We start from the raw sequence: 114181 nt of genomic DNA, 5'->3' as shown, positions 1-114181 counted from the left end.
CAGTTGATCGATCTTGTGATCAACCAGGTGGTTAAACGCCGCACCCGCGGCCGCCAGGGCAGCGATGCCCAGCGTGCCGAACACCCAGTTGACCAGCCCGGCAGCGCCCTGCTGCGGGGCCAGTGCCATCCCTACCCAGGCGGTAATCAGCATCAGCATGACGACCTTGGGCTTGGTCATCTCGTAATAGTCATGCCAGGCACGGGGGCTGACAGGGGCCGTTATTGTTTTAGACATGCTTGGCCTCTCGGTACAAAGTGAAATTGACGGTCGCTACGGTTGCTAGCAGCAGCGCTCCGCCCAGATTGTGTAACACCGCCACCGTCAGCGGCAAACCAAAATAGATGTTGCTCAGGCCCAGTGTGACTTGCGCCACCAGAATCAGCAAGAGTGCACTGGCGAGGCCGGCAAAGCGAATGGCAACCAGTCGCCAGATCAGCCACAGGCACATCACCGTGGTAATAATAGCCCCGATTCGGTGGGCCATATGAATGGCCGTGCGTGCCGGTACATCCAGATGCCCGCCCAGGTAGTTGGGCCCAATGGGATGGGCCAGATCAAACCCGGCAATATAATCGGCTTCCGGCCACCATTGGGTCTGACAGGTAAACAGATCCGGACAGGCAAGCGCGGCATAGTTGGACGTCGTCCAGCCACCCAGAAATACCTGCCCGATGACAACCGCCAGGGTAAGCGCCGCCAACACCCTGGGTAGCTGACGCGGTGCGCTTGAAAATCGCAACCCGGTGGGCGCTCCCCGCAAGCGCAGGGTCAGCAACCAGAGTAGCGTAAAGGTGGCAAAGCCGCCTAGCAGGTGTGCGGTAACCACCTGGGGCCAGAGTTTCAGTGTTACCGTCCAGGCGCCAAAGGCCCCTTGCAGAATGACCATAAACAGCAGCAATAATGGCAACTTGAAGGGCTGTTCCGGCCGGTGACGGTAACGGAACGACACCGCCGCCAGAATCAGAATCAGCAAGCCAAGCAAAGAGGCCAGATAACGATGCACCATTTCCGGCCAGGTTTTTTCCAGATCGACCGGTATTTCCGGAAACGCTTCATTGGCCCGGTTGATCTGTTCATCGGTTTGTGGCGCCCAAATGTGGCCATAGCAGGTGGGCCAGTCCGGGCAGCCCAGGCCCGCATCAACCAGCCGTGTAAAAGAGCCCAGAACCACTACTGAGATGGCAAACAGGGTGGCAAAGGCCGCCAGCTTGAAGCCAGGTTTCACACCGTAACTAGACACCATCCATTCCTCATTTTTCTTGTTCGATTACGTTAGGGCCTCACCCCGCCCCGGGCCTCAATGACTAACCAATCGTCGACAGCTTCAACAGTTTTTTCAAATCATCGAGCTGATCGTTGAACGTGTTTCCGGGCGTGAAATACAACGGGATGTTGCCCAGCGGATCAACAATGAACACATAGTTCTGGTCGCTGAATTGCGCCGGAACCTGCTCACGAAATGCGTCTGACACCTCGGTAAAAGGATGCAGCTCGAGGCCCGGATACTGTTCAGTCAACCCCTCCAGCCCGGCGGTGCGGGACAACAACAATCGCTTCATGCGCGGCTCATTCTTGCCCAGTGCCACATGCGTTTGGCGCTGCAGATACACTTGCTGTTCGCAGTCAGTCTGACAGTTAGCCGAGGTCTGCACCATCAGCCACTGGCGATCGGGATTGACCGACTCCAACTCCAGGCCCAGGTCTTCCAGTTGCAGCACCGGGGTCAGCAAAATACCTTTGTTGACCCGTTCATCCGGGGTCAGCCAGCCGGAAAAATACAGCAGCGTCGACGACGCCATCACCAACAAGGGTGTCAGCAATATCACCAGCATTTGCAGCTTGTTAAAACCGTTGCTGCGCGGTGCCATCTGAGTGGATTGAGTCATCATTTTCTCCGCACGGCGACCCTGAATACCAGAACGCCGGAGTCACTTGGGGTTAGAGTTCTGCTCGACAGAGCTCGAACTGTCTGTGTGTTGTTGCCGGTGCCGCTTGCCAAAGTGAAGCCCGGCGAAGCCATACATGCCCGCCAGCGCAATGGCCATGGCAAACCACTGCAGGGCATAGCCAATGTGCATGTCAGCCGACATCACCGAGGGAGTCCAGTTGATCTGGCCAACACCCGGCTGACCTGCGGTCAATTGTAATAAACCCGCCGGCGGCTGGCGTTGCATTTTTTCCGCCATTGCCTGGGGCGTTATGGCCTGAATGACCTGAGGCCACTCATCCGTCAACGGCGTCTCCGCCAGAACGATGCTGTCACTCAGTGGTCGCCATTGCCCGACCCAATCTCGGGTACCCGGGGGCAGTGTCAGATCGGGTAACCGTCGCCGGTCAGCCGACCCCGGTACCCAGCCGAGCGATGCCAGATACCAGCGGTTGCCGGCATCCAATGGCACCCAGACTTCGTACCCTACCTGGCCTTCCCAGGTGCGATTATCCAATAACCAGGCTTTGTCGATGTCCAGTTCACCGCGCAGTCGATAGTGCTGGTAATCAACGGGACGTGTGTCTTCCGTCAGCGGTTTGATGACGGTGCGCGACTGCAGCTGCGCTTCCAGCTGGGTTTTCTGCTCAGCTCTGTTAAGCTGCCAGTGCCCCAGCGCAATGAACAGCGGCAAAAAAACCGCCACAAAAACCGTAAGCGCCACACCGGGCTTGAATGTCATAACGTGCCGTCAATTCCGTAGCCAAACCAACCCGATCTATCAGGAGCCAGAAATATGTTGCTAAAAGTCATCATGGTGGTGCTGATCATTGCCATGCTGCTGTCACTGAGCGGTGCCCTGGTGGCCTTGTTCAAAGACGAGCCGGAGTCAAAACGAATGGTCAAACTGCTGACCGTTAGAGTAAGTCTGGCCGTCATGATTGTGATCGTGCTGGTGTATGGCTATATGACTGGCGAGCTGTCTCAGGGTGCACCCTGGAGTGGACGTTACTGAGGCAGTGAATCGACGGAGCCCGGAACAGGCTCCGTCAGAAAACCGGGCCTGCCGTTAGATCCAGTAGACCAGTACAAACAGACACAGCCAGACCACGTCGACAAAGTGCCAGTACCAGGCTGATGCTTCAAACCCGAAATGATCTTCTGCTTTAAAGTGGCCCCGAATAGACCGTACCAGCTGCACCGCCAACATGAAGGTACCAATGGTCACGTGAGCGCCGTGGAAACCGGTCAGCATAAAGAAGGTTGACCCGTAGATGCCGCTCTCCAGCGTTAAGCCCAGGTGCTGATAGGCCTCAATGTATTCTTCCGCCTGGAAGAACAGAAAAATGATCCCCAGCGCGACGGTAATACCGAGCCAGATATTCAGTTGTTTGCGGTGTCCGGCACGCAACGCGTGATGCGCAACCGTCAGCGTGATACTTGAAGCAATCAGGATGATGGTGTTGATCAGGGGCAGGCCAAAGGCATGAATGACCGCTTCCGGTGCCTGAAACAGGCCATTGTCCGGGTTGCTGAGCATTGGCCAGCTGAACTCAAAGCCCGGGTACAGATAGTTGGTGACACCCTTGTCGCCCTCACCGCCAAGCCAGGGGCCTACAAAATTGCGCACGTAGAACAGGGCCCCGAAAAAGGCGGCGAAAAACATCACCTCCGAGAAAATGAACCAACCCATGCCCCAGACATAGGACTTTTTCAGCTGGGCACTGTTCAGGCCGGCATGGTTTTCACGGATGACCTTACTGAACCAGTTGTACATCACCACGGCGAACACCAGTGCACCGGCGAAGAACCACCAGTGTGAACTGGAGCTCTCGGCACCGGACGACATGTCGTTCATCATCTTCCCGGCACCGAAAACGGTGAGGAACATGCCAAAGGCCATCCACACCGGTAAACGGCTTTGTGCGGGCACATAGTAGTGCTCATGGGTTGTACTGCTTGTCGCGGCATTGCTGGACATCGCACTCTCCATCCTGTTCTTGTTCTTGTGGGGTTGGTCAGCTCCGCCACGACGGCGGCTGACGCTCCCGGTTATTTGGGTGGGCGGCCTTATTGAAAGGTAACGGCTGCCGATTGCTGTTCGCTACTGACGTCGTACAGGGTGTAGCTCAGGCTGATGGTCTGTACCCAGGCCGGCAAATCCGGATCGATCTGGAACACCAGCGCCATCTCCACATCTTCACCGGCGGTCAGCGGCTGCTGGTTAAAGCAGAAGCATTCCGTCTTGTGAAAATAGGGCGTCACTTCAAAGGGTGACAAGCTTGGTATCGCCTGCGCGGTCATGTCGCGTCGCGTTGCATTCTTGGCAAAGTAACTGACTTCAACCACTTCACCGGGTTTGGCGGTGATGGTCTTCACCATCGGGCGAAACTGCCAGGGCATGTCGGCATTGTTGTTCGCCAGAAACTGCACCTTGATGCTGCGGTTTTCATCGACCACGTAGTCCTGCACCAGTGACGCCTCATTGGTGCGACCGGTAATACCGGTCCACTCGCATATGAGGTTGTACATGGGCACCAGGCCAACAAAAACGAAGGCCAGCATACCAAACACGACCGACACCATTTTGACGATGATGCGGGTGTGGCTGGGGCGTGCGTTGTCGGCATCACTCATACTGGCTCTCCCGGTGTTTAACCCGCTTCAGTCAATTTTGGGCGGTGTTGAAAAGGTGTGATACGGGGCCGGTGAGTCGACCGTCCATTCCAGACCTTCAGCCCCCTCCCAGGGTTTTGCCGGTGCTGGCTTGCCCGCCACAATGGTGTGTACCACGATGTAGAGGAACAGCAACTGGCTGGCACCAAACAGGAAGCCACCGATGCTCGACACCATGTTGAAGTCGGCAAACTGCAGCGCGTAATCCGGAATACGACGTGGCATGCCGGCCAAGCCCAGGAAGTGCTGTGGGAAGAACAAGACGTTAACCCCAATAAAGCTCAGCCAGAAATGCACCTTGCCCAGAGTTTCGTTGTACATCTTGCCGCTCCACTTGGGCAGCCAGTAGTACACGCCTGCCATGATAGAGAACACGGCACCCGGCACCAGCACGTAATGGAAGTGAGCCACCACGAAATAGGTATCGTGATACTGGAAGTCAGCCGGTGCGACCGCCAGCATCAGGCCGGAGAAACCACCGATGGTAAACAGCACCACAAAGCAAATGGCGAACAGCATCGGGGTTTCGAACGTCATCGAGCCCCGGAACATGGTGGTCACCCAGTTGAATACCTTCACCCCGGTCGGTACCGCGATCAGCATGGTGGCCCACATAAAGAAAGCCTCACCCAGGAAGGGGATGCCAACGGTAAACATGTGGTGCGCCCAGACAATAAAGCTCAGAAACGCAATGGAGGCCGTCGCGTACACCATGGAGCTGTAACCGAACAAGCGCTTGCGGGCAAAGGCCGGAATGATCGCCGAGACAATCCCGAAGGCCGGAAGAATCATGATGTAGACTTCAGGGTGCCCGAAGAACCAGAAAATATGCTGGAACAGAACGGGCGACCCACCACCGGCCGCGTTAAAGAAGGCGGTTCCAAAGTGAATGTCCATTAACATCATGGTGACCACACCGGCCAGAACCGGCATGACGGCAATCAGCAGATAGGCGGTGATCAGCCAGGTCCAGACGAACAACGGCATTTTCATCAGCGTCATGCCGGGAGCGCGCATGTTCAGAATGGTGGCGACAATGTTAATGGCCCCCATGATGGAACTGGCGCCCATGATATGCACGGCAAAGATGAAGAAGGTCACGCTCGGTGGTGCATAGGTGGTCGACAGCGGCGCATAGAACGTCCAGCCGAAGTTGGGGCCACCGCCTTCCATGAACAGGGTGCTGGTCAGCATCGCGAACGCGAAGGGTAAGATCCAGAAACTCAGGTTGTTCATCCGCGGCAACGCCATATCCGGCGCGCCGACCATCATCGGAATCATCCAGTTGGCCAGGCCAACAAACGCCGGCATGACGGCGCCAAACACCATGATCAGACCGTGCATGGTGGTCATCTGGTTGAAGAATTCCGGCTGCACCAGTTGCAGACCGGGCTGGAACAGTTCGGCGCGAATCACCATGGCGAAGGTGCCGCCCAACAGGAACATCGCGAAACTGAACCACAGGTACATGGTACCGATGTCTTTATGGTTGGTCGTATAGAGCCAGCGAGTCAGGCCTTTAGCCGGCCCGTGGTGTTCGTGATCATGGTCATGATCATGGGTTGCAGTCGTCATGTCATGCCTCCTTATTCGCCAGCTTTAAAGTTGTAAACATCAACAGGGGTAACCATGTCACCCACGTCGTTACCCCAGGCATTACGCTCGTAGGTAATCACGGCAGCCATATCGGCATCGCTCAACTGATTGCCATAAGCCGCCATGGCGGTGCCACGCACACCGTTAACCACCACATCCAAATGCCCTTCGGCAGGCCCCAGTGCAATCGGGCTGTTGGCCAGCGCCGGAAACGCACCCGGCACTCCGGCACCGTTGGGCTGGTGACAAGAGGCACAGGCAGAGCTGTATACCTCTTCACCCCGCTCCATCAGTTCATCGAAGGTCCATTCACGGTCGTTCAATTCCGCCAGTGCGATGGCTTCCTGCTCTTTATCGGCCAGCCATTGTTCAAATTCTTCCGGTGACACGGCTTCGACAACGACAGGCATAAAACCATGATCCTTGCCACACAATTCAGTGCACTGACCACGGTAGGTGCCTTCTTCGTTGATGATGGTCCAGGCTTCGTTGACGATGCCGGGAATGGCGTCTTTCTTAACGGCCAGCGCCGGTACCCACCATGAGTGGATCACGTCAGCAGAGGAAAGCAGGAACCGAACCTTGGTGCCGGTTGGCAACACCACGGGCTCATCCACTTCCAGCAGGTAATTCTCGTTTTTTTCGAGCCGGTTGTTGATCTCGTCACGCGGGGTGGACATGCTGGAGAAGAAGCTGACTTCCTGTTCGGCATTTTCGTCGATGTAGCGATAGCGCCAGCGCCACTGATAACCGACCACTTCGAGCGTCACTTCCGAGTCTTCGAAGTTATACATGTCGGCCAGGGTGTACGTCGCTTTCACACCAATGGCGAAAATGACCGCCGCTGGAATCAGCGTCCAGGCGAGTTCGACCTTGGTGCTTTCATGAAAATTAGACGATACCGCACCCTTGGATTTGCGGTGCTTGAACATGGAATAGAACATGACACCAAACACCAGCACGCCGATGACCACACACACCCACAACGTCAGCATATGGAGCCCGTAAACTTCCTGGCTGATGTCTGTCACACCCCGGGGCATATTGAGCGTCCAGTCGGCACGCGCGACTGAGCTTATCAACAGCGCCGTCAGGGCAATAAATACCCTTTGCAGCTTCATCTGCATCCTTCACCTCTGCACTTGTTATTGTATTGGGATTCCAGGGTCGGGCCGGATCACCTATTTTACTGCGCTTGCTGGCGTCTGATTAGCAACTTACTGAGTGAAGGGCTAAAGCAGCGGCCTAAGGCTGGTCTGTGCCGAATTGAGTCTTTCTTGCTTCCCGGATCACCCGATTCAGATTGAGTCGAGTTAGTATAAACACGGATATTTTTAAAACCCAAGCATCAAGCGTTCCAAGGGTTGTTCAAATATCAGTCAGAAAAGACGAAATTATTTGTAAAAACAACACCTTAGAGGAATTATGGTGCTTCAAAAATTTACCCGGGAGTGGGCCTGATTTGATCCGCGTACCCAATAAAGCCTGGCGTCACACCTGGGCACTGATGTGGCCGGTGATGCTGGCCAATCTGTCCCTGCCATTACTGGGGCTGGTTGATACCGCCGTACTTGGTCATCTCGACGACAGCGTTTATCTGGCTGGCGTCGCGCTGGGTGCCAGCCTGATCGCCTTTGTGTTCCTCGGTTTCAACTTTCTGTCGATGGGGTTGTCTGGCTTTACCTCCCAGGCCAAGGGTGCCGATGATGCCAGACTGATTCGCACCCAGCTTGCCCAGTATTGCCTGGTGGCCGCCCTGCTATCGGCGACGGTGCTGGCCGCACAATCGATGCTGATTCAACTGGGGCTGGGGTTCATGCAGGCTTCGGAGGCTGCTACCGCCGAGGCGCGCCTGTATCTGAGCATTCGCATCTGGGGCGTGCCCGCTCAGGTCTTTACCTCCATGCTGCTGGGTTTCTTTGTGGGCATGCAAAATACCCGCATCGCTCTGGTAACCGTGTCGGTGGCGCAACTGGTGAATCTGGTGCTAAACGTTTTTCTGGTTTACGGCGTTGGCATGACGACTGATGGCATTGCTCTGGGCACCGTCATTAGCGAGTACCTGGCCCTTGCTCTGGTACTGCTGACCCTGAGGCGCACTCTGAAGCACCTGGCGCCTGGTCTGGATGCCAGCCGGCTGAAGGCTCTGGCGGCCTATGCGGGCATTTTCAGCGTCAGCCTCAGTTTGTTCATTCGTACCTTTTTGTTACTGATGGGTTTCGCCTGGTTCAACCGGCTGAGTGCGGCCCTCGGTGATACCGTACTGGCCAGTAACGCCATTCTGCTGGCGTTTCTGACGCTGATTTCCAACAGTATGGATGCCAGCGCTGCCGCTGCCGAAGCCCAGGTCGGGCTGGCCATCGGTCAACGCGATCCGCAAGCGCTGCGCGAAGTACTGTGGACCACTGGCTGGTGCGCTTTCGGCCTGGCTTCCGCGCTGACGCTGGTGTTTGCCCTATTGGGCAATAATCTGCTCGGCATTCTGACCAGCCAACCAGACCTGCAACAGCAAGCCAGCGCCTACCTGCCATGGGTTGTTGCCATGCCTCTTTTGGCCGGAACGGCCTACTGGCTCGATGGTGTGTTCATTGGCGCCCGCCTCACCGCCCAGATGCGCAACGGCGTCGTGTTCGGATTTTTCAGTTTTGTTCTGGCAAGCCAGTGGTTGCCGTCAACCCAGCAGGCCCTCTGGCTGGGGTTCAGCCTACTATTTATAGGTCGCTCACTCTGGATGCTGACTGTTTACTGGCATTCGGTACGCCCAATGACGCAGACACCCTGAAACAGAGTTTGACCCTCAGGGTACGTTGCCAACAACTCCAATTGCGGCAAAGTGAACAGGCTGGGCTACACTGACAACGACATTTGTGCATGCCACACACACAGGTTATCCGCCGCGTAAGCACACCCGGATATCTACCGGTACGCGATCATTGTAGGGATTGACGGTCGACACCCGAGACCTGCACGCTCGCTGATTCACCCGACAAGGCCCGCTGTCATGTCTACACCTTGCATTGATAATGCCCTGGATAAAGCACTGGCCGCCACGGAAGGAGAGCAAAGTCTGCAGCGTTTTATCGCTGTTTTTCATCGCAAACACCCGGCATTGCTGGTAGTGGAACACGGAACGCCCGAACAGCGACTGACCGCCATGCTGATCCAGTATTGCCGCTTGTTGCCCATCCTGCTGGAAGAAGCCAGGAACGTCACCGCCAATGATAAAAACGCCGGCGATTTCGACCCCCTGTACGATCTGGTGGCCGAATTCTTTTCCAGCCTGGAATCGGGGCGTCTGGCCTTTGGTATTCTGGGCATTCTCGACAAGGTGTACTTTGGTCACCGCCTGCTCGAGGAATGGCACGACCGGCGCCGGCTTCACACCCAGTGTGCCGCGCTCAGCTGGGATACGTCCCTGTCGAATCTGCTGGTACACACCCTGATCGGCGATGCTTACGCCAACGAGCTGGATGCTGCCGTTATGGAAATCATCGAAAAGCAGCCAACGTCTTTTGACACCACCGGTGCCACGGGCAAGAACAGGCCACAGCAACCACCCTACCCCTGCCTGGCGTCCCGCCACGGTGTGCGTTTGTCGTGGAGTCGCTAACCCAGGTCGTTGACCAATAAGGCTTCCACCTGCAGGCAGCGTTCGTGCAACTGCGCCTCGCTGGGCGCGGTGATGGTGATATGGCCGATCTTGCGACCCGGGCGCGGGTCTTTGCCGTAATCGTGCCAGTGGGCACCGGGTATCGCCAGAATGGCAGCGCGATCCGGAAGCGCTCCGATCAGGTTATACATTGCTACTGGCTGAGAAGCCCGGCACCGGCCCAGCGGCAGATCAGCGACGGCTCGAATATGGTTTTCAAACTGGCTGCAGGTGCTGCCTTCTATGGTCCAGTGGCCGGAATTATGAACCCGGGGCGCAATCTCGTTGGCCAGCACGCGATCACCGACCACAAAAAATTCAAAGGCCAGCACGCCAACGTAGTCGAGCGCGGCCATCACCTGGCCGACAGCGGTTTCCGCCTGGCTTTGCAACGGATGCTCGGCCACCGGTTGCGACCGGTACAGCATGCCCTGGCGATGTTCGTTGCGCACCAGCGGGTAAAAGGCGAGCTCGCCCGATGCCGACCGCACGCCGATGCAGGATACCTCATAGTCAAAATCGACAAAGCCCTCGTAGATCAGCGGCACCGAGCCGAGTTCGGCAAAGGCATCTTCGGCATCCGCTTGCGTGCGCAACACTTTCTGGCCTTTGCCGTCGTAGCCGAGCGTTCGGGTTTTGAGAATGGCAGGCAGGCCAAGCCGTTCCAGAGCGCGGTCGAGATCTGCCTGGTCGGTGATGTCGGCTATGGGCGCAGTTGGGATATCCAGGCGCTGAAACAGGTTCTTTTCCAGCCAGCGATCACGGGCAGTTTCCAGCGCCCGGGCGGAGGGATACACCGGTACCTGGTCAGCAATAAAAGCAACGGTTTCGGGCGGCACGCTTTCAAATTCGAAGGTAACCCGATCCGACATTTTCAAGAGTTCGCGAATGGCGTAGTGATCGTCGTAAGCGCCTTCGACCAGGGGCCCCAGGTCAGCGGCACAGGCGCCTTTGGCCGGGTCGAGAAAAGCCATGCGAATGCCCAGCGGCACGGCTGCCAACGCCATCATGCGGCCCAGTTGGCCGCCGCCTATGACTCCAATGCGCATGCGTCAGTCTCCCGGAACCGGATTGGCCAGCACCCGGTCGGTCTGGTCGCTTCTAAATTTCAGCAGGGCGGCACGCACGCTTGCGTTCTCATTGGCGAGAATACTGGCTGCCAGCAACGCCGCATTGATGGCACCGGCCTTGCCAATGGCTAGCGTACCGGTGGGAATACCGGCCGGCATTTGCACAATGCTGAGCAGCGAATCGACACCACTGAGCATGCTGCTCTGAACCGGAACACCCAGCACCGGCAAGTGGGTCTTGGCGGCACACATGCCGGGCAAATGAGCGGCACCACCGGCGCCCGCAATAATGACTTTCAGACCACGGTCGAACGCCGATTCCGCATAATCAAACAGCAAGTCAGGCGTACGATGCGCCGACACCACTTTGCATTCGTGGGCGATCCCCAACTGAGTCAGGGTGTCGGCAGTGTGGCTCATGGTGGCCCAGTCGGACTGGGAACCCATAATGATGCCAACGGTTACAGCCGGGGCGTTTTGCGTCACTGGAAGTCATCCTTAGCGGGTGAGGTTGGATCAAGAATTTTAACCGGGGTTGCTTCAACCTCCGGTTTGGGCGGTGGCGGCGTGACCCGGGTCTTTATTTCATTAACGCTCTGATGGGTCTGGCTGATGCGATCGATATAGCCGCAGTCGACACACTCGCGCACCATGATGGCACCCTCATGCTCGTAACCCGCTTTCAGGGTATCCATGGTGCCGCATTTGGGGCACACCGCACCGGCGATGAATCGAACCGTCATAGTCAACTGCCTCTTAAAATCGCGATTATACGGAAGTGACGCAGCAGCGTCATTGTCGACCGCTCGGTCAAAACACCTCGGCAGCCAATGAGGTTCCTGTGCTAAACTAAGCGGCTGTCACCTGTGCGTGTGCATGGGTGGCTCGCTAGGGCCGATTACCCGTCGCCTTACGGAACCCCGTTCGCCGAACCATGGATGGTGACACCATGTCCGATAAATTAAAAACCCGCTGGTTCCAGACACCCACGTCGTCTTCATCACTGGGTTACGCTACCCGGTTCTACATGAAGGTGTTCCAGAGCCTGAAAGCCGATGAGTCCTTGAACCTCGGCGCCCAGCTCGCACCGTTGAAAACGAACTGGTATCTGACTGAAAAAACCACCGCGCGCTGGCACAAGGTGTTCAACTACCAGACTACGGCGCCGCAGGCGTTCACTTACAGTGCGCCGGCCGGCGTTTGGGCGTTGATGCAGGTACTGGAAGACCTGGGAATCAAGTTCAGCCGCATCATGCACCTGCGCAGCCACCTGCTGCTAACCTCGCCCGACGGATTTGAAGTGAATGCTCACTACACCACTAACGTACGCTATATGGGAGCCAGGCCGTTAAAAAGCCGATCTGTAGCACTGATTTTCCGGTCTGAAGTGCGCGATGTTCGGGGTCGGGAAATCATGCAACTTGAAGACGAACTGTACGTCGGAGGCTTGCCGGAAGATTTCGTCGCACAACTGTCATCCGAACACACAAAAGTGCCCCAGGCGCAACGCAACGACATTGCCATCGATAACCCGGTCGCCGATCAGATTCCGGTGTCCATCGGTCGGCGTCTGGGCAGTCAGTACGGGAAACTGTCCGGCGATTTGAACCCGCTTCATATCTCAAGCATCGGGGCTCGGTTGCTGGGGCACTCAGGGTCTTTTGTGCAGGGTTTGTGCACCGCCAACCTGCTGCTGGCAACCCTGGGAACTCACTGGCGCCGCTCGGTCCGCAGCCTGACCATGGAATTCAAACGGCCGGTGCCGCAACCCGCCAAACTGACGCTGATCTGTACCCTTGATCAGTTCAGTCTGATCGATAGCAAAAAACGCGTTCTGGTAACGGGCTCTTACATCTGCTGATTAAGCCGTTGGGTACTAAACTTGCGAATTGGGGTTTTCCTCAGCCGCTTCCGGTGCGGGCTCAGGCTCCATCTGCTCCCGTAACCAGCTCTCCAATTCGGCAACCCCGTCTTTTTTCAGCGAGCTGAACAGTTGCGCTGAGAGCCAATTGGCTTGCGACTGTAACTGGCTGCGCACTTTCATCAGGGTGGTCTTGGCCGGGCCCTTTTTCAGTTTGTCACTCTTGGTCAGCAAGGCACGCAGCGGCATCTGTGTCTGGATCGCCCAGCGCACCATCATCTCATCGAACTCGGTCATCGGGTGGCGCACATCCATCACCAGCACGATGCCTTTGAGACTGTGCCGATCTGCCAGGTATTCGCCGATGTTCTTTTCCCAGTCCTCCTTCATGTCCCGGTTGACCTTGGCGTAGCCGTACCCCGGTAAATCGACCAGGCGGCAGTTCTCGGTCGACAATGAGAAGTAGTTAATCAGCTGGGTGCGGCCCGGCGTTTTTGAGGTTCGGGCCAGTTTGGAATTGCGCGTCAGCGCGTTCATTGCACTGCTTTTACCCGCATTCGAGCGACCCGCAAAGGCCACTTCAGCACCGCTATCCGGTGGGCTTTGCTGCAGATGCTGGGCACTGGTCAGGAATCGGGCGGAATCAAATCGCAAAACCGACATTGGGGAATCTCTCAACGGGGGTTAAAAACCGGCAGTGTACCTGAAAACCGGTCCGGACGCTGAGCCGTTGGTCGCTCCATGTTCAATTAATACCCACTCAGGGTGCGGGGTTTCTTCTCAACACCCTCCCGGGTCTATATAATGCCCGGTCATATTACCGGTGTGGTCAGAATCCGGATCCGTGCACATCCGTTCTGATGACCGACCTTTTCCACCTTTGACGTGCGGGACGCGACATGAAAAAACTGATCGTAGGCCTTGCCATGCTGGCCGGCATTTCAGGCTTTGCAATGGCCGAGGGCAATGCTGAAGACGGCGAACAATACACAGAATCCTGTGCCGCTTGCCACGGTGCCGACGGCAACAGCGCTGCCGCCTCTTTCCCAAAACTGGCAGGCCAGGGTGAAGCCTATCTGCTCAAGCAGTTGATCGACGTCCAGAATGGCGATCGTGTGATCACGCAAATGTCCGGACAGCTCGATGGGTTCAATGAAGACCAGCTGGCCGACATCGCTGCCTTCTACGCCAGCCAGAATAAGACCGTCGGCAATGCCGATCCGGATCTGGTCGCTCTGGGTGAACAGCTGTATCGCGGTGGCAACCCGGAAACCGGCGTACCCTCCTGTGCCGGCTGTCACTCTCCGACGGGTGCAGGTAACGCCCCTGCCGGATACCCGATGTTGTCTGGCCAGCATGCCGCCTACATCGAAAGCCAGTTATACAAGTTTCAGCGTGGCTATCGCGCCTCTGAACCCAGCGACGAGGCCCGCACCAACGATGGCGAATCCCGTGTCATGCGCTCGACCGCTTTTCGCCTGAAAGATTTTGAAATTGAAGCGCTGGCCAGTTATATCAACGGGCTGCACTGATGATCCAAAACCCGGGTTAAACCGGCCGTTCAGGCCCGGTTAACCCGAGGTAAAGACAATGAAAAGCGAAGGACCGGTTCAAGGCCTTCGCTTTTTTTGTGGGTGGCTTTCAGGCAAAGTGACGGCCATTCCCCTATCCTGGTCCTCTTGTGGAGATCCAACCTATGTTTAAACGTGTGATGTTGTCCGCGCTGGCGCTGATGGTGCTGGCTGGCGGTTCCGCTACTGCAGAAGAATTTCAGGCAGGCACCCATTATCAGGTATTGCCGGAAAAACTGCCGACCAGCTACCGGGGTGAAGAAGCGGGTGAGATCATGGAGATCTTCAGCTACAGCTGCATTCACTGCTTTAACCTGGAACCCTTTGTGACTTCCTGGAAACAGGGCAAGCCCGACGACATTCGCTTTACCCCCGTGCCTGTGCTGTTCAACGACCGCCAGATTCCGGAAGCCAAAGCGTTTTATGCCGGTCAGTTCCTGGACGTGATCGCGCAGAGCCACCCGTCGATTTACAACGAAATCCATATAAACCGGAACCGCCTGTCATCCGATGAAGACTTCGCTGAAATTTTTGAACGTTTCGACGTCAGTGAAAGTGAATACATGGACATGGCCAACTCCTTTGCCGTCAACACCCGCATTTCCCTGGCACAGAAAATCACCCGGATGAGCCAGATTCAGGGCACACCCAGCCTGGTTGTTAACGGTAAATACCTGATCTCCGGACAAATGGCCGGCGGCAACGAGCGGATGTTTACCGTCGCTGAATGGCTGATTCGCAACGAAGACCAGCTGTAAAGGGTCACCGGAACCAAAGGCCCGATAACAACGTCTTGCCGGTTGCGCTACACTGAGTAGCCAGCCGGCCCTTCTGTTTTATTCTTGTCTGCCGTCGGGCCACCATCTACAGGAGCCCGTCAATGAAACCGAGCCACCTTGATTACGAATTCCCGGTTCACCTCAGTGACCCCAGGGAGTTCTATCGCAAGGCCGACCCGGACCATCTGACGCTACTGAGTTTCAACATTCAGGTTGGCATCAACACCCGACACTTTCCCGATTATTTTTTTAAATCCTGGCAGCACGTTTGGCCTAGCCGGTCACGCCAGCACAATCTGGATCGGATCAGTGATCTGATACGCCACTTTGATGTGGTCTCTTTGCAGGAAGTCGATGGCGGCAGTTTTCGCACCGGCTTTGTCAACCAGGTGGAATACCTGGCAAAGAAATCCGGTCAGCCATACTGGCACCAGCAATTGAACCGCAATCTGGGACGCTTTGCGCAACACAGCAATGGGTTGATTTCCCGCTTTGAACCTCACCGAATCGACACCCACGCCCTGCCCGGTTTGCCGGGCCGGGGTGCCATCGTGGTTCAGCTTGCCGACGAACACCCGGTTGTTATCGTGATGCTGCACCTGGCGTTAAGCAAAAAAGCTCAGGACCAGCAACTGCGCTTTATTCGCAATCTGATTCAGCAATACCATCATGTGATTGTGATGGGTGATATGAACACCCACAGCCTGCGACTGCTTAACGACTCTCCGCTGCGCGAATGCGGACTCAAGTCGGCGCATGCCCGGGCGACGTTTCCCAGTTGGCAGCCCCACCGCTGTCTCGACCATATTCTGGTCAGTCGTCATCTGCGCATCGTGCGCATGGGCGTACTGGACTTCCCGCTGTCCGATCATCTGCCGGTAGCGCTTGAAATAGAATTGCCGGAACTGGCTCGATAAAAGCGGCGAGTCAGATCGGCGCGGCGCCAAAGCGCTGCTATACTCGCATCAGCTTGGGTAATTTTTAGCAAGGCATCGGCATGGGTATGTGGGACGAATGAGCGAAATACAGGACTTGTTGCGGCGTGGTGTACTGGACCTATCCATTATGGTTCGGGGCATTGACCGCGAGCTCGATGAAACGCTGGATCAGCTTAAATTGACTTTGCGTCAACGCAACGATCTGGATGCCGACGCTTTTGGCAAAGCCCTGGACGCCACCGACAAACGCTTTGACCTGATCGAGAGCCGCACCGAAGAAGGTGTCAACCAGCTCTATTCACTCTATCAGTTGTTGGTCGATACTGACGACGATCGCCTACCCAGCTCTTTAATACGCCATCTCAGCGAACGCAGCCCCTACGTCCAGGATGCCTTGTCTCTGGCGCATCAAATACAACCTCTGGTCTCAGTGGCCGCAGATCCGGACGCCGACAACAGCACCCTGGTTCGGCTGCGGCAAAAACTCTGTTCACGCTTTATCACCCTGTTGCGCACCCTGGCCATTTTGGGCGATGAAGACGGTGCTCTGCGTGCTTTGGCCGCCCGACTGGAACCAATACCAGACTGGTCGACACTGGATGGTCTGGCGGCTGAGACCATTATGTTGATCCAGACTCGACTTAACCAGGAAAAGGGTAAGTTCGAGTATTACCTCAATGAACTGAATGCCAAATTGGTTGCCATCAACCAACTGATTGGTGAAGACCAGGCAGCCGTTTCCGATCTGCAGACTCTCAATGAGAGTCTGAACGCCAATGTTGACCACCAGCTTGAGCGAGTGCGCTCCGAACTGGAAACGGCCACCGATATGCAGGCTTTGCGGCTGGCCATGACGCACTCCATGGACGATTTGCTGGGCGTTTTAGGCGAGTTTCAGAACCAGGTAAAAACCAGCCTGTCAGCCATGCATCAGCGCCAGGCAGAACTGACCGAGCAACTGACGTCATTGCAGGCCGATAACCACAAGCTGATCGAACAGGTGAACCAGGAACGCGAATTGTCACTGCGAGATCCACTGACTCAATTACCCAACCGGCAAGGCTTTGATGCCCGCCTCGCCGAGGAAATAGCCCGCAGCGAGCGATACCAGCAACCCTGCTGTGTCGCCCTGATCGACATTGATCTGTTCAAAACCATCAATGATCAGTACGGCCATTTGGCGGGTGACAAAGTGCTCAAGGTGCTCGCCAAAGAAATGCGCAGCCAGTTACGGCAGTCAGACTACCTGGCTCGGTTTGGCGGTGAGGAATTCGTGTTGCTGCTGCCCCAGACCCCCATCGATGCAGGCATGCAGGCCGTGGAAAAAATGCGGCTGCACATCAGCCAGTGCCCGTTCAATTTTCAGGGTAAACCGGTGCAGATTACGTTTTCCGCTGGCGTATCCGCCTACCGCAACGGTGAGTCAGCCGATCAATGGCTGCATCGCGCCGATGAAGCGCTGTACGCCAGCAAAGACGCAGGCCGGAATAGAACGACACCGGCTGATGGCTGATAATAGAGACAATCCGCACCCGCTCAAGGGCGTTCACCGGTCGCATGCGTATTGAGCCAATATCCGTTCGAGGTGGCGGGTATTGATGGGTTTGGTCAGAAAGTCATCCATACCCGACTCGATGCAGCGACGGCGAACGTCCTCCAGAGCGTGAGCAGTCAATGCCACTATGGGTAGCCGAAGCAAATTATGGCGCTTCTCATACGTGCGGATAGCCTCTGTTGCGGCATAGCCATCCATATGAGGCATTTCGCAATCCATGAGCAGAACGTCACACTCAAAATCCTCAGACTGCCGGGCCTCAACCGCTTCCCCACCGTGACTGGCCAGCACAACCTGATGGCCCAGTTTCTCCAGCAGTCCTTCAATAACCCGCTGATTGACCATATTGTCTTCCGCCACCAGTACGCGCAGCCCATTCCGGGGCCGTTCATCGGCCGTTAGGCGGGTTTCTTCGCGACGCTGACGAGCCTGCAGAAACGGCAACTTCACGGTAAAGCAGGAACCCTGGTTTGGCACACTGCTGACCGTTAATGCTCCCCCCATTAACGCCACCAGTTCACGACTGATAGCCAGACCCAGCCCCGTTCCACCGGCTTTGCGCTGGCGTCCCGGATCGACATCGGAGTACAGATTGAACAGGTTTTTCTGGTCAACTTCGGAAATGCCAATCCCCGTGTCTTCAACCCTGAACTCCAGCAGCCGGGGTGCTTTGGGGTCAACGCTGAGCGTTAGCTTGACCGAGCCCAAATCTGTGTACTTGATGGCATTGCTCACCAGGTTAGAGAGTACCTGACGCACATGCTGCGCATCCAGCATTACCCAGGCCGGTACTGTTGGGTCTATGTCACCAGTCAGCGCCAGTGATTTATGCTCGGCCTGAGACAGGAACAGTTTCACCTGCTGTTGCACCAGCTGGTGTACATCGACCGGTTCGCGGCGAAACGCCATTTTCCCCGCCTCGATCTTGGAGTAATCCAGAATGTCGTTGATCAGTGCCAGTAAAGAACTGCCCGAGCCCTGAATGGTATCGACATAGCCACGCTGCTCGTCATCCAGACGAGTCCGGGATAGAACTTCCGTCATTCCCAGCACGCCGTTCAGCGGCGTTCGTATTTCGTGGCTGATCTGAGCCAGGAACTGGCTCTGGGCTTCCACTCGCATACGCTGGCGATCCTGTTCATCCCTCAGCAGGCGAATCCGGTAAGCCAGGGCAAAACTCAGCAACATGGCTTCCGCAAAAGACCCCATCTTCGACGCCAGGTTAGGCGGCAGCGGCGCTTCAATGCCCAGCAAGCGACCCAGCAGAAAGACCGAGTTGCCCAGCGCGAACACAACCCAGGCCAGTACAAAAAACTTGGCGGCGATAAAGCCCACGCGCCATGCCCGAATACCGGCGGATATCGCCAGAACCATAAAGACGATGATGGTAGGCGTATACAATCGGGCAAACCAGTCTAGATCAATCGTGACCAGCATTACGGCCGCAACACACTGCAGGGCGATCATGCCATAGAGCGCCCACAGGTGGGCACGTGAGGTTTTGCGCAAATTCAGAAAGTGGATGACGAACAAACTCGCAAAGGTAACCGTCGCCAGGGTTATCCAGAAATTGTATTCATAGTGATAGATCAGATCTGGTGGCCACAGATACTGTGCCATATACCCGTCGAGCGACAGTTGCAGCACCCCAAAACCGGAAATAAACAGGACATAGAACAGGTAGCTGACATCCCGCACCGTGGTGTACAGAAACCCGTTGTACAGCACCATCGCAAGCAACACCCCGTAAAACAACCAGTTGCCAATGTCAGCTTTGAGCAAGGGCGACCAAAAGTCATCACTGGGATAGGCATGCAGCGGCACCAGGGCCGAAGGTGAGGTTTCAATGCGCATCAAATAGGTAGTGGGACCATAAACCTCAACCGGAATAATGAAGAACCGGTGATCTTCAATTCGGCTCTGGCTCGGACGTTGCAACCCGGAGCGGTAGATCAGTCGGGGCCCACTACTACCAAACACCTGATACACATCCACGTAGTCCAGCAAGGCATTGGACAAAACCAGGTGCCATTCTTTGTGAATTGACTGGGACGCATCCAATCTGAACTGTATCCAGAAGGGGGTATCATCGTAGCCGCGACTGATGCTGCGAGCCCTGTGCTCGGTCCAGGCGTCGGCATACTCCGGTTGCAGAATATCAAACGGCGATAATTGCCCGCTGTCGTCAGCCAGCAGCAAGACCTGGGGGCCCAGATTTTCGACATTCGATTGCGTCAGTTCGATAAGCGGTGCTATGGGTTCAGCCCGTATCGCAGGCATCGCCAGGCATCCAAGCAACACAACCAGTAGAGGAGAAAGCAGGCTGAATAGCCCTGACAGGTGCCTGATTCCGGCCATGCGTTGTAAATGGCTCAGTAGCGCATTCCGGCGTGTTCTTAACAGCACAGCTTAACATCCATTTGTCAGCTCCGGGCTTTGGCAGGCACAGTCGCACGGCAGTCAGTGAGGGAGTCGTTCACCTCACCCGGGAGGTAATCCATTTGAAAAGCCGGGTCAGGTCACTGTTCATTTTCCAAAACAGTGCACATGGACCACAGCCCCAAGGTTATCCGTTTATCTTATTATTGTTGAGCTCCTTAATATACCAGTGATCGCACGCATTGTGACCGGTTTGGCCAATGGGTTGAGGCAGGCGAATAAAACCCGATTGTCGATACAGCGCGGCTGCCTGAGCCATCCCGTTCAAGGTCTCAAGATAGCACCACTGATAATGACGCGCAGCAAAGTCCAGGGCCACTTCCATCAGTCGTGCGCCCAGTCTCGCACCGCGATGTTCGGCAAGCACGTACATTTTTTGCAACTCACAACAATGCGCCACCCCGTGCAGACGTCCTATACCACAACCACCCACAACCCCTTCCCTGCTTCTGATAACCCAATATGCCGTAGTGTCGCTGATATAGGCACGACTCAGATCGTCGAGTTCCGGGTCTTGCCAGGCAAAACCCGGGCGGTTGGCGCCAAATTCAGTCAGCCCCTGTCGAATTACAATCGCCATGGCGGCGTTGTCGGCAGGTTGAATCCTCGCCAGGGTATATTTTCCTGCGCTGTTCGCATCAATGCCGTCGGATACCATGGCCGATATGCTCCTGAAGTCTGTGGTTGATCGGTTTGCGACCCCGTCCCAGTCAATGTCTCAATTAAGCCGCATCAAGTCCACCGCCAGCCCGGTTTCGTATATCATGGCCATCAAACACCATCACTGAACAGACTGGAACCCATGGAGAAGCCTGAGATTATGACCATTCAAGTTGGAGAAACCCTGCCCAATGTCCTGCTACACCGCATGGGCGAAGGCGGCCCCGTCAGCGTGTCATCCGACGATCTTTTTGCCGACCAGACGGTCGTACTGTTTGCTGTCCCAGGTGCCTTCACCCCCACCTGCAGCCAGTCACACCTGCCCGGCTTCGTGGTAAACGCCGACACCCTCAAAGCAAAAGGAGTTGACCGCGTCGTGTGCCTCAGTGTCAACGACGCCTTCGTCATGGCTGCCTGGGGCAAACAGCAGAATGCAGACGCCCTGGACATGATCGCCGACGGCAACGCCGATTTTGTAGAAGCCCTGGGTCTGGAAATGGATGCGACTGCTCGTGGTATGGGCGTGCGCTCTCGCCGCTTCGCCCTGATTGCTAAGAATGGCGTCGTTGAATGGATAGCAGTGGAGGAACCAGGACAGTTCGAAGTCAGTTCTTCAGAGCACGTCATTAACGCCTTGGACAAACTCCAAAGCTGATAACGATGGTTGTCGCTCGTAAGGGTTGTTCCACGTGGAACAAACCCTTACATTCACAACAGATCAAATTGTTAATCCCCCTCTTCTCTTTCCCACCAACCTTGATATCACCCATTCACCGAACTCACCGCAGCGGCTAAACTGACTAACCAATTCTGTTTCAGGTAGGAAGGCATGTCAGGTAACCATCAGGATGACATTCACACATCGGCCAAAGCCGCGTTTTACCAGACCCTCAGTTCCATTCCTCCCGGCTATTTCACCAGCTATGGCCGCCTGGCAAGCCTGTGCGGCGTTCATGTTCGGCAAATACAAGCCTGGCTTAGATCACTGCCGAGAGAATCTGGCCTGCCATGGTTCAGGATCATCAATAGCCAACGGAAGATTACTGAGCATCCTGGATCAATGACGCAATATGAGTTGTTAAAGGCAGAGGGATTATTGGCAGACTATCGGGGACGCTTTCCAAAGGACCGATACTGGCCGGACTGTCTGAGCACTCACCAGGGTGACCCTGATTAGAGATCACTTAATTTGAACCATGTTCCACGTGGAACTTAATAGCTAGGGAGCCTCTGAACAACTCCCCTGAGGCTCTGGCTTATCCGAGGGACGTTGCCGCGAGGCGGACTTGGACTTATGCAGGAATGTCTAGACCTTTCAAATGAGTCCAACGAAGTAGCAGCGTTCCTCGGAAAGTCGGAATGCCGCACCACCCGTAGGGCGCGACTAAAACGTCCTGCCCCGGCGTTGCACTTCTTGACAAGGGCTACCGCCATTGAGCTGCGAAGTGCGTAGGACTGGGCCGGCACTCCGGTGCCGCCCACTTGGCCAAAACGTTTTAGCTCGCGCAGAGCCTTAGGGGAGTTGTTCAGAGGCTCTAGTGCTGCAGACTAAACGTTAGAGCTATTGAAAGAGCCCTAGAACGAAATTCTAGCCAATGAGCAAGACAACAATACCTTCTATTGTCTAGCAATAGGTGCGCAGCACCAGGCGCGAGCACCACTTCTATGGGTAAAAAGACTTTATATCCATAAAAAAAAGGGCCTTAGTAGGCCCTTTAGTCAAATATCGAATTACTATTCTTTAGGTCTAACCGCGATATCCAGCTAAGTGCTGGCGGCCGGTAGGTCTATCCGGGGTAGTCCGCAACAGGGACTAAAACGCCAGGAGCGTTTTAGCATGAGCGCAGCGAACCCGAAGGGTGAATCCCATGGACGGGATTCATATCATGCGGTCTAGGCTCCAGGGATGGATTGAGTGGGCGGCATTCCGCCCGACCCCGGATAGACCTAGCGGTTGCCAGCACGAACTCGAGGCAGCATGGTAAAAGAAACCACCTAGTAATCCAGGTTGCTCACCAGCAGTGCATTTGTCTCGATAAAGGCACGTCGTGGCTCTACATCATCACCCATCAGGGTGCTGAAGATCTGGTCGGCGCCGATGGCGTCTTCAATCGTCACCTGCAGCATACGGCGCTGCTCCGGATCCATGGTGGTTTCCCACAACTGGTCCGGGTTCATTTCACCCAGCCCTTTATAGCGCTGAATGTTGTAGCCGCGCTTAGCCTCACCCATCATCCATTCGATGACTTCCTCGAACTCGGCAATGGGCTGGGACTTCTCACCACGTTTGAGATAGGCGCCCTCTTCAATCAGGCCATCCAGCACGTTACGCAACGCAACAATGGCCTGATACTCCTTGCTTTCAAAGAAGGTATGAGAGAACTGGTAGTCGGTTCCCAGGCCATGAGCAATCGCCTGCACCTTGGGCACAAAGATGTGGCGTTCCTGATCTTCGGTGATCGACATCTGATACGTCGTGCTGCCAGCGTTGGTGTCCATCAGACGATCGCTCAGGTGATCCACCCAGTCGGCGACTTCTTCCTGGTTTGACAACATCTCCGGTGTCAGATCTGGCATATAGATCAGTTCTTGCAGCACCGCTTTTGGATAAACCCGGCTCATGCGATCAATCCGGCTCATCACTTCTTTATACTGGTTAACCAGGTTCTCGAGCTGGGCATCACGGATCGGCGGGGCGGTGTCATTCACGAACAACTCCGTGCCATCGAGCGCCTGGGAAATCAGGTACTGCTCAAGGGTTTTTTCATCCTTGATGTACTGCTCCTGCTTGCCCTTCTTCAGCTTGAACAGGGGCGGCTGTGCGATATAGATGTGGCCATTCTCAATCAGCTCCGGCATTTGCCGGAAAAAGAAGGTCAGCAACAAGGTACGAATGTGCGAGCCGTCGACGTCGGCATCCGTCATGATGATGATCTGGTGATAACGCAGTTTGGCCAGATTGAACTCTTCACGGCCGATACCGCAACCCAGGGCTGTGATCAGCGTGCCGACCTCGGCTGACTGCAACATCTTGTCAAAGCGGGCCTTCTCGACGTTCAGGATCTTGCCTTTCAACGGCAGAATGGCCTGGGTACGACGGTCGCGGCCCTGCTTGGCAGAGCCACCGGCTGAATCACCCTCCACCAAATACAGTTCAGACAGTGCCGGATCTTTCTCCTGGCAGTCGGCCAGTTTGCCGGGCAGACCCGCGATATCCAACGCGCCCTTGCGTCGGGTCATGTCACGGGCTTTGCGGGCTGCTTCACGGGCCCGGGCCGCGTCGATCATCTTACCGACCAGAATTTTGGCTTCATTCGGGTTTTCCAGCAGGAAATCACCGAATTGTTTGCCCATTTCCTGTTCAACCGCCGGTTTGACCTCGCTGGAAACCAGCTTGTCTTTGGTCTGGGAGCTGAATTTCGGATCCGGTACTTTCACCGAGATGATAGCGGTCAGACCTTCGCGTGCATCATCGCCGGTGGTCTGCACCTTGTGTTTCTTTTGCAGGTTTTCATTCTGGATATAGGTATTCAGCGTGCGCGTCAGGGCAGCACGGAAGCCAGCGAGGTGACTGCCACCATCCCGTTGGGGAATGTTATTGGTGTAGCACAGAATGTTTTCCTGATAGGTGTCGTTCCACTGCATGGCCACTTCCACGCCGATGCCGTCTTCTTCCCGCTGATACGAGAAATGAAACACCTGGTTCAGTGTCTGCTTGTTCTTGTTCAGGTAGTCGACAAAGGCCTTCAAGCCGCCCTCGTACTTGAAGTACTCTTCCTTGCCGCTGCGTTCGTCTTTCAGATGAATCGCAACCCCTGAGTTCAGAAAACTCAGCTCTCGCAAGCGTTTGGCCAGAATATCAAACGAATACTCAATGGACGTGAAGGTCTCGGCGGACGGTTTAAAGTGAATGGTCGTCCCAGTGTAATCAGCCTCGCCTACAATCCTCAGCGGTTCCTGTGGTACCCCATGTACGTAGCGCTGCTCATGCACCTTACCGTCACGACGAATGGTAAGAATCACTTCAGAGGACAGGGCGTTGACGACTGAAACACCCACACCGTGCAAGCCGCCCGATACCTTGTAGCTGTTGTCGTCGAACTTTCCGCCAGCGTGGAGAACCGTCATGATCACTTCTGCTGCCGACTGCCCTTCTTCGTGCATGTCGGTTGGAATGCCCCGACCATCGTCACTGACGGTGACCGATTCATCCGGATGAATCACTACCTTGATGTCTTTGCAGTGCCCTGCCAGGGCTTCGTCGATGGAGTTATCCACCACCTCAAACACCATGTGGTGCAAACCGGTGCCATCGTCCGTATCCCCAATGTACATACCGGGACGCTTGCGCACAGCATCCAGTCCCTTAAGTACTTTAATACTGGAGGAATCGTAACTGTTACTCATCTGGTAGCTCCAAATCGTTCGCCGGACGTACCTGGCCCTGTTCCACATGGAACACTCGGACCTGATCCGGCGCTTGCCAAAAATCCTTGAGGAGTGACGGGTCGACACTGGTCATAAAGACCTGACCGGTCAGTCCTTCCATCAGGGCGCCTAACTTCTGAATATGGTGCCGATCCAACTCCGCTGGCAGATCATCTACCAGAAAGGTTGTTGGGCGGTGGTGAACGTCTTGCAAATGCAGACTCTGAGCGACCTTGAGTGCACACACCACCAGCTTTTGCTGGCCACGCGACAGCACATCGCTGGCAGACTGGTTCCCCACCTTGATGCGCATATCAGCGCGTTGTGGGCCACTCTGGGTATACCCCAACTTAAGATCACGCTCCCATTGTTGCTCGAGCACATCAGCCAATGGCCGGGCTTTGTCCCAGCCCCGGTAATAATGAATCCGAACATCGGGCAGATCGATCAGCGCCGCTAGCACCTGGTGAAACCGGGGCACGAAGCCCTCCAGATACTGCTTTCTCAATTCATCCAGCTGCTCGGCAGCGGTGATAAATTCACGCTGCCAAATGGCCAGCTGCGAACGCTCTATTCTACCAGATCGAAGCAGGGAGTTGCGGTTTTTAAGGCTTTTTTGCGCGTTTTGCCACTGGCTGTGAAACGTGTCTTCCTGATGGAAGACACCCCAGTCCAGAAACTGTCGACGATGCCCCGGCGAGCCTTCCAGTAACAGAAAGCTGTCGCTGTGAATCAGCTGCAGGGGAAGCCGTTGCGCCAGTTCAGACACTGCGGTGACCGATTCACCGTTTATCCGAATGCTGTGATGCCCGGTGCGAGAGCGTTGCACACCGACACGGGTCTTGTTGGCGAACTCTGCGAACACCGTCGCGTCGTCGACGCCTTGGCGAATCAGGGTACGGGTACGGGACACTTTGAAGGAGCGGGCCAACGCCAGCAGATGAATGGCTTCGAGTACCGACGACTTGCCAGCGCCGTTATCCCCGGCCAGCACATTAACACCCGGGCCGGGGTCGAAACGGGCCTCCGCCAGGTTGCGGACACCCTGAATGGTCAGTCGTCGGATGGACATGTCGGGCTAAAGACCCTATGCCCGGTTACAAGCGCATCGGCATCACAACATACACCGAAGAGTCATCATCGAAATCGCTCAGCAGGGCGCTGCTGTTGGCGTCTGAGAGCACCAACTTGACCTGCTCACCCTGGGTCACGTTCATGACATCAAGCAAGTAGGTTACATTGAAGCCGACTTCGAGTTCCGGGCCCTGGTAATCGATTTCCTGATTAACCTCGGCTTCTTCCTGCTCCGGGTTATTGGCCCTGACCTGGAGATTATTCTCACTGAGCAAGAGACGGACGCCTCGGTATTTTTCGTTGGAGAGAATGGCTGCACGACTGAAAATGGAACGCAACGACTGCCGATCGCCCACCACTTCCTTATCACCACCACGAGGCACTACTCGCTCATAGTCCGGAAACTTGCCGTCAACCAGCTTGGAACTGAAGGTAAAGGCCGCTGTTTTAGCGCGCAGATGGTTGGTGCCCAGCGAGATCTCAACCGAGTCATCCGAGTCGCTCATCAGCCGGTTCAATTCAAGGATGCCCTTGCGCGGCACAATAACCTGGCGCCGTTCCTCAACACCCAGTGCCTCGACACTTTGGCTGCTCATAGCCAGACGATGGCCGTCGGTCGCTACCGTACGCACCCTGTTCTGTGACAATTCAAGCAACATACCGTTCAAATAATAACGCACATCCTGTTGCGCCATGGCAAAGGAGGTAGCGTCCACCAGCTTTTTTAACGTTTTCTGCGGCATGTTGAAATTCAGGGTGTTTTCATCTTCCTCGACATTCGGGAAATCGGATGCCGGCAAGGTGGACAGCGTGAAGCGGCTGCGACCGCTGGTCACCACCACACGGTCGTCGTTTTGAACCAGACTGATCAGACTGTCGTCCGGCAGTGACTTGACGATATCGAGCAGCTTGCGCGCTGGGACCGTGACAGCACCCTCGGTCGAGGGCTCCGACAGTTCAACCCGGCCCTGAATCTCGACTTCGAGGTCAGTACCGGTGAGTGACAGCTGGTTGCCTTCGATCTCCAGCAGCACGTTAGACAGTACTGGCAATGTCTGACGTTTTTCAACAACACCCCCCACCAGTTGCAGCGGCTTTAACAGGGTGTCTCGTGGCAATGAGAATTGAATCATGAGTCCGTTTCCATCCATTAATCAGGTGGTCAGCGTTCGTAACAGGTTGTTGTAATCTTCGTTGATGTCCAGGGTGGTTTCGCGCAATTCCCTGACCTTGCGACAGGCGTGTAACACCGTTGTATGGTCGCGGCCGCCAAAGGCTTCGCCAATTTCCGGCAAGCTGTGCTGGGTCAGTTCTTTGGCCAGGGCCATCGCCACCTGACGCGGACGTGCAATGCTGCGACTGCGTCGCTTGCTGTGCAGATCCGATATCTTAATCTTGTAATACTCAGCCACCGTTCGCTGAATATTATCAATACTGACTTGTTTGTCTTGCAGCGCCAAGAGGTCTTTCAACGACTCTTTAACAAAGGCAGTATTGATCGCCGCTCCGGTAAATTGCGAATTCGCCACTACCCGTTTCAGCGCACCCTCGAGTTCCCGTACGTTCGAACGGATTCGCTGAGCAATAAAGAATGCCGCATCGGCCGGCAGCTTAACTCGCTGCTTTTCCGCCTTCTTCATCAGAATCGCCACCCGGGTTTCCAGATCCGGCGGTTCCACTGCCACGGTCAGGCCCCAGCCAAAACGGCTTTTAAGGCGATCTTCCAGACCTTCAATTTCCTTGGGGTAACGATCGCAGGTAAGAATCACCTGCTGGTTGCCCTCCAGCAAGGCATTAAAGGTATGAAAGAACTCTTCCTGGGAGCGGTCTTTTTTGGCGAAAAACTGTATGTCGTCAATCAACAGAGCATCGAGACTTCGGTAAAACCGCTTGAACTCGGCCATAGCATTGAGCTGCAACGCCTTGACCATATCCGCCACAAACCGTTCCGAGTGCAAGTAAACCACTTTGGCGCCAGGGTTTTGATCGACAATATGATTACCAATCGCCTGCATCAGGTGGGTTTTACCCAGACCAACACCCCCGTATATAAACAGTGGGTTGTAGGCACCACCGGCGTTATCAGCCACCTGCTGACTCGCTGCCAGGGCGAGCTGGTTTGACTTGCCCTCCACAAAGGAAGCAAAGCTGAAACCGGGGTTCAGGTAACTTTGAAATTTCCCCTTACCACGTTGGGAGCCCGTCGTTTGCACGGGCATCGGGTCATTGTTCAGCCGTTCAGCCACAACAGAAGCAGGCTCGGTCGGTGGCGGCAGGTTATCAGTTTGTGCGGATTCCGGATCCACCAGAGTACCGGTCTGCCCGCGCTTGTCGTTACCGGTAGGGGCCGGTTTTTGGGGTTCCGGTGAACGCCGCGCCGGCCGTGCCGGACGACCGGACCGGGCACTGACTTCTACCAGTACTTCCGCCCCGGTCGCACCAAACTGATTCATCAGTTCCTGAATGCGATGCAAATATTTGTCCCGAACCCAGTTACCCACAAAACGGTTGGGTGCCAGCAACACCAGCGCCTCACCATCGTGTCGATGGCTCAGGGGGCGAATCCAGGTATTGAACTGATGCGAGGGAACCTCTCCGCGCAGCAGGTCAAGACACTGTTGCCAGGCTGAATCGGGCACAAACTCTCCGGAAGACGATCAAAATAGAAGCCGCATTCTAACTTGCCCACACGTCACACGCCAGTCGCAGTCTCGTCAAAAACAGCACCATCGATTCTTCTTTTCACCGTCGCTCAAACCGCCCTAATCCCGCTTTATCCGGGCCTTACAGAGCGTTTTTCGACAATAAACCCTGGCAGGAAAAGTCTGTGAATAACCGGGCGCACAAGGCTGTGCGTAACCACAGGGACGGTTTTGTGAATAAATCATTGTGGATAACTAGCTATGTTACACACACCTTGTTGACCGCTCATACCCAGGCCATACCCAGGGAAGCCCAGACTTTTAACGTCTGTAACTTATTGTTTTATATAGATTTTTTAGGTTTTTAAACAGAAAATGTCTGCCCTAGTAAGTAACAACAAAGAACTAAACCTAAAACACTACATACCTATATATATTCTTTAAGTGATCACATTGAAAAACGGCGGACCGATTTGACAGCAGTGAATCAGGATGACGCGCTGAAAAACTGAATACCCACTGATTAAAAAATCGTCATTGAATTAGACCGCCAAAGTGATTAGAATCCGCCGTCCAAATTTAGGGGTTCGATCGCTTCCCAAAACGGGAAACCGGACCCAATGCCTAACCGGAAGCACTGCTTCCCCCGACTCGGTGTGAGAACAACCATGAAACGTACTTTTCAACCCAGCGTCCTGAAGCGCAAGCGTACCCACGGTTTTCGTGCCCGTATGGCCACAGCCAATGGCCGCAAGGTTCTGGCACGTCGCCGTGCTCGTGGTCGTGCTGCCCTGACGGTCTAACCGGTATTTCTCCGGAAAGCGCCCAGGAACCCGGTACTGACTCTGCACCGGGCTACGGACATCCTCGCAGTCATCGTTTGCTGACACCCGGGGATTTCCGTGCCGTTTTCGATCAGGTAGCCGTCAAATCGGCTTGCCCCGAATTACTGCTTTTGTCCCGCCCTGCACAATCGGGGTCGGCTCGCCTTGGTTTTATTCTCGCCAAAAAGAACATCCGCACGGCGGTAGCCCGAAACCGTATCAAGCGATGTGCCCGCGAAGTTTTTCGATTGCATTACGCCGACTGGCCACCGCTCGACATCATCCTGATGGGTCGAAAGGAACTGGGCTTGTTGACGCATGAGCAGTTGCACGAGCTGATTGATAAACAGCTCAGACGGCTGACACGTCGCTGGCATAAGGCCGCGGCAGAGTCAGCCTGAAGCGGGATGACCGTTTTTGCCCTGCGGCCGGTATTTGGCTGGCAATAAACACCCTGTGCAGGTACCATTTCGGCGCTTTTTACACAGGAAGCGGGCGGATGTCGTCTGCCGTGTAGCTTCCTCAGCCTGAACCGGGCCACCACAGACTGCTCCCATCTTCATCCGACCCCTGGTGCGTTGGATATAGCGTGTTTTTGACAGTCAGGAATCGGTTCAGGGTTAATGATCTGACTGGAAATTGATTATGGATGTGCGCCGTATTGTCCTGATCGCGGGTTTGGCCGTGGTCTCTTACATCTTGGTCCTGCAGTGGTCGTCTGACTATTCCGGTGCGCCGCAGCAAGAGCAAACCGCCAGTTCGTCAGAAATGGCCCCTCTGGAAGTCCCTCAGTCCGAGGTTCCCTCTGATACCGCCAGTGCTGCTGCGCCAGACAGTGAAGTGCCTGAAGCCGCAAGCGGGGTCAGTGCGGCTGCGCCAGCTGCCGGCGGTGGCGATGTGGTCAGACTGCAGTCCGACGTGCTAGATCTGACGATTGACTTGAATGGCGGAGACGTCATCAATGCGGCCCTGCCGGAATACCCGGCCCGCGCCGATACGCCGAATGTCCCTTTCAGCATTCTCGAAAATCGTCAGCGCACTTACACGGCCATGAGTGGTCTGGTCGGGCCTGATGGCATCGACAGTGAGCAACGTGCGCGCTACCAGGCAGACCAGAACGAATACCTACTGGACGACGGTACCGAGCAGCTTGAAGTGACGCTGGCGCACACCACCGACACGGGCGTTACCGTTAACAAGATTTTCACGTTGACGCGTGGCAGCTACCTGATCGACATTCGTTACGAGATTCAGAACGGTTCGGAACAGGCCATCACCACCAACCTGTTCGCCCAGCTCAAGCGTGACCGCTCTGATGATCCAAGCGCCGGTGGCCAGATTGGCATGGCGTCTTACCTCGGCGCGGCGATCACCACACCGGACGACCGTTATCGCAAAATCTCCTTTGGCGACATGGAAGATGAAACCTTCCGAATCACCCAGACTGGCGGCTGGATTGCCATTCTGCAGCATTACTTCTTGTCGGCCTGGGTACCCGCGGCCGATCAGTCGCACAGCTACTACGCTCGCCAGCTCGCAAACGGCTTATATTACGCAGGGTTTCAGTCACCGGCGTTAACAGTAGCACCGGGCGATACCGCCACTACATCAACCCAACTGTACGTCGGCCCGAAAGATCAGGATGACCTGGCAACCATCGCCGAGCACCTGGAATTGACGGTCGATTACGGCTGGTTGTGGTGGGCGGCCCAGCCATTGTTCAAACTGTTGCAATTCATGCACGGCCTGGTGGGCAACTGGGGCTGGGCGATTGTACTAATGACGCTGACGGTCAAGATGGTTCTCTACCCGCTGACCGCTTCAAGCTACCGTTCCATGGCCAAGATGCGCAAGTTTGCGCCGAAGATGACGCAGCTGCGCGAGCAGTTCGGCGACGATCGCCAGCGTCTGGGTCAGGAAATGATGAAGATGTACAAGAAAGAGAAGCTGAACCCCATGGGCGGCTGTTTGCCGATCCTGGTGCAGATGCCTATCTTCATCGCCTTGTACTGGGTGCTGATGGAAGCCGTCGAGCTGCGTCAGTCGCCGTTTATCTTCTGGATTGAAGACCTCTCGATCAAAGACCCCTACTTCGTGCTGCCGCTGCTGATGGGCGCCTCCATGTTCGTGCAAATGCAGATGCAGCAGCAACCGAGCATGGACCCAATGCAGGCGCGGATGATGAAGTTCATGCCAGTGATCTTCACCTTTATGTTCCTCTGGTTCCCGGCCGGTCTGACGTTGTACTGGTTCGTCAACAACGTGACCACCATTGTGCAGCAGTACATCGTTAACCGTCAGTTCGAGAAAGCCGACAAGGCCAAATCGGGCAGCTGATGTCCGACCGCGATACGATCTGTGCCCTGGCAACGCCACCCGGACGAGGTGGCGTTGGCATCATCCGGGTTTCCGGAACGGGCGCAGTCGATATCGCTCATGCCGTACTCGGTTACACTCCTCAGGTTCGCAACGCCCATTACGGCCCCTTTCTCGATGCCGACCAGCAACCACTGGACGAAGGCATTGCTCTGTTTTTTGCCAATCCCAACTCCTTTACCGGTGAAGACGTACTCGAGCTTCAGGGCCATGGCGGGCCAGTCATTCTGGACTTGCTGTTGCAGCGGGTTATGGAGCTCGGCGCCCGCCTGGCGCGACCCGGCGAATTCTCCGAACGCGCCTTTCTGAACGACAAGCTGGACCTGGCCCAGGCCGAGGCCATTGCCGACCTGATTGACGCTTCCTCCAGCGAAGCCGCCCGCTCTGCCGTGCGGTCCCTGCAAGGCGCCTTCTCCAAAGAAATTCATAGCCTGGTTGAACAACTGATCCGTCTGCGTATTTACGTTGAAGCGTCGATCGACTTTCCCGAGGAAGAAATCGATTTTCTGTCCGATGGCAAGGTTCAGTCGGATTTGGCAGCCATTATTGGCCAGCTCGACCGAGTCACCGAAGCGGCCAACCAAGGTAGCCTGATGCGTGATGGCATGACGGTGGTGATTGCCGGCCGGCCAAACGCGGGCAAAAGCAGTCTGCTCAATGCCCTGGCAGGTAACGAGCGTGCTATTGTGACTGACATCGCCGGCACCACCCGCGATGTATTGCGCGAACATATCCACATAGACGGCATGCCGTTACACATCATTGATACCGCTGGTCTGCGGGATACGCCAGATGCCGTCGAACGCATCGGAGTTGAACGCGCCTGGCAAGAGATTGAACAGGCCGACAGAGTCCTGCTCATGGTGGATGCGAGTGAAACCGAGGCGACCGATCCGACTCAGTTGTGGCCCGATTTTGTGCATCGCCTGCCCGCCAACGCGGCGATAACGGTAGTGCGCAACAAGATCGATATTACAGAAGAGTCCCCAGGTTTATCCACAGAGCAGTCACAGCCAGTGATCCGGCTATCCGCACGGGACCAGATCGGTCTCGACGCTCTACGTTTACACCTGAAACAACTGATGGGTTATGAAAGTGCCCGCGAAGGTGGCTTTATCGCTCGGCGTCGGCATTTGGAAGCCTTACATCAGGCTCAGGCATTTTTGCAGTCGGGTGAAGCCCAGTTATTGGGCGCAGCCGCGGGGGAATTGTTAGCTGAAGACCTGCGTTTGGCGCAGAACGCCTTAAACGAGATTACCGGAGAATTTACCTCTGATGACCTGCTAGGGCGGATTTTTTCGAGTTTTTGCATTGGCAAATAGCGCCAATTGACGATTACTCAAGTTTCAGAGTTCGCACAATACTAGCGATGGATGCCGGTGGTTCCTCTGTGGGGAAGTCCGCAGCAGGGATGCTGCGGTCTAGGCTCCATGGAAGGATTTACGCCGACCCCACAGAGGAACCACCGGTAGCCGTCGCGGACGAAAAGCACACTAGAAAACTGAACTCTGAAACTTGAGTTGGCAATATCCACAACTAGTTAACCTCCCCATCATCAGCGAGTCGTCACACACCCCGCCAGATGCTCCCACACCTCCAGCGCATTGGTTTCATTCACCAGTTCATGGCGGGCGCCTTCGAACAAGCGGGTGCTGGCTAAAGTAACCCTGGCTGCTTTGATTGCCTCGATGTGTTTGCCAATGCCCTTGCCGAATTCACCGACAGGGTCATCGGTGCCAGACATGACATGGACTGGCAGGTTTTTTGGCCACTGGCGCGGGTCGATGGTGAGCAAACCGCCGATAAAATCGCTCCACAGCTGAACCGTGCAGTCGAAGCCGCAGTAGGCATCTTCCAGATAGGCGTCGACCTGGTCGGTATCCCGGCTCAGCCAGTCATGGGTCGTGCGGTTGGGTTTGAAGGCCTTGTTGAAAGCGCCGAAGGTCATTTTAGTGACCAGTGGGCTCAGGTGACGCGGGCCTTTTGCGGCTTTGATCGTATCGACCATCAGTTTGGAGACCATCAATTGCGGCCGGTTGATGCGGTTGGTGGCGCAGAGGATAAGCCCCTGCAGTTTGTCACCAAAGCGCTGAACATAAGCCTGGGCAATAAAAGACCCCATGCTGTGGCCAAATAGGGTCAGAGGGGCATCGGGTTCCAGTGAACGGGCGTAGTCGACGACCTGGTCGAGGTCGGTAATCACCTTGTTCCAGCCATCCTGATCGGCATAGTGGCCGAGATCGGCTTCGGGGCAGTCGTCGCTGTGGCCGCGATGCTCTATCGCGACAACCGCGATATCCCGGTTATTCAGCCAGTCGGCCAGGGGCGCGTAACGGCTGGCGTGTTCCGCCATACCATGAGCGATGACCAGCGTTGCTGTGGGTGTCCGCGGACGCCAGACCTTGACTGGAATGGCGTGACCATCGCTTGCCGTTAACCATTCTTCGAGATATTGCATAACCGGTTTCCTGAGCCGTTATTAACCCCGCCAGAGTGTCACGCAGCCGGTATGACGTCCAGTATTCGTGGTTATCCAGCCGTATTGGCGTTACTTTTCCGGGATCTTCGGCAACGTTCGCTGCAATATTTGACGGAATCCCAACAATCGGCCCATTTTTTACGCCAGCTAAAGGGGCGCTGGCACAGAGCACAGTGTTTTTCGGGAAGATTGTGTTTGGCGGGGGTACGTGGCACGGGCGGTTACCGGGTAAGTGTGTCGATTAATGACTACGGTTGCGTCATGAATAAGGTTCAGTGATCACACTACCCGTACCGGCCGGGTTTTTTATACACAAAGGTAACGCACAGAGATATCCCCAGGCTTAGGGCCATTTCAGCCTTAATTCACCGGATAAACAGCAAAAGCCTGATATTTTCTCCCCAGCCAATACCCAGCTCATGCAACGGTTATACCCGGGTTATGCACAGGCTGTTACCGCTCACCCGATGCCGGTTTGCGGGCCTGGTCGAGCAAAATGGTGTGGGCTTGCTGGTCGACCTTGGCTTTCAGGTAGGCGGCATTGTGCTGGTTGACGTAGACACCGGTATCCTGACGGTCGACGACTTCAATGCCAAAGTCCTGCAACTGGCTGGCCTTGTGCGGGTTATTCGACAACAGGCGAATGCGTTTAATGCCCAGCGCCAGCAGCATTTCCGCCGCGGGTTTGAAATCACGCATGTCGTGGGCGAAGCCGAGCATTTCGTTAGCGGTATAGGTATCGATGCCTTTGTCCTGAAGGGCATAGGCATCCAGCTTATTGTAAAGGCCGATGCCGCGGCCCTCTTGTCTCAAGTACAGTAACACGCCGCCCTGATCGGCCAGCAGACGCTGGGCCTCGTGCAGCTGTTCGCCACAATCGCAACGCTGCGATCCAAACACATCACCGGTCAGGCATTCGCTGTGCAAGCGCACCAGTGGGGTATCATCCTGTTCGGGCGTGCCATATAGAATGGCCAGATGTTCCTTGTTGTCACTGAGGTCATTAAAGCTGACAAAACGGGTGGGCACCGAGGCTTCACCCAGGGGAATAGTGACAGTGGCGCGTTGTTCGATGCTCATGGCGGTCTCTGATACTCGGTAGCGGTCTGTGGTCATGACCCGGCGGTACTTGGCTAAGTAGGCGTAAAGGTTGGGTCAAAGGGTCCAATTAAAAGGTGATCCGGCAACGGTGTTGCCCTGTAGGTTACAGTGTAACGCATTTGGTCAAGTGTCTGCGCTCGGGAGCAGCAAGATGAGTATTCGACCATTTTCTTTTGTTAACCGGTTTGCGGATGGCCCGAGTGAACCCCATAGTAAGTAATTAGAAAGTAAGCCGGAAAACCCTGATGGTTTGACGGTAATCGTCACAGCGTATTTTCATATCAACAGCGATTAAGTCAGGAGTCTCATCATGGCAGTGTTTGCAGTCGTGGGTGCCGGGTTGTCGGGCATGACGTTGGCGCGTGAACTCGAACAGGCCGGTCACCGGTGTCAGGTTTTCGAGAAAAGCCGTGGCCGTGGTGGCCGCCTGGCGACACGCCGCCGCGACGGCTGGCAGGCGGACCATGGTGCCCAATATTTTACGGTGCGAGATCCGGCCTTCCAGCAGGAGGTTGATCGCTGGGTGGCTGAGGGCTGGGTCGCGCCATGGCCCGTAGCGCCAGTGGTGCTCAACGGCGACGGTGTTCAGTCGTCTCCGGATGAGCAGACGCGATACGTCGGTACGCCAACCATGAACGCCATGGTGCAAGGCCTGAGCGAGGGGCTCGATCTGTTTGTTCAAACCCGGGTCGACCGGCTGGAACGCGTTGGTAAACAGTGGCGTCTGTGGGATGACCAGGGCGAGCAGTATGGCCAGTTCGACGCCGTCTTGCTGACGGCGCCATTGGCCCAGTCACTGGCGTTATTGCCGCCGGGCTCAAATCTGGAAGTGCCGTTGCGCGGTACAACCGCCATGTTGCCCTGCTGGGCGCTGGCCATCACCTTCAGTGAGCCCACCGGTATTGAGGCGGATGCGGCCTTTGTAAAAACCGGTGTTGTGAACTGGCTGGCCCGTGACAGCAGCAAACCCGGGCGTGCGGCCGAGCCGGAAACCTGGGTTGCGCACTTTACCGCCCAGTGGTCGGCCAATCATCTGGATGCCTCGGACAGCTTGCTGGAACAACAGTGTCTGGCGGCATTGCGTCGTCTGGGCCAACCGGAACTGCCAGCGGTGTCGGATCGCTTCAAGCACCGCTGGTTGTATGCCCGTTCCGGTACCGAAACGCGTCTGGATGCTGCCTTTGACACCAACCTGGCCATTGGTCTGGCCGGTGACTGGACCCAGGGAGACCGACTTGAAGGCGCCTGGCGCAGCGGCCACCGCCTGGCAAAAACCCTGATCGAACAGTGGGCCTGATCCAAAAAGGCCACAGAGTTGCGGCCATGAACCGCGAAGTGAAGAGGTAACCATGAAAAATCTGAGTATTGATGTCGTCTCTGATGTGGCCTGTCCCTGGTGCGTCATCGGCTATAAAAATCTGGAACAGGCGCTGGCGTCACTGGACGGTGAGATCGAAGCCGACCTCGCCTGGCATGCCTTTGAACTGCGGCCCGATGCACCGGCCGAAGGCGAAAACTGGCGAGAGCACATCATGGCAAAATACGGGATGAGTTTTGAGCAGAGCGAAGAGAACCGCAAGCGCATCACCGAGGCGGGCAGCCAGGTTGGTTTTACCTTTAATTTCACCGACGACATGCGCACCCAGAACACCTTCAATTGCCACCGTCTGCTGCACTGGGCAAAAGACACTGAACAGCAAACGGCACTGAAACTGGCGCTGTTTGAAGCCTATTTCACCGATCGGACCAATGTGAACGACACTGAGGTGTTGCTGCAGGCCGTCGAAAAAGCCGGACTCGACCGGGACAGCGCAGCAGCGGTGCTCGCCTCAGACCGCTATGAGCAGGCGGTTCGGGCCGAAGAAGGGCATTATCAGCAGATGGGCGTAAGCTCGGTGCCGACCTTCATTGTCAACGGCAAATACGCCATCACCGGTGGTCAGCCGGCAGAGGTGTTTGTTCAGGCACTGCGCCAGATTGCCAGCGAGAACGCCAGCACGGCCTGAGATTCATTGGGCGGCTGTGATAAACTGCAGGCCCCATTAACCGGTTTTAAGAGGCGACCATGGCTCTGGTATACAGCACTGAATCGGGCCGCACCTGTCCGGATTGCCAGCAACCCCGCTCGCAATGCCAGTGCACGTCTCAGGAGGCGATTCCCGAGGGTGATGGCATTGTTCGCATCAGCCGCGAGACCAAGGGCCGCAAAGGCAAGGGCGTGACGCTGATTCGCGGCATTCCGCTGTCTGAGAAAGACCTGAAAGCCCTGGCTAAAAAACTGAAAGCCAAGTGCGGCACGGGCGGCACCGTCAAAGACGGCGTGATCGAGATACAGGGTGACCAGCGTGATCTGCTGGTGGCCGAGTTAAGCCAGCAAGGCTATACGGTTAAAAAAGCCGGCGGTTAGTCGTCGGCTGTTCAGGAGTATTCTCAATGCAAGACCCAACCAAGACTGAACTTGAAGCAGCGGCGTTCCGCCGATTAGTGCAGCATTTGCAGGAACGCACCGATGTACAGAACATCGATCTGATGAATCTGGCGGGTTTTTGTCGCAATTGCCTGTCGCGCTGGTACCAGGAAGCGGCCAGCGAACAAGGCGTCGACATGACTAAAGACAGCGCCCGTGAGGTGGTTTACGGCATGCCCTACGATCAGTGGAAAGCCAACTACCAGACCGACGCCAGCGACGCTCAACAGGCCACTTTCTCACAACAGGCGAAGCATGACTGAGTCACTGAATGTTAAAAGCCTGAGTTATCAGGATGCCCGTCAGTGGGTCACTGACAACCTGCCAACTGAAAACGCCGAGGGCCCGGTACCACCGAGTCTCGACGGCTTGAACGGGTTTTTCTTTGCCATCAGTCAGGCGCCGGTACCGGTATCAGCCAGTGACTGGCTGGGTGATGTATTGCCCCTGTTTGGCCACATTGAACCCGCTTCGAATGCCCTTAACGCCGTGCTGTCGTTGCAGCGCCATATTGAACAGGCCTGTGAAAAACAGGAATACCCGATACCGGATACGGCCGGTATGGATGCGGTTAATCAGATCAAACCCGGCCATCGTATGAACGACTGGAGCCTGGGCTTTGAGGCTGGCTTTACCCATGCCCGGCCGCTGTGGCTGACGCTGGTGCCGGCAGAACTGCGTTCGGAACTCGACAGTCTGTATTTTGCCCTCAGCTTTTTTGCCTCACCCGACAAGGCGCGGGAATTCATCGCGCGGCGCTCGTCACCGCTTCGGCCGGAGCAACTGGCCGACCAGATATTGGGCCAGTTTCCCAAAGCAGCCGATCTGTTTTCGCGCTTGTCGATCTCGGTTGGGGCCGTTGCTCAGTCGGCGGCCGAACCCCGACAATCGGTTGGCCGTAACGACCCCTGCCCCTGTGGCAGCGGTAAGAAATACAAGCATTGTTGTCTGCAATAGTAACCACTGGACTGAACAGTCCTCTCTCCACCCTTGGCGGAGAGTGTTAGAGAGAGGGCGGCGTAGCCGTTGCTGCTAGCCTTAAGGGAGTTTTAAGATGCTGGCGCTGTCCTATCGTCGCATTGTGAGTCTGGCTTTACCCATCAGCCTGCAAGCCCTGCTGACTTCATCGCTGAGCGTGGTCGATATCTATATGGTCAGTTCCCTCGGTTCAGTCGCCGTTGCTGCCGTTGGGTTGATCAGTAAGGTTTACTTCGTTGCGCTGCTGATCGCCATTGGTTTGAGCGGCGGTGTTTCGATGCTGGTGGCGCAGTATTGGGGCGCGTCGGATCGCATCGCCGTGTTGGGGTATCTGTGGACAGGCCTTGCCTGGTGCGGGCTGGCGATGTTGCCGCTGACGGTGATGGCGTTGTTTTTGACTCAGCCAATGGCCGGCTTGTTATCGCCAGATGACGCAGTGGCCGGCATGGCCGCCAATTACTGGTTCTGGACCTTTCCCTTTGCCGTCCTCTCCGGCTTCAGTTTCCTGCTGGCGAGTGTGCAACGCGCCACCGGTGACACCCTGTGGCCTATGGCGGCCAGCGGCCTGGCGCTGCTGACCAATACATTGCTGAATTATCTGGTGTTGTTTGGGCCTTTCCCGTTGCTCAATATTGGCTTGGCCGGTGTTGCCTTCGCATCGGTCGCTTCAAGGGTGTTGGAGCTGGCGTTGCTGCTCTTTCTGTTGCGACGCCATTTGCAGGTGGTTTGGGTGTGGTCGGCGGATCGGTTCTGGGAAGTCTGGCGCTATGGCCGGGTGCTGATGCTGAACGAGGGCCTCTGGAGTGCCGGTATTTTTGCCTTCTTTCTGGTCTATGCCTACATGGGGGCTGCGCCTTTGGCGGCGATGAGTCTGATGTCGCCGCTGGAGAACGTAATCGTCGATCTGTTCATCGGCTTTGGCATAGCCGCGTCGATTTTGATTGGTCAGCACCTGGGCCGACACGAATACGATGAGGCCAGGGCGCTGTGCTATTTTTTTCTGAATAAAATCACCCTGGCGTCCGCCTTGCTCGCGGTTGTCCTGGCGTCAATGACACCGCTGGTGGTTAGCGCTTTCGCCTTTGTGGAAGCGCCGGTTCGGGATTTGCTGGCCGGTGTCTGGCTGGTGTACTGCATCGGCTTGCCAGTGCGCACTCACAATATGCTGGCGGTCATCGGTATTCTGCGGGCGGGTGGCGATAATCGGTTTGTGCTGCTCACCGAAGCTATTTCACTCTGGCTGCTGGCCGTACCGGTTTCCGCGCTGGTCGCGCTCTGGCTGGGCTGGCCGCTGTGGGCCGTGGTTGGAGTAACGGTGTTGGAAGAGCTGGGTAAGGTGGCGTTGTTCAGGTGGCGAACGGGCCGGGGCTATTGGCTGAGAAATCTGACGTCGAAGCCTGGCTCCGACGTCTTGTCTGACTGAACGTCTGTATTCCGAGTGACTGGGGCTTCTGGTCAGAAGCGGTAACTGAGAACCGTGCGAATTGAGATGGTTTGCACGTCGACGTTGCCGTTGAAGAATTCTTCGTAGTTGTCGCCGAAATGCCAGTCGGCCTGAATATCCAGACCCAGCTCGTCCCAGTTGTAGCCACCGCCACCGCCAACATAGAAGCCACTGATTTGGGTGTCTTCGAAACCATCCTGCTCAACGGACTCGCTGTAATAACCCAGGCTGCCATAGTATTTGGTGCCATAGCGGGCCACACCGCGGCCCAGTTTGGCGCCGATATCCCAGCCGATCAGGTAGACATCGGAATCACTGGTAACGATTTGCTTGTAGTGATAGCTGCCCTGCAAGGCAAAGGCGCCAATACCGGCTTCGATATCGAGGGAGGGGCCGACAAAGGCGTCGTATTCGCTTTCGTCCGGGTAGATCCAGACCGAGGAACGCACACCGGCGCCAATGGCAAAGCCACCCAGATCGGCCAGCGCTTCATCGCCATGGCAATGGTATTCGCCGGTGACGGCGTCGTTGTGGCAATCGAACCGATCCAGTGCACCAGGGTCGGCCCAGGCCGTTGGGTGAATAACCAGGGCAGCCAGAGTGGCCATTGGCAAGCTGAGACGAAGCGGCAGGTGCATGGGTTAACTCCTCATTTTTATCCTGATCAGTGTATCACAGCCTTGCCATGCGGCCAGTGGCGGCGTTGTCAGATGAGAACCGGGTCATTATATCTAATGCAAGCTTGGGAGTTAGGGTCAGCCAAGCGGTAATGGTTCGCAGCAGGTGCCTGGGGTGCCTCTGTGGGGTCGGCGTAAATCCCTCCATGGAGCCTAGGCCGCAGCATCCCTGCTGCGGACTCCCCCACAGAGACACCCCAGGCACCCGCTGCTTGCCTACTCAGCAAGTCAGAGACTCCCAATATCAAAGCTATGAAAACGACGAATCAGATGGTCCCGTACCACTGCGACACGTTTTGGCAGTTCACTTCTCTGCGCCCAAACCAGCCAGAGTGAGGTGTTTTCAATCTCCCAGTCGGGCAGAACCTGCACCAACCTACCCTGCTGCAAGGGTTCGCGCAGCACCAGGTTCGATAGCCGGGCAATGCCCAGCCCCTGCTCGGCGGCCAGTAACTGAGCTTGGCTGCTGGGTGCATGCCAGCTGCCCTGTGGGTAATGCACATGGTGGTCATTGCCTCGCCGGAATTGCCAGGATTTGGGCGTGCCGGTAATGCAATTGAAGTCGCCCAGTTCACTGGGATGTCGCGGAAACCCGTGCTGGTTCAGGTAGCGGGGGCTGGCACAGAGCATCAGGCGCAGTCGGCCAACCCGTTCAGCGGCCACCCCGCTGCCCGGGTCATCACCCCCGCGAAGTACCAGATCCACCGGGTCCTGGTTCGGGTCGACCCGGGCGCTGCTGAAGTCGATTTGAAACTGCAATTGCGGATGCTGGGCGGCCACTTCGGTCAGCATGCGCGCCAGGTAGTGCTCGCCCAAAATACCCCCCACCGAGTTGATGCGTACCGGCCCGGATAACCGGTCGGCCATCATTTTCAGGCTGTGCTCGGCCGCATCAATCTGGTTCAGGCTCGACTGGGTGCGCAGGCGAAAATGCTCGCCTTCCGGTGTTAGCGACACACTCCGGGTAGTCCGATGCAGCAGGGTTATGCCCAGCCGGGCCTCTAGCTCGGCCACCCGCTGACTGATGCGCCCGCGCGATATCGACAGTTTCTCCGCCGCCCGGGTGAAGCTCCCGGCGTCACAAACCGCAAGAAAGGCCTCAATCTCCGCAAAACGGTCCATTGGTTAGTCCTATTAACGAATAAGGTTAATTTTTGCAGGATTATTATCGGAATGATAGCAACTATACTGCATCTGCTATCAAACATACGGCCGGAGTTTGGGCTTTCCATCGTGCCAAGAGCCTGTGCTGGCAACCGGGTAGGCCTCTCAGGGGTCGGCGTAGATCCTTCCCTGGAGCCTAGACCGCAGCATCCATGCTGCGGACTACCCCTGAGAGGCCTACCCGGCAGCCAGCACTGAATATTGCGGTGACCTCGGCCTTTACTGATTCCTTTTTTTGTAGCAGACCAGGAGTTTCTTATGAGCCAGATTGTTCAACACAGACCCCTCGGTAAAACCGGGTATTCCGTCTCTGAAATCGGCCTGGGCTGTTGGCAGTTGGGTGGTGACTGGGGAGCCCTGCAGGCCGGTCAGGCCGAGTCGGTTTTACAAGCCGCCAGCGACAACGGCGTCACTTTTTGGGATACCGCGGATGTGTATGGCGGAGGCGACAGTGAACGCATTATTGGCGAGTTCAACAAAGCGCATCCTGAAACTGACCGGATCATTGTCACCAAGGCAGGCCGAACACCAGAGTTGTATCCGGATGGCTACAGCCGGGATCGGCTGAAGGCTGCCATCGAAGCATCGCGTGAGCGGCTGCAGGTCGAGCAGCTTGATATGGTGCAGTTGCACTGCATTCCGATCAACGAGATCAAACGCGGTGACGTCTTCGAATGGCTGGCCGAATTTAAACAGGCTGGCCTGATACGCCAGTTTGGCGCCAGTGTTGAAACCTGTGACGATGCGCGGTATTGCCTCGAAAATACGGACGTCGCCTCGCTGCAATTGATCGTGAATTTATTGCGGCAGGATATGGCCGAATCCATTCTGCCGCTGGCGCATCAGAAAGAGGTGGGTGTGATTGTGAGGCTTGGGCTGGCGAGTGGGTTGCTCTCCGGGAAAATGACGGCCGATCATGAATTTGCCAAAGAAGATCATCGAAACTTCAATCAGAATGGCGATGCTTTTTTTGTGGGTGAAACCTTTGCTGGTCTGCCTTATAAAACCGGCGTTGCACTGGCTCATGAACTGAAAAGCCTGGTACCGGATGGCATGACGCTGGCGCAGATGTCATTGCGCTGGCTGTTAGATCAGCAAGGTGTTAGCAGTGTCATAACCGGTGCCAGCCGACCCGAGCAGATTGCCGACAATGCGGCGGTTTCTGCGTTGCCGTCGCTCGACAACGAATTGCACACCCAGCTGTCGCACTTTTATCACGACCGGGTGCGTCAGCACATTCGGGGAGAGATCTGATGCATTATCGTCGACTGGGAAAAACCGAACTGAAGGTATCCGACATTGGGTTTGGCGCCTGGCAACTGGGCAATAACGATCAGTGGGGCGGTATGGATGACACCACGGCTCATCAGTTGGTGGCCGAAGCACTCGACCGGGGCTGTAACCTCTTCGATACCGCGCCGAATTATGCGAAAACCAACAGTGAACGGTTGTTGGGCGAAACGCTGCGCGGCGTGCGCCAGGACGTAGTGCTGGTCAGTAAATTCGGTCACAAGCCGGAAGGCGGCACCGATTACAGTGCCGAAGCCTTTCAGGAGAGTCTGCACGGTTCGCTGGAGCGATTGAAAACGGATTATCTGGACGTGGTGTTGGTGCACAGCCCGCCACTGGAAGTGTTGAACGGGCAGCATCCGATTTGGCAGGCGATGAAAAAAGCGCAAACCGAAGGCAAGGTCCGCTTTTATGGCGCGAGCACCGACTACGCCTTTGAAGTGCGCGAAACGCTCGAAACCACCGATGCCCAGGTGCTGGAATTGCTGTTCAACGTACTGCACCAGGATGTTCGCCTGGCCTTTGATCAGGTTCGCGCCAACGACGTCGGTGTCATCACCAAGGTGCCACTCGACAGCGGCTGGCTCGGTGGCAAATACAACGCCCAAACCGTTTTCGACGGTGTACGCAAACGCTGGAGCCAGGCCGATGTTGAACAACGCGCTGCGCTGGTTGAGCAACTGGCCTGGCTACCCACCGTTGATCGCAACCTGGCGCAACAATCCCTGGCCTATTTGCTCAGCTACGATGAAGTCTCCAGCGTGATCCCGGGCATTCGTTCCCAGACGCAACTGGACGCCAACTTCGGCGCCACCGGTCAACGGTTGTCGGCCGCCGATCGCGCCAGGCTGGAAACGTTCTGGGATGGTTTCACTGACAAAGGCACCCATTTGCTGCCCTGGTAGGGTTTTGTTTGGTGCCACTGGCCCGACGTTCGGCGTTTGCTTTTTCTGCCAGTCGTTCGGGCTGAGGGTGAGCTTCATTCCGCCCCTGTCAGAGACACTTCCCTGTGTCGCTGACAGGGACGCGGGCGTCCTGCCCGCTGCTCCATGAAACTCTCCCACAGCCCTAAGTGTTGGAGCGAACGTCTTATTTGAGCATCACTTTTTATAGCAAAAAAGCCTGATCAATTATTTAAACGACCTCGAGTCGTAAAGGAGTCATCATGGAATATCGTCGTCTTGGCCGTTCCGGCCTGAAAGTCTCAGCCCTGTCGTTAGGGTCCTGGGTTACCTTTGGCAAGCAGGTTGATTTGAACGATGCCAAAACCTTACTGAAAACCGCTTACGACAGCGGCGTGAATTTTTTCGATAACGCCGAAGGCTATGAAGCCGGCGAATCGGAAAAAATCATGGGTGATGCCATCGATGCATTGGGCTTGCCGCGTGATACCTTTGCGGTGTCATCCAAAGTATTCTGGGGCGGCGACAAGCCAACGCAGTTGGGTCTGTCGGCCAAGCACGTACGAGATGCCTGCGATGCAGCGCTGCGTCGTCTGAAAGTCGACTACCTCGATTTGTTTTTCTGCCACCGCCCCGATGTTGATACCCCCATCGAAGAAACGGTGCGTGCCATGCATCAGTTGGTGATGCAGGGTAAAATCGTTTATTGGGGTACGTCAGAGTGGAATGCGCAGCAGCTTACCGAAGCCCATGCCATTGCCCGCCAGGAACACCTGACGCCGCCAACGATGGAACAGCCGCAGTACAACATGTTCAACCGCGACAAGGTAGAAGGCGAGTACCGGCCTATTTATGAGCAATACGGCTTGGGTACCACCATCTGGTCGCCCTTGGCTTCGGGCATTCTGACCGGTAAATACCTGGATGGCATTCCCGATGACAGCCGAATGAACCTCCCGGGTTACGAGTGGCTGAAAGACAACTTGCTCAGCGATGAAGGCAAGGCACGGCTGGAAAAAGTGCGTCAACTGAAGCCGATTGCTGATGAGCTTGGCCTGAGCCTGACGCATCTGTCGCTGGCCTGGTGTCTGAAAAACCCGAACGTCAGCACGGTTATTCTAGGCGCGTCCCGTTTGAGCCAGTTGGAAGATAACCTGAAAGCGATGGATGTTACTGACAAGCTGGACGATGCGGTGATGGAGCGGATCGATGCGGTGCTGGACAACAAGCCAGCGGGGTCTGAGCGATTCGGGCAGTAATAGTCGCTTGGTTTGTGAGGTGAAAAACGGGTCTGGTTATGTGCCAGGCCCGTTTTTTGTCGTATACGAATTTAAGTATTGGTTGTCGTAGTAAGTGTAACCAGCTTAACAAGTGACAGGTGCCGGGTGTCCCTATTTAGGGGAGTCCGCAACAGGGACGTTGCGGTCTAGCGCCCATGGATGGGTTCACAGCGACCCTAAATAGGGACACCCGGTGCCTGTCACGAATTCAGGCAACTACCAAAAGAAACCACCAAACATTGAGAGTGAAATTGAATAGAGCGTTTTGGTTACAACCTATGGTGTTGCGGCTGCTGGCCCTGAGTATGTTGCTGGGTACGGCCGGTGCGTCTGTGTTTCCTGTTTTGAGTACGCATCTGGCGATTAATCTGGGGATTGAGCCGCTGTGGATCGGGGTGTTTTTTGTGGCCAATACGCTGGCCGGTATTGGTGTCAGTCAGTGGCTGGCCAAACGCTCCGATGCCGGGATGAGCAGGATGAAGATTCTCTACGTCTCTGTCATTGTGTCGATGTTCGGCTCTGTGGGCTTGGGTGTGGTTGAATGGTATCCGCTGTTGCTGGTCGTCGGGATGGTCTGGTTTGGGTTGTCGTCAACGGCTCAGCCGCAACTGTTTGCACTGGCGCGAGAGCAGGTCAACGATCAGCAGGCCGCGCTGTTTCAATCGGTGTTGCGGGCGACGATTTCAATGAGCTGGATTGCCGGGCCGCCACTGGCCTACTTCCTGTTTGACTGGCTTGGTTTTCGGACTCTGATGATGATCACCGCCGCGATCTTTTTTCTGACGCTGCTAATGCTGCCTGGCATGAAAGACACCCGCCTGTCTGGTTCGACCAGCAAGGTGTCGGTGACCGACCCGCGTGTGCTGGGGCTGATGATGGTGACCATCGCCATTTTTGCCGCCAACTCCATGTACATTGTTTATATGCCCCTCTATGTGCGGGACGTACTGGAACTAATGACCATCGCCCCTGGCCTGCTGATGGGTATGGCCGCCGGGTTGGAAATTCCGATTATGATTTTCGGCGGTGCCCAGGCCTGGCGCTGGCATTTGTTTGCACCGCTTAAAGTCGCCGCCGTGAGTGGTATGGTTTTTTATACGGGCGTCTGGTGGTTCGACAGCTTTAGCCTGTTGCTCGCCATGCAGGTGTTTAACGCGGGACTGGTTGGCCTGGCGGCTGGTATTGGCATCAGTATCTTTCAGACGCTGATGAAAGACCGTCTCGGTATGGCATCCACGCTGTATACTACCTCGATCAAAATTGGCAGCCTTGCCGGGGCCGGCCTGGGGGGTGTGATCGCTCAGTGGGGCGGTTACGATGGCGTCTTTATTGGCTGTGGTCTGCTGGCAACCATCGCCACCGGGCTCGTTTTCTGGATCAGTTCAAAACCTGGGTTGTCTGAGGAGTCACCCGCATCATGATCAATACCGCTTTGCTGGCTGCTTTTATTCCCACCTTCGCGCTGGTGTCACTGACGCCGGGTATGTGTATGACGCTGTCGATGAGTCTCGGCATCACCATTGGCATAAAGCGCACTCTGTGGATGATGATCGGAGAGTTGATTGGCGTTGGTCTGGTCAGTGTGTTGGCCGTGATCGGTGTGGCCGCCATTATGCTCAGCGCGCCTCTGGTGTTTACCATCTTCAAGTGGGCCGGTGGTCTCTATTTAATGTGGCTTGGTCTGCAAATGTGGCAGTCGCGCGGCAAGCTGGCCATACCGGAAACCGGCGATTCCGCACATGCTGGTGCCGGCAGAGTGCAACTGGCGATTCAGGGGTTTGTTACCGCGGTTGCCAATCCCAAAGGCTGGGCCTTTACCATGGTGTTGTTGCCACCCTTCCTGGACGACAGTAAACCGTTGGCCCCGCAATTGGCGGCGCTGGTTGCCATCATGTTGCTGATCGAATGGGTAGCGCTGATGATGTATGCTGGCGGCGGAAAATCGCTGAGTGTGGTGCTATCGCGTGGTCAGAACGTGCGGCTGATTAACCGGATTGCCGGTACATTAATGCTGGTGGTTGGGGTTTGGCTGGCATTAGGCTAGTGTCAGGCTTCCTGGTCGTCCAGCAACGTTATAAACGCATCAAAGGGCATGGGTCTGGCGAGCAGAAAACCTTGCACCTCGTCAATGCCCAGTTGTTGTACCACCGTTAATTGTTCCTCGGTTTCCACCCCTTCCGCATTAACGACCAATTGCAACGTCTTGCCGATTTGTGCGGCTGCCTGAACCACGGCGCGTGCCGTGGTGTTGCTGTGCATGGTTTTAATAAAGCTCTGGTCGATCTTGATTTTATCGATCGGAAATTGCGTCAGATAACTCAGTGACGAAAAGCCCGTACCGAAATCATCCAGTGAAATATGCACGCCGAAATGCCGCAACGATTGCAGCGAAGTGATGACACCTTCTGTGCGTTCGAACATAACGCGTTCGGTCAATTCCAGCGCCAATTGCGGGCCGACTCGTTTAATCCGGGGCAGCAACGGCTGAATACTATCGGTGAAGGTATGGTTGTTGAAGTGGTGGGCGGAGAGGTTAAAGCTCAGCACCAGGTCAGAGTGGTTTTCCCTGAGCTTGTCGCAATAATCGAGAATGTGTTCAAGCACCCACACATCGATATCGGCAATCAGGCCGGATCGTTCTGCCAGCGGAATAAACTGCGCCGGGCTGATGAAGCCCGCATCGGTCGGCCAGCGAATCAGCGCTTCCGCACCAATGATACGACGGCTCTGTGCATCAAAAACCGGCTGAAAATGCAGCAACAACTTGTTCGCTCGCAGCGCCAGTGCCAACTCGTGTTCCATGGATTTTTCAGATTGCAGATCGACCCGCATCTTATGTTCATAGAGACGATAGCCGGCGCGCCCGGTGCGCTTGCACCGGTACAGAGCAAGGTCTGCTGCACTCATGACATCTTCAATGACGGCGTGCGATCGGTCGGCATCCAGTTGATGGCACAGCACCACCCCCATACTGGCGGTGACTTTGAGCGTTGATTCCTGGTAGCGGAATTCCCGACTGACGCGATCACCAATCTGCACGCACAGAATATCCAGTTCGGTTTCTGAAAGAGCACCGTCGACCAGCAGGGCGAATTCATCCCCGCCCAGCCGGAAGGTTTTACACGGCGCATTCAACGGTTGCTGCAACCGTTGAGCGAGCTCGACCAGCAAGGCATCACCCACCAGATGGCCGAGGGTATCGTTGATGTCTTTGAAAAGATCTAGGTCGAGAAAGATCACCGTGAATTCATGATGCGGGTGCAACTGCCAGTGGTCGTAGGCTTGCTGCAATTGCTGTTGAAACTGGCTGCGGTTGGGCAAGTGGGTCAGGGTGTCGTGTTCGGCCAGGTAGCGAATTTCATTTTCGGCATCAACCTGCTCGGTAATATCGATGATCGACCCTTGAATAATTTCGCGGCCAGTGTGGCGTTCGGTCACATACTGGGCGTTCATCAGTACCCATATGGGCTTGCCATCACGTCGCACCATGCGCGCACGTTGATTCACCACGGTTCGGTCACGCTGCAGCATCGACAGCAAACGCAGCCGCTGGCGGGGGCTGTCATACAGTTTCTGGGTGATGTCGTCGTAATAGGCGAGGCATTCTTCGCGCGAGGCGCACCCCAGCGTGCGGGCGAACAAATGATTCACCCGAATAAAGGTGCCACTAATGGTCGACTGGTACAGGCCTGCCTGGGCGGTATTGAACAGGTCTTCGTAGTCGCTTTCGGCATTTCGGCGTGCCTCTTCCGAGCGTTTTAACTCGGAAATGTCGGCAATGGTACCGATGATATGCACCAGTTCACCCTGTTCATTGACCACCCGGCGCGCGTTTTGCCGCACCCAGATTCGATCGCCATCCTTGCGTTTCATCTGGCATTCGAACCCCGACACTTCATTGTATTGAGCCAGGGCGTCGAGAAACTGTGTTCTGTCCCCGGAGTGCGCGTAGATGTCACGGGCCGCTTGCCGAACCTGGTCTTTCATGTCGGCAGGTGAGTCGTAAAGAAACAACCGGGCCAGGGAATGGTTGGCGTAGATTAAGGCGCCCTGGGCATCCGTCTGGTAAATGCCGTCTACCGAGTATTCCAGAATGCGACGGTAGTTTTCGTGCTCTTCCATCGGGTGACACACCATCACCACAAACTGCTGGTTCGGGTCGCTGGTGATCTCCCAGCGCAGGCACATGCCTTCTATTTCCCGTTCCAGGTTGATGGCGACATCCTGCTGCAGCCAGTTTGTGAAATGCCGGTGCCAGCGTTCCGGCAGCAGGGTTTCCCAGTCGCGAAGGCCAAGCGAAGCGAGAAAGCTCCGGGCGGCGGTGTTGGCATAGACCAGGGTCTGATTTGCATCGAACACCAGTGCGTTGAACTGCAGCAGCGACAGGCTGCTTTGCAGTACATCGAGGTGTTTCCAGACATGCATTAGCTGATGCTCACCCAGGGGCGTCAGGCTAGCCATAGTACCGGGGATGCAAGTCTGGAAATTATTGCGTTCCGGGTCAACGGCCCGGTATAAGGCCAGCCAGGGTTCAAAATTGACCCAGTAGTCAGACAGCGGCTGACCGTTGGCCGGTGGTGGCGTTAGCAAACCCTGTTCATCACCGATGGCGATCAGGCGATACTCGCTGTCCAGCAGCAGTTTGGCGGAGGTAATGGGCGGGTTGCTCGACGTCGGCACGATATTGTTGTCTGTTTTGGCCTATTGAGTACCAGAGCCTACCCGATTTCGTTCAATTGTTCAGCATGGCACGGAGGTTGGCAAAGGTCTCTTTACTGTTCACTTTATCGGCGGTGCTGCCGGCATCGCGCCCTTCCCAACTGACGTCATCGGCGGGCAGCTCATCCAGAAAGCGGCTGGGCGTGCAGTCGATGATCTCGCCAAACTGCTTGCGCCGGGCGGCAAAGGTGAGTGCCAGGGTTCGCTGGGCGCGGGTAATACCAACATACATCAGGCGGCGTTCTTCTTCGATATCGCCGTTTTCGATGCTGTTGCGGTGCGGCAGCAGCTCTTCTTCCAGCCCCATGATGAACACGTGCGGAAATTCGAGACCTTTGGAGGCGTGCAATGTCATCAACTGCACCGCATCGGTTTCGTCTTCCTGCTCCTGGCGGTCGAGGATGTCGCGCAGTACCAGCTTGCCGATGGCATCCTGAATTTGAAGATCAGACTCTTCGTCTTCATCGCCGCGTTCGAGCATCGATTTCAGGCTGTCGATCAGAATGTACACGTTGGCCAGCCGTTTTTCGGCCTGCAGGTCGGAGACACTGTCCTGGCGCAGCCAGGCTTCGTAGTTGATGTCGGTCACCACCTCACGAATCACCATCACCGGGTCGGTCTCGGTGTGCAGTTTGTGAATGATGCGACCGAGCCAGTCAGAAAACCGATGCAACCGCTCGGCCGCCTTGGCTGGCAGCAGTTGTTGCAAGCCCAGTTCCTGGCAGGCGGCACTCAAACTGACTTTGCGATGACTGGCGTATTCGGTGAGTTTCTCCAGCGTCGCCGGCCCAATTTCGCGGCGCGGCGTGTTGATGATGCGCAAGAAGGCGGCATCGTCATCCGGGTTCACCAGCAGGCGCAGGTAACTCATGATGTCTTTGATTTCGGCCTTGGCAAAAAAGGAGGTGCCGCCGTTGATCTTGTACGGAATGCGGTTCTGCTGCAGTTTGATTTCCAGAATGCGTGCCTGGTGATTGCCGCGATAGAGCACGGCAAAATCGCGGTACTCGCCGCGCCGGATTAAGTGCTGGTGCAAGATTTCGTTGGCGATGCGCTCGGCTTCGGCTTCGTCGTTTGGTGTACGGATGATGCGAATCGGATCGCCAAAGCCCATTTCGCTCCACAGCGTTTTCTTGAACACGTGCGGGTTGTTGTCGATAACGGTGTTGGCCGCCTTCAGAATCAGGCCAGTCGAGCGGTAATTCTGTTCGAGTTTGACGATTTTCAAATGCGGATAGTCGCTCTGCAGCTGCACGAGGTTTTCCGGGCGGGCACCGCGCCAGCTGTAGATCGACTGATCGTCATCGCCGACCACGGTAAAGCGGGGCTGGTCGCCCACCAGCAGTTTCACCAGCAGGTACTGGGAGGAGTTGGTGTCCTGGTATTCATCGACCAGTAGGTAGCGAATCTTGCGCTGCCATTTGGCCAGTACCTCGGGGTTTCTCATGAACAGGAGTGCTGGTAGCCGGATCAGATCGTCAAAATCGACGGCGTTGTAGGCGTTGAGCATTCGGTTGTACTGTTCATAGATTTCGACGGCCAGGGCGTCGCGGGCTTCGTCCATCTTGCCGCGCAAGTCCGCCGGTTCGGTCAGGTCGTTCTTCCAGCGGCTGATCAGGTTGCGAAAGTGGTCGATTTCATCAACGGCGTTGGGCACTTCTCGCAACAGAATGTCTTTGATCAGCGCTTTGGAGTCGTGATCATCAAACAGGGTAAAGCCGCTTTTGAGATTAATGTGGCTGGCTTCCTTGCGCAGGATGTTCAGCCCCAGGTTGTGGAAGGTTGACACGATCAACCCACGCGCAGCCTTGCCTTTGATCAGCTTGCCCACTCGCTCTTTCATTTCACGTGCGGCTTTGTTGGTAAAGGTCACGGCGGCAATGGTGTGCGCTTTGTAGCCACATTCATTGACCAGATAGGCGATTTTCCGGGTAATAACCGAGGTTTTGCCACTGCCCGCCCCGGCCAGGACCAGCATCGGACCACTGATGTATTTAACAGACTCTTCTTGTCTGGGGTTGAGCTGTGCCATGGGGCCGGGTGTCCTGTCGGGGGGCGAAGACGAGCCGGCGCAGTGTACCAGTACGCCGGTAGCGACCCAAGCAGGGAACAGTGGTCAACCCGGGCACCTGCTCTGAACGGGCGCAATACACGCCAGGTCCCGGTGATGCTGACCCGACCGTTTACAGCAATTGGGTCAGCAGCACCCCACCGACAATCAGAATCAACGCAATAATGCCCATGGTAACCAGGCCGGAGCGCTCGTTGTCGGCTCGGGTCGGGCCTTTCCGCGAGGCTTTTTTCGGGTCGTTGCCATCGATGATCTCATCCGGCTGGTTCATTCTCTCCAGTGCGTCGATCAGTGCGTCGAAGTGCTGGGTGTCGAACTGATAGGGATTGAAGGTCTTGAAACCGAATTTGGCCAGTAATGAATTGATTGAGTCGTTAATGGCGGTGTATTTCATCGACCAGTCGTCAAATCGACGAACCTGAACTGGCTTTTCCGAGACGATTTTCACGTCGGTATGGCGGTCATCACGATGCAACCGCTCGAGCAGCGTGTGCACCGCAGCCTTGTCGCCCTCCAGGCATTGAAAGAAATGTCCGTCGCCGTAGAACAGGACGCCGCCTACATCGACTTTCGCGTTGTTGATTCTGGACGACTGCAGTATCCGCGCGACGTTCGGTTCGATACCCTGAACGGCGGGCGTGGGTTTGAAGGTGGCTCGGCTGATGTACATCAGCCGGATCAGATCGCTCATAAAGTCACTCTTGAATTCAGCGGTTAATGGGTGCAAAAGCAGACACCGGAGTGTCAATGTCACCGTCACGGTAACCCGTCTGCGTTTCGGAGCTTGTTTACGGTCCTGACTAAGTTTTGTATCACTCCTGAACCTGGCCGGGTGCACATTCAGGCACCTGCGGTATTGACGCACCCCAGTCGGACAGGTCAGGCTTCGGGTCTCTGCAACCCCGTCACTGGCCACCTGATGAAACCTACCGAATCCGATACCCCTCTGCGCGCTGGTAAAGCGGCCGATAAACGATCAACCGGTACCCGGCGCATCATCCTTATTGCCGGGCTGTGGCTGGCATCGGTGGGGTTCTGGCTATGGGCGGGCGTGCAACTGGGTCAGTTGATCGGAGAACTCTGGTTTTAGCCATAGACAATCCGCTTCGTGCTGACTATGGTTTTTCATACGTGACCCTGGTTTTCAAAACGGCAGCCATGAGCTGCCGCAATGGGGAGCTTGGACTAACGCTCGGCTTGTTTTTTCCCGGATTTATCGTTTCAATCTGCGCGGCCAGCGTTTGCCAGACTTTTCAACTTCACCCATTACTAAGGATCATCTATGGACCGTTATGCGGTATTGGGCCATCCGATCAAGCACAGCCTGTCTCCGGTTATTCACACCGCTTTTGCCCGTCAAACCGGGGAAGCGCTGGAATACGAAGCCATTGAGTTGCCGGTCACGAGTTTTGAAACCCGGGTCTGGCAGATGTTTCGAGATGGCTATCGCGGTTTTAACATTACCGCGCCGTTCAAGCAGGATGCCCATGATTTCGCCGATGATCTGACTGAACGGGCCAAGCGAGCCCGAGCCGTCAATACCCTGGTCAAACAGGCCGACGGTCGTATTCTGGGCGATACCACCGATGGCGAAGGCCTGGTCTTCGATCTTGAAACCCTACTGAACTGGCGCATTACCGATCGCAACGTCCTGATTCTGGGGGCTGGTGGTGCGGTGCGGGGCGTGCTTGAAACCCTATTGTCGCGTAACCCGGCCAACCTGGTGCTGGCCAACCGTACCCTGGCCAAGGCCGAAGAGCTGACGGACGATTTTCCGGAAATCTCCCCCAGCGCGTTCGATGAACTCAGCGGCCGCTTCGATCTGGTGATCAACGGCACCTCGGCAGGCTTGTCCGGCAATTTACCGCCCCTGCCGGACGGTCTCTTTACGCCCGATACCCACTGCTACGACATGATTTACAGCAAGGATGAGACGGCCTTCAACCGCTGGGCACGTGAGCAGGGCGCGGGACAGTGCGCCGATGGCCTCGGCATGCTGGTCGGCCAGGCCGCCGTCAGTTTTGAATTGTGGCGCGGGGTCCGCCCGGACACCGTGCCGGTATTGGAGCAACTGCGGGCAGAACTGGCCTGACACGGCCGGGCCGGGTACTGGCAACCGGCACTGAAAAAACCTGTACGCTCAACAAGGGTTGCGCTTCTGACGCGGTCGGCTGAGCCGGCTCGATGCGCGACTGACGAATGGCTGGCCAGTCATGTCAGTATGAACCAATGGCGGCAGGCCGCCGTACCTCTGGCTAATTCCTGTCTAAAGAGTGTCGAAACCTATGAGCAGCCGCTGGGTACGATGGAGCTTGCCACTGGTCGTTCTGGGCGCCGGTGTGGCCGGGGCGTGGTGGATGAATAACTCGCCGGAACCATCGGCCGATAACAGCACTGAGGCCGAGCCACAACCGCTGGTCGATGCACCAACGGTGGCTACGGTTAGGCCGGACACCGGACGCTGGTCGCCGCAGCTGATGTTGTATCCCCGTTATCAGAGTCGACAATCGGTGGTGCTGACCAGTCCGGTAGCCGCAGACGTTGAGTCCGTTGAGGTCGCCGTCGGTCAGTCGGTTGAGGCTGGGGCTGTGTTGTTGCAGCTGGACGCCGATGCCCTGCAACGCCAGGTCACCCAGCTTGAAGCCCAGCGTTCGGAGCTTGCATCGCGCAGCCGACTGGAGCAAAGCCAGTATCAGAGTGACCAGGCGGCGCTGGTGATCGAACAGAATCTGGTTGCCATTGCCCAGCGCAGTGTCGATCGGCTGCAGAACCTGGCACGCCAGAACCTGAGTTCGGCAGCCGATCTGGAAGCCGCTGAGCGTACCCTGCAAAACCAGCGACTGGCGTTGCAGCAGCGAGAGCTGGCTATAGCCCGCTACGATGACGTTGAACAACAACTGGCCGCACAGCGGGATCAGCTCGACAGCCAACTGGAGCAGGCCCGAGACAACCTGAATGAAGCAACCATAACCGCCCCCTTTGCGGGCCGCATCGCCAGCCTGGAGGTTCGCCCTGGCACCGAGGCAGGCACCGGCAGCACCTTGTTAACGCTGGTCAACGACCAGGATACCGAATGGGTTGCCTGGGTGGCTGCCTCGGCCTTGCCGGAGGGTGATGCCCTGTCGTCGCTGACGGCGGTGGTAGAAACCGACGCGGGTTCTATTCCGGTCGAACTGAGACAGCGGGATCCGGTCGCCGACCGGGGCAGCGTGCGTCTGTATTTTGAAGCCGAAAACGAACCACCCCAAGCGACCCTGAACCGGACCTACTCACTGCGACTCAACTTGCCAGCCATCCAGGCACACCGGGTTCCCGATGCCAGTGTCTACGCCAACGAGTCGGTCTACCGCGTGGTCGACAACCGGCTGGAACGTGTTCAGATCCGGGTGTTGGGTGAGCAGTTTGATCAGGGCCGGGTCTGGCGGCTGATCGAGGCGGATCTGAACCCCGATGACCGACTGCTGGGCACCCGTTTACAGCAGGCAGCCGACGGCTTGGCGGTTAAGGTGGCTGACCAATGAGCGGTTTGCTGCGAGCCTTTGCTCACCACAGAGTCGCCCCCAATGCGCTGATGTTCGTGGTGATTTTTCTGGGTTTGATCGCGCTCGATCGGCTCAATACCCAGTTTCTACCCGACTTTGAACTCAAGATTGCCACGGTAAACACCGAATGGCCCGGCGCCAGTGCTGAAGACGTTCAGGACGGTGTCACCATTCCGCTCGAACAGGCCATTCTGCAACTGACCGACGTCGACCGGCTGACCACCACGACCATCGAAGGCGGGTCATTCATGACCATCACCTTCAAGGAAGCGGTCAGTGACATTGAACAGGCGGTAGCCGAGGTTGAGAAAGCGCTGGATACGGTCTCGCTGCCTGAGGGTGCCGACGAGCCCGAAGTCACCCGCCAGGTGTTCTATGAGCCCGTCGCCGAGGTACTGCTGCACGGCGATGTCACCCTGAACGAGTTGCAATACTGGGCCGAAGCCGCTGAAACCAGCCTGCAGGCGGCGGGTATTGCCAAGGTGGATTTAAATGGCCTGCCAGACCGTGAGCTGAACCTGCGCATGACAGTGGCGGAATATTTGTCGGGCGAAGCCTCGCTGTCAGAGCTCGGGCAACAGCTGGCCGCCCGAAACCTTAACGTGCCAGCCGGTATTACCGGCGAAGGGCGGTTGCAGTCGCAGCTGCGGGTGCCAGCCGAAGCCAGCGACCCGGCGACTCTGGGGCGCCAGACCCTCACCCAGGGCGATGCCATCCTGAGTATCGACCAGCGCATGACCCTGAGCGAAGACCGCGACCCGGATCAGACCCGGGTGTCCTACCAGGGTCAACCGGCCGTGAAACTCGCGCTCAGCCGCACCCGGGGGGAAGATACGCTGCGCATGGCCGAGATCCTGAACGAGTGGGTGGCCGAGTTTGAACCGACGTTGCCGGCAGGCATGGAGCTGCACGTCTACAACGAAACCTACGAGTTTGTGCAGGCCCGCATCGGCATCATTGTGGATAACGGCGTCGGCGGCCTGTTGATCGTATTGGCGGTGTTGTTCCTGTTTTTAAGGCCGAAGCTGGCCTGGTGGGTCGCTGCCGGTATTCCGATCTCCTTTCTCGGGACCTTCATTTTTCTGGAATTGAGTGGCAACTCCATCAATCTGATCAGTTTGTTCGGGTTTCTGGTGGCTTTGGGGGTGATCGTCGACGATGCCATCGTGGTCGGTGAAAATGCCTACAGCCGAATGGAACAGGGGGAGGAGCCGCGCCAGGCCTCCTTGCGAGCGGCACAGCAAATGCTGCCAGCGGTGGTGGCTTCCTCGGTGACCACCATCGCCGCCTTCCTGCCCCTGTTGCTGGTCGGCGGCCAGGCCGGGGTGTTCACCAAAAGCGTGCCGCTGGTGGTGATCATGGCCATTGCCGCCTCACTGGTAGAGTGCTTTCTGATTCTGCCTGGCCACCTGGCCCACAGTGTCGGCAAGGGCAAATTGAAGCCCCCGGGTCGGCTGCGTGCCGGCTTTGAGAGGGGGTTCGAGCGGTTTCGTCAGGGACCCTTCCGGCGCGCGGTTACCCTGGCCGTCGCGTATCGCGGAACCACCTTTGCCTTGTCCGTCGTGGCACTGGTGCTGGCGGTATCGCTGGTGACCAGTGGCCGCGTTCAGTTCGTGTTTTTCCCGGCGATTCAGCAGCCCGCGTTGCAAATGAACGTCGATTTTGCCGAAGGGACTGACCCGGCGGTGACCCGCACCTTCCTGATGGATATGGAGTCCGCACTGCTCGACATCGAGCAATCGTTCGGCGTGAATCTGGTTGAAACCATCGTCATGGAAACGCACCGTGAATCCCGCGAAGACGGCGCGCTGTTCGTGCAATTGGATGACAGCACCGAGCGCCCGGTGTCCAACAGCGAGATCACCCGTCAGTGGCGGGAGCGGGTAGAAGAGCCGGCCGGGCTGGTCTCGGTCAGCTTCATTGAAAGCCAGCAGGGCCCCTCGACCGATGGCGTGCGGGTTCGGCTGGTCGGAGAAGAGCTGGTGCGCCTGCAACAGGCCGCCAACTGGACCCGGCAGCGTCTGGCGCAAATACCGGGCCTGATCGACATTGAAGACAACCTGCCACTGGGCGCTGAACAACTGAACCTGAACCTGACGGCCGAGGCTTTGGCACAAGGGCTGACACCACAGCAACTGGCGAGCACCCTGCGCGACTGGACCAATGGCTACCCGGTGCAGACCCTGCAAATCGAAGGCGAGGAACGCCCGGTGCAGCTGCGTTTGCGGGAATCCGAAGTCGATAACTGGCCCCGACTGGCCCAGCTTCCCGTGCCCCTGCCGGACGGCACCCAGCGGCCTTTGTCCGCCCTGGCAGACCCCGCGTCTGAGCGGGCCATTCAGCAATTGAACCGGGTGGATGGTGAACTGTCGGTTCAGGTCTCGGCCAAACGCAACAGTTCGGACGTGAACCTGACCGAGGTGAACCGGCTGATCGACACCGAGGTGCGGGCAGAGCTGGCGGACCGGTTCGGCGATGTCAGCCTGCGCGTGGAAGGCGATCAGGAATCGCAAAACGACTTCTTCCGTGATGTTCAGATTGGCGCGGTACTTGGGCTAATGCTCATTTTTATTGCCCTGGCTTGGGTATTCGAAAGCTGGAGCTGGCCACTGGCCGTGATGTCGACCATTCCCTTTGGGCTGACCGGTGCCATTGCCGGACACTGGATCATGGGGCTGGAGTTGAGTGTACTGAGCATTTACGGTTTGTTCGGGTTGTCGGGCATTGTGATCAACAACGCCATTGTGCTGGTCACGGTGTATCGCCAGTTGCGTGACGATGGCATGCGCATGGAGCAGGCCATCATCGAAGCCAGCGTGCGCCGGCTGCGTGCAGTCATCATTACCACGCTGACCACGGTCGGGGGCCTGGGCTTTTTGTTGTTCGAAACGTCCTTCGACGCCCAGTTCCTGATCCCGATGGCCGCCGGCATCGCCTTTGGCCTGATGTTCGCCACCCTGCTGATCCTGTTTTACGTACCCGCCATGCTGATGGCCGTTGAACACGGCCGGGAGCGCCTGGGGCGCTGGAAAGACTGGCTGCTGGGACGGGAGGTGACACTCTGATCGTGCGCCGCACGCGACAGGCGGCGTTCTTACGGAGTTGGCATTTGTCTCAGTGACAGGGTGAAGGTGGTGCCTTTGTTCACCTCACTGACGACGCTGAGACGGCCCTCATGCTTTTCAACGATGGCTTTGCTGACAGACAGTCCAAGGCCGGTGCCCTCGCCAATGTCCTTGGTTGTATAAAAAGGGTCGAAAATTCGTGATAATTCCTCCTCAGCCATACCCTTGCCGTTGTCGGTCACCTCAATCAGAGCCCGATCTCCCTGCGCTTTGAGTTTGATGCAAACCTGTCCATGATCATGTTCAATGGCCTGGACCGCATTGATGAGGAGGTTCATTAATACCTGATAAAGCTTGGAGGGATTGGCCATAACCCAAACCGCAGCCTCCGGGAACTCTGTTTTCACGTCGGCCCGGTATTTGAGGTCACCGACGATCATCTTCTTAACGGACTGGACCAGTTCAATCAAGTTGGTGGGTGTCAGCTTTTCTTGCTCGGGATGAGCGTAAATCTTGAGGCTTTTTACGATCTCACTGATACGACCCAGACCCTCTTCGATATCTGCCAGCATCTCCGGAAGATCGGCTTTAATGGCCTTCACCTGGTCGTATGCATCCATCAGGGTGAGAGCCGCCTGACGATCCTCGGATGAAGCGCCGCTTTGTGCATTGCTTTCAAGTTGGGCGATGTACTGAAGCAGGCTTTCAGTGTAGCTCCCCAGCACTTGAACATTGCTGAGTACGTAGCCAATCGGATTGTTGATTTCGTGGGCCACGCCCGCTGCAAGTTGTCCCAATGAGGCCATTTTTTCAGACTGCAACATCTGACTCTGGTAGGACGTCTGCATGTGCCAGGCTTCAGAATTTCTCAGTGCGTAGCGAATTCGTTGTACCAGCAGTGGGTAATTAATGGGCTTGGGAAAGAAGTCGGTTGCGCCACTCTCAAAGGCTTCGTCGATGGAGCTCAAATCATCGTTGCCCGTCATTATTATGATAGGCGTAATGATGTCCTCCAGATCCCGCCGTATTCTCCGGCAGAGGTCATGGCCAGATTCTCCGGGCATCCATACATCGGTCAGCAGTAGGTGGGGCTTGCTGTTGATAAACCCCTGATAGGCGGTCTCGGCATCAGCGTATTCAATTACGTCAAAACCCGCTTGAGTCAGCATTGCACGAAGCAGGGTTCTCAGATTGCGCTCGTCATCGACAACCGCAACTGTCAGTGGTTTGGATACCATTTAGCCTCCGCTGGATTGCTATTGCTCGGTGTTGTTCAGAGTAGCACCACATTCTGGCGTTGTTTCGGCACGAATGAACAGTACATCGCCATCCACCTCCTGATAGTCTCTCAGTTTGGAAATGGCCTCATCGGTCAGGACGTAGTCCTTGGCCAGCAACAGTAAACCGGCTGCGTTGTACAGGTCATCGAGCAACACCATTCCAGGCTCAAGGTCATTGGGTGTCAGCGCATGCTCACGTTCGTCAAACCGTTTGATTTCTTCAAGGTCCAGCTCACATAAACACGCCACAATGTCCGGGTCATAGTGAATGCCCATGCCTTGTTTCAACTGGTGAACGGCTTTTTTGTAGGCGAGACTGAAGTCATCGCCACTCTGTCCTGCGAAACGCCAAAAGTCCCGGGCGACGGTGACGATTCGGGAGCCCAGGGGAATGACATCGCCAACCAGGCCATGAGGGTAGCCCGCACCGTTGAAGGCTTCATTCTGGCTGCCGAGAATCTGCGCCAGTTCATCGAAGTGTCTGGCCGGTGACAGAATGAGCTCAGCAATCTGAGGGTGCTTTTTAAGTTCATTCTGCTCCTGAACGGTCAGGCGAGCGTGGCTTTTTTTCAATATTTCCGGGTCGACACCGAGCAAACCCAGATTAATCAATTGGCCCGCGAGTCGTATGCGCTCGACATGATCGTCCGGCAGCTCCATCTTCAAGGCGAGTGTCGCAGCCAATTCAGACACATTCTGGTGGAAGTGGCCATCGGCAATCGGATTGACACTGACCGCATTGGTCAGCACATTGATGGTCCCTTTAAACGCTTCTTCACTGCGGTGATGCTCTGCCTGCAGCGTTCTCAAGGCTTTGCGCAACTGCTTGGTGCGAAGCGACACCTCCTGTTCGAGCGTTATATTTTTTTGCTTGATGTCACTTTGTAGCCGATAGTTGGCCTCGATCAACTCGTGATAGCTCAGGCCTTCTTTGACGGCTGCCAGCAGCGCATCATTGTTCCATGGCTTGGAGAGGTACCGTTGAATTCTGCCGTCGTTCACGGCCGATACCGTAGAGGGCAGGTCGGAGAAACCGGTAATCAGCATTCGATAGGCGTTCGGCTGCAGGCGAAAAGTCTCTGCAAGAAATTCCGCACCGGACATGGATGGCATTCTCATGTCGCTGATGACGACGCTTACCGTATTGGCCCTGACATACTCCAGCGCTCGCGCCGCCTCGCTGAACGCCTTGATTCGGGCGTTCAACGGGGTTAATACGCGCCTGAGTACGCTGAGCACCTTCTCTTCATCATCAACACATACAATGGTTGGTGTAAAATGGGCTGTTTTCGCTTCGGCCGTGAATGTTGTCATAACGGTACCCCTTGGTTCCAACCAGACAGATACTGGCGATGTATCAAATGTCTTTAATGTCGCTTTTGTCTTGCTGGGATGGTATAGTGGCCCTAATTCAAAGTAAAGGTTTATTGGAATGATCAAGACACTGTCTCCGGGTGAGATAGCTCGGCTATGCGATGTTCACCAACGTACGGTTAGTCGCTGGATCGCCAGTGGAAAACTCAAAGGCCATCAGCTACCGGGCCGAGGTGATTATCGTGTTATCGAGTCCGATTTCATTGCATTCGCAAAAGATCACGGGATTCCGGTTGGTTTTGATGAAAGCACTGAACCAACAATCTTGGTAATTGACGATGAAGCCCCGGTACGGCGGGCATTGCGGCGTGTTCTCAGCCAAGCCAACTACAAGGTTGTGGAAGCTGAGAACAGCTTTATTGCCGGGGCAATGCTGGAACGCTCGAAACCATCATTGATCACGCTCGACCTGATGATGCCGGGCATACGGTCTGAACACGTGTTTGATTTCCTGCGCAGCCAGACAGATCGCGCGAATGTGCCGGTCGTGGTCATTTCTGCGGCACCGGAGGCGGCACTTGAAGAAGCCCGCCGCAATGGCGCCACGGCAGTGATCGCTAAACCGTTCAATAACGACGATTTGCTGGCCTGTATTGCGGGACTGTTAAAAACTGGGTAAATCCCGATCAGTGAGTCGATAGATCCGTGATCAGCAATAGCGGTTCAACAGGCACTCCGGAGGATGTATGAAAGCGGACATCATCAACCCTTTCATGGAAACAGTGACTGACATCTTGCTCACGATGGCGGAGATGAACTGTCAGCGGCAACCGGTATTTTTAAAACACGAGGCGAATACGCCGGGTGATATTGTTGCAGTGATGCCGTTGCAGGGTGACAGTTTCCGGGGAGCTTTCGTGCTCGCGCTGGACGCCAGTACAGCCTGTAATATCGGTGAGAAACTGCTTCGGGAACCGATGACCTTCCCCAGTGATGCGTGTCTGGATATGACGGGCGAGCTTGCCAATATGGTGTCAGGCGGCGCCAGAAAGCGGTTATGGCAGCAGGGGTATGACTTTGAGATGAGTCAGCCTACGATCGAATTGAGCCAGAGTTTTAAAGGCATGCCTCTGAATTCGACTCTGGTTATTCCGTTTAAGACGCCGGCCGGGTCTCTGTGGGTTGAGGTGTGGTTGAAGTCCATATTGCCCCAGGCACGGCTTTCATTTGGCCAGACAACCAATGTTGGCTGATGGGTACCAGGCGTTGTGGTTTTACGCTGAGTCAAACTGGGCCAGGCGCTCCGACAATTGAGAAGCCACCAGCGGGGATACCAGCAACGATTGGCCACCGGCCTTGATGAAGGCATAGGCCGACGTCGTCTGGTCCGCTGACACCGCGGCAATAAAATTCGGTTTGATGGCCAAAGACTGCTGCCATAAGGCCATCGCATTAAGGTGCTGGTCGTACGGTGGCTGCCAACGAATAACAACAGCGACGCACCCCTCAGGCATGGGTTCGCCTGGTTGAACTTCACGGGTAGCCAGTCTCTGGTGTTGGGCAGCCAGAATGATTTGTTCCCGGTCACGGTCTTCAAACCCGTAGTAAGCGATGTAACGGGGCTGAGATTCCTCCGTGGGTTGCAGACACCTAACCGGTATGTCGAACCAGAACAGTGACCCTTCACCCGGTTCACTCGACAGACCTATCGTTCCCCCCATTCGAGTCACCAGCTCCTTGCAAATACTGAGTCCAAGGCCGGTGCCACCAAAGCGACGGTTTATTGCGCTATCCAATTGAGTAAACCCCTGAAACAGCAGGGATTGCTGGTGGGGCTCAATGCCAATGCCGCTGTCTTTAACGTCTATTCGCAGGTATCCCTGGTTGTCGCTAGAGGGCATTGATCGCCAGTAGGCCGACAACCGAACCTCGCCACGGTCCGTAAACTTAAAGGCGTTGCTGAGCAGATTCATAATGACCTGCCGAAGTCGAACCCGATCACTTTCAATCCAGTCAGGAAGACCGGGTTCCATTGACAGGTGGAAGTCGATCGGTTTTTCCTTAATGGCAGCTCGCGCAACGGTATTGAGATCCTCGAGTAAGGTGGTCAGCGACATGGGCTCTGATGAGATCGTGAGCTTGTCCGTTTCAATGCTGCTCATGTCCAGAATGTCACTGACGATGACCTGCAAGTGGTCGGCTGATTCACGAGCGGCGGTCGCATAGCCAAGCGCTCTGTTCCCAAGGGGTTCTTCCGTCAGGATATTCAACATACCCAAAATGCCATTCAGTGGCGTTCGTATTTCATGACTCATCATTGCAACAAAAGCGGATTTTGCCTTGCTGGCCGCCTTGGCTTGCTCGGCCGTCTCTCTGAGTTGTTGTGCCATTTGTGACAGGGCGGTTACCTGGCGTTGCTCCTTGATCAGGCTGCGTACCAGCAAAAAAATCAACAGCATGGTCGCTGAAATCAAAAGAAGGACAGACACGGACAACCAAAACATGGTGTCGAGTAACTCATTGCGGCTGGTCGTGGAATTTTCGGAGCGAACCGTTATTACCTGGTTAATAAAGTCATTCGACAGAGCCGTCAGTTTGTCCGTTTGCTCGGAAAAACGGGAAAAATCTTCCGTCGGTTGTGAAAAGTAGGCGTAGACGTCCTGTTCCAGCGCCATCAGCTCTGCACCAAATTCCGCTAAAAGCTGGGTCTGCCTTGTATCCTGTTCTATCAGTTGCTTTAACTCGCCGTTATCCAGTGTGATGAAACGGCTGTATAAAATTTCAAAACGTAATTCAAGTTCATCAAGATCGTAAGCCGATTCGATGGTGGCTTCGGCGAGAAACAAACTCCATCGCTTGGTTTCCCGTTCCAGTTGCATACTGGCCCACAGAAGGTTTTCGCGTACGGTACTGACCAGTACTTGTTGGCGTTGAGACGCTTGCCAATACAGGTAACCTGCCGACAACAGCAATGCCAGGCACGTTGCCAGTAGCAGCGCTAGCCCCCAGTAGCGGGGGCGCACCAGGTGCGGTGTGTTGTCAGCAGGCAGGGTCATGGTTAGCGCACGTCGATCCGGTTTACCTGCCAGACCGAGCGGTTGTGGTACAGCTCGCTGTTAAGTTCCGGTTCGTCAGTAAAGGGGTAGATGACAAATAAGGGGCCGCGATCCCGAATGCGCAGTTGTTGATCGTTCATGCTCATGGCGAATACCACGCCAAACTGAGATAAATCGGACGTCGGCATTTCTGAGCTGTAGTCGTTAAGCGCGGTAAGCAGCAGTGTGTCTCCCTTGGCACCCAGAGCCTCCATTAACGCGGCTCCGAGTGGGCCCTGATAGCGATTAAGCCCATCGGCCCATGGGTTTCTGGTGAGGATGGTACCCTGCTCCAGAGCCATCAGCATGGCTCGGTCAAATTCGGCAACGTCACCATTGTTGGTGTGCTCGATGTTTCCACTGACCGTCAGTATGACGGGGCCGGATGGCGCTGGCAAAGCCTCAGCAAAGGTCAACGAGCTTGAAAGCGTCAGTATGGCAGTGGATATAAACCCGATCAGTTTCTTCATTGAAGTGAGCTCCTATTGAGCAACAGGTGTGCCTAAAGCACGTTCAGCAAGGCCTGTGTCCAGGCGCGCGCATGTAAATACAGATGGTTCAGTCGGGCGATCATGTCCCGGTTCTGGGGTGACAACTCAGCCGCTTCGTAGGCTTCTGCCAGTCGCAGCAGTCTGCCGTAAGCCCCCTGGCGATGCCGCAGGGCCAGGTCAATCTCGTCGCTGACGCTCAGTTGCTGCAACATGTCATTCGTTGACATACCGAGCATGTCGGGCAGGTGAGACAGCAACCCCACACTGAACGCAGTTTCAACGTCGAGTGTTGAATCAGACTGGCTTACCGCCCTGCAAAAAGCGGCGCGAGTGAGGATATCGGGCAGTAGCAATCCACTGCAGCCGCCCATGTCGGTAATCAGTAAGCTGGCCATTAGGGTCTTGATGTCCGCGAGACCCAATCGCATCAGTGCTTCAGACACATTCCTGATCTGACGAACCCGGGCTAAACCGGCCGAATTGGCTCGTTTTAGGAGCAAGAGGGTGGCTTGCGGCAGTTGCGTTAGCAAAGACGATACTTTTTGAACGTCGGGCTCTGCTTGGTGTAACTCTTGCAAAATGCGCAACAGGATTTGCCGGTTGGCATTGCCCTGTTGGCTCTTTTTATTCAGGGTGGTTGGCGCTGAGTAGAAAAAACCCTGAAACCGATCAAAGCCGGCGTTTCGGCAGCGATCAAACTGATCGAGATCGGCGACCCGATGAGCAATAAAGGTAAGGTTTGGGAGGCGTTTTTTCAGGACCGACAGTCGCGTTTCTTCGTGCTCGACGATTGCAGCAGGTATCTTGACGGCTTCAAAGACACTGATATCGTCATTCAAAGGCCAGTCTTCGCACGACAGGCAAAGCCGGTACCCGGCCTGAGCCAGTTGGTTCAGTAGCCCGGGTTCCGGCTGGTCGGATGCGTTTATCTCCAGGACTAACTGTGCATCTGCCGTCGGCAGTAAATCTGAATCCGTTAGCCAGGTCAGCGGTGCCTTTATCAGCAAGTCCCGGTCACCCACCAATTGTGTAATCCCAATCTCGTAGATTGCCAGCAAGACCGCGCTGGCGGTTGCATGAGTCGGGTCAATGATCACGGCTTGTTGAGCGGTGGCAGAGTGCCGGTACAACAGCGCATCCGTACGGTGTCGGAAGTCCCGGTCACAAATCGGCTGAAGCGCAATGTGCGCCGGCGGTTGAACGGGGCGGCCTTGCAATTGACCCTTGGTTGTCATTTGGCATGACCCCCCAGGTACTTACTAAGCTGTTTCAACGTGTCGGGGTAAAGGGTGTTGAACGCGCCCCAGGCCTGGCGTGCAGATTCAGTGTCTGAATTCCCGGCAGCTCTCTCCAACTGGTACGCCGCGTCTCCCAGAGAGCCGGCACCGAACGTCCGCAACATACCCTTTAGGCTGTGCGCCTGGCGTTGCAGAGTGTGCCAGTCCCCTAGTTCATAGGCCTTTTCCAGCGTCGAATAGGTTGCTGGCAGGTCCTCCACAAAGGGTTTCAAAATGGTAAGCAGGATGGGTTCGTCACCTCCGACCATGAGTAACGCCTGTTTCCAGTTGACGAGGTTATCGCTCGCTGTTGGCGCCGGTATATTGATCACCGCTGACGGTTGTGCCTCGACAGACTGGGGTAGGCCGGGTTCACGAAACGTCGGGATGTGGCGCTTTACCACAGACTTCAGCTGGTCTGGCCGGTAAGGCTTGGACAAATAGTCATCCATGCTGGCGTCACGGCACTTGGCCGGGTCGTTAAACAGGGCATTGGCTGTCAGCGCGATAATGGGAACCGGACTGAGGCCCTGGTCTTTCTCGTACGCACGAATGTGTTGGGTGGTTTCGTAACCATCCATGTCGGGCATCATAATGTCCATAAACACCAGGTCGACGGCGCATCGCTTTATTGCTGCCAGAGCCAGTTCACCCGATTCAGCGGTCAACACCTTGACACCGAGCTTTTCCAGCTGGATCTGTGTCATCTGGAGATTCAGGTCCGTATCGTCAACCACAAGGATGGTGGGGGCGTTCGACAGTCCCGGTACTGCGTCGACCGGAGCGGAAAAGGTGAGTGCCTGATAAACCTCTTGTGCAGACGCAGGCATCGCCAGGGATCGATACGTTGAATCAGCCTGGTGGCTTTGGTCGCTCAGCCAAAGAATGGAGTCGGAAGCGGTTTGGCCAGACCATGCCAGTTGCGCCACAATTTGCTCCAGTGTTTGCTCGGCACCAACACCCGTCAAACCTGCAGAAATCAGCACCCAGTCTGGCGCGACTTCCCGTTGCCGCAACTGGAACAGAGCTTCAGGACCGGTGTGTACCCGGGTAACCGAAGCGCCCAGATTCACCAGGATGTTCACCAGGCTGCTGGTACGACGCTGATCATCATCGATCACCAGTACCCATTGCTGGTGCATCACCTTGTTGTCGCTTTTCCGCTCTGGCTCTGGCACGGGTTGATAAGGGACTCGGAGCTGGAAAACCGATCCCTGGCCAGGTTCACTGCTCACCGCAATATGGCCATCCATCAGATCGGATAATTGTTTGACAATGTTCAGCCCCAGGCCAACACCACCGTCTTTGAATTGATCGTGATGGCGTGACTGGGTGTAAGGGTCAAACAACAGCGGTAGTTGTGATGCTTCAATACCCGATCCACTGTCGCTTACCTCGATGATCAGTTCATGGGGGTGTGTGCCTGGCATCACCGCCAGCTCTATCCCTCCAGTCTCGGTATATTTGAACGCATTACTCATCAGGTTGTGAACAATTTGAGACAACCGTTCCGAATCCAACTCTATGCACGCTGGCAAGGCTTCGGCCAGATACAACCGGAAAGACAATTGCTTGGAATACAGTTTACCTCGCCAAAACTCGACCAAGTCGCCGACCCAGTCAAGCAGATCGGTCGTCTTGGGCACCAACACCAGTCGATTGGCCTGCAGTCGGGAAAAATCCAGAATCTGACTGATCAATCGGTTCAGTTGGCTTGCATCATGACGCACCGTGGTCAGTCGCGAGTGCCAGTCAGAATCCGGTTGCTCGGCCAGCTCCAGAAAATTCATGATCGAATTCAGGGGCGCTCGCAAGTCATGGCTTACTGCAGAAAGCATCCAGCTGCCAAAGGACGCACGTTGCTCGGCAAGGGCCAGGCGCCCTCTCAATAACCACTGATGTCGAAGACCGTCCCAGTGTGCCAACAGAGTGCCTTCAGGTTGATCTGAGGCTCCCTCACACAGTAGCCATCCGGCTTCCATCAGTGGCCAGGCTGTCACAGACTGATCAATGATGAGCGGTAGCGTCTGTTTGGCTGGATCGGGTAACTGATATCGGGTCTGCGGTGTCGGGCTGTCACAATGGTCTGCCCAGTCATTCAACGGTAGCCAGGAACAGGTCTGGCTTCGGGTGACGCGACGCCAAAACTCAGTCGCCTCTACCGCCCACTGGTTAAATGGGACAGACCGGTTAAGCAGTGTGAGCAGCTCTTCGTTTAAGGCCGTCATATGGATCCCGTCCTGCTTTTGCGAGACTGAGCAAAGGCGATGGCCTCGTCTAATGGAAGCGCTTTGGCGTAGTAAAAGCCTTGTTGTAAATCGATTCCGAGGGCATCCAGGTAATCGCGCTGGCGCACAGACTCGATTCCTTCGGCAACGGTGGTTAAATTCAACCCTCGGGCCAGGGTGACCATGGCCTGAATAATGGCTCTGACCTTGGGGTTGAGGGTGATATCGACGATGAACGCGCGATCAATTTTCAGGGTTGTCAGTGGGAACTGCAGCAGATACTCCATGGAGGAATAACCGATGCCAAAATCATCTATGGCCAGGTGAAAGCCTGCCTGTCGCAACGCTTTCAGCTTTAACAGTGTGGCGTGTGGGTCGGCCATGGCGGTGCCTTCCGTAATTTCAAACTCAAAATCTTCAGCATTCAGGCCAGAGTTGTTCAGCGTGGACAAAATAAAGGGTACCAGTTGATCGTCCGCAAACTGCTGAGCGGCCAGATTGATCCCGAGCCGCACGGTTAACCCGGCCTCTTTAAGAGCCCTGGCTTTTTTGAAGGCCAGTTCAATGATCAGCTTGCCAAGCTCTACCATGAGCCCCATCCGTTCAATGGCGGGTAGAAATTCAGCCGGTGAGTGATGGCTAATCTGTCCATTGTCATCAATCCAACGCACCAGTGCTTCGAACCCGCAAACGGTTTCACGCCCGTCTATCGACAGCTGGGGTTGCAGGTACAGATCAAATTGGCCGACTTGCAAAGCGCGTTTGACCTCGCTTTCCAGGTGCATCTCACGGCGAATGTCCTCTGGTGCAGAGTCTTCAAGCCAATACACCCCTTTGCCTGGATTTGACTCCGCCTGATGCAATCCCAGGCGTGAGCGCTGGTAATAATAGTCGGCACCCAAGTCAGCCTTGGTTAGGGTCATGGCGCTGCATAAGCTGTTTGGCGTCAGAATTTCGTTGTCGATGTGCCGCTCTGTTTCGCTGAGTTGCACCAGTGCATTGAGATGTGTCTCCATCGCCTGTTCAGATTTAAAACGTCCCAGTACCGAAAACCGACCCTCGTTAATGTAGAAAATCTCTACCTGCCCCTGGAGTGGACGAAGGTAGCGCTTGAAGTCACTGGCGATGTGTTTGATCAGTTCGTTGACCCTTTTCTGACCAAAGACGGAAACCTGTCTGCCATAGCCTGTCAGGCCGACCAGGGCCAGGATGGAAAGCGGGCCGTTGGCTTTCATGGGCTGAAGGTGGTCACCAATCTGTTGCAGCAACATTCGCTCGTTTGGCAGCCCGGTCATGTCATCGTGCAAGCGCAGATAAGTCAGCAGATCATCCGTGCTTCGGTGCTCGGTAATGTCCTGAAAAGCCCCGTGCATGACCAGGCCGCTGGCGTCTTCCATACTGCAACTGAAGCGAATAATGCGCTGCCCTGCCTCGGGCAGATTTATGCGCAGCTCCAGGTCTGCCTCTCTTTTTTCCGACAACACCGCTTCTATTCGTATGCGGTCTTCAGGGTGAAGCAGGTCCAGAATTTCATCCTGTGCATACTCACCGTCTTCCAGATGCAGGAGTGATTTGGACAGGGCGTTTAGCCGGAAAGTTCGGGTACCAAAGTGATAGCCGAGATACCCCATCCGAGCAAACTGGCTGGCACGACTTTGGAAATGTAGGGATTTTCTCAGCTTACGCTCGTTGTCACGATTGCGCAGGGCGTAACGAACACGCTGTACCAGGAGCGGGAAATTGATGGGTTTGGTTAAAAAGTCCGTGGCGCCCAGCTCGAACGCTTGACTGATCGAGTCGACATCATCTGCGCCGGTTAGCATGATGATGGGGGTGATGCGGTCGGACCGCGCTTCCCGGATGGCCGCGCATACGTCAAACCCGTCAATCCCCGGCAGGTTTACATCGAGTAATACCAGATCTGGCTGATGATCGTGATGGATGTCGAGCCCGATTTCACCTGAGTTGGCTACCCGTGTCTCGAAACCCTGTTTGTTCAGGGCATGGCAAATGAGCTGTGATATGGCTGGCTCATCTTCAATGACCAGCAGGAGCGGTCGATTTTCAAGTGACATTGAGGCTCCTGGTTTGAGAAGTAAACATTGATTAGGAATTATAGGACAATAAAGACAAAAGGGACAGTCTTTTTTCGTAACGGTCGACCCCGGCGGTTCGGTTGGCCCCGATGGCTGTGATAGCCTGTTGCCTGTTCTCCGAGGATCTTGCCTGCCATGACATTAAACGACTTTGCAGACCAGCTATACACCCGGCCAGAGACGATCGACTTTGACCAGGCCATTGCCGTGATCGATCGGGAGTTCGAATTCACGCCGGTGGCGTTTTCGGTGGGCGAGCAGCGCAACGCCGCCGGTACTAACCAGGGATCATGCCGCCTGCTGGCCTTTGCCCATGCGATGAACTTGCCGGAAGCGACCACCCTGGCGCTGTTTGGTGATTATTATCGCAAAGATGTGCTGGGCAATCCCGACGGGCAGGATCACGCCAACATTCGTCAGTTTATGCAGCATGGCTGGAAAGGCGTGCATTTTTCAGCCATAGCGCTGAAGAAAAGAGCGTCTGAAGGGTAAACTCGCCGAACCCTGCTACTGGGCAGGGTTCGGCGCTGAACCACTGAATCAGGCGGCTATGCCGCTATGCCGCTATGGCGCAGCAACGCATCCACTTGCGGTTCCCGCCCGCGGAACTGTTTGAACAGATCGCCAGCTGGCACACTGCCGCCATTGGCCAGAATCACGTCTCGAAAGGCCTTGCCGGTTTCTGCATTGAAGATGCCCTCCTCCTCAAAGCGGCTGTAGGCATCGGCGCTCAGCACTTCGGCCCACTTGTAGCTGTAGTAGCCGGCCGAATAGCCACCGGCGAAAATATGACCAAAGCTGTGCTGGAAGCGATTCTCCGGCACGGTTTTAATGACCGACACCTCTTCCCGAACCTGATCCAGTACCGCTTGCACATCGTTCACCATAAACGCCTCGGTTTTGTTGTGCAGCTTCATGTCGAACAGGGAGAACTGCAGCTGGCGCGCCGTGCCCATGGCTGACTGGAAGTTCTTGGCGGCCAGCATTTTTTCCAGCAGATCGGCCGGCAGGGGTTCACCCGTCTCCACATGACCCGAAATAAAAGCCAGTGCCTCGGGCTCCCAGCACCAGTTTTCCATGAATTGACTGGGCAGCTCGACGGCATCCCAGGCGACCCCGCTGATGCCACTGACATCGCCGACGTCCACCCGCGTTAGCATGTGATGCAAACTGTGGCCAAATTCGTGGAACAGGGTGGTTACTTCGTCGTGCGTCAGCAGCGAGGGTTTGCCATCGACCGGGGGCGTGAAGTTGCAGGTCAGATAGGCAACGGGTTTTTGCAGCTTAGTGCCGATGCGTACCCGCTTGCGGCATTCGTCCATCCAGGCGCCGCCGCGCTTGCCTTCGCGGGCATAGAGATCCATGTAGAAGCGGGCTACGACGTCACCATTCTCCAGCACATTGTAGAGCTGCACATCCGGGTGGTACGTCTCAAAGTCGGAGACTTGCTCGAACGAAATGTCGAACAGACGGTGTGCGGTTTCGAACAGGCCTTCGATCACACGCGGTGCCGGGAAATACGGTTTCAGCTCTTCCTGCGAGACGGCATAGCGCTGCTCCTTCAGCTTTTCACTGGCGTAGCTGATGTCCCAGGGCTCCAGCTCATCGGTCATGCCCAGCTCATCCCGGGCGAAGACGACCAGCTCTTCGTATTCGTGTTTGGCCTGGGGCACCGCTTTGGCGGCCAGCTGGTTTAGGAAGTCGAGCACGGCCGCCGGAGAGTCGGCCATCTTGGTCGCCAGCGAGACTTCGGCGTGGTTGGCATACCCCAACAGCTCGGCAGCGGCCTGGCGTTTGGTCAGAATGTCGGTCATTTCCGGGCCATTGTCGTAAACACCGCCGAATGGGCCAACATCTGATGCGCGAGTAACATGGGCCATGTAGGTCTCGCGGCGCAGCTCACGGTCGTCGGCGTAGGTCAGCACGGGAATGACCGAGGGCATTTCCAGGGTGACCAGCCAGCCGTCCTTGTCTTTCTGGCGGGCATACTGTGCCAGGGTGGCCCGGGCTGAGGCGGGCAAGCCGGACAAACGGGCTTCATCAGTAATGTGCAGCGACCAGGCCTGTGTGGCATCCAGTACGTGCTCACTGAAGCGCTGCTGCAATTGGGCCAGTTCCGACTGCAGCGTTGCGAAGGCTTTTTTGTCGTTCTCGTTCAGGTCGATGCCGGACAGCCGGAAATCGCGCAGGGCTTGCTCGATCGCTGCCTTCTGGGCGGTGGACAGCGTGTTGAAGTCATCCCGTCCTGCGATTTGTTGATAAGCTTTGAACAGGCCATCGTGCTGGCCGAGCCAGCTCTGGTAATCGGTCAGCAACGCCAGAGCCTGGCTGTAGGCATCACGCAGTTCGGGCGAATCCTTAACGCCAGTCAGGTGGCCAAATACCGCCCAGGCATTGTCGAGCCGTTCATCCAGTTCGCTGATGGGCTCAATCAGGGACTCCCAGGTCGGCTCGGCAACCGTTTCCACCAGTTCATTGATGCGTGCCTTGCTGCTGTCGATGATCTCGGTCATGGCCGGGACGATCTGGTCTGCCTTGAATTGCTCAAAGGGCGGCAGTTCATGCGGTTCAAGCAATGGGTTGGTCATGGTGGTGTCCTTTTGTTGAGTCTTGAAGGGTCAGTACGGTGCCAGGCGGTCATGGCGGTGTCGTCAAACGGTCACAGAAATGTCGTATAACCGGCGCATGACTGCATTGCTCCGCGCCCTATGGCGTCACCCACGATGGCTCACCGCTGCACTGGTACTGATCCTGATCGGTTTAGTATGGGCTCCTGTCAGAACCCCGACCACTATTTACCTGAGTGTGGGGTTCGAGCGCGGTGAAACAAGTGCGGATTTCGTGGGTGTTGCCATCGATGCCGCCATGCTGACCGGCGGCGACTGGTGGACCGACCTCGATGGGCCGCCCCGCCCGCTCGACCTGAGCGATGCCGACCTGCAGCGCTGGACCCGAATTCTGGCGCCCGCCTGGATCCGGCTTGGCGGCACCGAAGCCGACAAACTCTGGTGGCAGGCTCCGGATGACCCGGCCGCCGCCCAGCCGTGGCTGGACCGCGGCGACCTGACCGGGTTTCTGACCTTCACCCGGGCCGCAGGCGCCCGGCCTATGATCACCACCAGCACGGGCCCCCGGGTGCGTGACGGCGGCGACTGGCAACCGGGTCAATTACAGCGTCTGCTCGGCTGGCTGCCGCAGGACTACAACGGCGTACTCGAGTTCGGCAACGAACCCGGAGCCCACTGGCTGATGTTTGGCCTGAGGCATCAATACGGGTTCGATCAGTACACTGAAGAATTCGCCAGAGCCCGCGCGCTGACCGGCAAAATTCCGTTGGCCGGGCCCGCCAATGCCTTCTGGCCCGGCATCGGTGAACCCTTGCGACCGCTGGTGGGCAGTTCCCGCACCTTCCTGGAAAACGGCGCCAACCCGGCCATCTTCAGCTGGCATTACTACCCGACCCAGTCGTCTCGCTGTCGTGTCCGCACCGAAGGGGCCGAGTGGGAATCGCTGGTCGACATTGAAGCGGTGGACGAATTCCGCCGTCAGGCGCAGCGCGTTCGCGGCTGGGTCGATCGTTACTCGCCCGACTCCGAACTCTGGCTTGGCGAGACCGGCCCGGCCCAGTGCGGTGGTGTTGATCAGCTGACCAATCGCTTTGGCTCCAGCCTGTGGTGGCTGACCTTGCTGGGTACGGCCGCTCAAACCGGGCAGGACACCGTGATTCGGCAGTCGCTGGTTGGCGGCGACTACGCCCTGCTCGCCCACCGCACCCGCTACAGCCCCAACCCGGATTACTGGGCCCAGGTGCTGTGGAACCGGCTGATGGGCCCGCGCTGGTTTGAGGTACGCGGCAGTGGCGCGGTGATTCAGGCCTATGCCCATTGCGACCCCGCAACCCCCGGCGTGCTGACCCTGCTAACCGTTAACCTGAAACCGGTGCCAATTACCCTGATTCTGCCGGACAACCAGCCCCGGCCGACCCTGACCGTGACCAGTCCGTCCCTCGACAGCCGGTTCGTTCAAGTGGAGGATCAATGGCCTGAAACCTTCGACTGGGATGCCGGAGAGCCCCTGCCCTGGGTGCAACGTGACAACAGCGACGCCCAGCCGGCTTACAGTTACCGTTTCACCCGACTGGACGCGCCCGAAAGCTGTTCCTGATGCACGGTGTGCACAGGCGAGCCCGACCTCTATACTGTCGGGTTCATCAATCAGTGAAAGGCTTTACCCTATGCGCCCAAGCGGTCGTACACCGGATCAACTTCGCCCCGTCAGCATTCAACGCGGTTTCACCAAGCATGCCGAAGGCTCGGTACTGGTCAGTTTTGGGGATACCCAGGTCATCGTGACCGCCAGCGTTGACACCAGCGTGCCGCGTTTTCTGAAGGGCAAGGGCCAGGGTTGGGTAACCGCCGAATACGGCATGCTGCCGCGCGCCACCGGCTCCCGGAACCAGCGCGAAGCCGCGCGTGGCAAGCAGGGCGGCCGCACCGTGGAAATCGGCCGGTTAATCGGTCGGTCGTTGCGCGCTGCGGTCGATATGACGGCACTTGGCGAACACAGCATCACTCTTGACTGCGATGTGATTCAGGCCGATGGCGGCACCCGCACGGCCGCCATTACCGGTGCCTTTGTGGCCCTGACCGATGCCGTCAATCACATGCTGGCCAACGGCATGATCAAGACCAACCCGATCCGTCACCCCATCGCCGCCGTTTCGGTCGGCATCTGGCAGAACACCCCGGTGCTGGATCTGGACTACGCTGAAGACAGCACCTGCGATACCGATTTGAACGTCATCATGACCGGCGACGGTGGCTTCATCGAAATACAGGGCACCGCCGAAGGCGAGCCGTTCCAACCCGACGAACTGAACGCCATGCTGGCCCTGGCCCGCAAAGGCGTTGCCGAACTCTGCGACCTGCAGCGTGCGGCGCTGAACCCGGAGGCCTGAGCCATGACCGACAGCATGACCGCCTTCGCCCGGCGCGAAGAAGACACCGCCTTCGGTACCCTGTCGGTCGAAATTCGTTCGGTGAATCACCGCTACCTTGAACCGACCTTTCGCCAGCCAGACACCCTGAAGCCGGTGGAAATGCCTCTGCGTGAGGCGCTGAAAAAGCAGGTCAAACGCGGCAAGGTCGACGTTCAGTTACGGTTTTATCCGAACCAGGCCAGTGCCGGGCTGGACGTCAACGTCGAACGATTGCAAGCCCTGAACGCAGCGCTTCACAAAGTACGCGATAACGTTGCCGACAGTCCGATGCCGGATGCGCTCGCGCTGTTGCAGTACCCCGGCATTCTCGCCGAGGAAGCGGTGGATATGGAGGCCGTGTTCAGCAGTATGCGTTCTCTGTTTGACGCCGCCCTCACCGATTTTATGGCTCACCGGCGCCGTGAAGGCCAGGAGCTGGGCAAGATGATCAGTGACCGGCTCGATGAGATCGACGCCATTGTCGAGGTGCTGCGCGAGGAAATGCCGGGCTGGGTGGCCAGTTTCCGGGATTCCCTGAGAGCCAAAGCGGTTCAGTTGCAAGTTGACCTCGAGCCGGACCGGCTGGAGCAGGAGGTCGTGATTCTCGCCCAGAAAGCCGACGTAGCAGAAGAACTGGATCGCCTCGTGACTCATACCCGAGAAGTTCGGCACATTCTCAGCCAGAAAGGGTCTATTGGGCGGCGGCTCGATTTTCTGATGCAGGAGTTCAACCGCGAAGCCAACACGTTGGGCTCCAAAGCCACCAACAGCCGGGTGACACAAGCCTCAGTGGACCTGAAAGTGTTGATCGAACAAATGCGCGAGCAGGTGCAAAATATCGAATGAAACGCCCAGAGCCCAGTTCAACCAAGGCCCCCGAAGTGCCGGTGCTACGACGGATCGATCGTTGTCGCAAAGCGTTGGTTTGGCCCTGTTTTGTACTGTGCCTGGGGCTAACAGGCTTGCAGGCAACGGCGCAGGACTGGGTGATGGGGTTTGCGGAAGATGAGGCACCGGTCAGTGACGGAGGGCCGGGCAAGGCACAAGGCATCATTCCCGACTTGACGGCTGAACTGTTCGACCGCTTACCAGACGACTCGGTGACGATGACCGCAGGGCCCTGGGTGCGGATGCAACGCGCGGTAGAAACGGGCCAAATCGACGGGTTTGTGACCTACCCTTCCAGTGATCGTAAGACGTATGCGCTGTTCAGCAATACCCCCCTGTTTCATATGGACTTTGGCTTCCTGATCTACCGCCGTGATCACCCGCAGCGCCAACGCATCGAGCAAGCTCGCAGTTTTGAAGACTTACAAGGGCTCACGTTTATCGGACAGCAGGGTGCTGAGTGGGAACGGGATAATATTCCGGCGACCCTGGACACCCTTTTGTTGGGCCATACCGATACCATGATGCACATGCTGGTGCGACGCCAAGCGGGTGATTTTATGGTCATGCCAGCTGAACAGGCGGTACACATCGCCAAAGAGTTGGGCTATCAAGATCATATTGCGTTTGAACCGGTCCGTTTCATACCTAATGCCAGTATTCCATTTCACGTTGGTATTCACTCAGGCCACCCTGACGCAATCGAGATGCTGACGCGCATTGACACCGTGCTCGACTCGTTGGAATTCAGTCAGGCAGTTGACCGGATTCTGGCCAGCTATCGCTAACCACACCCGACTGATGCAAAAGCCGCCGTATCAGATCGACACCAAGCGTTGTATCTGCGCCTGCAGTGTGGGCAGAACCTGCTCCTCAAACCACGGATTATGTTTGAACCAGGCCTGATTTCTCGGGCTGGGGTGCGGCAGTGGCAGGTAAAGGGGCCAGACATCCTCCCATTGTCGAACCGCCTCCGTAACCGTGCTGCGCTGATACTGTGGCAAGTGATACGCCAGCGCATAGCGGCCAAGCACCAGGGTCAGTTGGATGTTGGGCAGGGCTTCTAACAGTGACGCATGCCATTGTTCCGCGCATTCCGGCCGAGGTGGCGCATCACCGCCGCTTGCCTTACCGGGGTAGCAAAACCCCATGGGTACAATGGCAAAGTGGGCAGGGTTGTAAAACGTAGCCCGATCTACGCCCAGCCAACGGCGTAACCGGTCGCCACTGGCATCATCAAAGGGCACGCCGCTGTCGTGAGCGCGACGTCCGGGCGCCTGGCCGGCGATCAGAATGGTGGCACAGGGGTCGGCCTGGAGGATGGGCTTGGGGGCCTGGGGCAAGTTTTTCGCGCAGGTCTGGCAGGCGAGAATACGTTGCATCAGTGCGGAGAACCCTGAATCTGCCATGCTATGGAACCTGTTTGATTTGAAAGCCGTTAGTAAAGGTCTGTCCAGCTCATCGAAGTAGCTCGTAGGACACTCAATTTATGTTAATGAAATCCAAGGACGCAACCTCATGAAGCCATTAATACTGCTTATAACGCTACTGCTGTTACTAACAGGCTGCACCGGCCTCCCTAAAGGCATCGAACCGGTCACCGGGTTTGAACAGGAGCGTTTTCTAGGCACCTGGTACGAAATCGCCCGGCTGGACCACCGGTTTGAGCGAGGCCTGAGCCAGGTAACCGCCGAGTACAGCCTGAATGATGACGGCAGCATCCGCGTTCTCAATCGTGGCTACAACGAAGCCAAGGGTGAATGGCAGGAGGCCGAAGGCCGGGCGGTGTTTGTAGGTGACAGCGACGTGGGCCACTTGAAAGTATCCTTCTTCGGGCCTTTCTACAGCTCCTATGTGGTGTTTGATCTGGACAAAGATAACTACTCCCGGGCTTATATAACCGGGCACAACCGCGACTACTTATGGCTGCTGTCCAGAACGCCCAACATCAGTGACCGGGCAATGGATCAGTTCAAAGCGCGAGTCGAATCCGATGGGTTTGAGCTCGATGAGATAATTGTGGTGGACCAGTCAAGGAACGACTGATCCAGCCAAGGTCAGCTCTCCGACAGGTCTTTCAGCCGGTGCTTCCAGCGGCGCCGGGCCAGGCGGCGCATGTCGGGGATGTTGTCGGTTTCGTCGATGATCGACTGGCCGATGATGGTTTCGAGAATGTCTTCCAGCGTCACCAGGCCCAGCCAGGTGCCGTATTCGTCGTATACCAGGCACATGTGCTGACGCTCTTCCATCAGCCGGGCCATGAGTTTTTCGGCCGATAGCTGATCGGACACCACGCTGATGGGTTTCATCACGTCGGCGACGGTGGTCTTGCCGTTCAAATCGAGTACGTCGTGGCGGAAGACGATGCCCAGTGGCTCTTCGGCTTTGTCGAGCACCGGGTAGCGGGAAAACTGGCCGGTTTTCACCCGTTCGGCGAAGGTTTCGACGGTCTCGTCCGGTCGCACGGTCACGCAGACTGACCGGGGGGTCAGTATCTGCCGTACTTTCATGTCGTGCAGATCCAGAATGTTTGATATCACCCGTTGCTCGTCGGCATCCAGGGCTTTGTGTTCACGGCCGAGGGCCGCCAGTGCCTTGATTTCCTGGCGGACGTTGCTTTCGAACTGGCCGGTGCCGAACAGTTTCATCACCTGGTCTGAAAGCCAGATAAAGGGTTTGAATACCAGAATCAGCATTCGCAGGGTAAACGGCAAGTAAGGCGCCAGCGCCGGCCAGTAACGGGCACCTACGGTTTTTGGAATGATTTCAGACAACAGCAGAATCAGCAGGGTCATGATCGCGGAGGCGACGGCAAGGTAACCGTCGCCAAAGACCACAGCCACCTGGGCGCCGACGCCGGTGGCGCCGACGGTATGTGCAACGGTATTCAGGGTCAGAATGGCGGCCAGTGGCTGGTCGATGTGCTCTTTCAGCTGACGCAGCTTCTGGTGAAGCTCGGGGCGTTCGCCCTTCTGGTGTGCGATGTAGCTCGGGGTGATCGACAGCAGCGCCGCTTCCAGAATCGAACAGATAAAGGAGACGGCAATGGACAGCACGGCAAACGCGATCAGCAGGCTCATGAGTTGCTGGTATAACCTCTATAGCTGGGATGTCGACAGTGTATGGCAGGCCTGACTGCCGGGCTATATCGATGCCAGACAGCAGTCTCATCACAAGCGGGTGACTCCCGCTGCAGGCCTTGGCCGGTCCGGCTTTCAGTCAGTGGTAAATCCTGTGTAAGTGAGTATCAGAGCCTCTCAGGATCAGTGGCTACGGAATCAACCATGCTGACTGGCTGAAAACCCCCTATAATAGGTCTCCTTATTCCCACTCCCGGCTTCGATAAGGCAGACGCACCCAATGACCTCACTTTCCCCAACCTCTGGCACCGGCAAACGTACGGTGGCACCCGGCACCTTGTATATGATTTCGGCGCCATCGGGTGCAGGCAAGAGCAGCCTGGTGAATGCACTGATCAAGCGGTTGCCCTTTGTGTACCTGTCCATCTCGCACACCACACGGCCGATGCGACCGGGCGAGGAAGACGGCCAGCATTACCATTTCGTGTCGACGGAGACCTTTCTGGCGAGCGTAAACCGCAGTGAATTCCTGGAGCACGCCCAGGTGTTCGACAACTACTACGGCACCAGCCAGGTCTGGGTGCAGAGCCAGCTGGATCTGGGCCACGATGTGATACTGGAAATCGACTGGCAGGGCGCCCAGCAAATTCGCCGGCAGATGCCCGACACCAAGGGGATTTTTATTCTGCCGCCCTCGCGCGACGCCCTTCAGGAACGTCTGGAAAAACGCGCCCAGGACAGCGCCGACGTCATTGCCCGGCGCATGAAAGACGCCACCAGTGAGATGTCGCATTACCACGAGTACGACTTTGTCGTGGTCAATGACGACTTTTATAAGTCGCTGGATGAGCTCTGCGCCATCTTCATCGCCAACCGGATGACGCTGTCAAAACAGCAGCAGACCCACGGCGACCTGTTTATCGAATTGCTCAATCCCTGAGCTGATTAACAAGCGGTCACAGGTGATAAAACCCAACCGGCTTGTTCTGAATGCGCTGAATGCTCATCTCGATGCCGTACAGGTCACGCATGATGGCGGGTGTCATCAGTTCATCCGGGGTGCCCTGGTGGGCGATGCTGCCCTGGTCCATGGCGACGATCGTATCGGCGTAGCAGGAAGCGAAGTTGATGTCGTGCAACACCAGTACGATGTGTTTGCCGAGTTCGTCGGCCGCCCGGCGCAGCAGTTTCATGATGTCGACAGCGTGCTTCATGTCGAGGTTGTTCAGCGGCTCATCGAGCAGTAAGTAATCGGTGTTCTGACACAATACCATGGCGATGCAGGCCCGCTGACGCTGTCCCCCCGAGAGCTCATCCAGAAAGCGATGCTGCAAACTGTGCAGGTTCAGGTAGCCGAGAGCCTGGTTGATCTGGTTGGTGTCTTCATCGGTCAGTCGGCCCTGGCTGTAAGGGTAGCGGCCGAAGGCGACCAGTTCGAAGACGGTGAGGCGCAGGCTGATCGGGTTGTCCTGGCGCAAAATCGCCAGTTTGCGGGCGAGCAGTGCGTTGTCGGTGCTGTGGACATCCAGATTATCGATCAGCACCTGACCCGAATCGGGTTTTTGCAGTCGGCTCATGATGCCCAGTAGCGTTGATTTTCCGGCACCGTTTGGCCCGATCAGAGCGGTCACCCCTTCGTTAGGCAGGGTCAGACTCACCGATCTGAGTACCGGTGTGTCGCCATAGTGTTTGGTTACCGAAGTTACCTGAATCATCGTCGCCCCTGTTGGATCACCAGCCATAGAAAAAACAGCCCGCCGACAAACTCGACCACGATGCTCAGGCTGGTGCCAAAGTGAAGCAGGTGTTCGAGCACAGCTTGGCCACCGATCAGCGTCGCAACCGCCAGCAGGGTTGCCATGGGAAGAATGAACCGGTGCTGATGACTGCCGGCGATGGCGTACGCCAGGTTGGCCACCAGCAAACCGAAGAAAGTCACCGGCCCGACCAGGGCGGTCGATACTGAGACCAGCACGGCGATGGCGACCAGTAACTGCAGGGTCAGCCGTTTCTGGTTCAGCCCGAGATTGATGGCCGGAGCGTCGCCCAGCAGCAAGACATCGAGTTGAAAACGCTGTCGCCAAACCCAGGCCGAGATCACCGCGACCAAAAATGCAGCGATGCCGAGCAAGGGCGAGTCTATGCGGTTGAAGCTGGCGAACATTACATCCTGCAGTACGTCGAAATCAGCCGGGTCCATCATGCGGGTGATCAGGCTGTTCACGCTGCGAAACAGGGTGCCGAATATAATGCCCACCAGAATCAGCACATGCAGATCCCGCTTCTGGCGCAGAAACAGCCAGTAATAGAGCCCGCAGAGGGCCCCTGTCATCAGCATAACCTCGCACAGCCATTTGATGTGCGGGTTCAGCTGGCTATAGAACAACCGGCCCAGGGTCAGCAGCAATATCGATTGCAGCAGCATATAGAGCGCATCAAAACCCATGATGCCCGGGGTGAGGATGCGGTTGTGAGTCAGTGTCTGAAACAGTACGGTCGACAGCGCAATGGCGAAGCCGACCAGCGCCATCGCTGCCACTTTCTCGGCCCGAAACGGCAGTGTAAAAGCCCAGCCTGCCCGAACGTTCAGGGTCATGAAACCGAGCATGGCTATGGCAACAAACAGCACGGCCAGCACCAGGCGTTGCCCTGGGGTCACCCGTGGCCAAAAAGGCGAGGCTGCGGCGTCCATTCCAGACGTGTTCAGTTCAGACATAGGCTGGCCGGGTCCGTTTTAGCAGCAAATAGATAAAGAGCGCACTGCCCAGCACGCCCATGACCGTGCCGATAGGAATCTCATAGGGGTAGCGCAACAGACGGCCGAGCAGGTCGCAGACCAGCACCAGCACCGCGCCCAGCCAGGCCACCCAGGGAAGGCTGCGACGCAGGTTGTCGCCCATCATCAGGCTGACAACATTGGGCACGATCAGCCCGAGAAACGGAATAACACCGGCGGTGACGACGGTAACGGCGGAGATCAATGAAACGATGACCAGGCCCAGCAGCATGACACTGCGGTAACCCAGCCCCAGGTTCATGGCCAGGTTGCGGCCAAGGCCAATCAGGGTGAAGCGGTTGGCGGCCGCATAGGCGATGGCAGTCAGGGCTGCCGTCAGCCACAGCAGTTCGTAGCGCCCGCGCAGCACGGCGGAGAAATCGCCATTGCTCCAGTTTGCCAGCGATTGCATCAGGTTAAAGCGATAGGCGATGAACAGCGTCATCGAACCGATAACGCCGCCGAACATAATGCCCACCAACGGCACCATCACCATCGATCGCAGCGGAATGGCCCGCAACAGCGCCATAAACAGCAGGCTGCCACCGAGCGCGCACAAAGCAGCGACCAGCATTTTGGTGAAAACGCCCAGGCCCGGCGCGAACAAGGCCATCAGCAATAGGCCCAGGGTGGCCGCTTCCAGGGTGCCGGTGGTGCCGGGCTCGACAAAGCGGTTGCGCACCAGCATTTGCATGATCAGGCCTGACACCGCCAGCGACGTACCGCACAGCACCAGCGCCAGGGTGCGCGGCAGGCGACTGACCAGCAGAATCAGCCAGTCCTGATCCGACAGCGCCGCCCAGGACAAGTCAGCCACGCCCACCAGCAGGCTGGCCAGCATCAGCGCCAGTAATAACAACACCGCCAAAGGCGGTGCAATACGAGGTGCCGGAGACTCCTGAGAAGCTGTGGACATGGGGAGCGTTCGATGTCAGTTCGACAAGCCGGCGATCACTTCTTCAACCATCTGCTCGACAGCGGGCAGGCCCGACATCACGATGTACCAGTTCACCGAGTCCAGATAGACGATGCGGTCGTTCTGGTAAGCCCGGATGCGCTTGACCAGGTCGTTATCAAGCGTGGCGCGGGCGGCCTGGTTGGCCGGGTCGATGGCGCCGTCCCGGTCGATTACGAAGATCACCTCGGGGTCGGTTTCGAGCAGGTATTCGAAAGAGATCGGGTCGCCGTGGGTGGCTTCTTCCAGGTCGGTCACTGCTGAGTTCAACCCCAGGTCGTCGTGGATCCAGCCAAACCGTGAACCCGGGCCGTAAGCGGTCAGTTTGCCTCCGCTGGTCATGACGATCAGGCTGTCGCCGGCGTCGGCGGCCAGCGATCGGGCGTGTTCAATTCGGGTATCCAGAGCGCCAAGGCGTTGTTCCACCTCGTCGGTTTTGTTGAAAATGGCGGCCAGGTTGCGGGTTGTGGTGTTGAATTGCTCGAGAAAGCCTTCGCCCCATACGGTCATATCGATGGTGGGGGCCAGTTTGCTGAGGTCGTCATAGGCCGTAGACGACCGATTGGCCACAATGATCAGATCCGGTTGCAGTGAGGCGACGGTTTCAAAATCCGGTTCAAACAGGGAGCCGATGTTGGTGTAGGCGTCGTCCCGGTAGTGGCTCAGGCGAGGCGGTAGTGAGGCTTGCGGCATGCCGGCGACTTCGACGCCCAACGCATCCAGGGTATCGAGGCTGGCGATGTCAAAGGTCAGCACGGTGTCGAGTGGTTGTGAAAGAGTGGTTTCGCCCTGAGCGTGGCTGACGACGGTGTCGGCCTGAACCGGTGTAAGGGTGAAGAGGGCCGCCAGACTGAGTGGTGCGAGCAAGGTTCCCGGTGATAAACGCATGATAGATCCTTTTTATAAACGCTAATGACATTAATTATCAGTTAGGTTTATTATAAGGGTTGCGCCGGAACCGTCAACGACAGTGATCCCTGATCTGGCGCTGGGTCAACTGCCCCTTGAGCTTTTGCTCAATCCGCGTACAATCCCGCGTCCGTAATGGCTATATCACCCGTAGGAGACCTTGATGGCTCGAGTCACTGTTGAAGATTGCCTGGAAAATGTGGCAAATCGTTTTGAACTGATCATGGTCGCCAGCAAGCGTGCCCGCCAAATTGCCAACGATGGCGCTGAGCCCCTGGTACCGATCGAGAATGACAAACCGACGGTGATCGCGCTGCGTGAAATCGCTGGCAAAAAGATCACGCCGTCGATTCTCGACGAACTCGAAGAGTGATTAAGACACTCAATACAGTCGGCCTTCAGGGTCGATAGCAAAAAAACCGGGCTCTGACCCGGTTTTTTTATTGCTGTGTTTTGTGCTTTCATTACACTCGAACCAGCGGAGGCCTTTAAAACCGTGCCTCTATCACTGTTATTGGACGATCCTGCCTTGCCCACCGTCGACGCGCTGACCAAGCGGCTCGAATCTTACCTGGCACCGGAAAAGGTGCGCCGGGTGAAACGCGCTTATTATTACGCCGAGCAAGCCCACGAGGGGCAGATGCGGCGCAGTGGTGAGCGCTACATAACCCACCCGCTGGCGGTAGCGAACATCCTGTCTGAAATGCACATGGACCACCAAAGCCTGATGGCCGCCATGCTGCACGATGTGATTGAAGACACGGCGGTCTCAAAGGAAGCCCTGAGTGAGCAGTTTGGTCCGGGGGTGGCTGAACTGGTCGATGGGGTCTCCAAGCTGACGCATCTTGAATTCGAGACCAAAAAAGAAGAGCAGGCCGAGAACTTCCAGAAAATGGTATTGGCGATGTCGAAGGACATCCGCGTCATTCTGGTCAAACTGGCCGACCGGCTGCACAACATGCGCACTCTGGGCGCCATGCCGCCCGAGAAAAAACGCCGCAAGGCGCGCGAAACGCTCGATATCTATGCCCCCATCGCACTGCGCCTGGGCATCAACGACCTGCGTATCGAGCTGGAAAACCTGGCCTTTGAATCCCTGTATCCGTTGCGCTCCAAGCGCATAGCCAAGGCGATCCGGCAGAGCCGCGGGCACCGCAAGGAATTGCTGGTGCAGATCCGGCAGGCACTGCAAGAGCGCATCGATCACGAAGCGCTGTCCGTGCAGGTGGTTGGCCGGGAAAAGCATCTGTTCTCGATCTACAGCAAGATGCGCGATCAGCGCAAGACGCTGCAAGAAATTCTCGACGTTTACGGGTTTCGTATCATTACCGACTCGGTCGATGCCTGTTACCGGGTGCTGGGCATTGTGCACAATTTCTATAAACCGGTGCCGAACCGCTTTAAGGATTACATCGCCATTCCCAAGGCGAACGGCTACCAGAGTCTGCATACCACGCTGATCGGTATGAACGGGGTGCCGATTGAGATCCAGATCCGTACCCAGGAAATGGAAGACATGGCCAACCACGGCATCGCCGCGCACTGGCTGTATAAAAACGACGATTCGTCTGAATCGAGCCCGACCCATGCCCGTGCGCGCCGCTGGGTCAAAGGGTTGCTGGAAATGCAGGAGCGGGCCGGTAACCCGGTCGAGTTCATTGAAAACGTCAAAATCGACCTGTTTCCGGACGAAATCTACGTCTTTACCCCCAAAGGCAAGATTCTGGAAATGCCCAAGGGCGCCACAGCGGTCGATTTTGCCTATGCGGTGCACACCGACATTGGCAACAGCTGTGTCGGCTGCCTGATCAACCGCCAGATCGCACCGCTGAGCCAGCCGTTGGAAAGCGGCGATACCATTAAGGTCATCACGGCCCCCGGTGCCCGGCCCAACCCGGCCTGGGTGAATTTTGTGATTACCGCCAAGGCGCGCTCGAACATCCGCCATTTCCTGAAGAATCTGAAGCAAGCCGATTCGATTGCGCTGGGCCGCAAGCTGCTGAACAACGCCCTGAAGAATTTCGATACCGAGCTGGAGGCCTTGTCCGAGGAGACCCAGGCCACGCTGTTGCATGAATACAGCCTGGAGAAGATGGACAGCCTGCTTGAAGACATTGGCTTGGGCAACCGCGTCGCCTATGTGGTGGCGCGCCGCATGTTAAGCCGTGAAGCCCCGCTTGAAGGCAGCGACAGTCATGACAAGGCGATGACCGTGAAGGGGACCGAGGGCTTGTTGATCAGCTACGGCAAGTGCTGCCGGCCGATCCCCGGTGACCCCATTGTTGGGGTCATCAGCAAAGGCAAGGGCATGGTGATTCACGTCGACAGCTGTCGCAACATTGTCGACATGCGCAAAGACCCCGATCGCTGCGTGCACCTGCGCTGGGAAAAGTCGATGGAAGGCGAGTTTGTGGTCGACCTGCGGGTCGAGATGCGCAACGCCCGGGGCGTGCTGGCCAGTGTTGCCAACGCGGTCTCCCAGGCCGATGCCAACATCGAGAGCATTGAAATGCAGGAGCGCGATGCGACGATCAGCCGTTTGAACCTGACCGTATCAGTTGCCAGCCGCCAGCATCTGGCCCGGGTCATTCGCCGCCTGCACAGCCTCAAGCCGGTAGGTCGAATTGAGCGAGTACAAAGCTAATAATGCAAGTTTGGAGGTCGGGTTGGCTTTGGTGCCAGGAATCCGTGTCAGGCACCGGGTAAGCCTATCAGGGTGGTGCGACACATCGCTCGGCGTGGACCCATCCATGGGGCCTAGGCTTCGGCATCCATGCTTCAGACTTCCCCGGATAGGTATACCCGGCACCTGACACTTAATCGGTCGCCAACTCTGAATCCAGGGTTTTTCGTAGGCTAGCGACGGTTGCCAGGGGTGCTCATGAGGGGGTATCTGAGGCATGGACTAAAACGCCGGGAGCGTTTTAGCATGAGCGCAGCGAACCCGAAGGGTGAATCCCATGGATGGGATTCATATCCCGAAGTTAAGTCTACATGGATGTATTCACGACGCCCCCTCATGAGCACCCCTGGTAGCCGGCGCGGGTTCAATGCGCTGCAGCCCACTCGAACGCAATTTGCCCGGCAAAGCCGGGAAGTTTCTTCTATTCTCACCAACCTCAGGGTTGGCCATTGTTATCAGGAACACTCATGTCAGTAATGCCCGAAAACGAAAGCTGGTTCACCGAAGTCTGGTCACCGGAAGGCTCGGCCTTCTCATTGGAAGTGACTGCCAAATTACATGAAGAGCAAAGTGCTTTTCAGCACATTGAGATTTATCAGACCCGGCATTGGGGTAAGCTGATGGTGCTTGATGGCTGTTATATGGTGACCGACAAGGATAACTTCCTGTATCACGAGATGATGACGCACCCGGCGTTGTTTACGCATCCAGACCCGAAAAAGGTACTGGTGATTGGCGGTGGCGATTGCGGTACCTTGCGCGAAGTCTTGCGTCACCCCGGGCTGGAGCAAGTCTGGCAGGTGGAAATTGACGAGCGGGTGACCCGGTTGTCGGAAATTCATTTCCCCGAGTTGTGTGAAGCCAACGGCGACCCACGGGCCAGCCTATTGTTTGAAGATGGTATTGCCTGGATCAAGAACTGCCAGCCGGGCGAGCTGGATCTGATTATTGTTGATTCAACCGACCCGGTTGGACCGGCGGCTGGTTTGTTCAACCGGGAATTCTTTGGTCATTGCCTGCGCGCTCTGGGTGACGATGGTCTGTTGGTGCAGCAAAGTGAAAGCCCGCTGTTTCATACCGATAATCTGATCGCCGAAATGATTGGCGAGATGCGCGCAGCCGGGTTTGAATCGCACCATACCCTGCCCTTTCCCCAGCCGATTTATCCGTCGGGTTGGTGGAGCTGTACCCTGGCCAGCAAGGGCCTGACGGTGACCGACTTTCGGGAGCAGGCAGCCCGGGACAAGGCCTTTGAGACCCGGTATTACAACGCGGATATTCACCGGGGTGCGCTGGCCGTGCCTGAATTCATGAAGACTCTGTACCGATAAGGGGGGCGTGTTATCCGGATGTTTCAGGTTGAGCACTACCGCCGGGCTGTTAAGTTCATTCTGGCTTTGGGTCTGCTGCTGAGCTGGGCGTTGGCGGCACCGGCTGAAACCGTTCGGATTGCTTCCTTTAACATCCACTACACCACACCGAACCAGGACGACATTGTCTGGGAAGAGCGGCGCGATGCCGTGCGTCAGGTTATTGGTGACATGCAGGCTGACATCATCGCTTTTCAGGAGATGGAGACCTTTGTTGGCGGGCACTTCAACACTGAGAACAGTCAGCTCGATTGGGTTTTGGAGCACTACCCGGACTACAGTGTCGGTGCCTACGGCGATGCCGCCGAGTTCCCCATCACCCAGCCGATCCTGTTTCGCACCGACTCGTTTGAACTGCGTGACCAGGGCTGGTTTTTCTACTCCGAAACGCCCGACGAGATCTACAGCCGTACCTTTAACGACTCCTACCCGGCTTTTACTACCTGGGTGGACCTGTCACATCGCGACACTGGCGAGCGACTGGTGGTGGTCAACAATCACTTTGATTATGGCAGCGGTCGTAACCGGCGGCTGTCGGCGAGGCTGGTCGCCGAACGCATAGAGCCCTGGCTCGATGCCGGCGTGCCCACAGTGTTGCTGGGCGATTTCAATGCGCCGTCGTTCTGGCCGCCCATGGGGTTTCTGAAAAAGCAGGGGCTTGAGTTGTTGCGACCGGCGGGAAGCACCTTTCATCATAACCGGGGCTGGCATCTGATTCCGGCGATCGACCACATTTTGATCAACCCCGCCTTGAGCCCAGTCGACCGGTTGCAACGATTTGATGATGCCTATCAAGGCATTTACCCCAGCGATCATTACCCTGTGCTGGTGGAACTGTCATGGACCGGTAAACCGTGACCATCGAGACTCCCGATATCGCCTGAATTGCCGTTAGAATGGCCGGAGTATCTAACGGGCCATTCCGATTTTAATGACTAAGGATTTACGATGTTGAATCGATTGCACCGCCTGCTGCTGACCCCCTGGTACTGGCTGGCCATTGTGCTGGTAGGTCTGGGACTGGAAGGCGTTGCGCTGTTTTACCAGCATGTGCTCGATGAACCGCCCTGCGTCCTGTGCATTCATGCCCGGGTGTGGACGCTTGGCGGCATTATTGCTGGCAGTGTTGGCCTGGTGTTGTACCGGTTGTATTGGGGCCGGCTGATTGCCCAGCTGGGGGTTATCGTCTGCGTCGCTGGCCTGATGGAGCGCAGTTATCGCACGATGCAGGTTGAGCGTGGTACTTACGAAGGGGTGTGCAACTTCGATGCGGGTTTCCCCAGTTGGCTGCCCCTGGATGTCTGGTTTCCGAACGTGTTTGAAGTCTGGGCCATGTGTGGCTATTCGCCGAATTTCATTCTCGGCCTAACCATGGTCGAAGGCCTGACGTATGGCAGTGCTGTGTTGTTGGCCATTGCCCTGGCGGCATTTGTCCTGATGCTGCGCCGAAGCCACTAACTTTCCGTAACAGGAATGTTACGGCAAAACCGATGACCGCCTGGTTATCGGTTTTGGGAGAGAAGCAAAAATCACATTTTTTGATTCTCGTGTTCTTGAAAAAGGCAGGCCGCTTTTTTCAAGCACCTATAAAGAGGGGGCGCGAATGCGCCTCCGGCGACGCATGGGTATAGAGGTTGGCGCCAATAGTGTCTATTCTGTGCCAAGGCACATGGACTCTGAGCCCTCATGGCAGACAAACCCGAAACCAAGACCGCGACTTTCGAATCATTGCAGCTGTTACCCGGCCAACCACTGCAGCTGGAGATCGACGGCTATACTACCGAGCGCGACCGAAGCATTCTGGTCGGCTACCGGCCCGGTAAATCCGTCATTGTGACCACACCGCTGGCACACGGTCATCCGATTTCCGTCAAACTCGACACCAATCTGAACGTCCGTTTATTCGCCAACAAGATCAACGGCGCCTGCGCGTTTCGCACCCACGTCATTCATGTGTCGGTGTCGCCCTTCCCGCATTTGCACCTGGCGATGCCCAACCAGTTGTTCCTTGGCGAAGTGCGCAAGGCTGTGCGCGCCAAGGTTAGCGTGCATGCGACCCTGGTGTACCAGGGTGAGCGCAATAATTCAGAGATCATTGATCTCAGTACTGATGGCGGGCGACTGCGGGCCCGGGTTCAGGCGATCGATCCGGGTGAAGTGATCACCCTGATCACCAAGCTTAATTTGGGCTCGGTGGAGAAAGTGATGCGCTTGCAAGGCATCGTCCGCTCTTTCGTGCTCGACGGCGACAAAGGCACCAGCACCATTGGTTTGCAATGGCAAAAGCTCGAAGAAAACGACGCCATCGCCCTGCAAGCCTATGTATTGACGAGGCTTCATGACAACCCCCACTGAACCAACCCTATTGCGCCCGCGCGAGCAGGACCTGATGGGACTGCCCATTCGCCGGGTATTGCCCCAGTCGGCCGCGCGCCACTGCGGCCCCTTTGTGTTTTTGGATCACATGGGCCCGCACACTTTGCCCAAAGGCCAGGGCGTCGATGTCCCCCCTCATCCGCACATCGGTCTGGCGACGGTTACCTGGCTGTTTGCCGGCAAGATGGTGCACAAGGATTCTCTCGGCAGTGATCAGGTCATCGCCCCGGGGGATTTGAACTGGATGACCGCAGGCCATGGCATCGCGCACTCAGAACGCAGCCCGGAATCTGAACGGCAAATCGACAGCCCGATAGAGGGTCTGCAGTTCTGGGTCGCCCAGCCTGAAGCCACCGAAACCGGCACGCCCCGCTTCGAACATGTTGCAGGCAAAGACTTGCCCCACTGGCAGGAAGCCGGCGCCGACTGGGTGCTGGTGGCCGGTGAATGGCAAACACGGCGAGCACCGGCGGAGGTTGATTCACCCCTGGCGCTGCTCGACAGTCGCTGTCAGCAGGCAGGCCAGATCACACTGCAAAAGCCCTCGGAAACCTGGCAATGGGGGCTTTATTTACTGAACGGTGAACTCAGCGCCCAGCAGCAACCGATCGATAAATACCAGTTACTGGTAACCGGTGAATCGCTGACGATCACCTGGGAAGCCGGCGCGCACTTTGTGGTGTTCGGTGGCGAACCCCTGGGTCCGCGACGGATGGACTGGAATTTTGTGGCAACAAACACGGCGCTGATCGACGACGCCCGGCAGCGCTGGCAGAACCATCAGTTTGATCCGGTTCCTGGTGATGATGGGTACGTGCCCTATCCGTCCAAACAATAATGGCTTAAGACACTAACCCGCCCTGACGCAATTACGCCCCGCCTGTTTGGCTTTGTAGAGCGCTTTGTCCGCCCGCTGCAGTGCGGCGTCGGGTGAGGCGTCTGCTTTGGTGGCGTCGGTAACGCCGAACGACAGGGTGATACTGACCTGTTTGGCCGGGTTGGATTGGCCACGCTGTCGCTTGCCCTTGCGTACCGAGGCTGGCCGGCCGGGTTTGCGCACGGTCAGTGGGTAGGCCGCCACTCGTTCGCGCAGAGTGTCGAGTATCGGAGTGGCCTGGTCTGCGGTCATGCCTCTGAACACCAGGGTGAATTCTTCCCCGCCATAGCGGAACACTTTGACCGGCAAGCGGTGCTGCGACAGTACCCGCGCCACCAGCTTCAGTACCTGATCGCCTGTCTCGTGGCCCCAGGTGTCGTTAAATGACTTGAAATGGTCGACATCTCCCATTGCTATGGCGTAGTGCCGGCCCAGGGTGCGCTGCATCTGAGTCAGGGCCCGGCGGTTGGGAATGCCGGTCAGCGCATCGCGATAAGCGACCGAGTAGGCATCGGTCATCAGTAAGGCCGCAATGACCGCTGCCCAGCCGGCCCACACCAGGGGCGAACCCTCTGGCTGCAGGCTCAACCATAGTGTGAGCACCCAGCCCCCCAGTTGCCAGGGCCAACTGGCCCCCGGTGCCAGAAAATATCGGAACAAAATCGACAGCAGCGCCAGAAACGCCAGGCACAGTGTAAGTGCGGGTAAACCAACACCGGGCAGTGGGCTCAGCCCGGGGAGGTCGGGCGCCAGCAGGGCTGAAGGCAGCGGCAGGCCCGGGGCTCCGGCGACGGCGATGAGCACCAGCCCCGGCAGCCAGATCGTCGGGCGGCGCAAGGCATGGTCAGACCGCCACTGGGCGCTCAGCCAGCCCAGCCACAAAATCGCCATACTCCAGACAGGGTCCGGGGTGCTGGCCGATGCAGGATGCACAGCGAACAGAACCCAGCCTAATATCACCAGTAAAAACCAGTGCACCCGGTGAAACAAAAAGGCCAGCGCCATGACGGCCAGAAACAGGGCGTGAACACCGAGCTCTGGGCCCTCGGGCAGATGGCTGATCAGCAACTGGGAGTAGTGGAAAAGCGGACTGTCGGTCACGGCGTGCCAGGTGCTCGTTTGAATGGACCCGCTTAGGAAAACACAACGGCATCGCGCTGTCAGGTATTGGTTGATGCACCACCCAGGCGTTTGGCCCGGGCGTATGATCACTGTAAGGGAGAAGACAATCCCGAAGGTGCGCTTTACACTGAACCGGATGAGGTGTCCGTGATCAACCCGGCGCCCGTGAACCATGTCGGCAACGCCGGATTGCAGGGAGATTCAACATGAATCCGTTAAGCATTTTTCGACCAGGGCTGCTCAGTGCCGCCCTGATCTGTGTCACCCCGTTTGCGGCAGCCCAGGAGCCCGTTGCCGCTGACTGGCTCTATTTGACCGGAAATGGCAGCTGGGTAGCCCGTTCGGCCACCCTGCGACAGGCCGAAACACCGCTGCCGCTGCCGGTAGATCAGTTATCCGCCGGAACGTTCTGGTGGTCGGCGACCGATCCTGATCTGCAGGTATCCTGGCAGTCGACCGATGCCGTTTCGTGGGTCAACGAAGGCTCGCTGGTTCAGGTTGGCGACTGGCCCGGCTCCTGGACCGTTGTCAGCGTAACGGATGACGTGCTGATCCTATCGCAGGCCGGTGTGCGCCGCTCTTTGCCAAAGACCGCCTGGGATCGGCTAAGCTGGATTGTTGGCCAGAATCAGGAAGAGAGCTTGTCGTTGCGGGTGCATCAGCCAGACGATCGCACCAATGACCTGGCCTATGCCTGGTTTGATAACCGAGTGTCGGCTGAGGTTCGTTACAGCCTCGATCATCGCGCTGACAACCCGGTGCTGTTGCAGCAACTGGTGCTTCACAATGACGCCGATTACGACCTGAATGCACCGGGGTACAGCTATGCCCAGAGCAGCCAGCAACCGGTCACGATGATGGCAAGAAATGCCATGGCAGACTTAGAGTCGGCCGATGTAAGCCGTCCAAAGGCCGGTGACAGCAGTGGTCAGGCCACCCTGAGCTCGGACGAGCCCATCCGGATGCCGGCCAACAGCCATGCCTGGATTCCGGTTGAAGAAGTGGCGTTGGCCAGTGTTGATCATCAGTATCGGTTTAACTGGTCAACTCGCCAGCAAGGCAGTATGCCGGGCCAGTGGCACATGACCGTCAGCGCTGACGACGCCCTGCCCGCCATTGCCGGCCCTCTGCAGATTGCCGTCTGGGACCAACAGGTTGCCTTGCTTGAAACGCATTACCAGCCGGAACAGGAAAATCGGACGACCCTGTCGCTAGGGTCATCTGACATGGTGACGCTGGGCACCGAATCGTTAAGCGGGCAGCAATGGGAACTGGTGCTGACCAACCGCAACAGCCATGACGTCGAAGCCGTGCTGGATTTGTCTCACTGGGATCAGAATCGCAACGATCAGGCAGGCATCAGTTTGCCGGTGCCCGCCAACGACAGCGTGCGATTGCAGGTGCGTCTGAGCAGCACGCAGTTAACCGTTCGCCCGCAGTAAGCAGGCACGCATCGGTTTATGCCTGGCCTTGGCAGTTGAAGGCATGGTGGGTGTCGTACTGAAAAAGTGGGGCGGTGGGTACCACCGGCGTTAAGCCCGGCAGTAGCCAGCCCAACCGCCCTCATACAGGGGTAACCCCCCATCACAGGTGAAGCCCGGTTCAGTTCCGAAGCCTCACCGTTGAAAGTAGTTCAGCGCTGCGCAATTGGTAGCCCATCTTACAAAAATGCACAGGATGGAACGCAGCGTCACCGCAGTGGCACGATGCCGTCTTGTGCAGCAAGGGAGCCCTGGTCATGAAACTGGAGACCGAACGCTTTTGGTTGAACCGCTACAACCCTGAAACCGACTTGCTGGAACATCAGGCGATGTATCAGTCAGAGGCCGTGCGCCTGCCCCTGGGCTGGACCGACCCACCAGACCTGAGCCTGATGACCCGACTTTACGTCGATCGTGCTGAACGCTGGGAGGCTCATACTCCGGGCTCAGGTACCTTTACCATCCGCTGGAAAGACAGCGGTCGGCTCGCAGGCATCATCCTGCTCAAGGCGCTGCCCTTTGGCGACGACACTTTTTCGGAACATATCGAAATTGGCTGGCACCTGGCGGAGCCGGATTGGGGCAAGGGTGTGGCAACCGAAGCGGCCAGCAAGGTGATGTCGTATGGGTTCGAGCACCTGGATCTGACAGCGGTGTGGGCGATCGCAGCGACGGATAATTATCGCTCTCATCGGGTGATGGAGCGCATCGGGCTGCGTTTTACCGAAGAAACGGACCGGTACTACGGTGAAACCGGGGTACTGTACGGGTTGCTCCGGGAGGAGTACTTCAGCGCCAACAGCGAGCCCGTCTAACGAAACAGCAGGGGCTTAACGCCCCTGAGTGCCCGTCAGGTGATGGGTAACATCGCCGACATACAGCACAGGCGACGCGTCAATATTAGACGCCTGCATCAGCTCAGCCAGCTTTTGAACACTCGACAGCAGCATGGTTTGTTCCCACTCCGGCAACTGATCGAACTTCTCGACGAAGCTCTCCTGCAACGGACTGGGGGCGTCTTCCACGACTTTATTGCCTTCCTCGGTCAGTTGCGCGTGTACCCGGCGTCGATCGACTTCACTGCGTACCCGCCGCACCAGATTCCGCTTTTCCAGTCGATCCAGAATGGTCGTTACGGTGGCCTGGCTGAGGTTCACGTCCTTGGCGACGGTTCCTATGGTGACGTCGCCGAGTTTGCTGATGGCCATCAGTATCAGTAACTGGGGAGAGGTCAGCCCGCTGTGCTTGCTTAACTGCTTCGAATGAATGTCTGTAGCGCGAATAATTCGGCGCAATGACACCAGTACTTCATCCACTCGTTTCATTGTCTGGTCCTTTACCCACGGTGTTTGGTCGCCCATCAGGGCCAGATTATATCGCATGATAAAAGGTTCGTCCTCTAATGAAACAATTTCGAGACGCTATATAGATTAGCCTTTTTACCCATTCCATCACAAGTTAAATTTTAGAAAGCGAAAGGTTTCACAAAACGATGTTGCCATCATGCTTGATCTTTAGGGCAGTAACTGTGTTAAAATGATTCGCATACTAAAGATTAGATACATAATTAACGTTCAGCCCGGCCCGATCCAGGGTCGCCAAACGAGGTGAACAACTGACGATGAGCATCACATTGAGAACACCCCGGTCCGACGAAGGTCTGGCCGTTCACCGGCTGGTAGAGCAAAGCCCGCCGCTGGACACCAATTCGCTGTACTGCAACCTGTTGCAGACCACGCATTTCGGCGAAACCGCCGTGGCAGCGGAGCTGGACGGGGAACTGGTAGGGTTTGTTTCCGGCTATATAAAGCCGGGCAACCCGGATACCTACTTTTTGTGGCAGGTTGTGGTCGGTGAGGCAGCACGCGGCAAGGGTCTGGCCAAGAAAATGATCCAGCACCTGATGGCGCGCGACACAATGCACACCGTCAGCTGGCTCGAAACCACCATCACCCCGGACAACGAACCCTCTCAGCGGTTGTTTAAAGCGCTGGCCCGGGAGTGGGAAGCCGAGCTGGGTGTCAGTGTCCTGTTCGACAAAGACCAGCATTTTGGTGGCAAGCACGAATCCGAAGAGCTGTATCGCATTGGGCCCATCCGTCGCTGAGACACGTGGCCTGGTGCAGCTTTGAGAGCTTTATTGAAACGTTTAGTCAACTAACCCTTTTTTGAATTCACAGCATTGGAGACACAACATGGATATTTTTAACCAGGTTGAATCACAAGTTCGTTCGTATTGCCGGTCATTCCCCACCGTGTTCACCACGGCCAAGAATGCCCGCCTGACCAACCGCGACGGCCAGTCCTACATCGATTTTCTGGCCGGTGCCGGTACCTTGAACTACGGCCACAACAACGATCTGCTGAAAAAACCGCTGATCGACTACATTGCCAGCGACGGCGTCACCCACGGGCTCGACATGTACACCGATGCCAAAGAGCGCTTTCTGCAGGCATTCAAGGACATCATCATGGAACCGCGTGGCATGAACTATAAGGTTCAGTTTACCGGCCCAACCGGGACCAACGCGGTTGAAGTGGCGTTGAAAATTGCCCGTAAGGCCAAAGGCCGTGCCGGTATTGTCTCGTTCACCAACGGCTATCACGGCTGCACCCTGGGTGCCCAGGCGGTAACGGGTAACAAGGGTCAGCGTGGCGGTGCCGGTGTATCGCTGGGCGATGTAACGCGCATCCCTTATGACAACTACGGCCATGAAGGTGATGATTTCATGGGCCTGAAATTGCTCGACCAGATGCTGACCGACCCGGGCAGCGGCGTTGAAGTACCGGCTGCCGTCATTGTCGAAACCGTTCAGGGCGAAGGTGGCCTGAACGCCGCTCGCATGGACTGGCTGCAGGAGCTGGAAAGCCTGTGCCGCAAGCACGACATGCTGTTTATTATTGATGACATTCAGGCCGGTTGTGGCCGCACCGGCACCTTCTTCAGCTTTGAACCGGCGGGCGTGAAGCCAGACATCGTTACTCTGTCCAAGTCACTATCAGGCTATGGTCTGCCGTTTGCGGTGACCCTGATGCGTCCGGAACTGGACCAGTGGGAACCCGGTGAGCACAACGGTACCTTCCGCGGCAACAACCTGGCCTTTGTAACCGCCCGGGTCGCACTGGAAGAGTACTGGAAAGACAACGCCTTCGAAGGCGAAATCGCCAAGCGCGCCGACATCCTTGAGAAACGCTTTACTGACATCATTAAACGCTTCGGTGAATCTGAAATGCACCTGAAAGGCCGTGGCATGATGCGCGGTATCGCGGTCGCCGATGGTGATATTGCCGGTGCGATCTGCAAAGAGGCCTTCGCCAAGGGCCTGATCGTTGAAACCAGTGGTCCATGGGATGAAGTCGTTAAATGCCTGTGCCCGCTGACCATACCGCTGGACGATCTGAACAAGGGTATCGACATTCTCGAGTCGGCTTTTGCCAAGGTATTGCCGGAAGCTCGCGCGAAAGCCAGCTAAGCCAGCGCTACCCACTCATTTGTTGCGGAAACACTCGCCTGCCTCACGGGCAGGCCCAAAGGAGAATTTTAGATGATTGTACGTACTCTGGAAGAATGCCGAAAATCCGACCGCCGTGTCGCCAGCGATACCTGGGAAAGCGTGCGCATGTCGCTGAAAGATGACGGCATGGGCTTCTCATTCCACATCACCACCATTTATGCCAACACCGAAACCCCGATTCACTACAAGAATCACCTGGAGTCGGTGTACTGCATTTCCGGTGAAGGGTCGATTCTCGACAAGGCCACCGGCATCGAACATGACATCAAGCCAGGAACGATCTACATTCTTGACAAGCATGACGATCACATCCTGAAGGCCAAAAAAGAACTGCAACTGGCCTGTGCCTTCAACCCGCCGTTGAATGGCAAGGAAACGCACGGCCCGGACGGTGCCTACCCGCTGGAAGCGGACGCCGTTACTGACTGAGGCGCAATAATCGAGAAGCCTGCCAACGAGCAGGCTTCCAAGACCGTTTTCGAGCACTGGGTGTCAGCAATCAGTGCCCGAAGTCGGTTTTAGGTTCGATCTAGGTCAGTTTTATTAGAGCGCTGCTGTCGGCGCGCAATCAATACAGTGTAATCAGAGTCAGCCAGACCAGCCGCGGCAGGACACGCCGCATGCAGACCGGTCTGGTGAGAGCTCAGGAGGTTTTAGGTTAATGGCACAGCATACTGTCGAGAAAATCGGTGGGACATCGATGAACGACTACGTCGCAGTGCGCGATAATATTGTACAAATTCACCGCGACCCGGAAACGCTTTATCAGCGCATCTTTGTGGTATCTGCCTATGGCGGCATCACCAATCTGCTGCTGGAGCATAAAAAGAGCAAGGAACCCGGTGTTTACGCCCTGTTCGCGAACGATGACTCCGACTGGGAGTGGAGCGAACGCCTGACCGATGCGGCCAAGGCCATGCGTGAAGTGAATGCCCGCATGTTTGAAATGCCGCACTCACGCAAACAGGCCGACCAGTTCATCACCGAGCGCATGGAAGGCATTCGCAGCTGTTTGCTCGATTTGCAGAGGGTGTGTTCATTCGGTCATTTCCAGATCGAAGAGCACCTGGCCACCGTGCGCGAAATGCTGGCCGGTGTCGGTGAGGCGCACAGCGCCTTTAACACCGCCTTGTTGCTGCAGGCCGAAGGCATCAATGCCCGCTTTGTCGATCTGACGGGCTGGCGAGAGCCGGACAACCTGATGATGGATGAGAAAATCCATAAGACCTTCAGCCGCTTTGACCTGAGCCAGGAAATGCCGATCGTGACTGGCTACACCCAGTGCAAGGAAGGCCTGATGAAGACCTTTGACCGGGGCTACAGCGAGATTACCTTCAGCAAGGTCGCCGAACTGACCGACGCCCGCGAAGCCGTGATCCACAAGGAATACCATCTGTCGACGGCCGACCCGAAAGTCGTCGGTGCTGATAAGGTTATGCCCATCGGTCGTACCAACTACGACGTGGCTGACCAGCTGTCGCTGATCGGGATGGAAGCGATTCACCCGAAAGCGGCCAAGGGTCTGCGCCAGAAAGGCATTGCCTTGCGGGTCAAAAACACCTTTGAGCCGGATCACGACGGTACGCTGATCACCAACGATTACCGCAGTGAAAAGCCGTGCGTCGAAATTGTGGCTGGCAAGCCGCACATTTTTGCACTGGATGTGTTCGATCAGGACATGGTTGGCGAACCGAATCAGTTTCTCGAGATTCAGAAGCTGGTGCAGGATTTCGAAGTACCGATGCTGGCCAAAGAACACAACGCCAATACCGTCACCATGTATCTCGATACTGGCCTGAAGGTGATCAAGCGCATCAAGTCGCGCCTGGAGCGGTACTATCCCGGGGCCGACATTTCCAGCCGCAAGATCTCCATGGTCTCGGTTATTGGCAGTGACATGAACGTGCCGGGCATTCTGGCACGCATCAGTCAGTCGCTGGCAGACGACAATATCAGTGTGCTGGCCATACATCAGGGCATGCGACAGGTGGACATTCGTCTTGTAGTCGAGGACGATCAGTATGAGGCAGCGCTGAAGCTGCTTCACGAAACGCTGATCGAACCGACCAAACAGGACAAAAGCCAATGCGTAGCCTGACCGGGCTAGTTTCCCTGCTCATCATCTCAGTGCTGGCCCTGCCAGCCTGGGGTGAACCCGCTGACCGGCTGCCTTCGGCAGCCGATACCTACTCTGAAGACGACGTCGTCGAAGCCATCGAAGACCTCGACGAAGCGATGTACAACCCCTTTATCGAACGCTATCTGCTGGACGAAGTCCGTCAGCTGCGGCTCGATATGGCCAACTTCCGGGTCGAGTACTCCGACAAGCTGAACGCCAAGCAGTTGGAGCTGGCTACCCAGTCGGTCACCTACTCCATCGATACCGTCACCTACTTCTTTTACCTGATCGCCGGGGTTACCTCACTGCTGGTTGTGGTCGGCTACGCCAACATCCGCGACATCAAGGAAAAGGCCCATACCTACGCCGACCGCGAAGTCTCCAAGTTGGTGGCCTCCTACGAGAAGCGGCTGAAAGCACTGGAGCGTAATCTGAAGCAGAAGTCGCAGGTGATCGAGGAAAACCGCGAGGAGATCGAAAAAACCAACGAAATTCATTCGTTGTGGCTGCGCGCCAGCCAGGAAACCAACCCGCACAGCAAGATCCAGATCTACGATCAGATTCTGACACTGCGTCCGTTCGACACCGAGGCCCTGACCTATAAGGCCGACGCGGCATTGGAAATCGATGAAACCAAATGGGCGATCAACCTAAGCCAGCAAGCCCTCGACATCGATCCGGACCACGCCCACGCCTACTACCAAATGGCCTGTGCATACGCCCAGAGCGATGAGCCGACGGTGGCGATGGAGTTTCTGGAAAAGGCGATTAACCTGACACCGTCGTATCGCGACGAAGCGAAGACCGACGATTCGTTCAAGAGCCTGCGGCGCAATGCGGAGTTCAAGGCACTGACCACAGACTCGGCGATCTAAAGATCCCCACACACCTGGTTGCGGCCAGCGTATTTGGCCATGGCCAGGCGCTGGTCGGTCTTGAACACGAGCTGTTCCAGCGACAACCCCGGCTGCCATTCAATCACCCCAGCACTCAGCGTCAGAGAGCGTTTGATGCCCGGCACCCGGGTTTCACTGAAACGCCGGCGCAGGCGGTCGAGCGTGCTGATGCCAGCGTCGATGCCGGTTTCGGGCATGAGCACCATGAACTCTTCCTCGCCGTAACGGGCACTGATGTCGGCGTCACGCAGTTCGTCCTGAATCAGCTCGCCCAGGGTGCGCAGCACGGTGTCGGCCACGGCATGACCGTAGGTGTCGTTAACGCCTTTGAAGTGATCGAGGTCGATCAGCGCGATGCAGAAGCGGGAGCGGTAGCGCTTGGCGAGGGCATTCAACTGGCCGAGCTCATCGAGAATGTAGCGCCGGTTGAACAGGCCGGTTAGCGAATCCCGCGTACGGGCCTGCTCCAGCGCTTGTTGCTGTTGCAGCACATCCTGCTGTAATCGTTGTTCAGCGCTGACGTCCTGAATGACGACCAGCACCTGTGCATCGGCCATCAGAGTGACGGGAATGGCGGTCAGGCGCAGCCAGTGGCGTTGGCCGTCGCGACGTACTGTCTGAATGCTCGACAGCGGCCGGTCTTCCTGCAGCGCCCGTGTCAGTATGCAGTCGTGCCCGGACGGGTCGGCATCGCTGCCGACTTCAAACAAATCGCCGGGCTGGGGCATTGGGTCGCCGGGCCTGGGCACAAAGCCGAAGAGGGTTTCCGCCAGTTGGTTATGCGACAGAATCCGTAACTGGCCATCCAGCAGCAGGAAGCCACTCTGGGTAGCGTCGAACACTTCGGTGTAGTGATGCACCAGGGTACTGAGGAACTGCGCGCGCTGGTCGGCATGAGGAAGTTGTTGATAGTGACTGATCCAGTTATCCATAGCAGCAGTTCAAGGTCGGAAGCGTGATGACAGTATAGCTAAATCAGCAGATTTCGCTGCTTTGACCTGCCTCTCAGAATCGGTCACTCTGAGCGCGTATGCTCAACAGGCAACCCAGACTCGACTCTCAGGCTACCCGTCAGTCGGCACTCGCTAACGTGGCGACTTTCATCCGGGTAATCCAGAGCCTGGCAATCAACCGATAAGGAGTCTTTATGAAAACGTTGTGGACAATCCCGGTTCTGGCGTTGGGTGTGGCATCTGCTACCCAGGCCGCGACCACGATTTACGGTTCGGCGAATGCCAATACCTATGTGAATAACAACGATGACGGCACCAGTCTGGGCATTGATGGTGGCTTGTCCCACTTTGGGTTTCGGGGTAACTCCGAAATAGATCCGTCGATCACGGCGGTCTTCGATGCCCGGCTTTATGCCGATATTGTTGAGGCTGGTGCACCTCAGGCCCTGCGCGGCCACGTGGGGCTGGAGGGCGAATTCGGCACGGTGCGTCTCTTTGGCGGACCGACACCGCTGACCAAGACCCAGTCTTATCTGAACCTGATGGATGAAGACCCCATCAATTTTTCGCTTATATTGGGCGATGGCATGCTAGCAACCGGTAACTTACCCACCGGTGCCAAGTTCGAAGGCTACAACACGGGCATTAACTTTACCTCAAACGACCTGGGCAATGGCCTGAGTTTCGATGGTGCGGTGCTGCCCGCCCAGAACCCCAATGGTGAGACGGGTATCTCACTGGCGGCAACCATGGCCCAGCAGGCGTTCAGTGTGTCCGGTGCGTTTGAAGTCAACGGTGCAAATACCAACACACAGTTGTTTCGCCTGGTGGGTGAGTACTATTTGAACGAAATCACCGTGGGTGGCTTGTTGCAATTTGCCGGTAACGGGGATCAGGATCTCAACGGCACCAGTTTTGTCGGTTTCGCTGAACTGCCGCTGGACATCACCCGCTGGCAGAATCGGCTGCGTTTAACGGGTGGGTATTCCGCTCAGGAAAACGATGCTGAAACCATTGACGAAACGCAGCTGATGTTTGCCGGTATGCATGAAATCCGGTTCTCGAACCAGGTGAGTGCCTACAACTTTGCCGAGGTGTTTCTGCCGGAAGAAAGCGAGGGGAATGCGACGCGGTTTGGAACCGGGTTACGGGTTCGGTTTTAAAAAACGAGCCGCTAACAGTGTGACGTGAGCGCACGAGAAGTGTCAGGTGCCGGTGGCACCTGACACGATCTGGTCTATTTGAAAATTGCCTGGGTCAGTACTCGCCATTGGGCGTCCCAGTCCTGAGTGGGAATTCGTTTGAACTCGCTGCGTACGAACTGATTGATGCGCCCTTCGGCAACGCTCAGAAGCAGGTTGGCGGTCTGGGTGGCGGTCATTTCGGTGCGCAGGCCTTCGCGCAGTTCGGCTTCACGCAGTATCTGTTTGATCTGGGTTTCCAGCCGGTCGAATACCTGGGCGACGCGGGAGCGCAGTCGCTCCACTTCACCCGCCAGGGCATCGCCGATCAGAATGCGGCACATGCCCGGGTTGCGTTCGGCGAAATGCAGCAGCAGCGTCAGTACGGCTTCGCATTGGGCCACGGCCCGGCTTTCTTCCTGCAGTATTCGGCTAACGCGGGAAAACAGCGTCTCTTCGATGAACTCGATCAGCCCTTCGAACATCTTTGCTTTGCTTGGAAAGTGGCGATACAGCGCCGCTTCCGACACACCGACGGCCTTGGCCAGGCGCGCGGTGGTGATGGTTTTGCCCGGGCTGCTTTCCAGCATGTGGGCCAGCGCCTGAAGAATCTGATCGCGACGCGACAAGCCTTCCTGGGTGTTACTTTCGGTCATGAGGGTTCCATCTGCGTCTGGTCGAGAATGTCGGCGTTGTTGGTGATCAGCGTGCCGACGCCCTCGTTCGAAAAGATTTCCAGCAACGTTGCGTGCGCTACCCGGCCGTCGATGATGTGTGCGCTGGTCACGCCGTTGTGAATCGCCTCGAGGGCGCACTGAATCTTCGGCAACATGCCGCCGTAGATGGTGCCATCCGCAATCAACGCATCTACCTGCTCGGTGCTCAGGCCGGTCAAAACCTGGCCTTCCTTGTTCTGCAGGCCACTGATGTTCGTCAGCAGTATCAGTTTTTCGGCGCCGAGCACTTCGGCCAGCTTGCCGGCGACGAGGTCGGCATTGATGTTGTAGGACGCCCCGTCTTTACCAACGCCAATGGGGGCGACGACGGGAATGTAGCCGCCTTCGGTCATCAGTTCGATCAGGCGGGTATCGACTTTATCCACCTCCCCGACGTGGCCGATGTCGATGATCTCCGACGTATCCAGGTCCGGCGTCTTGCGCGTGACCTTGAGCTTGCGGGCCTGAATGGTGTGTCCGTCCTTGCCGGTAATGCCAAAGGCCTTGCCGCCAGCCTGGTTGATCAGGTTGACGATGTCTTTGTTGACCAGGCCGCCGAGCACCATTTCAACCACGTCCATGGTTTCGCTGGTGGTGACGCGCATGCCGTTGACGAATGTGCTCTCGATATTCAGCTTGGTCAGCAACTCGCCAATTTGCGGGCCGCCGCCGTGCACCACCACCGGGTTAATGCCCACGGTTTTGAGCAACACGATGTCGCGGGCAAAGCTGGCTTTGAGTACGTCGTCAACCATGGCGTTGCCGCCGTATTTGATGACGACGGTGGCGCCCTGAAACTTCTGCAGGTACGGCAGGGCTTCGTGCAGGACGTTCACAAAGTTCAGGGCGGTTTTACGATCGAGCGGCATGATATGACCTACTGATGACTGTCTGCGCGGTGAAGACCGGAAAATGAAACCTGTCCGGGATGGACTGTGCCCGGCGTGGCAATAGCCGCCAGCCGGGCCCGCAAGGTTAACGCCGGGCTACCCGAGGTGCCCGGTGCTTTCCAGAAAACGCCGCATTAAAAGGGAATCTGTAACTGGCTGTCAACGGCTTGCAGCTGCGAGCGGAAGGCATCCTGAATGCGAGATATCGCCTGGTCGGTGTCGGCTTCGAACCGGCACACCAGTTTGGGCGAGGTATTGGAGGCACGAACCAGGCCCCAGCCATCCGGGAAATCGACGCGCAAACCATCGATGTCGGTAATGCGTCCGCCGGGAAAGGCGGCATTGCGCTGCAGCTGCTCGACGATGCGAAATTTGCGGTCGTCGGGTGCGGAGATGTTCATTTCCGGGGTGTTGATGTCTTCCGGGAAACTGCCAAACAATGCATCGAGGCTGTCGCTGCGGGCAGAGATAATCTCCAGCAGGCGGCAAGCCGTGTAGAGGGCATCGTCAAATCCGTACCAGCGTTCCTTGTAGAAGATGTGACCGCTCATTTCACCAGCAAGCAGCGCATTCACTTCTTTCATCTTGCGTTTGATGTGCGAGTGTCCGGTCTTCCACATCAGTGGCTTGCCGCCGTAGCCGACAATCAACCCCTGCAAGCGGCGGCTGCATTTGACGTCATAGATAACGGTCGCGCCCGGGTTGCGGGTAATGATGTCCTTGGCCAGCAACATCAGCAATCGGTCGGCCGGAATGATCTTGCCCGAGTTGGTCACCAGCCCGATGCGGTCGCCATCACCATCGAAGGCCAGGCCGATGTCGGCGCGTGTTTCGATGACCGTGCGTGCCAGATCCTGCAGGTTTTTCGGATCGCTCGGGTCCGGGTGGTGGTTCGGGAAGTTGCCATCGACGTCGCAATACAGGGGCAGAACGTGGCAACCGAGTGATTTGATCAGTTTGGGCGCGATGTTGCCAGCCACCCCGTTGCCGCAGTCGATAACCACCTTCAACGGTCGTGAAACCTTCACATCTTCGGTTACCCGATTGATGTAGCTGGGTGTGATCTCGCTGCTGGTGCTGCTGCCGTTACCGCTGTGGAAGCGTTCTTCTTCGATGCGCCGGTGCAGATTCAGAATGTCGTCGGTCGACAGGGTGTTGCCCGCCAGTACGATCTTGAAACCGTTATAGTTGCTGGGGTTATGGCTGCCGGTCACCATCACGCAAGAGGGCGTGCCCAGCGTGTGGGTGGCGTAATAGGCCAGTGGCGTGGGTACCACGCCGATATCGATGACATCGCGTCCGCTGGCAGTCAGCCCGGCGATCAGGGCTTTGCTCAGCTCCGGGCTCGACAGGCGACCGTCGCGCGCCACCACCACGGTTTGTTCGCCGCGGTCCAGCGCTTCGCTGCCAATGGCCAGGCCGATTTTGCGGGCGATGTCGCTGTCGAGGGTTTCGCCCATAATGCCGCGAATGTCATAAGCCCGGAAAATGTCGGCAGACACCGGCGAGCTGTGGCCCATTTGCATCGGTGCCGGAGAGTCCATACCCAGCAGGTCGTCGTCGCTTTCCAGCATGCTGACGTCGAAGTCGTCATCGGCTTCTTCGGCCACGGGCAACGGTGGCGGAGTCTGGGCATAGGGCTGGCCGCCCTGGGAGACCATGGCCGGTGCGCTGGGGCGCGTACCCTTGCCCATGCGCAAGCGGTTAACGCTTTTGGCCAGCGAGTTGAACAAGCCCAGCCGATAGGGTTGATTGTCGACCGACTGATTGCTCAGCACCCGCTGAATAAACCGGGCAAACAGATTCGCATCGTGCCGCATGGCGGCCTGCAACCGGCTGGCGGCGATCAGCATCGAGACGAGCGCGATGATGAAAATCAACCCAAAGGTGGCCCAGAGGTTGGTGGCAGCAAAGACCGTCGATTGCGCCAGCTCGTCCGAGGGCTGGAAGGTCAGTGTCCAGTTCGGGTTATCCGAACGCAGGGTGCGCACCGGGTTCGAGGTTTTTACGCCGTACGTCAGCAGCGTCTGCTGACTACTGCCCTGAAACTGTTGCACCACCACGACGTTGCCCTGAGTGCTGTCGATGCCGTTCAGGGATTGCTCCAGATAGGCCATGTCCTGGCTGACGCTGAGTGTGCCGATTAGGGTGCCCGTTGCGTTGCGTACCGCGATGACCGAGTGCAGGTAGGGTTCACCGTCGAGCTGGTGGGCCTCCCATGGCAGGCTCTGGCCCTGCTCGGTGCGTCTGATCATGTCCATGCCCGCGAACGCCAGCGGTGGCATGGCATTGGGTTGCTGGGATGCCTCGCCAAGCGGAAACAGATGCACCGCAAGACCGTACGGCAAGTTGTTGACCAGACGTGCTTCGGCGCTATCGAGTTCAGCCCGGCTGGCGTTTTGCAGCAGATCGATCAGCTGATCGCCACTGGCCAGGCGCTGCATCAGTGTGCGGTGCTGGTTCAGAACATTGTTGAAGTAGGCTTCGTACTGCTCACCAACCTGGCTGATCAACTGCTGCTGGTGAGTTTCGTTAACCGGGCCGATGGCCTGGTTAATAACCCACCAGGCCGAGGCCCCGATCGACAGGGCAATAGCCAGCATTGGCACCATCAGATAGGTGAACACACTGCGATTGGCCGCATTGCCTGTGGTGCTCGGAGTCGACTTCTCACTGGCCTTGGGTTTGTTCTTCTTGTTGCCGAGTAACGCCACAGACAATTCCTTAAAAGAGGGTGGTTGAATACATCGTGCTGCTGAGCAACCGGCCACCCCGTCGCACTGGCGGGTGCAGTGATTGCTCACTTCATTCAACTACTTTAGCCCAAGCTCAGTGACAGGTTAAGCCTTGTTGAACAATTCCGACTAATGTCGACCGGTGTGACCGAAACCACCGGCGCCCCGGTCGGTTTCCTCGAAACTGTCAACCCACTGAAAATCGGCCTGTACGACCGGTACCAGCACCAGTTGGGCGATGCGTTCGCCAGGCTCGATGGTGAACTCGGTGCTGCCCCGGTTCCAGCACGACACCATCAGCTCGCCCTGATAGTCGCTGTCGATCAGGCCCACCAGATTGCCCAGCACGATGCCATGTTTGTGACCGAGGCCCGAGCGAGGCAGGATCATGGCGGCGTAGGCCGGGTCTTCTACGTAGATGGCAAGCCCGGTACCGATCAGTTCGGTTTGGCCGGGCTGGAGCGTCAATGCCTCATCCAGACAGGCGCGCAGGTCGAGCCCGGCCGAGCCTTCGGTGCCGTAGTGCGGCAATGGCAGGGTGTCGCCCAGGCGGGCATCGAGTTTCTTGATCTTCAGCGGTTTCTTCATGGAGAGTCGAGGGTCCGGTGTTTGGGTTTAGAGGTCGGGTGGTGTCAGCTAATGGTTGCGATGATAAAGCGTGCCACCGCGCTTTTCGAGGCCGGCCCAAAGGCATCCTGACGATCAGCGCCAACCAGCAGTATTTCGTTCTGGTCGCTGCCGAAGGCGATGTCGGTGCGGGACACGTCGTTGGCCACCACCCAGTCGACCTGTTTGCGGGCGAGCTTGGCCCGGGCGTAGGCTTCCACATCCTGAGTCTCCGCCGCGAAGGCGACTACACAGACAGGCCGCTTGGCGTGGCTGGCCACGGTGGCGATGATGTCCGGGTTCTGAACCAGGTGCAGCGTCAGGTGTTCTGAGCCCGGGGTCTTTTTCATTTTCTGGGTGGCCGTTTCCGCAGGGCGGTAATCAGCGACAGCCGCCGTGCCGATAAACAGATCAACATCGCCCAGTTCACCGAGTGCGGCCTCATACATCTGTTGCGCGCTGATAACATCAATTCGGCTGACCCGGTCCGGTGTCGGCAGGTGCACGGGCCCGGCAATCAGGGTCACCCGGGCACCGGCCTCGGCCGCCGCTTGCGCCAGGGCGAAGCCCATCTTGCCGCTGCTGTGATTGCTCAGATAGCGCACCGGGTCCAGTGCTTCGCGGGTAGGGCCGGCGGTAATCACCACCCGCTTACCGGTCAGGCTGCCCCGATGAAACAACCCGCCGGCGAGTTCGGCCAGATTCTGGGGTTCGAGCATGCGGCCCGGGCCGACATCGCCACAGGCCTGCTGACCGGCATCGGGCCCGAACCAGGCGAGCGTCGGGTACAGCTGTTGCAATCGGGCCACATTGGCCTGGGTGGCGGCATTGAGCCACATTTTCTCGTTCATGGCCGGCGCCAGCGCACGCTGCGCCGTGGTCGCCAGCCAGAGGGTACTGAGCAGGTCGTGGCCCGAGCCCGCCGCCAGATGCGCAATGAAATCGGCGGTGGCTGGCGCAACAAGCAACAGATCGGCCCAGCGTGCCAGTTCAATATGGCCCATGCCCATTTCAGCGGCTTCATCGAGTAGTGAATGATGCACCGGGTTGCCGCTGAGTGCCTGTAGCGTGAGCGGCGTTATGAATTCCCGGGCCGCATCGGTCATCACCACCCGCACCTCGGCCTCAGCCCGAACCAGCTCGCGCACCAGTTCAGCCGCCTTGTAGGCGGCGATGCCGCCGGTAATGCCGACAATGATGCGCTTGCCAGCCAGCGTCTCCAGGTTCGGGGTTTGCATGCTCGTGCTCTGCCACTCAAAATAGAGGGCAAGAATACCATAAGGGATTGGTGTTCATCACAGCGGGGCGGGTGACAACCCGGTTGGCACTTCCGCTTCGAGACCGGCAGACAAGGGTGTCTGCCCGAAAAAGGACGCAACCATGTCAATCAAGGACTGGCCGGCTTCAGACCGGCCACGGGAAAAACTGCTGCAACGCGGGGCCAGCGCCCTGACCGATGCAGAACTACTGGCTATCTTCCTGCGTACCGGTTTACCCGGTGTCAGCGCGGTGGATCTGGCCCGCCAGCTACTGACCGACTACGGCAGCCTGGGCACCCTGCTGGCCGCAGATCAGGCCCGCTTTTGCCAGGGCAAGGGGCTGGGCTCGGCCAAGTTCGTGCAACTGCAGGCGGTGCTCGAAATGAGCCGGCGTTATTTACTGGATGACCTGAAAGCCTCGCCCTCACTCACCTCGCCGGCAGACACCCGCCAATATCTGCTGGCACAGATGCGCGGCCTGCCCCACGAGGTGTTCGCCTGCATCTGGCTCGATAATCAGCACCGGGTGCTGCAGTATGAACCCCTGTTCACGGGCACCATCGACGGCGCGGCGGTGTATCCGCGTGAGGTGGTGCGCACGGCCCTGAAGCATAATGCAGCGGCGGTGATACTGGCGCATAACCACCCCAGTGGTGTGGCCGAACCCAGCCAGGCTGACCGGCAGATCACCGACCGGCTGGTGGAATCACTGCGCGCCATTGATGTTCGGGTACTGGATCATATGGTGGTGGGTGCCGGGGTGGTGGTCAGTTTTGCCGAACGGGGCTGGATATAAGGTTAACTCAAATTTCGGAGGTTGGGTTTGTGTCGGTGCCAGGAGTCCGTGTCCGGCACCGGGTATGCTTATCTGGGTGGTGCGACACTCGACCGGCGTGGACCCATCCATGGGGTCTAGACTTCGGCATCCATGCCTCAGACTTCCCCAGATAGGCATACCCGGCACCTGACACTCAGTTGGTGGCGAACTCCGAAACTGGAGTTAATAGGCATTTCGCTCAATTATTCGCCGCTTTCTCTTGAGCTTGATGGCGTGTTCTGGTATAAATCGCGCCTCATTTTATCCGGGCCCCGGATCAAAAGTGCGGATCGGGGGTTAGGAGTCTGCAGTAAGGCAGGCTTCAGGGCGACCGAACCAATACATTTCGGGGGGTCGACCGGTTTTTGTTTAACCTCGGTGGCACCGAAGAATCGGAGGCGATTTATAATGTCCAGAGTTTGCCAAGTTACAGGTAAGCGTCCTGTAACCGGGAACAATGTTTCCCACTCACACGTCAAAACCAAGCGTCGGTTCCTGCCGAACCTGCACACTCACCGTTTTTGGGTTGAGGGTGAAAAGCGTTTTGTCAAACTGCGTGTCTCATCAAAGGGCATGCGCATCATCGACAAGAAGGGCATCGAGGCCGTACTGGCTGACGTTCGTGCCCGTGGCGACAAGATTTAAGGAGCCGAAGCATGCGTGACAAGATCAAGTTGGTATCCAGCGCTGGCACTGGCTACTTCTACACCACAGACAAGAACAAGCGTAATACACCCGACAAACTGGAATTCAAAAAGTTTGACCCGGTGGTTCGCAAGCACGTCATGTTCAAAGAAGCCAAGATCAAGTAAGACTGGACTGGCGAGACTGAACAAAAAAAGCCCGGCTCTGGCCGGGCTTTTTTGTGCCTGCAAGAAAGTGTCAGCTAATTTCTTTCGACGAGCGAACGACTTGGCTGACAATGCCGTACTCGATGGCTTCAGACGTGGTCAGCCAGCGATCGCGCTCGATGTCGGAGCGCACGCGTTCAATGGGTTGGCCGGTGGCGTTGGCGATGATTTGCGCCAGACGCTCACGCATGCGGATGATCTGCTCGGCCTGGATCGCAATGTCGCTGGCCTGGCCACCTACTCCGCCTGACGGCTGATGAATCAGGAAGCGGGTGTTGGGCAGGCAATAGCGGTCTTCTTTATCGGCCGCCAGAAAGATGTGCGTGCCAGCGCTGGCGACGTAGCCGGTGCCGATCACTTTGACCCGGGCATCGACGTACTGAATCATGTCGTGAATGGTATCGCCGGCTTCAACGTGGCCACCCTGGCTGTTGATGAACAAATGGATGTCCTCGTCGGACTCATCGGCCATGGCCAGTAGCTGACCAATAACCCGCTTGGCCATGGACTGGTTGATCTCCTCGCAAATAACCACCTTGCGGGATTTGATCAGTCGGTCGGCGACCGGGTCGAAACTGCGTTCTTCATCTTTTTTCATGGTGTTCTCCTAAAAGGTGTGTCCGGATTACACGGCTTGTCCGGGTCTTGAAAAAGCATCGGGTAGCGCTGAATTCGGATTCTAACCCCGGTCGATACTCAGTTTTATTCACAATTGGCCACTCTGCAAAGCTGCACGGGCAGCCCTGGCATTCTGACCGGTTTTCAAACCCTAATGCCTTGATTTTAATAGCGTTTAAGGCGTTGATTCATTTTTCACCCTGAGCTGCAAATGGCCATTGGCTGGGGCCTGGCGGCATCTGCCCAAGGCTTGTCCAGAGACTTACCCACAGATTATGTGGACAGTTCAGCCGCCTCTATTTGTTCCGACAGGGTTAACCATTGCTGTTCCAGGTCATCAACCTTCTGGCGGCCATCGGCCTGTGCCTGAAGGGTTGTCTGCAAGTTGGCTTTCTGGTCTTCCTGATACAAGGTGGTGTCGGCGAGCCGGGCTTCAAGCTCTGCCAGGTTGGCCTGGGCGATTTCGAGATCGCCTTCAACCTTTTTCAACTGTCGCAACAGCGGTTTGAGGCGTTCCCGCTCGGCGGCTTTTTGCTGGCGCTGGGCCTTTTTGTCGGCCGCTGATGATTCTTTATCGCTGGTGGTTGAGTGCCCTTGAAGTTTATCGGGTTGTTTCAGCAGGGTCTGGAAGTAGTCCTCAAGATCACCGCTGTACTCCGTAACCTGGCCACCATTGACCCACCAGAACGTATCGGCCGTGTTGTTCAGCAAATAGCGATCGTGCGATACCAGCACCACCGCACCATCGTATTGCTGCAGTGCAAAGTTCAGCGAATCCCGCACTTCCAGATCGAGGTGGTTGGTCGGTTCGTCGAGCAACAGTACGTTCGGTTTCTGCCAGGCGATCAGTGCCAGGGCAACCCGGGCTTTTTCACCACCGGAAAACTGGCCGACCGGTTCATCGGCGCGCTCGCCAGCGAAACCAAAGCGGCCGATAAAATTTCGGAAGGTCTGCTCGCGCACCGTCGGATCGAGCCGGCGCAAATGCTCCATGGGGCTGGCCTGGCTGTCGAGCGACTCCAACTGATGCTGGGCAAAATACCCAATGCGCAAATGCTGGCCGCGCACCATCTCTCCGCTCTGCGGCTGCAAAGTGCCTGCCAGCGCCTTGACCAGCGTAGACTTGCCGGCGCCGTTCAACCCAAGCAGACCGACGCGCATGCCCGGGTGCAGGGTCAGTTCAACGTTGCTGATCACGGTGCGGTCGCCATAGCCGAGGCTGACCTCGCTGAGGCTGAGTAGCGGGTCGGAGACTTTGTCGTAGCAGGGGATGGACAGGTCGTAGCCATTGTCGACATGCGCTGGTGCCGTGAGCGTCATTTTTTCCAGCATTTTTACCCGGCTCTGCGCCTGTTTGGCTTTGGTAGCCTTGGCTTTAAACCGATCGACAAAGGATTGAATTTCCACAACCCGAGCCTGCTGTTTCTCATACTGGGCCTGTTGCAACCGCAGCCGTTCACTGCGTTGGCGTTCGAACTGACTGTAGTTGCCGCGATAGAGTGTCAGCTGCTGTTGTTCAAGGCTGAGCACCTGGGTAGCCACGCCGTCCATGAAGTCCCGGTCGTGGGAAATCAGCAGTAGCGTTCCCGGGTAACGTTGCAGCCAGCGTTCGAGCCAGTAACAGGTGTGCAGGTCGAGGTGGTTGGTGGGTTCGTCGAGCAGCAACAGATCGGCCGGTGACATCAGCGCCCGGGCGAGGTTTAGTCGGACCCGCCAGCCGCCCGAGAAAGCGGAGACAGGCCGGGTGAAGTCGGTGACGACAAAGCCCAGCCCCATCAGCAATTGTTCGGCTTGCGACTGTTTTTCGAAGGCCTTGTAGGTGTCGAGCGCGCCGAGCGCATGGGCAACGCGGTCGTCATCGCCAGCGGCCTGGGCAGACGCCAGTTCTGCTTCCAGTTCACGCAGGTGGCCATCGCCATCCAGCACAAAATCGAGCGCCTGGCGATCGACGGCATCGACTTCCTGAGCCATGTGCGCGACACGCCAGTTGGCAGGTACCCGGGCGGTGCCGCCATCGAGGCTCTGGTCGCCTTGAAGCACCTGGAACAGGGTGGACTTGCCGCTGCCATTGGCACCGATCACGGCAATGCGTTCGCCGGGGTATAGGGTGGCGGAGGCGTTTTCCAGCAACGGCTTGCCACCGCGCTGCAGTTGAACGTTGGATAAGGTAATCATGGCGCGCAGTTTACCAATGCGCTGTGATACTGTCTCTGATTACCGATGCCGTTCCAGATATTCATCATCATGAATCAAACACCCGACAACACTGAGTCCGACAACGATCGATCGGCCGACCTCTGGTCCTTTGCAGTGCGCTGCTATGCCGTTGAGCAAGCCTCGCTTTTGTCACTGCAACAGAATGCTCACTTGCACATTAACGATGCACTGGCGGCTGCATACGCCGTTAACAATCAGTTGGCGTTTAACGTCAGCTGCTGGCAAGCCGTTCGGGCGGGTCGTCCGCGTCAGGTATTGCATCGGGTGCGTCGTTATCGACTGGCT

General features: G+C 56.8%; 107 protein-coding genes (2 of these 107 only partly in view). 57 read left to right on the top strand and 50 right to left on the bottom strand.

Annotation, left to right across the window (positions count from 1 at the left end; genetic code table 11):
- From cyoE to EP166_RS16595, 4 genes are all read right to left on the bottom strand, one after another.
- A protein-coding gene (cyoE, locus tag EP166_RS16610) for a heme o synthase (protein WP_127559148.1) crosses the window boundary here: on the bottom strand, window positions 1-237 show its beginning. The gene continues 666 nt to the left of window position 1, outside the view; the window shows 237 of its 903 coding nt (coding positions 1-237); the start codon lies at window positions 235-237; the stop codon falls past the left edge of the window.
- The gene (locus EP166_RS16605) at window positions 230-1246 is read right to left on the bottom strand and encodes a COX15/CtaA family protein (RefSeq protein ID WP_127559146.1); all 1017 of its coding nucleotides are present in this window, start codon (window positions 1244-1246) and stop codon (window positions 230-232) included. Before EP166_RS16605 ends, cyoE begins: the two co-directional genes overlap by 8 nt.
- Before the next feature lie 61 nt (window positions 1247-1307).
- Window positions 1308-1889: a hypothetical protein gene (locus tag EP166_RS16600; RefSeq protein ID WP_127559144.1), complete on the bottom strand. Its 582-nt coding sequence runs from the start codon at window positions 1887-1889 to the stop codon at window positions 1308-1310.
- Window positions 1890-1931: 42 nt separating this feature from the next.
- Window positions 1932-2672 (bottom strand): SURF1 family protein, encoded by a 741-nt coding sequence (locus EP166_RS16595; protein WP_127559142.1) that lies wholly within the window; start codon window positions 2670-2672, stop codon window positions 1932-1934.
- Between the two features lie 54 nt (window positions 2673-2726).
- Here EP166_RS16595 and EP166_RS16590 point away from each other — a divergent pair, with 54 nt between their 5' ends.
- Entirely contained in the window at window positions 2727-2945 is a 219-nt protein-coding gene (locus EP166_RS16590; RefSeq protein WP_127559140.1) for a DUF2909 domain-containing protein, read from the top strand.
- Window positions 2946-2999: 54 nt separating this feature from the next.
- Here EP166_RS16590 and EP166_RS16585 read toward each other — a convergent pair whose 3' ends face one another.
- From EP166_RS16585 to coxB, 4 genes are all read right to left on the bottom strand, one after another.
- Entirely contained in the window at window positions 3000-3911 is a 912-nt protein-coding gene (locus tag EP166_RS16585; protein ID WP_127559138.1) for a cytochrome c oxidase subunit 3, read from the bottom strand.
- 89 nt (window positions 3912-4000) lie between these two features.
- Window positions 4001-4567 (bottom strand): cytochrome c oxidase assembly protein, encoded by a 567-nt coding sequence (locus tag EP166_RS16580; RefSeq protein ID WP_127559136.1) that lies wholly within the window; start codon window positions 4565-4567, stop codon window positions 4001-4003.
- A gap of 27 nt (window positions 4568-4594) precedes the next feature.
- On the bottom strand, window positions 4595-6181 hold the full coding sequence (gene ctaD / locus EP166_RS16575) for a cytochrome c oxidase subunit I (RefSeq protein ID WP_127559134.1): 1587 nt from the start codon (window positions 6179-6181) through the stop codon (window positions 4595-4597).
- Between the two features lie 11 nt (window positions 6182-6192).
- Window positions 6193-7323: a cytochrome c oxidase subunit II gene (gene coxB, locus EP166_RS16570; protein ID WP_342775647.1), complete on the bottom strand. Its 1131-nt coding sequence runs from the start codon at window positions 7321-7323 to the stop codon at window positions 6193-6195.
- Window positions 7324-7664: 341 nt separating this feature from the next.
- On the opposite strand from coxB, the gene EP166_RS16565 reads away from it, so the two are divergent.
- Together EP166_RS16565 and EP166_RS16560 are read left to right on the top strand one after the other, a co-directional pair.
- Window positions 7665-8984, top strand: a complete 1320-nt coding sequence (locus EP166_RS16565; RefSeq protein WP_127559130.1) for an MATE family efflux transporter — start codon at window positions 7665-7667, stop codon at window positions 8982-8984.
- 219 nt (window positions 8985-9203) lie between these two features.
- Complete coding sequence (locus EP166_RS16560) at window positions 9204-9812, top strand: hypothetical protein (protein ID WP_127559128.1); 609 nt, start codon at window positions 9204-9206, stop codon at window positions 9810-9812.
- Here the strand turns inward: EP166_RS16560 and EP166_RS16555 are convergent.
- Genes EP166_RS16555 through EP166_RS16545 form a run of 3 tightly spaced genes read right to left on the bottom strand, consistent with a single transcriptional unit; the run spans window position 9809 to window position 11664 of the window.
- Complete coding sequence (locus tag EP166_RS16555) at window positions 9809-10900, bottom strand: 5-(carboxyamino)imidazole ribonucleotide synthase (RefSeq protein WP_127559126.1); 1092 nt, start codon at window positions 10898-10900, stop codon at window positions 9809-9811. The genes EP166_RS16560 and EP166_RS16555 overlap by 4 nt on opposite strands.
- A 3-nt stretch (window positions 10901-10903) precedes the next feature.
- Window positions 10904-11368, bottom strand: coding sequence for a 5-(carboxyamino)imidazole ribonucleotide mutase (gene purE / locus EP166_RS16550; RefSeq protein WP_127559544.1), 465 nt, complete (start codon window positions 11366-11368; stop codon window positions 10904-10906).
- Between the two features lie 35 nt (window positions 11369-11403).
- The gene (locus tag EP166_RS16545) at window positions 11404-11664 is read right to left on the bottom strand and encodes a YheV family putative zinc ribbon protein (protein ID WP_127559124.1); all 261 of its coding nucleotides are present in this window, start codon (window positions 11662-11664) and stop codon (window positions 11404-11406) included.
- Between the two features lie 206 nt (window positions 11665-11870).
- Here EP166_RS16545 and EP166_RS16540 point away from each other — a divergent pair, with 206 nt between their 5' ends.
- Complete coding sequence (locus EP166_RS16540; protein WP_164743988.1) at window positions 11871-12782, top strand: MaoC/PaaZ C-terminal domain-containing protein; 912 nt, start codon at window positions 11871-11873, stop codon at window positions 12780-12782.
- Window positions 12783-12797: 15 nt separating this feature from the next.
- Here EP166_RS16540 and yihA read toward each other — a convergent pair whose 3' ends face one another.
- Complete coding sequence (gene yihA, locus EP166_RS16535) at window positions 12798-13445, bottom strand: ribosome biogenesis GTP-binding protein YihA/YsxC (RefSeq protein WP_127559120.1); 648 nt, start codon at window positions 13443-13445, stop codon at window positions 12798-12800.
- A gap of 236 nt (window positions 13446-13681) precedes the next feature.
- On the opposite strand from yihA, the gene EP166_RS16530 reads away from it, so the two are divergent.
- The 4 genes from EP166_RS16530 (at window position 13682) to EP166_RS16515 (ending at window position 17583) form a co-directional block, all read left to right on the top strand.
- Window positions 13682-14314: a c-type cytochrome gene (locus EP166_RS16530; protein ID WP_127559118.1), complete on the top strand. Its 633-nt coding sequence runs from the start codon at window positions 13682-13684 to the stop codon at window positions 14312-14314.
- A gap of 164 nt (window positions 14315-14478) precedes the next feature.
- On the top strand, window positions 14479-15111 hold the full coding sequence (locus tag EP166_RS16525) for a thiol:disulfide interchange protein DsbA/DsbL (RefSeq protein ID WP_127559116.1): 633 nt from the start codon (window positions 14479-14481) through the stop codon (window positions 15109-15111).
- A 122-nt stretch (window positions 15112-15233) separates the two neighbouring features.
- Entirely contained in the window at window positions 15234-16049 is an 816-nt protein-coding gene (locus tag EP166_RS16520) for an endonuclease/exonuclease/phosphatase family protein (protein ID WP_127559114.1), read from the top strand.
- 97 nt (window positions 16050-16146) lie between these two features.
- A complete protein-coding gene (locus EP166_RS16515; RefSeq protein ID WP_127559112.1) occupies window positions 16147-17583 on the top strand; it encodes a GGDEF domain-containing protein in 1437 nt (478 codons plus the stop codon).
- Between the two features lie 33 nt (window positions 17584-17616).
- Here EP166_RS16515 and EP166_RS16510 read toward each other — a convergent pair whose 3' ends face one another.
- Together EP166_RS16510 and EP166_RS16505 are read right to left on the bottom strand one after the other, a co-directional pair.
- Window positions 17617-19905 (bottom strand): hybrid sensor histidine kinase/response regulator, encoded by a 2289-nt coding sequence (locus tag EP166_RS16510; RefSeq protein WP_164743987.1) that lies wholly within the window; start codon window positions 19903-19905, stop codon window positions 17617-17619.
- A gap of 286 nt (window positions 19906-20191) precedes the next feature.
- The gene (locus EP166_RS16505) at window positions 20192-20722 is read right to left on the bottom strand and encodes a GNAT family N-acetyltransferase (RefSeq protein WP_127559108.1); all 531 of its coding nucleotides are present in this window, start codon (window positions 20720-20722) and stop codon (window positions 20192-20194) included.
- 162 nt (window positions 20723-20884) lie between these two features.
- Here EP166_RS16505 and EP166_RS16500 point away from each other — a divergent pair, with 162 nt between their 5' ends.
- Both EP166_RS16500 and EP166_RS21780 read left to right on the top strand, forming a co-directional pair.
- Window positions 20885-21379, top strand: coding sequence for a peroxiredoxin (locus tag EP166_RS16500; protein ID WP_127559106.1), 495 nt, complete (start codon window positions 20885-20887; stop codon window positions 21377-21379).
- Window positions 21380-21553: 174 nt separating this feature from the next.
- Window positions 21554-21901 (top strand): MGMT family protein, encoded by a 348-nt coding sequence (locus EP166_RS21780; RefSeq protein ID WP_127559104.1) that lies wholly within the window; start codon window positions 21554-21556, stop codon window positions 21899-21901.
- 818 nt (window positions 21902-22719) lie between these two features.
- Here the strand turns inward: EP166_RS21780 and gyrB are convergent.
- From gyrB to dnaA, 4 genes are read right to left on the bottom strand one after another with little or no spacing between them, the layout of a single operon-like run.
- On the bottom strand, window positions 22720-25131 hold the full coding sequence (gene gyrB / locus EP166_RS16490; protein WP_127559102.1) for a DNA topoisomerase (ATP-hydrolyzing) subunit B: 2412 nt from the start codon (window positions 25129-25131) through the stop codon (window positions 22720-22722).
- On the bottom strand, window positions 25124-26224 hold the full coding sequence (gene recF / locus EP166_RS16485; protein WP_127559100.1) for a DNA replication/repair protein RecF: 1101 nt from the start codon (window positions 26222-26224) through the stop codon (window positions 25124-25126). Before recF ends, gyrB begins: the two co-directional genes overlap by 8 nt.
- Before the next feature lie 25 nt (window positions 26225-26249).
- On the bottom strand, window positions 26250-27356 hold the full coding sequence (gene dnaN / locus EP166_RS16480) for a DNA polymerase III subunit beta (RefSeq protein ID WP_127559543.1): 1107 nt from the start codon (window positions 27354-27356) through the stop codon (window positions 26250-26252).
- Between the two features lie 24 nt (window positions 27357-27380).
- Window positions 27381-28865 carry a chromosomal replication initiator protein DnaA gene (gene dnaA, locus EP166_RS16475; protein WP_127559098.1) on the bottom strand — a complete coding sequence of 495 codons (1485 nt, stop codon included), beginning with the start codon at window positions 28863-28865 and terminating at the stop codon, window positions 27381-27383.
- A gap of 671 nt (window positions 28866-29536) precedes the next feature.
- Between dnaA and rpmH the strand changes: the two genes are divergently transcribed.
- From rpmH to mnmE, 4 genes are all read left to right on the top strand, one after another.
- Window positions 29537-29671 carry a 50S ribosomal protein L34 gene (gene rpmH, locus EP166_RS16470; RefSeq protein ID WP_028670321.1) on the top strand — a complete coding sequence of 45 codons (135 nt, stop codon included), beginning with the start codon at window positions 29537-29539 and terminating at the stop codon, window positions 29669-29671.
- A gap of 5 nt (window positions 29672-29676) precedes the next feature.
- A complete protein-coding gene (gene rnpA, locus EP166_RS16465; RefSeq protein WP_127559097.1) occupies window positions 29677-30093 on the top strand; it encodes a ribonuclease P protein component in 417 nt (138 codons plus the stop codon).
- Window positions 30094-30337: 244 nt separating this feature from the next.
- Window positions 30338-32029: a membrane protein insertase YidC gene (gene yidC / locus EP166_RS16460; RefSeq protein ID WP_127559095.1), complete on the top strand. Its 1692-nt coding sequence runs from the start codon at window positions 30338-30340 to the stop codon at window positions 32027-32029.
- On the top strand, window positions 32029-33390 hold the full coding sequence (mnmE, locus tag EP166_RS16455; RefSeq protein WP_127559093.1) for a tRNA uridine-5-carboxymethylaminomethyl(34) synthesis GTPase MnmE: 1362 nt from the start codon (window positions 32029-32031) through the stop codon (window positions 33388-33390). Before yidC ends, mnmE begins: the two co-directional genes overlap by 1 nt.
- Window positions 33391-33623: 233 nt before the next feature.
- Here mnmE and EP166_RS16450 read toward each other — a convergent pair whose 3' ends face one another.
- From EP166_RS16450 to ribA, 3 genes are all read right to left on the bottom strand, one after another.
- Window positions 33624-34526: an alpha/beta fold hydrolase gene (locus EP166_RS16450; RefSeq protein WP_127559092.1), complete on the bottom strand. Its 903-nt coding sequence runs from the start codon at window positions 34524-34526 to the stop codon at window positions 33624-33626.
- A gap of 71 nt (window positions 34527-34597) precedes the next feature.
- A complete protein-coding gene (locus tag EP166_RS16445) occupies window positions 34598-34762 on the bottom strand; it encodes a DUF2256 domain-containing protein (RefSeq protein ID WP_127559090.1) in 165 nt (54 codons plus the stop codon).
- Between the two features lie 238 nt (window positions 34763-35000).
- On the bottom strand, window positions 35001-35627 hold the full coding sequence (gene ribA / locus EP166_RS16440; RefSeq protein ID WP_127559088.1) for a GTP cyclohydrolase II: 627 nt from the start codon (window positions 35625-35627) through the stop codon (window positions 35001-35003).
- Between the two features lie 331 nt (window positions 35628-35958).
- On the opposite strand from ribA, the gene EP166_RS16435 reads away from it, so the two are divergent.
- The 6 genes from EP166_RS16435 (at window position 35959) to EP166_RS16410 (ending at window position 40516) form a co-directional block, all read left to right on the top strand.
- The gene (locus EP166_RS16435) at window positions 35959-36945 is read left to right on the top strand and encodes an NAD(P)/FAD-dependent oxidoreductase (protein ID WP_127559086.1); all 987 of its coding nucleotides are present in this window, start codon (window positions 35959-35961) and stop codon (window positions 36943-36945) included.
- Between the two features lie 52 nt (window positions 36946-36997).
- A complete protein-coding gene (locus EP166_RS16430; protein ID WP_127559084.1) occupies window positions 36998-37654 on the top strand; it encodes a DsbA family oxidoreductase in 657 nt (218 codons plus the stop codon).
- Window positions 37655-37713: 59 nt separating this feature from the next.
- A complete protein-coding gene (locus EP166_RS16425) occupies window positions 37714-38055 on the top strand; it encodes a translation initiation factor Sui1 (protein ID WP_127559082.1) in 342 nt (113 codons plus the stop codon).
- A 26-nt stretch (window positions 38056-38081) separates the two neighbouring features.
- Complete coding sequence (locus EP166_RS16420) at window positions 38082-38378, top strand: DUF1244 domain-containing protein (RefSeq protein WP_127559080.1); 297 nt, start codon at window positions 38082-38084, stop codon at window positions 38376-38378.
- Entirely contained in the window at window positions 38371-39072 is a 702-nt protein-coding gene (locus tag EP166_RS16415) for an SEC-C metal-binding domain-containing protein (RefSeq protein ID WP_127559541.1), read from the top strand. Before EP166_RS16420 ends, EP166_RS16415 begins: the two co-directional genes overlap by 8 nt.
- A 97-nt stretch (window positions 39073-39169) precedes the next feature.
- On the top strand, window positions 39170-40516 hold the full coding sequence (locus tag EP166_RS16410) for an MATE family efflux transporter (RefSeq protein WP_127559078.1): 1347 nt from the start codon (window positions 39170-39172) through the stop codon (window positions 40514-40516).
- Between the two features lie 32 nt (window positions 40517-40548).
- Here EP166_RS16410 and EP166_RS16405 read toward each other — a convergent pair whose 3' ends face one another.
- Together EP166_RS16405 and EP166_RS16400 are read right to left on the bottom strand one after the other, a co-directional pair.
- Complete coding sequence (locus EP166_RS16405; protein ID WP_127559076.1) at window positions 40549-41175, bottom strand: hypothetical protein; 627 nt, start codon at window positions 41173-41175, stop codon at window positions 40549-40551.
- Between the two features lie 267 nt (window positions 41176-41442).
- Complete coding sequence (locus EP166_RS16400) at window positions 41443-42336, bottom strand: LysR family transcriptional regulator (RefSeq protein WP_127559074.1); 894 nt, start codon at window positions 42334-42336, stop codon at window positions 41443-41445.
- Between the two features lie 300 nt (window positions 42337-42636).
- On the opposite strand from EP166_RS16400, the gene EP166_RS16395 reads away from it, so the two are divergent.
- From EP166_RS16395 to EP166_RS16375, 5 genes are all read left to right on the top strand, one after another.
- Window positions 42637-43632, top strand: a complete 996-nt coding sequence (locus EP166_RS16395) for an aldo/keto reductase (protein WP_127559072.1) — start codon at window positions 42637-42639, stop codon at window positions 43630-43632.
- Entirely contained in the window at window positions 43632-44573 is a 942-nt protein-coding gene (locus tag EP166_RS16390) for an aldo/keto reductase (protein ID WP_127559070.1), read from the top strand. Before EP166_RS16395 ends, EP166_RS16390 begins: the two co-directional genes overlap by 1 nt.
- 260 nt (window positions 44574-44833) lie before the next feature.
- A complete protein-coding gene (locus tag EP166_RS16385; protein WP_127559068.1) occupies window positions 44834-45829 on the top strand; it encodes a potassium channel beta subunit family protein in 996 nt (331 codons plus the stop codon).
- Window positions 45830-46128: 299 nt separating this feature from the next.
- Window positions 46129-47271, top strand: a complete 1143-nt coding sequence (locus tag EP166_RS16380) for a sugar efflux transporter (protein ID WP_164743986.1) — start codon at window positions 46129-46131, stop codon at window positions 47269-47271.
- Window positions 47268-47894, top strand: a complete 627-nt coding sequence (locus EP166_RS16375) for a LysE family translocator (RefSeq protein WP_181952730.1) — start codon at window positions 47268-47270, stop codon at window positions 47892-47894. The genes EP166_RS16380 and EP166_RS16375 overlap by 4 nt, the downstream gene beginning before the upstream one ends.
- A 2-nt stretch (window positions 47895-47896) precedes the next feature.
- Here EP166_RS16375 and EP166_RS16370 read toward each other — a convergent pair whose 3' ends face one another.
- From EP166_RS16370 to EP166_RS16360, 3 genes are all read right to left on the bottom strand, one after another.
- On the bottom strand, window positions 47897-50530 hold the full coding sequence (locus EP166_RS16370) for a putative bifunctional diguanylate cyclase/phosphodiesterase (protein WP_127559064.1): 2634 nt from the start codon (window positions 50528-50530) through the stop codon (window positions 47897-47899).
- A gap of 52 nt (window positions 50531-50582) precedes the next feature.
- Window positions 50583-52601: a DNA helicase Rep gene (rep, locus tag EP166_RS16365; protein ID WP_127559062.1), complete on the bottom strand. Its 2019-nt coding sequence runs from the start codon at window positions 52599-52601 to the stop codon at window positions 50583-50585.
- Between the two features lie 151 nt (window positions 52602-52752).
- Window positions 52753-53331, bottom strand: coding sequence for a BLUF domain-containing protein (locus EP166_RS16360; protein ID WP_127559060.1), 579 nt, complete (start codon window positions 53329-53331; stop codon window positions 52753-52755).
- A 228-nt stretch (window positions 53332-53559) separates the two neighbouring features.
- Between EP166_RS16360 and EP166_RS21170 the strand changes: the two genes are divergently transcribed.
- From EP166_RS21170 to EP166_RS16345, 4 genes are all read left to right on the top strand, one after another.
- Window positions 53560-53730 (top strand): hypothetical protein, encoded by a 171-nt coding sequence (locus EP166_RS21170; protein WP_164743985.1) that lies wholly within the window; start codon window positions 53560-53562, stop codon window positions 53728-53730.
- Window positions 53731-53922: 192 nt separating this feature from the next.
- Complete coding sequence (gene aroE, locus EP166_RS16355; protein WP_127559058.1) at window positions 53923-54732, top strand: shikimate dehydrogenase; 810 nt, start codon at window positions 53923-53925, stop codon at window positions 54730-54732.
- Window positions 54733-54925: 193 nt separating this feature from the next.
- Window positions 54926-56161, top strand: coding sequence for an efflux RND transporter periplasmic adaptor subunit (locus EP166_RS16350; protein ID WP_127559056.1), 1236 nt, complete (start codon window positions 54926-54928; stop codon window positions 56159-56161).
- On the top strand, window positions 56158-59247 hold the full coding sequence (locus EP166_RS16345) for an efflux RND transporter permease subunit (protein WP_127559054.1): 3090 nt from the start codon (window positions 56158-56160) through the stop codon (window positions 59245-59247). Before EP166_RS16350 ends, EP166_RS16345 begins: the two co-directional genes overlap by 4 nt.
- Before the next feature lie 29 nt (window positions 59248-59276).
- Here EP166_RS16345 and EP166_RS16340 read toward each other — a convergent pair whose 3' ends face one another.
- Window positions 59277-60485 carry a sensor histidine kinase gene (locus tag EP166_RS16340; protein ID WP_127559052.1) on the bottom strand — a complete coding sequence of 403 codons (1209 nt, stop codon included), beginning with the start codon at window positions 60483-60485 and terminating at the stop codon, window positions 59277-59279.
- A gap of 18 nt (window positions 60486-60503) precedes the next feature.
- Complete coding sequence (locus EP166_RS16335; protein WP_127559050.1) at window positions 60504-61841, bottom strand: HD domain-containing phosphohydrolase; 1338 nt, start codon at window positions 61839-61841, stop codon at window positions 60504-60506.
- Window positions 61842-61959: 118 nt separating this feature from the next.
- Here EP166_RS16335 and EP166_RS16330 point away from each other — a divergent pair, with 118 nt between their 5' ends.
- Together EP166_RS16330 and EP166_RS16325 are read left to right on the top strand one after the other, a co-directional pair.
- The gene (locus EP166_RS16330; RefSeq protein WP_127559048.1) at window positions 61960-62520 is read left to right on the top strand and encodes a response regulator; all 561 of its coding nucleotides are present in this window, start codon (window positions 61960-61962) and stop codon (window positions 62518-62520) included.
- 67 nt (window positions 62521-62587) lie between these two features.
- On the top strand, window positions 62588-63094 hold the full coding sequence (locus tag EP166_RS16325; RefSeq protein WP_127559046.1) for a chemotaxis protein CheX: 507 nt from the start codon (window positions 62588-62590) through the stop codon (window positions 63092-63094).
- A 21-nt stretch (window positions 63095-63115) separates the two neighbouring features.
- Here the strand turns inward: EP166_RS16325 and EP166_RS16320 are convergent, their stop codons facing one another.
- The 5 genes from EP166_RS16320 to EP166_RS16300 are packed head-to-tail and all read right to left on the bottom strand — an operon-like array spanning window position 63116 to window position 71007.
- On the bottom strand, window positions 63116-64897 hold the full coding sequence (locus tag EP166_RS16320; protein WP_127559044.1) for a sensor histidine kinase: 1782 nt from the start codon (window positions 64895-64897) through the stop codon (window positions 63116-63118).
- Between the two features lie 2 nt (window positions 64898-64899).
- Window positions 64900-65406 carry a putative pterin-binding protein gene (locus EP166_RS16315; RefSeq protein WP_127559042.1) on the bottom strand — a complete coding sequence of 169 codons (507 nt, stop codon included), beginning with the start codon at window positions 65404-65406 and terminating at the stop codon, window positions 64900-64902.
- Between the two features lie 32 nt (window positions 65407-65438).
- Window positions 65439-66662, bottom strand: coding sequence for an EAL and HDOD domain-containing protein (locus EP166_RS16310; RefSeq protein ID WP_127559040.1), 1224 nt, complete (start codon window positions 66660-66662; stop codon window positions 65439-65441).
- The gene (locus EP166_RS16305; RefSeq protein WP_127559038.1) at window positions 66659-68932 is read right to left on the bottom strand and encodes a response regulator; all 2274 of its coding nucleotides are present in this window, start codon (window positions 68930-68932) and stop codon (window positions 66659-66661) included. Before EP166_RS16305 ends, EP166_RS16310 begins: the two co-directional genes overlap by 4 nt.
- The gene (locus tag EP166_RS16300) at window positions 68929-71007 is read right to left on the bottom strand and encodes a GGDEF domain-containing response regulator (RefSeq protein ID WP_127559036.1); all 2079 of its coding nucleotides are present in this window, start codon (window positions 71005-71007) and stop codon (window positions 68929-68931) included. The genes EP166_RS16305 and EP166_RS16300 overlap by 4 nt, the downstream gene beginning before the upstream one ends.
- Window positions 71008-71163: 156 nt before the next feature.
- Between EP166_RS16300 and EP166_RS16295 the strand changes: the two genes are divergently transcribed.
- A complete protein-coding gene (locus tag EP166_RS16295; RefSeq protein ID WP_127559034.1) occupies window positions 71164-71520 on the top strand; it encodes a HopJ type III effector protein in 357 nt (118 codons plus the stop codon).
- 56 nt (window positions 71521-71576) lie between these two features.
- On the opposite strand, the gene EP166_RS16290 is transcribed toward EP166_RS16295, so the two are convergent.
- Window positions 71577-73616 carry a M3 family metallopeptidase gene (locus EP166_RS16290; protein ID WP_127559032.1) on the bottom strand — a complete coding sequence of 680 codons (2040 nt, stop codon included), beginning with the start codon at window positions 73614-73616 and terminating at the stop codon, window positions 71577-71579.
- Window positions 73617-73713: 97 nt separating this feature from the next.
- On the opposite strand from EP166_RS16290, the gene EP166_RS16285 reads away from it, so the two are divergent.
- From EP166_RS16285 to EP166_RS16270, 4 genes are all read left to right on the top strand, one after another.
- The gene (locus EP166_RS16285; RefSeq protein ID WP_164743984.1) at window positions 73714-75192 is read left to right on the top strand and encodes a hypothetical protein; all 1479 of its coding nucleotides are present in this window, start codon (window positions 73714-73716) and stop codon (window positions 75190-75192) included.
- Window positions 75193-75262: 70 nt separating this feature from the next.
- Entirely contained in the window at window positions 75263-75985 is a 723-nt protein-coding gene (gene rph, locus EP166_RS16280; protein ID WP_127559028.1) for a ribonuclease PH, read from the top strand.
- 3 nt (window positions 75986-75988) lie between these two features.
- Window positions 75989-76852, top strand: a complete 864-nt coding sequence (locus EP166_RS16275; RefSeq protein WP_127559026.1) for a YicC/YloC family endoribonuclease — start codon at window positions 75989-75991, stop codon at window positions 76850-76852.
- Complete coding sequence (locus EP166_RS16270; protein ID WP_127559024.1) at window positions 76849-77682, top strand: substrate-binding periplasmic protein; 834 nt, start codon at window positions 76849-76851, stop codon at window positions 77680-77682. The genes EP166_RS16275 and EP166_RS16270 overlap by 4 nt, the downstream gene beginning before the upstream one ends.
- Window positions 77683-77712: 30 nt before the next feature.
- On the opposite strand, the gene EP166_RS16265 is transcribed toward EP166_RS16270, so the two are convergent.
- Entirely contained in the window at window positions 77713-78303 is a 591-nt protein-coding gene (locus EP166_RS16265; RefSeq protein WP_127559022.1) for a uracil-DNA glycosylase family protein, read from the bottom strand.
- Between the two features lie 109 nt (window positions 78304-78412).
- On the opposite strand from EP166_RS16265, the gene EP166_RS16260 reads away from it, so the two are divergent.
- A complete protein-coding gene (locus tag EP166_RS16260) occupies window positions 78413-78940 on the top strand; it encodes a lipocalin family protein (protein WP_127559020.1) in 528 nt (175 codons plus the stop codon).
- 11 nt (window positions 78941-78951) lie between these two features.
- Here EP166_RS16260 and EP166_RS16255 read toward each other — a convergent pair whose 3' ends face one another.
- Complete coding sequence (locus tag EP166_RS16255; protein WP_127559018.1) at window positions 78952-79974, bottom strand: CNNM domain-containing protein; 1023 nt, start codon at window positions 79972-79974, stop codon at window positions 78952-78954.
- A gap of 280 nt (window positions 79975-80254) precedes the next feature.
- Here EP166_RS16255 and gmk point away from each other — a divergent pair, with 280 nt between their 5' ends.
- On the top strand, window positions 80255-80914 hold the full coding sequence (gene gmk, locus EP166_RS16250; protein ID WP_127559016.1) for a guanylate kinase: 660 nt from the start codon (window positions 80255-80257) through the stop codon (window positions 80912-80914).
- A 16-nt stretch (window positions 80915-80930) separates the two neighbouring features.
- Here gmk and EP166_RS16245 read toward each other — a convergent pair whose 3' ends face one another.
- The 4 genes from EP166_RS16245 to EP166_RS16230 are packed head-to-tail and all read right to left on the bottom strand — an operon-like array spanning window position 80931 to window position 84593.
- Window positions 80931-81689: an iron ABC transporter ATP-binding protein gene (locus EP166_RS16245; protein ID WP_127559014.1), complete on the bottom strand. Its 759-nt coding sequence runs from the start codon at window positions 81687-81689 to the stop codon at window positions 80931-80933.
- The gene (locus EP166_RS16240; RefSeq protein WP_220432607.1) at window positions 81686-82690 is read right to left on the bottom strand and encodes an iron chelate uptake ABC transporter family permease subunit; all 1005 of its coding nucleotides are present in this window, start codon (window positions 82688-82690) and stop codon (window positions 81686-81688) included. Before EP166_RS16240 ends, EP166_RS16245 begins: the two co-directional genes overlap by 4 nt.
- On the bottom strand, window positions 82683-83666 hold the full coding sequence (locus EP166_RS16235; protein ID WP_127559011.1) for an ABC transporter permease: 984 nt from the start codon (window positions 83664-83666) through the stop codon (window positions 82683-82685). The genes EP166_RS16240 and EP166_RS16235 overlap by 8 nt, the downstream gene beginning before the upstream one ends.
- 15 nt (window positions 83667-83681) lie before the next feature.
- Complete coding sequence (locus EP166_RS16230) at window positions 83682-84593, bottom strand: siderophore ABC transporter substrate-binding protein (protein WP_127559009.1); 912 nt, start codon at window positions 84591-84593, stop codon at window positions 83682-83684.
- A 184-nt stretch (window positions 84594-84777) separates the two neighbouring features.
- Between EP166_RS16230 and rpoZ the strand changes: the two genes are divergently transcribed.
- From rpoZ to EP166_RS16195, 7 genes are all read left to right on the top strand, one after another.
- Entirely contained in the window at window positions 84778-84987 is a 210-nt protein-coding gene (gene rpoZ / locus EP166_RS16225) for a DNA-directed RNA polymerase subunit omega (RefSeq protein ID WP_028670271.1), read from the top strand.
- Between the two features lie 156 nt (window positions 84988-85143).
- Window positions 85144-87258 (top strand): bifunctional GTP diphosphokinase/guanosine-3',5'-bis pyrophosphate 3'-pyrophosphohydrolase, encoded by a 2115-nt coding sequence (spoT, locus tag EP166_RS16220; protein WP_127559535.1) that lies wholly within the window; start codon window positions 85144-85146, stop codon window positions 87256-87258.
- A gap of 506 nt (window positions 87259-87764) precedes the next feature.
- Window positions 87765-88628: a polyamine aminopropyltransferase gene (gene speE, locus EP166_RS16215; protein ID WP_220432606.1), complete on the top strand. Its 864-nt coding sequence runs from the start codon at window positions 87765-87767 to the stop codon at window positions 88626-88628.
- A gap of 18 nt (window positions 88629-88646) precedes the next feature.
- Window positions 88647-89525, top strand: a complete 879-nt coding sequence (locus EP166_RS16210) for an endonuclease/exonuclease/phosphatase family protein (RefSeq protein ID WP_127559007.1) — start codon at window positions 88647-88649, stop codon at window positions 89523-89525.
- Window positions 89526-89615: 90 nt separating this feature from the next.
- A complete protein-coding gene (locus EP166_RS16205; RefSeq protein WP_127559005.1) occupies window positions 89616-90125 on the top strand; it encodes a disulfide bond formation protein B in 510 nt (169 codons plus the stop codon).
- Between the two features lie 228 nt (window positions 90126-90353).
- Entirely contained in the window at window positions 90354-91022 is a 669-nt protein-coding gene (locus EP166_RS16200) for a flagellar brake protein (protein ID WP_127559003.1), read from the top strand.
- Window positions 91006-91881, top strand: a complete 876-nt coding sequence (locus EP166_RS16195) for a pirin family protein (protein ID WP_127559001.1) — start codon at window positions 91006-91008, stop codon at window positions 91879-91881. Before EP166_RS16200 ends, EP166_RS16195 begins: the two co-directional genes overlap by 17 nt.
- Window positions 91882-91893: 12 nt before the next feature.
- Here EP166_RS16195 and EP166_RS16190 read toward each other — a convergent pair whose 3' ends face one another.
- Window positions 91894-93021: a GGDEF domain-containing protein gene (locus EP166_RS16190; RefSeq protein ID WP_164743983.1), complete on the bottom strand. Its 1128-nt coding sequence runs from the start codon at window positions 93019-93021 to the stop codon at window positions 91894-91896.
- Between the two features lie 227 nt (window positions 93022-93248).
- Between EP166_RS16190 and EP166_RS16185 the strand changes: the two genes are divergently transcribed.
- Complete coding sequence (locus EP166_RS16185) at window positions 93249-94484, top strand: hypothetical protein (RefSeq protein ID WP_127558997.1); 1236 nt, start codon at window positions 93249-93251, stop codon at window positions 94482-94484.
- Between the two features lie 296 nt (window positions 94485-94780).
- Window positions 94781-95338 carry a GNAT family N-acetyltransferase gene (locus tag EP166_RS16180; RefSeq protein ID WP_127558996.1) on the top strand — a complete coding sequence of 186 codons (558 nt, stop codon included), beginning with the start codon at window positions 94781-94783 and terminating at the stop codon, window positions 95336-95338.
- A gap of 15 nt (window positions 95339-95353) precedes the next feature.
- Here the strand turns inward: EP166_RS16180 and EP166_RS16175 are convergent, their stop codons facing one another.
- Entirely contained in the window at window positions 95354-95905 is a 552-nt protein-coding gene (locus EP166_RS16175; RefSeq protein WP_246026327.1) for a MarR family winged helix-turn-helix transcriptional regulator, read from the bottom strand.
- Between the two features lie 239 nt (window positions 95906-96144).
- On the opposite strand from EP166_RS16175, the gene ectA reads away from it, so the two are divergent.
- The 5 genes from ectA (at window position 96145) to EP166_RS16150 (ending at window position 101032) form a co-directional block, all read left to right on the top strand.
- The gene (gene ectA, locus EP166_RS16170) at window positions 96145-96630 is read left to right on the top strand and encodes a diaminobutyrate acetyltransferase (RefSeq protein WP_127558994.1); all 486 of its coding nucleotides are present in this window, start codon (window positions 96145-96147) and stop codon (window positions 96628-96630) included.
- A gap of 88 nt (window positions 96631-96718) precedes the next feature.
- Window positions 96719-97996 (top strand): diaminobutyrate--2-oxoglutarate transaminase, encoded by a 1278-nt coding sequence (ectB, locus tag EP166_RS16165; RefSeq protein WP_127558992.1) that lies wholly within the window; start codon window positions 96719-96721, stop codon window positions 97994-97996.
- 72 nt (window positions 97997-98068) lie between these two features.
- Window positions 98069-98467: an ectoine synthase gene (locus EP166_RS16160; RefSeq protein ID WP_127558990.1), complete on the top strand. Its 399-nt coding sequence runs from the start codon at window positions 98069-98071 to the stop codon at window positions 98465-98467.
- 232 nt (window positions 98468-98699) lie between these two features.
- Window positions 98700-100136, top strand: coding sequence for an aspartate kinase (locus tag EP166_RS16155; RefSeq protein WP_127558988.1), 1437 nt, complete (start codon window positions 98700-98702; stop codon window positions 100134-100136).
- Entirely contained in the window at window positions 100124-101032 is a 909-nt protein-coding gene (locus EP166_RS16150; protein WP_127558987.1) for a tetratricopeptide repeat protein, read from the top strand. The genes EP166_RS16155 and EP166_RS16150 overlap by 13 nt, the downstream gene beginning before the upstream one ends.
- Here EP166_RS16150 and EP166_RS16145 read toward each other — a convergent pair.
- Window positions 101029-101985, bottom strand: a complete 957-nt coding sequence (locus tag EP166_RS16145; RefSeq protein ID WP_127558985.1) for a sensor domain-containing diguanylate cyclase — start codon at window positions 101983-101985, stop codon at window positions 101029-101031. The two genes, EP166_RS16150 and EP166_RS16145, sit on opposite strands and share 4 nt — an antisense overlap.
- Window positions 101986-102200: 215 nt before the next feature.
- On the opposite strand from EP166_RS16145, the gene EP166_RS16140 reads away from it, so the two are divergent.
- Complete coding sequence (locus EP166_RS16140) at window positions 102201-103169, top strand: porin (RefSeq protein WP_127558983.1); 969 nt, start codon at window positions 102201-102203, stop codon at window positions 103167-103169.
- A gap of 74 nt (window positions 103170-103243) precedes the next feature.
- On the opposite strand, the gene slmA is transcribed toward EP166_RS16140, so the two are convergent.
- The 5 genes from slmA to coaBC form a co-directional block, all read right to left on the bottom strand.
- Window positions 103244-103843: a nucleoid occlusion factor SlmA gene (slmA, locus tag EP166_RS16135; RefSeq protein WP_127558981.1), complete on the bottom strand. Its 600-nt coding sequence runs from the start codon at window positions 103841-103843 to the stop codon at window positions 103244-103246.
- Window positions 103840-104772: an acetylglutamate kinase gene (gene argB / locus EP166_RS16130; protein WP_127558979.1), complete on the bottom strand. Its 933-nt coding sequence runs from the start codon at window positions 104770-104772 to the stop codon at window positions 103840-103842. Before argB ends, slmA begins: the two co-directional genes overlap by 4 nt.
- 155 nt (window positions 104773-104927) lie before the next feature.
- On the bottom strand, window positions 104928-107507 hold the full coding sequence (locus EP166_RS21650; protein WP_127558977.1) for a phosphomannomutase/phosphoglucomutase: 2580 nt from the start codon (window positions 107505-107507) through the stop codon (window positions 104928-104930).
- 150 nt (window positions 107508-107657) lie between these two features.
- Window positions 107658-108116 (bottom strand): dUTP diphosphatase, encoded by a 459-nt coding sequence (dut, locus tag EP166_RS16120; RefSeq protein ID WP_127558975.1) that lies wholly within the window; start codon window positions 108114-108116, stop codon window positions 107658-107660.
- Window positions 108117-108160: 44 nt separating this feature from the next.
- On the bottom strand, window positions 108161-109357 hold the full coding sequence (coaBC, locus tag EP166_RS16115) for a bifunctional phosphopantothenoylcysteine decarboxylase/phosphopantothenate--cysteine ligase CoaBC (protein WP_127559529.1): 1197 nt from the start codon (window positions 109355-109357) through the stop codon (window positions 108161-108163).
- Between the two features lie 157 nt (window positions 109358-109514).
- Here coaBC and radC point away from each other — a divergent pair, with 157 nt between their 5' ends.
- From radC to rpmG, 3 genes are all read left to right on the top strand, one after another.
- Window positions 109515-110189 (top strand): RadC family protein, encoded by a 675-nt coding sequence (radC, locus tag EP166_RS16110; RefSeq protein ID WP_127558973.1) that lies wholly within the window; start codon window positions 109515-109517, stop codon window positions 110187-110189.
- Window positions 110190-110618: 429 nt separating this feature from the next.
- Complete coding sequence (gene rpmB, locus EP166_RS16105) at window positions 110619-110855, top strand: 50S ribosomal protein L28 (protein ID WP_028670254.1); 237 nt, start codon at window positions 110619-110621, stop codon at window positions 110853-110855.
- Between the two features lie 11 nt (window positions 110856-110866).
- Window positions 110867-111022: a 50S ribosomal protein L33 gene (gene rpmG, locus EP166_RS16100; protein ID WP_127558971.1), complete on the top strand. Its 156-nt coding sequence runs from the start codon at window positions 110867-110869 to the stop codon at window positions 111020-111022.
- Between the two features lie 70 nt (window positions 111023-111092).
- Here rpmG and EP166_RS16095 read toward each other — a convergent pair whose 3' ends face one another.
- A complete protein-coding gene (locus tag EP166_RS16095; protein ID WP_127558969.1) occupies window positions 111093-111659 on the bottom strand; it encodes an ATP-dependent Clp protease proteolytic subunit in 567 nt (188 codons plus the stop codon).
- 293 nt (window positions 111660-111952) lie between these two features.
- A complete protein-coding gene (locus EP166_RS16090) occupies window positions 111953-113854 on the bottom strand; it encodes an ABC-F family ATP-binding cassette domain-containing protein (protein ID WP_127558967.1) in 1902 nt (633 codons plus the stop codon).
- Window positions 113855-113923: 69 nt separating this feature from the next.
- On the opposite strand from EP166_RS16090, the gene EP166_RS16085 reads away from it, so the two are divergent.
- Window positions 113924-114181 carry the 5' portion of a DUF2390 domain-containing protein gene (locus EP166_RS16085; RefSeq protein ID WP_164743982.1) on the top strand. Its footprint extends 219 nt past the window's final position, so 258 of the gene's 477 nt are visible here — the first part of the coding sequence; its start codon is at window positions 113924-113926; its stop codon lies beyond the right edge, outside the window.

Origin of the sequence: Saccharospirillum alexandrii, from assembly GCF_004000275.1 — a bacterium.
GTDB classification, from domain to species: domain Bacteria; phylum Pseudomonadota; class Gammaproteobacteria; order Pseudomonadales; family Natronospirillaceae; genus Saccharospirillum; species Saccharospirillum alexandrii.
Note: the sequence above shows the minus strand (reverse complement) of the source record. Positions and strands in the feature narration are given on the sequence as shown.

Excerpts from the sequence above, each read along its gene's own strand:
- EP166_RS16605 (WP_127559146.1), bottom strand. The coding sequence starts at position 1,246 with ATGGTGTCTAGTTACGGTGTGAAACCTGGCTTCAAGCTGGCGGCCTTT.
- EP166_RS16600 (WP_127559144.1), bottom strand. The coding sequence starts at position 1,889 with ATGACTCAATCCACTCAGATGGCACCGCGCAGCAACGGTTTTAACAAG.
- EP166_RS16595 (WP_127559142.1), bottom strand. The coding sequence starts at position 2,672 with ATGACATTCAAGCCCGGTGTGGCGCTTACGGTTTTTGTGGCGGTTTTT.
- EP166_RS16590 (WP_127559140.1), top strand. The coding sequence starts at position 2,727 with ATGTTGCTAAAAGTCATCATGGTGGTGCTGATCATTGCCATGCTGCTG.
- EP166_RS16585 (WP_127559138.1), bottom strand. The coding sequence starts at position 3,911 with ATGTCCAGCAATGCCGCGACAAGCAGTACAACCCATGAGCACTACTAT.
- EP166_RS16580 (WP_127559136.1), bottom strand. The coding sequence starts at position 4,567 with ATGAGTGATGCCGACAACGCACGCCCCAGCCACACCCGCATCATCGTC.
- ctaD (WP_127559134.1), bottom strand. The coding sequence starts at position 6,181 with ATGACGACTGCAACCCATGATCATGACCATGATCACGAACACCACGGG.
- coxB (WP_342775647.1), bottom strand. The coding sequence starts at position 7,323 with ATGAAGCTGCAAAGGGTATTTATTGCCCTGACGGCGCTGTTGATAAGC.
- EP166_RS16560 (WP_127559128.1), top strand. The coding sequence starts at position 9,204 with ATGTCTACACCTTGCATTGATAATGCCCTGGATAAAGCACTGGCCGCC.
- EP166_RS16555 (WP_127559126.1), bottom strand. The coding sequence starts at position 10,900 with ATGCGCATTGGAGTCATAGGCGGCGGCCAACTGGGCCGCATGATGGCG.
- purE (WP_127559544.1), bottom strand. The coding sequence starts at position 11,368 with ATGGGTTCCCAGTCCGACTGGGCCACCATGAGCCACACTGCCGACACC.
- EP166_RS16545 (WP_127559124.1), bottom strand. The coding sequence starts at position 11,664 with ATGACGGTTCGATTCATCGCCGGTGCGGTGTGCCCCAAATGCGGCACC.
- EP166_RS16540 (WP_164743988.1), top strand. The coding sequence starts at position 11,871 with ATGTCCGATAAATTAAAAACCCGCTGGTTCCAGACACCCACGTCGTCT.
- yihA (WP_127559120.1), bottom strand. The coding sequence starts at position 13,445 with ATGTCGGTTTTGCGATTTGATTCCGCCCGATTCCTGACCAGTGCCCAG.
- EP166_RS16530 (WP_127559118.1), top strand. The coding sequence starts at position 13,682 with ATGAAAAAACTGATCGTAGGCCTTGCCATGCTGGCCGGCATTTCAGGC.
- EP166_RS16525 (WP_127559116.1), top strand. The coding sequence starts at position 14,479 with ATGTTTAAACGTGTGATGTTGTCCGCGCTGGCGCTGATGGTGCTGGCT.
- EP166_RS16520 (WP_127559114.1), top strand. The coding sequence starts at position 15,234 with ATGAAACCGAGCCACCTTGATTACGAATTCCCGGTTCACCTCAGTGAC.
- EP166_RS16515 (WP_127559112.1), top strand. The coding sequence starts at position 16,147 with ATGAGCGAAATACAGGACTTGTTGCGGCGTGGTGTACTGGACCTATCC.
- EP166_RS16510 (WP_164743987.1), bottom strand. The coding sequence starts at position 19,905 with ATGCCTGCGATACGGGCTGAACCCATAGCACCGCTTATCGAACTGACG.
- EP166_RS16505 (WP_127559108.1), bottom strand. The coding sequence starts at position 20,722 with ATGGTATCCGACGGCATTGATGCGAACAGCGCAGGAAAATATACCCTG.
- EP166_RS16500 (WP_127559106.1), top strand. The coding sequence starts at position 20,885 with ATGACCATTCAAGTTGGAGAAACCCTGCCCAATGTCCTGCTACACCGC.
- EP166_RS21780 (WP_127559104.1), top strand. The coding sequence starts at position 21,554 with ATGTCAGGTAACCATCAGGATGACATTCACACATCGGCCAAAGCCGCG.
- gyrB (WP_127559102.1), bottom strand. The coding sequence starts at position 25,131 with ATGAGTAACAGTTACGATTCCTCCAGTATTAAAGTACTTAAGGGACTG.
- recF (WP_127559100.1), bottom strand. The coding sequence starts at position 26,224 with ATGTCCATCCGACGACTGACCATTCAGGGTGTCCGCAACCTGGCGGAG.
- rpmH (WP_028670321.1), top strand. The coding sequence starts at position 29,537 with ATGAAACGTACTTTTCAACCCAGCGTCCTGAAGCGCAAGCGTACCCAC.
- yidC (WP_127559095.1), top strand. The coding sequence starts at position 30,338 with ATGGATGTGCGCCGTATTGTCCTGATCGCGGGTTTGGCCGTGGTCTCT.
- mnmE (WP_127559093.1), top strand. The coding sequence starts at position 32,029 with ATGTCCGACCGCGATACGATCTGTGCCCTGGCAACGCCACCCGGACGA.
- EP166_RS16450 (WP_127559092.1), bottom strand. The coding sequence starts at position 34,526 with ATGCAATATCTCGAAGAATGGTTAACGGCAAGCGATGGTCACGCCATT.
- ribA (WP_127559088.1), bottom strand. The coding sequence starts at position 35,627 with ATGAGCATCGAACAACGCGCCACTGTCACTATTCCCCTGGGTGAAGCC.
- EP166_RS16435 (WP_127559086.1), top strand. The coding sequence starts at position 35,959 with ATGGCAGTGTTTGCAGTCGTGGGTGCCGGGTTGTCGGGCATGACGTTG.
- EP166_RS16430 (WP_127559084.1), top strand. The coding sequence starts at position 36,998 with ATGAAAAATCTGAGTATTGATGTCGTCTCTGATGTGGCCTGTCCCTGG.
- EP166_RS16425 (WP_127559082.1), top strand. The coding sequence starts at position 37,714 with ATGGCTCTGGTATACAGCACTGAATCGGGCCGCACCTGTCCGGATTGC.
- EP166_RS16420 (WP_127559080.1), top strand. The coding sequence starts at position 38,082 with ATGCAAGACCCAACCAAGACTGAACTTGAAGCAGCGGCGTTCCGCCGA.
- EP166_RS16415 (WP_127559541.1), top strand. The coding sequence starts at position 38,371 with ATGACTGAGTCACTGAATGTTAAAAGCCTGAGTTATCAGGATGCCCGT.
- EP166_RS16410 (WP_127559078.1), top strand. The coding sequence starts at position 39,170 with ATGCTGGCGCTGTCCTATCGTCGCATTGTGAGTCTGGCTTTACCCATC.
- EP166_RS16405 (WP_127559076.1), bottom strand. The coding sequence starts at position 41,175 with ATGCACCTGCCGCTTCGTCTCAGCTTGCCAATGGCCACTCTGGCTGCC.
- EP166_RS16400 (WP_127559074.1), bottom strand. The coding sequence starts at position 42,336 with ATGGACCGTTTTGCGGAGATTGAGGCCTTTCTTGCGGTTTGTGACGCC.
- EP166_RS16395 (WP_127559072.1), top strand. The coding sequence starts at position 42,637 with ATGAGCCAGATTGTTCAACACAGACCCCTCGGTAAAACCGGGTATTCC.
- EP166_RS16390 (WP_127559070.1), top strand. The coding sequence starts at position 43,632 with ATGCATTATCGTCGACTGGGAAAAACCGAACTGAAGGTATCCGACATT.
- EP166_RS16385 (WP_127559068.1), top strand. The coding sequence starts at position 44,834 with ATGGAATATCGTCGTCTTGGCCGTTCCGGCCTGAAAGTCTCAGCCCTG.
- EP166_RS16380 (WP_164743986.1), top strand. The coding sequence starts at position 46,129 with ATGGTGTTGCGGCTGCTGGCCCTGAGTATGTTGCTGGGTACGGCCGGT.
- EP166_RS16375 (WP_181952730.1), top strand. The coding sequence starts at position 47,268 with ATGATCAATACCGCTTTGCTGGCTGCTTTTATTCCCACCTTCGCGCTG.
- rep (WP_127559062.1), bottom strand. The coding sequence starts at position 52,601 with ATGGCACAGCTCAACCCCAGACAAGAAGAGTCTGTTAAATACATCAGT.
- EP166_RS16360 (WP_127559060.1), bottom strand. The coding sequence starts at position 53,331 with ATGAGCGATCTGATCCGGCTGATGTACATCAGCCGAGCCACCTTCAAA.
- EP166_RS21170 (WP_164743985.1), top strand. The coding sequence starts at position 53,560 with ATGAAACCTACCGAATCCGATACCCCTCTGCGCGCTGGTAAAGCGGCC.
- aroE (WP_127559058.1), top strand. The coding sequence starts at position 53,923 with ATGGACCGTTATGCGGTATTGGGCCATCCGATCAAGCACAGCCTGTCT.
- EP166_RS16350 (WP_127559056.1), top strand. The coding sequence starts at position 54,926 with ATGAGCAGCCGCTGGGTACGATGGAGCTTGCCACTGGTCGTTCTGGGC.
- EP166_RS16345 (WP_127559054.1), top strand. The coding sequence starts at position 56,158 with ATGAGCGGTTTGCTGCGAGCCTTTGCTCACCACAGAGTCGCCCCCAAT.
- EP166_RS16340 (WP_127559052.1), bottom strand. The coding sequence starts at position 60,485 with ATGGTATCCAAACCACTGACAGTTGCGGTTGTCGATGACGAGCGCAAT.
- EP166_RS16335 (WP_127559050.1), bottom strand. The coding sequence starts at position 61,841 with ATGACAACATTCACGGCCGAAGCGAAAACAGCCCATTTTACACCAACC.
- EP166_RS16330 (WP_127559048.1), top strand. The coding sequence starts at position 61,960 with ATGATCAAGACACTGTCTCCGGGTGAGATAGCTCGGCTATGCGATGTT.
- EP166_RS16325 (WP_127559046.1), top strand. The coding sequence starts at position 62,588 with ATGAAAGCGGACATCATCAACCCTTTCATGGAAACAGTGACTGACATC.
- EP166_RS16320 (WP_127559044.1), bottom strand. The coding sequence starts at position 64,897 with ATGACCCTGCCTGCTGACAACACACCGCACCTGGTGCGCCCCCGCTAC.
- EP166_RS16315 (WP_127559042.1), bottom strand. The coding sequence starts at position 65,406 with ATGAAGAAACTGATCGGGTTTATATCCACTGCCATACTGACGCTTTCA.
- EP166_RS16310 (WP_127559040.1), bottom strand. The coding sequence starts at position 66,662 with ATGACAACCAAGGGTCAATTGCAAGGCCGCCCCGTTCAACCGCCGGCG.
- EP166_RS16305 (WP_127559038.1), bottom strand. The coding sequence starts at position 68,932 with ATGACGGCCTTAAACGAAGAGCTGCTCACACTGCTTAACCGGTCTGTC.
- EP166_RS16300 (WP_127559036.1), bottom strand. The coding sequence starts at position 71,007 with ATGTCACTTGAAAATCGACCGCTCCTGCTGGTCATTGAAGATGAGCCA.
- EP166_RS16295 (WP_127559034.1), top strand. The coding sequence starts at position 71,164 with ATGACATTAAACGACTTTGCAGACCAGCTATACACCCGGCCAGAGACG.
- EP166_RS16290 (WP_127559032.1), bottom strand. The coding sequence starts at position 73,616 with ATGACCAACCCATTGCTTGAACCGCATGAACTGCCGCCCTTTGAGCAA.
- EP166_RS16285 (WP_164743984.1), top strand. The coding sequence starts at position 73,714 with ATGACTGCATTGCTCCGCGCCCTATGGCGTCACCCACGATGGCTCACC.
- rph (WP_127559028.1), top strand. The coding sequence starts at position 75,263 with ATGCGCCCAAGCGGTCGTACACCGGATCAACTTCGCCCCGTCAGCATT.
- EP166_RS16275 (WP_127559026.1), top strand. The coding sequence starts at position 75,989 with ATGACCGACAGCATGACCGCCTTCGCCCGGCGCGAAGAAGACACCGCC.
- EP166_RS16270 (WP_127559024.1), top strand. The coding sequence starts at position 76,849 with ATGAAACGCCCAGAGCCCAGTTCAACCAAGGCCCCCGAAGTGCCGGTG.
- EP166_RS16265 (WP_127559022.1), bottom strand. The coding sequence starts at position 78,303 with ATGGCAGATTCAGGGTTCTCCGCACTGATGCAACGTATTCTCGCCTGC.
- EP166_RS16260 (WP_127559020.1), top strand. The coding sequence starts at position 78,413 with ATGAAGCCATTAATACTGCTTATAACGCTACTGCTGTTACTAACAGGC.
- EP166_RS16255 (WP_127559018.1), bottom strand. The coding sequence starts at position 79,974 with ATGAGCCTGCTGATCGCGTTTGCCGTGCTGTCCATTGCCGTCTCCTTT.
- gmk (WP_127559016.1), top strand. The coding sequence starts at position 80,255 with ATGACCTCACTTTCCCCAACCTCTGGCACCGGCAAACGTACGGTGGCA.
- EP166_RS16245 (WP_127559014.1), bottom strand. The coding sequence starts at position 81,689 with ATGATTCAGGTAACTTCGGTAACCAAACACTATGGCGACACACCGGTA.
- EP166_RS16240 (WP_220432607.1), bottom strand. The coding sequence starts at position 82,690 with ATGTCTGAACTGAACACGTCTGGAATGGACGCCGCAGCCTCGCCTTTT.
- EP166_RS16235 (WP_127559011.1), bottom strand. The coding sequence starts at position 83,666 with ATGTCCACAGCTTCTCAGGAGTCTCCGGCACCTCGTATTGCACCGCCT.
- EP166_RS16230 (WP_127559009.1), bottom strand. The coding sequence starts at position 84,593 with ATGCGTTTATCACCGGGAACCTTGCTCGCACCACTCAGTCTGGCGGCC.
- rpoZ (WP_028670271.1), top strand. The coding sequence starts at position 84,778 with ATGGCTCGAGTCACTGTTGAAGATTGCCTGGAAAATGTGGCAAATCGT.
- speE (WP_220432606.1), top strand. The coding sequence starts at position 87,765 with ATGTCAGTAATGCCCGAAAACGAAAGCTGGTTCACCGAAGTCTGGTCA.
- EP166_RS16210 (WP_127559007.1), top strand. The coding sequence starts at position 88,647 with ATGTTTCAGGTTGAGCACTACCGCCGGGCTGTTAAGTTCATTCTGGCT.
- EP166_RS16205 (WP_127559005.1), top strand. The coding sequence starts at position 89,616 with ATGTTGAATCGATTGCACCGCCTGCTGCTGACCCCCTGGTACTGGCTG.
- EP166_RS16200 (WP_127559003.1), top strand. The coding sequence starts at position 90,354 with ATGGCAGACAAACCCGAAACCAAGACCGCGACTTTCGAATCATTGCAG.
- EP166_RS16195 (WP_127559001.1), top strand. The coding sequence starts at position 91,006 with ATGACAACCCCCACTGAACCAACCCTATTGCGCCCGCGCGAGCAGGAC.
- EP166_RS16185 (WP_127558997.1), top strand. The coding sequence starts at position 93,249 with ATGAATCCGTTAAGCATTTTTCGACCAGGGCTGCTCAGTGCCGCCCTG.
- EP166_RS16180 (WP_127558996.1), top strand. The coding sequence starts at position 94,781 with ATGAAACTGGAGACCGAACGCTTTTGGTTGAACCGCTACAACCCTGAA.
- EP166_RS16175 (WP_246026327.1), bottom strand. The coding sequence starts at position 95,905 with ATGCGATATAATCTGGCCCTGATGGGCGACCAAACACCGTGGGTAAAG.
- ectA (WP_127558994.1), top strand. The coding sequence starts at position 96,145 with ATGAGCATCACATTGAGAACACCCCGGTCCGACGAAGGTCTGGCCGTT.
- ectB (WP_127558992.1), top strand. The coding sequence starts at position 96,719 with ATGGATATTTTTAACCAGGTTGAATCACAAGTTCGTTCGTATTGCCGG.
- EP166_RS16160 (WP_127558990.1), top strand. The coding sequence starts at position 98,069 with ATGATTGTACGTACTCTGGAAGAATGCCGAAAATCCGACCGCCGTGTC.
- EP166_RS16155 (WP_127558988.1), top strand. The coding sequence starts at position 98,700 with ATGGCACAGCATACTGTCGAGAAAATCGGTGGGACATCGATGAACGAC.
- EP166_RS16150 (WP_127558987.1), top strand. The coding sequence starts at position 100,124 with ATGCGTAGCCTGACCGGGCTAGTTTCCCTGCTCATCATCTCAGTGCTG.
- EP166_RS16145 (WP_127558985.1), bottom strand. The coding sequence starts at position 101,985 with ATGGATAACTGGATCAGTCACTATCAACAACTTCCTCATGCCGACCAG.
- EP166_RS16140 (WP_127558983.1), top strand. The coding sequence starts at position 102,201 with ATGAAAACGTTGTGGACAATCCCGGTTCTGGCGTTGGGTGTGGCATCT.
- slmA (WP_127558981.1), bottom strand. The coding sequence starts at position 103,843 with ATGACCGAAAGTAACACCCAGGAAGGCTTGTCGCGTCGCGATCAGATT.
- argB (WP_127558979.1), bottom strand. The coding sequence starts at position 104,772 with ATGCCGCTCGATCGTAAAACCGCCCTGAACTTTGTGAACGTCCTGCAC.
- dut (WP_127558975.1), bottom strand. The coding sequence starts at position 108,116 with ATGAAGAAACCGCTGAAGATCAAGAAACTCGATGCCCGCCTGGGCGAC.
- radC (WP_127558973.1), top strand. The coding sequence starts at position 109,515 with ATGTCAATCAAGGACTGGCCGGCTTCAGACCGGCCACGGGAAAAACTG.
- rpmB (WP_028670254.1), top strand. The coding sequence starts at position 110,619 with ATGTCCAGAGTTTGCCAAGTTACAGGTAAGCGTCCTGTAACCGGGAAC.
- rpmG (WP_127558971.1), top strand. The coding sequence starts at position 110,867 with ATGCGTGACAAGATCAAGTTGGTATCCAGCGCTGGCACTGGCTACTTC.
- EP166_RS16095 (WP_127558969.1), bottom strand. The coding sequence starts at position 111,659 with ATGAAAAAAGATGAAGAACGCAGTTTCGACCCGGTCGCCGACCGACTG.
- EP166_RS16090 (WP_127558967.1), bottom strand. The coding sequence starts at position 113,854 with ATGATTACCTTATCCAACGTTCAACTGCAGCGCGGTGGCAAGCCGTTG.